General features: G+C 66.4%; 117 protein-coding genes and 1 tRNA gene. 77 read left to right on the top strand and 41 right to left on the bottom strand.

What is annotated here, in order from left to right; translation table 11 throughout:
• Window positions 1–609 (bottom strand): hypothetical protein (locus tag Q8K49_RS03035; protein ID WP_305303966.1); only part of this gene is annotated, 609 nt, incomplete at its 3' end.
• Window positions 610–1010: 401 nt separating this feature from the next.
• Between Q8K49_RS03035 and Q8K49_RS03040 the strand changes: the two genes are divergently transcribed.
• The 3 genes from Q8K49_RS03040 to cqsA all read left to right on the top strand — a co-directional run bounded on the left by Q8K49_RS03040 (window position 1011) and on the right by cqsA (window position 5374).
• Window positions 1011–2132: an MBL fold metallo-hydrolase gene (locus Q8K49_RS03040; RefSeq protein WP_305303967.1), complete on the top strand. Its 1122-nt coding sequence runs from the start codon at window positions 1011–1013 to the stop codon at window positions 2130–2132.
• A 517-nt stretch (window positions 2133–2649) separates the two neighbouring features.
• On the top strand, window positions 2650–3954 hold the full coding sequence (locus Q8K49_RS03045) for an acetylornithine deacetylase/succinyl-diaminopimelate desuccinylase family protein (protein WP_305303968.1): 1305 nt from the start codon (window positions 2650–2652) through the stop codon (window positions 3952–3954).
• 154 nt (window positions 3955–4108) lie between these two features.
• The gene (gene cqsA / locus Q8K49_RS03050) at window positions 4109–5374 is read left to right on the top strand and encodes an alpha-hydroxyketone-type quorum-sensing autoinducer synthase (RefSeq protein ID WP_305303969.1); all 1266 of its coding nucleotides are present in this window, start codon (window positions 4109–4111) and stop codon (window positions 5372–5374) included.
• Here cqsA and Q8K49_RS03055 read toward each other — a convergent pair.
• Together Q8K49_RS03055 and Q8K49_RS03060 are read right to left on the bottom strand one after the other, a co-directional pair.
• The gene (locus Q8K49_RS03055; protein ID WP_305303970.1) at window positions 5371–6348 is read right to left on the bottom strand and encodes a hypothetical protein; all 978 of its coding nucleotides are present in this window, start codon (window positions 6346–6348) and stop codon (window positions 5371–5373) included. The two genes, cqsA and Q8K49_RS03055, sit on opposite strands and share 4 nt — an antisense overlap.
• A gap of 18 nt (window positions 6349–6366) precedes the next feature.
• On the bottom strand, window positions 6367–7683 hold the full coding sequence (locus Q8K49_RS03060) for a sensor histidine kinase KdpD (RefSeq protein WP_305303971.1): 1317 nt from the start codon (window positions 7681–7683) through the stop codon (window positions 6367–6369).
• 90 nt (window positions 7684–7773) lie between these two features.
• On the opposite strand from Q8K49_RS03060, the gene Q8K49_RS03065 reads away from it, so the two are divergent.
• From Q8K49_RS03065 to Q8K49_RS03100, 8 genes are all read left to right on the top strand, one after another.
• Window positions 7774–8439: a LuxR C-terminal-related transcriptional regulator gene (locus tag Q8K49_RS03065; protein WP_305303973.1), complete on the top strand. Its 666-nt coding sequence runs from the start codon at window positions 7774–7776 to the stop codon at window positions 8437–8439.
• A 289-nt stretch (window positions 8440–8728) separates the two neighbouring features.
• Window positions 8729–10312, top strand: a complete 1584-nt coding sequence (locus Q8K49_RS03070; protein WP_305303974.1) for an ABC transporter substrate-binding protein — start codon at window positions 8729–8731, stop codon at window positions 10310–10312.
• Between the two features lie 141 nt (window positions 10313–10453).
• Window positions 10454–11407: an ABC transporter permease gene (locus Q8K49_RS03075; RefSeq protein ID WP_305303975.1), complete on the top strand. Its 954-nt coding sequence runs from the start codon at window positions 10454–10456 to the stop codon at window positions 11405–11407.
• On the top strand, window positions 11407–12294 hold the full coding sequence (locus Q8K49_RS03080) for an ABC transporter permease (protein WP_305303977.1): 888 nt from the start codon (window positions 11407–11409) through the stop codon (window positions 12292–12294). Before Q8K49_RS03075 ends, Q8K49_RS03080 begins: the two co-directional genes overlap by 1 nt.
• Entirely contained in the window at window positions 12291–13937 is a 1647-nt protein-coding gene (locus Q8K49_RS03085) for an ABC transporter ATP-binding protein (protein ID WP_305303978.1), read from the top strand. The genes Q8K49_RS03080 and Q8K49_RS03085 overlap by 4 nt, the downstream gene beginning before the upstream one ends.
• Window positions 13934–15433 (top strand): M81 family metallopeptidase, encoded by a 1500-nt coding sequence (locus Q8K49_RS03090; protein ID WP_305303980.1) that lies wholly within the window; start codon window positions 13934–13936, stop codon window positions 15431–15433. The genes Q8K49_RS03085 and Q8K49_RS03090 overlap by 4 nt, the downstream gene beginning before the upstream one ends.
• A 15-nt stretch (window positions 15434–15448) precedes the next feature.
• Window positions 15449–16894: an amidase gene (locus Q8K49_RS03095; RefSeq protein ID WP_305303982.1), complete on the top strand. Its 1446-nt coding sequence runs from the start codon at window positions 15449–15451 to the stop codon at window positions 16892–16894.
• Window positions 16895–16940: 46 nt separating this feature from the next.
• On the top strand, window positions 16941–17714 hold the full coding sequence (locus Q8K49_RS03100; protein WP_305303983.1) for a type III pantothenate kinase: 774 nt from the start codon (window positions 16941–16943) through the stop codon (window positions 17712–17714).
• Between the two features lie 851 nt (window positions 17715–18565).
• Here Q8K49_RS03100 and Q8K49_RS03105 read toward each other — a convergent pair.
• Complete coding sequence (locus Q8K49_RS03105) at window positions 18566–21526, bottom strand: DNA topoisomerase III (RefSeq protein ID WP_305303984.1); 2961 nt, start codon at window positions 21524–21526, stop codon at window positions 18566–18568.
• Window positions 21523–22047 (bottom strand): TlpA disulfide reductase family protein, encoded by a 525-nt coding sequence (locus Q8K49_RS03110; RefSeq protein WP_305303986.1) that lies wholly within the window; start codon window positions 22045–22047, stop codon window positions 21523–21525. The genes Q8K49_RS03105 and Q8K49_RS03110 overlap by 4 nt, the downstream gene beginning before the upstream one ends.
• Between Q8K49_RS03110 and Q8K49_RS03115 the strand changes: the two genes are divergently transcribed.
• The 3 genes from Q8K49_RS03115 to Q8K49_RS03125 are packed head-to-tail and all read left to right on the top strand — an operon-like array spanning window position 22040 to window position 24418.
• The gene (locus Q8K49_RS03115; RefSeq protein WP_305303987.1) at window positions 22040–22858 is read left to right on the top strand and encodes an SET domain-containing protein; all 819 of its coding nucleotides are present in this window, start codon (window positions 22040–22042) and stop codon (window positions 22856–22858) included. The genes Q8K49_RS03110 and Q8K49_RS03115 overlap by 8 nt on opposite strands.
• Before the next feature lie 13 nt (window positions 22859–22871).
• Complete coding sequence (locus tag Q8K49_RS03120; RefSeq protein WP_305303988.1) at window positions 22872–23741, top strand: biotin--[acetyl-CoA-carboxylase] ligase; 870 nt, start codon at window positions 22872–22874, stop codon at window positions 23739–23741.
• Window positions 23735–24418 (top strand): hypothetical protein, encoded by a 684-nt coding sequence (locus Q8K49_RS03125; RefSeq protein WP_305303990.1) that lies wholly within the window; start codon window positions 23735–23737, stop codon window positions 24416–24418. The genes Q8K49_RS03120 and Q8K49_RS03125 overlap by 7 nt, the downstream gene beginning before the upstream one ends.
• Window positions 24419–24535: 117 nt before the next feature.
• Here the strand turns inward: Q8K49_RS03125 and Q8K49_RS03130 are convergent, their stop codons facing one another.
• Window positions 24536–25315, bottom strand: coding sequence for an alpha/beta hydrolase (locus Q8K49_RS03130; RefSeq protein WP_305303992.1), 780 nt, complete (start codon window positions 25313–25315; stop codon window positions 24536–24538).
• Window positions 25316–25583: 268 nt separating this feature from the next.
• Between Q8K49_RS03130 and Q8K49_RS03135 the strand changes: the two genes are divergently transcribed.
• Window positions 25584–26027 carry a response regulator gene (locus tag Q8K49_RS03135; RefSeq protein WP_305303993.1) on the top strand — a complete coding sequence of 148 codons (444 nt, stop codon included), beginning with the start codon at window positions 25584–25586 and terminating at the stop codon, window positions 26025–26027.
• Between the two features lie 84 nt (window positions 26028–26111).
• A complete protein-coding gene (locus Q8K49_RS03140; RefSeq protein ID WP_305303994.1) occupies window positions 26112–27356 on the top strand; it encodes an MFS transporter in 1245 nt (414 codons plus the stop codon).
• Here the strand turns inward: Q8K49_RS03140 and Q8K49_RS03145 are convergent.
• Window positions 27347–28225, bottom strand: a complete 879-nt coding sequence (locus tag Q8K49_RS03145) for a LysR family transcriptional regulator (protein WP_305303995.1) — start codon at window positions 28223–28225, stop codon at window positions 27347–27349. The genes Q8K49_RS03140 and Q8K49_RS03145 overlap by 10 nt on opposite strands.
• 154 nt (window positions 28226–28379) lie before the next feature.
• On the opposite strand from Q8K49_RS03145, the gene Q8K49_RS03150 reads away from it, so the two are divergent.
• The 9 genes from Q8K49_RS03150 to Q8K49_RS03190 all read left to right on the top strand — a co-directional run bounded on the left by Q8K49_RS03150 (window position 28380) and on the right by Q8K49_RS03190 (window position 38452).
• Window positions 28380–28805: a heme-binding protein gene (locus Q8K49_RS03150; protein WP_305303997.1), complete on the top strand. Its 426-nt coding sequence runs from the start codon at window positions 28380–28382 to the stop codon at window positions 28803–28805.
• Between the two features lie 5 nt (window positions 28806–28810).
• Window positions 28811–29845, top strand: coding sequence for an amidohydrolase family protein (locus Q8K49_RS03155; protein WP_305303998.1), 1035 nt, complete (start codon window positions 28811–28813; stop codon window positions 29843–29845).
• Window positions 29842–30747 (top strand): VOC family protein, encoded by a 906-nt coding sequence (locus Q8K49_RS03160; RefSeq protein WP_305303999.1) that lies wholly within the window; start codon window positions 29842–29844, stop codon window positions 30745–30747. Before Q8K49_RS03155 ends, Q8K49_RS03160 begins: the two co-directional genes overlap by 4 nt.
• Before the next feature lie 30 nt (window positions 30748–30777).
• Entirely contained in the window at window positions 30778–31641 is an 864-nt protein-coding gene (locus Q8K49_RS03165; protein ID WP_305304000.1) for a fumarylacetoacetate hydrolase family protein, read from the top strand.
• A complete protein-coding gene (locus tag Q8K49_RS03170) occupies window positions 31641–33215 on the top strand; it encodes a bifunctional 3-(3-hydroxy-phenyl)propionate/3-hydroxycinnamic acid hydroxylase (RefSeq protein WP_305304001.1) in 1575 nt (524 codons plus the stop codon). The genes Q8K49_RS03165 and Q8K49_RS03170 overlap by 1 nt, the downstream gene beginning before the upstream one ends.
• A 47-nt stretch (window positions 33216–33262) precedes the next feature.
• The gene (locus Q8K49_RS03175; RefSeq protein WP_305304002.1) at window positions 33263–34237 is read left to right on the top strand and encodes a tripartite tricarboxylate transporter substrate binding protein; all 975 of its coding nucleotides are present in this window, start codon (window positions 33263–33265) and stop codon (window positions 34235–34237) included.
• A 251-nt stretch (window positions 34238–34488) separates the two neighbouring features.
• The gene (locus Q8K49_RS03180) at window positions 34489–34740 is read left to right on the top strand and encodes a GlsB/YeaQ/YmgE family stress response membrane protein (protein ID WP_305304003.1); all 252 of its coding nucleotides are present in this window, start codon (window positions 34489–34491) and stop codon (window positions 34738–34740) included.
• A gap of 7 nt (window positions 34741–34747) precedes the next feature.
• Entirely contained in the window at window positions 34748–35542 is a 795-nt protein-coding gene (locus Q8K49_RS03185; RefSeq protein ID WP_305304005.1) for a transglutaminase family protein, read from the top strand.
• 162 nt (window positions 35543–35704) lie between these two features.
• Window positions 35705–38452 carry a PAS domain S-box protein gene (locus Q8K49_RS03190; RefSeq protein WP_305304006.1) on the top strand — a complete coding sequence of 916 codons (2748 nt, stop codon included), beginning with the start codon at window positions 35705–35707 and terminating at the stop codon, window positions 38450–38452.
• A 61-nt stretch (window positions 38453–38513) separates the two neighbouring features.
• On the opposite strand, the gene Q8K49_RS03195 is transcribed toward Q8K49_RS03190, so the two are convergent.
• The gene (locus tag Q8K49_RS03195; RefSeq protein ID WP_305304007.1) at window positions 38514–39659 is read right to left on the bottom strand and encodes an FAD-binding oxidoreductase; all 1146 of its coding nucleotides are present in this window, start codon (window positions 39657–39659) and stop codon (window positions 38514–38516) included.
• A gap of 119 nt (window positions 39660–39778) precedes the next feature.
• Window positions 39779–40261, bottom strand: coding sequence for a hypothetical protein (locus Q8K49_RS03200; protein ID WP_305304009.1), 483 nt, complete (start codon window positions 40259–40261; stop codon window positions 39779–39781).
• Between the two features lie 246 nt (window positions 40262–40507).
• On the opposite strand from Q8K49_RS03200, the gene Q8K49_RS03205 reads away from it, so the two are divergent.
• The 7 genes from Q8K49_RS03205 to Q8K49_RS03235 all read left to right on the top strand — a co-directional run bounded on the left by Q8K49_RS03205 (window position 40508) and on the right by Q8K49_RS03235 (window position 46464).
• Complete coding sequence (locus tag Q8K49_RS03205) at window positions 40508–42319, top strand: DEAD/DEAH box helicase (protein WP_305304011.1); 1812 nt, start codon at window positions 40508–40510, stop codon at window positions 42317–42319.
• Window positions 42320–42467: 148 nt separating this feature from the next.
• A complete protein-coding gene (locus Q8K49_RS03210) occupies window positions 42468–43181 on the top strand; it encodes a hypothetical protein (RefSeq protein WP_305304013.1) in 714 nt (237 codons plus the stop codon).
• A 315-nt stretch (window positions 43182–43496) separates the two neighbouring features.
• The gene (locus Q8K49_RS03215) at window positions 43497–44072 is read left to right on the top strand and encodes a hypothetical protein (RefSeq protein ID WP_305304015.1); all 576 of its coding nucleotides are present in this window, start codon (window positions 43497–43499) and stop codon (window positions 44070–44072) included.
• 188 nt (window positions 44073–44260) lie between these two features.
• A complete protein-coding gene (locus tag Q8K49_RS03220; protein ID WP_305304017.1) occupies window positions 44261–44581 on the top strand; it encodes a hypothetical protein in 321 nt (106 codons plus the stop codon).
• A gap of 104 nt (window positions 44582–44685) precedes the next feature.
• Window positions 44686–45069, top strand: coding sequence for a VOC family protein (locus Q8K49_RS03225; protein ID WP_305304019.1), 384 nt, complete (start codon window positions 44686–44688; stop codon window positions 45067–45069).
• Between the two features lie 27 nt (window positions 45070–45096).
• Complete coding sequence (locus Q8K49_RS03230) at window positions 45097–45705, top strand: trans-aconitate 2-methyltransferase (RefSeq protein ID WP_305304021.1); 609 nt, start codon at window positions 45097–45099, stop codon at window positions 45703–45705.
• A gap of 6 nt (window positions 45706–45711) precedes the next feature.
• Window positions 45712–46464: a tRNA-uridine aminocarboxypropyltransferase gene (locus Q8K49_RS03235; protein ID WP_305304023.1), complete on the top strand. Its 753-nt coding sequence runs from the start codon at window positions 45712–45714 to the stop codon at window positions 46462–46464.
• A gap of 397 nt (window positions 46465–46861) precedes the next feature.
• On the opposite strand, the gene Q8K49_RS03240 is transcribed toward Q8K49_RS03235, so the two are convergent.
• Window positions 46862–47944: an alpha/beta hydrolase gene (locus Q8K49_RS03240; protein WP_305304025.1), complete on the bottom strand. Its 1083-nt coding sequence runs from the start codon at window positions 47942–47944 to the stop codon at window positions 46862–46864.
• Window positions 47945–48216: 272 nt separating this feature from the next.
• On the opposite strand from Q8K49_RS03240, the gene Q8K49_RS03245 reads away from it, so the two are divergent.
• Complete coding sequence (locus Q8K49_RS03245) at window positions 48217–48477, top strand: hypothetical protein (protein WP_305304027.1); 261 nt, start codon at window positions 48217–48219, stop codon at window positions 48475–48477.
• 23 nt (window positions 48478–48500) lie between these two features.
• Here Q8K49_RS03245 and Q8K49_RS03250 read toward each other — a convergent pair whose 3' ends face one another.
• The 5 genes from Q8K49_RS03250 to Q8K49_RS03270 form a co-directional block, all read right to left on the bottom strand.
• Window positions 48501–49262: a B3/4 domain-containing protein gene (locus tag Q8K49_RS03250; protein WP_305304029.1), complete on the bottom strand. Its 762-nt coding sequence runs from the start codon at window positions 49260–49262 to the stop codon at window positions 48501–48503.
• A 74-nt stretch (window positions 49263–49336) separates the two neighbouring features.
• Complete coding sequence (locus Q8K49_RS03255; RefSeq protein ID WP_305304031.1) at window positions 49337–49762, bottom strand: hypothetical protein; 426 nt, start codon at window positions 49760–49762, stop codon at window positions 49337–49339.
• A 496-nt stretch (window positions 49763–50258) separates the two neighbouring features.
• The gene (locus Q8K49_RS03260; RefSeq protein WP_305304033.1) at window positions 50259–50594 is read right to left on the bottom strand and encodes a DUF1330 domain-containing protein; all 336 of its coding nucleotides are present in this window, start codon (window positions 50592–50594) and stop codon (window positions 50259–50261) included.
• Between the two features lie 823 nt (window positions 50595–51417).
• Window positions 51418–51891, bottom strand: coding sequence for a hypothetical protein (locus tag Q8K49_RS03265; protein ID WP_305304035.1), 474 nt, complete (start codon window positions 51889–51891; stop codon window positions 51418–51420).
• Between the two features lie 163 nt (window positions 51892–52054).
• Window positions 52055–52300 carry a hypothetical protein gene (locus Q8K49_RS03270; RefSeq protein ID WP_305304037.1) on the bottom strand — a complete coding sequence of 82 codons (246 nt, stop codon included), beginning with the start codon at window positions 52298–52300 and terminating at the stop codon, window positions 52055–52057.
• A gap of 211 nt (window positions 52301–52511) precedes the next feature.
• Here Q8K49_RS03270 and Q8K49_RS03275 point away from each other — a divergent pair, with 211 nt between their 5' ends.
• A complete protein-coding gene (locus Q8K49_RS03275) occupies window positions 52512–53060 on the top strand; it encodes a hypothetical protein (protein ID WP_305304038.1) in 549 nt (182 codons plus the stop codon).
• Window positions 53061–53146: 86 nt separating this feature from the next.
• On the opposite strand, the gene Q8K49_RS03280 is transcribed toward Q8K49_RS03275, so the two are convergent.
• Together Q8K49_RS03280 and Q8K49_RS03285 are read right to left on the bottom strand one after the other, a co-directional pair.
• Window positions 53147–53644: a hypothetical protein gene (locus tag Q8K49_RS03280; RefSeq protein ID WP_305304039.1), complete on the bottom strand. Its 498-nt coding sequence runs from the start codon at window positions 53642–53644 to the stop codon at window positions 53147–53149.
• 81 nt (window positions 53645–53725) lie between these two features.
• A complete protein-coding gene (locus Q8K49_RS03285; protein WP_305304041.1) occupies window positions 53726–54244 on the bottom strand; it encodes an O-acetyl-ADP-ribose deacetylase in 519 nt (172 codons plus the stop codon).
• Window positions 54245–54473: 229 nt separating this feature from the next.
• On the opposite strand from Q8K49_RS03285, the gene Q8K49_RS03290 reads away from it, so the two are divergent.
• On the top strand, window positions 54474–54950 hold the full coding sequence (locus Q8K49_RS03290) for a GNAT family N-acetyltransferase (protein WP_305304043.1): 477 nt from the start codon (window positions 54474–54476) through the stop codon (window positions 54948–54950).
• A 130-nt stretch (window positions 54951–55080) separates the two neighbouring features.
• Window positions 55081–55404, top strand: a complete 324-nt coding sequence (locus Q8K49_RS03295; protein WP_305304046.1) for a low molecular weight protein tyrosine phosphatase family protein — start codon at window positions 55081–55083, stop codon at window positions 55402–55404.
• 129 nt (window positions 55405–55533) lie between these two features.
• Here the strand turns inward: Q8K49_RS03295 and Q8K49_RS03300 are convergent, their stop codons facing one another.
• Window positions 55534–56190: a TetR/AcrR family transcriptional regulator gene (locus Q8K49_RS03300; RefSeq protein ID WP_305304047.1), complete on the bottom strand. Its 657-nt coding sequence runs from the start codon at window positions 56188–56190 to the stop codon at window positions 55534–55536.
• Between the two features lie 146 nt (window positions 56191–56336).
• On the opposite strand from Q8K49_RS03300, the gene Q8K49_RS03305 reads away from it, so the two are divergent.
• The 9 genes from Q8K49_RS03305 to Q8K49_RS03345 all read left to right on the top strand — a co-directional run bounded on the left by Q8K49_RS03305 (window position 56337) and on the right by Q8K49_RS03345 (window position 62842).
• Window positions 56337–56822, top strand: coding sequence for a VOC family protein (locus Q8K49_RS03305; protein ID WP_305304048.1), 486 nt, complete (start codon window positions 56337–56339; stop codon window positions 56820–56822).
• Window positions 56819–57460 carry a glutathione S-transferase family protein gene (locus Q8K49_RS03310; protein ID WP_305304049.1) on the top strand — a complete coding sequence of 214 codons (642 nt, stop codon included), beginning with the start codon at window positions 56819–56821 and terminating at the stop codon, window positions 57458–57460. Before Q8K49_RS03305 ends, Q8K49_RS03310 begins: the two co-directional genes overlap by 4 nt.
• A gap of 4 nt (window positions 57461–57464) precedes the next feature.
• Complete coding sequence (locus tag Q8K49_RS03315; protein ID WP_305304053.1) at window positions 57465–57959, top strand: VOC family protein; 495 nt, start codon at window positions 57465–57467, stop codon at window positions 57957–57959.
• Window positions 57960–57975: 16 nt separating this feature from the next.
• Window positions 57976–58425 carry a GFA family protein gene (locus Q8K49_RS03320; protein WP_305304055.1) on the top strand — a complete coding sequence of 150 codons (450 nt, stop codon included), beginning with the start codon at window positions 57976–57978 and terminating at the stop codon, window positions 58423–58425.
• A 42-nt stretch (window positions 58426–58467) separates the two neighbouring features.
• Complete coding sequence (locus tag Q8K49_RS03325; protein ID WP_305304056.1) at window positions 58468–58956, top strand: DUF1579 domain-containing protein; 489 nt, start codon at window positions 58468–58470, stop codon at window positions 58954–58956.
• 16 nt (window positions 58957–58972) lie between these two features.
• Window positions 58973–59998 carry a DUF899 family protein gene (locus Q8K49_RS03330; RefSeq protein ID WP_305304057.1) on the top strand — a complete coding sequence of 342 codons (1026 nt, stop codon included), beginning with the start codon at window positions 58973–58975 and terminating at the stop codon, window positions 59996–59998.
• A gap of 93 nt (window positions 59999–60091) precedes the next feature.
• Window positions 60092–61036 carry an ABC transporter ATP-binding protein gene (locus Q8K49_RS03335; protein WP_305304058.1) on the top strand — a complete coding sequence of 315 codons (945 nt, stop codon included), beginning with the start codon at window positions 60092–60094 and terminating at the stop codon, window positions 61034–61036.
• Complete coding sequence (locus Q8K49_RS03340; RefSeq protein WP_305304059.1) at window positions 61033–61809, top strand: ABC transporter permease; 777 nt, start codon at window positions 61033–61035, stop codon at window positions 61807–61809. The genes Q8K49_RS03335 and Q8K49_RS03340 overlap by 4 nt, the downstream gene beginning before the upstream one ends.
• 97 nt (window positions 61810–61906) lie before the next feature.
• Window positions 61907–62842, top strand: coding sequence for a hypothetical protein (locus Q8K49_RS03345; RefSeq protein WP_305304060.1), 936 nt, complete (start codon window positions 61907–61909; stop codon window positions 62840–62842).
• Here Q8K49_RS03345 and Q8K49_RS03350 read toward each other — a convergent pair.
• Complete coding sequence (locus Q8K49_RS03350; RefSeq protein ID WP_305304061.1) at window positions 62839–63216, bottom strand: hypothetical protein; 378 nt, start codon at window positions 63214–63216, stop codon at window positions 62839–62841. The two genes, Q8K49_RS03345 and Q8K49_RS03350, sit on opposite strands and share 4 nt — an antisense overlap.
• 128 nt (window positions 63217–63344) lie before the next feature.
• Here Q8K49_RS03350 and Q8K49_RS03355 point away from each other — a divergent pair, with 128 nt between their 5' ends.
• Window positions 63345–64010, top strand: coding sequence for a dihydrofolate reductase family protein (locus Q8K49_RS03355; protein ID WP_305304063.1), 666 nt, complete (start codon window positions 63345–63347; stop codon window positions 64008–64010).
• Between the two features lie 2 nt (window positions 64011–64012).
• Complete coding sequence (locus Q8K49_RS03360) at window positions 64013–64672, top strand: glutathione S-transferase family protein (RefSeq protein WP_305304064.1); 660 nt, start codon at window positions 64013–64015, stop codon at window positions 64670–64672.
• Window positions 64673–64781: 109 nt separating this feature from the next.
• Here Q8K49_RS03360 and Q8K49_RS03365 read toward each other — a convergent pair whose 3' ends face one another.
• The gene (locus Q8K49_RS03365; protein ID WP_305304196.1) at window positions 64782–65018 is read right to left on the bottom strand and encodes a zinc-finger domain-containing protein; all 237 of its coding nucleotides are present in this window, start codon (window positions 65016–65018) and stop codon (window positions 64782–64784) included.
• 63 nt (window positions 65019–65081) lie between these two features.
• Window positions 65082–65336 (bottom strand): hypothetical protein, encoded by a 255-nt coding sequence (locus tag Q8K49_RS03370; RefSeq protein ID WP_305304065.1) that lies wholly within the window; start codon window positions 65334–65336, stop codon window positions 65082–65084.
• A gap of 165 nt (window positions 65337–65501) precedes the next feature.
• Between Q8K49_RS03370 and Q8K49_RS03375 the strand changes: the two genes are divergently transcribed.
• Window positions 65502–66476 carry an ABC transporter ATP-binding protein gene (locus tag Q8K49_RS03375; protein ID WP_305304067.1) on the top strand — a complete coding sequence of 325 codons (975 nt, stop codon included), beginning with the start codon at window positions 65502–65504 and terminating at the stop codon, window positions 66474–66476.
• Window positions 66477–66564: 88 nt separating this feature from the next.
• Here Q8K49_RS03375 and Q8K49_RS03380 read toward each other — a convergent pair whose 3' ends face one another.
• The 3 genes from Q8K49_RS03380 to Q8K49_RS03390 are packed head-to-tail and all read right to left on the bottom strand — an operon-like array spanning window position 66565 to window position 68991.
• Entirely contained in the window at window positions 66565–66939 is a 375-nt protein-coding gene (locus Q8K49_RS03380; protein WP_305304068.1) for a Tat pathway signal protein, read from the bottom strand.
• 34 nt (window positions 66940–66973) lie between these two features.
• Window positions 66974–67966, bottom strand: coding sequence for a biotin synthase BioB (bioB, locus tag Q8K49_RS03385; RefSeq protein WP_305304069.1), 993 nt, complete (start codon window positions 67964–67966; stop codon window positions 66974–66976).
• Window positions 67967–68004: 38 nt separating this feature from the next.
• Window positions 68005–68991, bottom strand: a complete 987-nt coding sequence (locus Q8K49_RS03390) for an aspartyl protease family protein (RefSeq protein ID WP_370867722.1) — start codon at window positions 68989–68991, stop codon at window positions 68005–68007.
• An 84-nt stretch (window positions 68992–69075) separates the two neighbouring features.
• On the opposite strand from Q8K49_RS03390, the gene ahcY reads away from it, so the two are divergent.
• The 4 genes from ahcY (at window position 69076) to Q8K49_RS03410 (ending at window position 72212) form a co-directional block, all read left to right on the top strand.
• Window positions 69076–70467 carry an adenosylhomocysteinase gene (ahcY, locus tag Q8K49_RS03395; RefSeq protein ID WP_305304071.1) on the top strand — a complete coding sequence of 464 codons (1392 nt, stop codon included), beginning with the start codon at window positions 69076–69078 and terminating at the stop codon, window positions 70465–70467.
• A gap of 44 nt (window positions 70468–70511) precedes the next feature.
• Window positions 70512–71363, top strand: a complete 852-nt coding sequence (locus tag Q8K49_RS03400) for a M12 family metallopeptidase (protein WP_305304073.1) — start codon at window positions 70512–70514, stop codon at window positions 71361–71363.
• Window positions 71364–71428: 65 nt separating this feature from the next.
• Complete coding sequence (locus tag Q8K49_RS03405) at window positions 71429–71635, top strand: twin transmembrane helix small protein (protein WP_305304074.1); 207 nt, start codon at window positions 71429–71431, stop codon at window positions 71633–71635.
• A gap of 4 nt (window positions 71636–71639) precedes the next feature.
• Window positions 71640–72212, top strand: a complete 573-nt coding sequence (locus tag Q8K49_RS03410) for a cob(I)yrinic acid a,c-diamide adenosyltransferase (protein ID WP_305304075.1) — start codon at window positions 71640–71642, stop codon at window positions 72210–72212.
• A 3-nt stretch (window positions 72213–72215) separates the two neighbouring features.
• Here Q8K49_RS03410 and Q8K49_RS03415 read toward each other — a convergent pair whose 3' ends face one another.
• Window positions 72216–72548 (bottom strand): hypothetical protein, encoded by a 333-nt coding sequence (locus Q8K49_RS03415; RefSeq protein ID WP_305304076.1) that lies wholly within the window; start codon window positions 72546–72548, stop codon window positions 72216–72218.
• 122 nt (window positions 72549–72670) lie between these two features.
• Between Q8K49_RS03415 and Q8K49_RS03420 the strand changes: the two genes are divergently transcribed.
• The 8 genes from Q8K49_RS03420 (at window position 72671) to arfB (ending at window position 79479) form a co-directional block, all read left to right on the top strand.
• Window positions 72671–73435: an electron transfer flavoprotein subunit beta/FixA family protein gene (locus Q8K49_RS03420; protein ID WP_305304078.1), complete on the top strand. Its 765-nt coding sequence runs from the start codon at window positions 72671–72673 to the stop codon at window positions 73433–73435.
• A complete protein-coding gene (locus tag Q8K49_RS03425; protein WP_305304079.1) occupies window positions 73435–74364 on the top strand; it encodes an electron transfer flavoprotein subunit alpha/FixB family protein in 930 nt (309 codons plus the stop codon). The genes Q8K49_RS03420 and Q8K49_RS03425 overlap by 1 nt, the downstream gene beginning before the upstream one ends.
• A gap of 319 nt (window positions 74365–74683) precedes the next feature.
• Window positions 74684–75202: a hypothetical protein gene (locus Q8K49_RS03430; protein ID WP_305304081.1), complete on the top strand. Its 519-nt coding sequence runs from the start codon at window positions 74684–74686 to the stop codon at window positions 75200–75202.
• Window positions 75203–75276: 74 nt separating this feature from the next.
• Window positions 75277–75555 (top strand): DUF167 family protein, encoded by a 279-nt coding sequence (locus Q8K49_RS03435; protein ID WP_305304082.1) that lies wholly within the window; start codon window positions 75277–75279, stop codon window positions 75553–75555.
• Window positions 75556–75647: 92 nt separating this feature from the next.
• Complete coding sequence (locus Q8K49_RS03440; protein ID WP_305304084.1) at window positions 75648–77135, top strand: amidohydrolase; 1488 nt, start codon at window positions 75648–75650, stop codon at window positions 77133–77135.
• On the top strand, window positions 77135–78484 hold the full coding sequence (locus Q8K49_RS03445) for an amidohydrolase family protein (protein WP_305304085.1): 1350 nt from the start codon (window positions 77135–77137) through the stop codon (window positions 78482–78484). Before Q8K49_RS03440 ends, Q8K49_RS03445 begins: the two co-directional genes overlap by 1 nt.
• 108 nt (window positions 78485–78592) lie before the next feature.
• A complete protein-coding gene (locus Q8K49_RS03450) occupies window positions 78593–79078 on the top strand; it encodes a YaiI/YqxD family protein (RefSeq protein WP_305304087.1) in 486 nt (161 codons plus the stop codon).
• Entirely contained in the window at window positions 79075–79479 is a 405-nt protein-coding gene (arfB, locus tag Q8K49_RS03455; protein ID WP_305304089.1) for an alternative ribosome rescue aminoacyl-tRNA hydrolase ArfB, read from the top strand. Before Q8K49_RS03450 ends, arfB begins: the two co-directional genes overlap by 4 nt.
• A 4-nt stretch (window positions 79480–79483) precedes the next feature.
• Here arfB and Q8K49_RS03460 read toward each other — a convergent pair whose 3' ends face one another.
• From Q8K49_RS03460 to Q8K49_RS03475, 4 genes are all read right to left on the bottom strand, one after another.
• The gene (locus Q8K49_RS03460) at window positions 79484–79945 is read right to left on the bottom strand and encodes a hypothetical protein (RefSeq protein WP_305304090.1); all 462 of its coding nucleotides are present in this window, start codon (window positions 79943–79945) and stop codon (window positions 79484–79486) included.
• Window positions 79946–79968: 23 nt separating this feature from the next.
• Window positions 79969–81564, bottom strand: coding sequence for a 2-polyprenylphenol 6-hydroxylase (gene ubiB, locus Q8K49_RS03465; RefSeq protein WP_305304091.1), 1596 nt, complete (start codon window positions 81562–81564; stop codon window positions 79969–79971).
• Window positions 81552–82328 carry a class I SAM-dependent methyltransferase gene (locus Q8K49_RS03470; RefSeq protein WP_305304092.1) on the bottom strand — a complete coding sequence of 259 codons (777 nt, stop codon included), beginning with the start codon at window positions 82326–82328 and terminating at the stop codon, window positions 81552–81554. The genes ubiB and Q8K49_RS03470 overlap by 13 nt, the downstream gene beginning before the upstream one ends.
• Window positions 82329–82391: 63 nt before the next feature.
• On the bottom strand, window positions 82392–83090 hold the full coding sequence (locus tag Q8K49_RS03475; RefSeq protein WP_305304199.1) for a Crp/Fnr family transcriptional regulator: 699 nt from the start codon (window positions 83088–83090) through the stop codon (window positions 82392–82394).
• Window positions 83091–83213: 123 nt separating this feature from the next.
• Here Q8K49_RS03475 and Q8K49_RS03480 point away from each other — a divergent pair, with 123 nt between their 5' ends.
• Both Q8K49_RS03480 and Q8K49_RS03485 read left to right on the top strand, forming a co-directional pair.
• Window positions 83214–83513 (top strand): 4a-hydroxytetrahydrobiopterin dehydratase, encoded by a 300-nt coding sequence (locus Q8K49_RS03480; RefSeq protein ID WP_305304094.1) that lies wholly within the window; start codon window positions 83214–83216, stop codon window positions 83511–83513.
• Complete coding sequence (locus Q8K49_RS03485) at window positions 83513–84295, top strand: SDR family oxidoreductase (protein ID WP_305304095.1); 783 nt, start codon at window positions 83513–83515, stop codon at window positions 84293–84295. The genes Q8K49_RS03480 and Q8K49_RS03485 overlap by 1 nt, the downstream gene beginning before the upstream one ends.
• 169 nt (window positions 84296–84464) lie before the next feature.
• Here the strand turns inward: Q8K49_RS03485 and Q8K49_RS03490 are convergent, their stop codons facing one another.
• On the bottom strand, window positions 84465–85772 hold the full coding sequence (locus Q8K49_RS03490) for a hypothetical protein (RefSeq protein WP_305304096.1): 1308 nt from the start codon (window positions 85770–85772) through the stop codon (window positions 84465–84467).
• Between the two features lie 161 nt (window positions 85773–85933).
• Here Q8K49_RS03490 and Q8K49_RS03495 point away from each other — a divergent pair.
• The 5 genes from Q8K49_RS03495 to Q8K49_RS03515 all read left to right on the top strand — a co-directional run bounded on the left by Q8K49_RS03495 (window position 85934) and on the right by Q8K49_RS03515 (window position 88187).
• Window positions 85934–86010, top strand: a tRNA-Arg gene (locus tag Q8K49_RS03495).
• A gap of 28 nt (window positions 86011–86038) precedes the next feature.
• Window positions 86039–86467 carry an acyl-CoA thioesterase gene (locus tag Q8K49_RS03500; RefSeq protein WP_305304098.1) on the top strand — a complete coding sequence of 143 codons (429 nt, stop codon included), beginning with the start codon at window positions 86039–86041 and terminating at the stop codon, window positions 86465–86467.
• 57 nt (window positions 86468–86524) lie between these two features.
• A complete protein-coding gene (gene def / locus Q8K49_RS03505) occupies window positions 86525–87106 on the top strand; it encodes a peptide deformylase (protein ID WP_305304099.1) in 582 nt (193 codons plus the stop codon).
• On the top strand, window positions 87106–87345 hold the full coding sequence (locus Q8K49_RS03510; RefSeq protein ID WP_305304100.1) for a hypothetical protein: 240 nt from the start codon (window positions 87106–87108) through the stop codon (window positions 87343–87345). The genes def and Q8K49_RS03510 overlap by 1 nt, the downstream gene beginning before the upstream one ends.
• Before the next feature lie 95 nt (window positions 87346–87440).
• Window positions 87441–88187, top strand: a complete 747-nt coding sequence (locus Q8K49_RS03515) for a M48 family metallopeptidase (RefSeq protein WP_305304102.1) — start codon at window positions 87441–87443, stop codon at window positions 88185–88187.
• Window positions 88188–88997: 810 nt separating this feature from the next.
• Here Q8K49_RS03515 and Q8K49_RS03520 read toward each other — a convergent pair.
• The gene (locus Q8K49_RS03520) at window positions 88998–89288 is read right to left on the bottom strand and encodes a YdeI/OmpD-associated family protein (protein ID WP_305304103.1); all 291 of its coding nucleotides are present in this window, start codon (window positions 89286–89288) and stop codon (window positions 88998–89000) included.
• A gap of 149 nt (window positions 89289–89437) precedes the next feature.
• Between Q8K49_RS03520 and fmt the strand changes: the two genes are divergently transcribed.
• The 5 genes from fmt to dinD all read left to right on the top strand — a co-directional run bounded on the left by fmt (window position 89438) and on the right by dinD (window position 97157).
• Complete coding sequence (gene fmt / locus Q8K49_RS03525) at window positions 89438–90364, top strand: methionyl-tRNA formyltransferase (RefSeq protein WP_305304104.1); 927 nt, start codon at window positions 89438–89440, stop codon at window positions 90362–90364.
• Entirely contained in the window at window positions 90364–91101 is a 738-nt protein-coding gene (gene truA / locus Q8K49_RS03530; protein ID WP_305304105.1) for a tRNA pseudouridine(38-40) synthase TruA, read from the top strand. The genes fmt and truA overlap by 1 nt, the downstream gene beginning before the upstream one ends.
• A 502-nt stretch (window positions 91102–91603) precedes the next feature.
• Window positions 91604–93265 (top strand): thiamine pyrophosphate-binding protein, encoded by a 1662-nt coding sequence (locus Q8K49_RS03540; protein WP_305304106.1) that lies wholly within the window; start codon window positions 91604–91606, stop codon window positions 93263–93265.
• A 40-nt stretch (window positions 93266–93305) separates the two neighbouring features.
• The gene (gene polA, locus Q8K49_RS03545) at window positions 93306–96212 is read left to right on the top strand and encodes a DNA polymerase I (RefSeq protein ID WP_305304108.1); all 2907 of its coding nucleotides are present in this window, start codon (window positions 93306–93308) and stop codon (window positions 96210–96212) included.
• A 96-nt stretch (window positions 96213–96308) separates the two neighbouring features.
• Window positions 96309–97157, top strand: coding sequence for a DNA damage-inducible protein D (gene dinD / locus Q8K49_RS03550; RefSeq protein ID WP_305304109.1), 849 nt, complete (start codon window positions 96309–96311; stop codon window positions 97155–97157).
• Between the two features lie 59 nt (window positions 97158–97216).
• On the opposite strand, the gene Q8K49_RS03555 is transcribed toward dinD, so the two are convergent.
• The 3 genes from Q8K49_RS03555 to Q8K49_RS03565 form a co-directional block, all read right to left on the bottom strand.
• The gene (locus Q8K49_RS03555) at window positions 97217–98521 is read right to left on the bottom strand and encodes a hypothetical protein (protein WP_305304110.1); all 1305 of its coding nucleotides are present in this window, start codon (window positions 98519–98521) and stop codon (window positions 97217–97219) included.
• Window positions 98518–98841: a hypothetical protein gene (locus Q8K49_RS03560; protein ID WP_305304112.1), complete on the bottom strand. Its 324-nt coding sequence runs from the start codon at window positions 98839–98841 to the stop codon at window positions 98518–98520. Before Q8K49_RS03560 ends, Q8K49_RS03555 begins: the two co-directional genes overlap by 4 nt.
• Window positions 98842–98951: 110 nt before the next feature.
• The gene (locus Q8K49_RS03565) at window positions 98952–99254 is read right to left on the bottom strand and encodes a DUF2604 domain-containing protein (RefSeq protein WP_305304113.1); all 303 of its coding nucleotides are present in this window, start codon (window positions 99252–99254) and stop codon (window positions 98952–98954) included.
• A gap of 139 nt (window positions 99255–99393) precedes the next feature.
• Between Q8K49_RS03565 and Q8K49_RS03570 the strand changes: the two genes are divergently transcribed.
• The gene (locus tag Q8K49_RS03570) at window positions 99394–99750 is read left to right on the top strand and encodes a helix-turn-helix domain-containing protein (protein WP_305304114.1); all 357 of its coding nucleotides are present in this window, start codon (window positions 99394–99396) and stop codon (window positions 99748–99750) included.
• A 232-nt stretch (window positions 99751–99982) separates the two neighbouring features.
• Window positions 99983–100300: an ImmA/IrrE family metallo-endopeptidase gene (locus Q8K49_RS14815; RefSeq protein WP_370867723.1), complete on the top strand. Its 318-nt coding sequence runs from the start codon at window positions 99983–99985 to the stop codon at window positions 100298–100300.
• Here the strand turns inward: Q8K49_RS14815 and Q8K49_RS03575 are convergent.
• Window positions 100213–100515, bottom strand: a complete 303-nt coding sequence (locus Q8K49_RS03575; RefSeq protein ID WP_305304116.1) for a hypothetical protein — start codon at window positions 100513–100515, stop codon at window positions 100213–100215. The two genes, Q8K49_RS14815 and Q8K49_RS03575, sit on opposite strands and share 88 nt — an antisense overlap.
• Before the next feature lie 748 nt (window positions 100516–101263).
• On the opposite strand from Q8K49_RS03575, the gene Q8K49_RS03580 reads away from it, so the two are divergent.
• The 3 genes from Q8K49_RS03580 (at window position 101264) to rplS (ending at window position 103785) form a co-directional block, all read left to right on the top strand.
• Entirely contained in the window at window positions 101264–102496 is a 1233-nt protein-coding gene (locus tag Q8K49_RS03580) for an NAD(P)/FAD-dependent oxidoreductase (protein ID WP_305304118.1), read from the top strand.
• 103 nt (window positions 102497–102599) lie between these two features.
• Complete coding sequence (gene trmD / locus Q8K49_RS03585) at window positions 102600–103355, top strand: tRNA (guanosine(37)-N1)-methyltransferase TrmD (RefSeq protein WP_305304119.1); 756 nt, start codon at window positions 102600–102602, stop codon at window positions 103353–103355.
• A 1-nt stretch (window position 103356) separates the two neighbouring features.
• On the top strand, window positions 103357–103785 hold the full coding sequence (rplS, locus tag Q8K49_RS03590; protein ID WP_305304121.1) for a 50S ribosomal protein L19: 429 nt from the start codon (window positions 103357–103359) through the stop codon (window positions 103783–103785).
• Window positions 103786–103859: 74 nt separating this feature from the next.
• Here rplS and Q8K49_RS03595 read toward each other — a convergent pair whose 3' ends face one another.
• The 6 genes from Q8K49_RS03595 to Q8K49_RS03620 form a co-directional block, all read right to left on the bottom strand.
• Window positions 103860–104345: a PA2169 family four-helix-bundle protein gene (locus Q8K49_RS03595; RefSeq protein WP_305304123.1), complete on the bottom strand. Its 486-nt coding sequence runs from the start codon at window positions 104343–104345 to the stop codon at window positions 103860–103862.
• Between the two features lie 72 nt (window positions 104346–104417).
• The gene (locus tag Q8K49_RS03600; protein WP_305304124.1) at window positions 104418–105224 is read right to left on the bottom strand and encodes a tryptophan 2,3-dioxygenase; all 807 of its coding nucleotides are present in this window, start codon (window positions 105222–105224) and stop codon (window positions 104418–104420) included.
• A 31-nt stretch (window positions 105225–105255) separates the two neighbouring features.
• Complete coding sequence (locus tag Q8K49_RS03605) at window positions 105256–105522, bottom strand: hypothetical protein (RefSeq protein ID WP_305304125.1); 267 nt, start codon at window positions 105520–105522, stop codon at window positions 105256–105258.
• Entirely contained in the window at window positions 105507–105893 is a 387-nt protein-coding gene (locus tag Q8K49_RS03610) for a YdbL family protein (protein ID WP_370867720.1), read from the bottom strand. The genes Q8K49_RS03605 and Q8K49_RS03610 overlap by 16 nt, the downstream gene beginning before the upstream one ends.
• Window positions 105893–106093 carry a YnbE family lipoprotein gene (locus tag Q8K49_RS03615; RefSeq protein ID WP_305304126.1) on the bottom strand — a complete coding sequence of 67 codons (201 nt, stop codon included), beginning with the start codon at window positions 106091–106093 and terminating at the stop codon, window positions 105893–105895. Before Q8K49_RS03615 ends, Q8K49_RS03610 begins: the two co-directional genes overlap by 1 nt.
• Window positions 106094–106175: 82 nt before the next feature.
• Window positions 106176–109379, bottom strand: a complete 3204-nt coding sequence (locus tag Q8K49_RS03620) for a YdbH domain-containing protein (protein WP_305304127.1) — start codon at window positions 109377–109379, stop codon at window positions 106176–106178.
• Window positions 109380–109445: the final 66 nt, after the last annotated feature.

Raw genomic sequence — 109445 nt, forward strand, 5'->3', positions numbered from 1 at the left:
CAGCGGGTTCACTGCAGCGCCCATGTCGGTGTACATGTCGACGGCCAGGCCCACGGTACGGAACTTCGTGCCCTTGACGTCTTCGACCTTGGAAATGGGTTTCTTGAACCAGCCGAACGGCTGGGTCGGCATGGGGCCATACAGGTAGGACACCACGTCCATGTTGATCGACTTGTAGATCTCTTCCAGCAGGGCCTTGCCGCCGCCATAGTTGTGCCAGGCCAGCAGCATGTTGGGGTCCATGCCGAAGGACGGGCCGGAACCCCACAGCGCGAGCGCCGAATTCTTGCCGTAGTGGTAAGCCACCACGCCGTGGCCGCCGTCCAGCGTGCCCTTGTTGACGGCTTCGAGCAGCTGGAACGCAGGAACCACAGCGCCTGCAGGCAGCACTTCGATTTTCAGCTTGCCGCTCGCCATGTCATTGACTTTTTTCGCGAAATCGGACGCGTACTCGTGAAAGATGTCTTTCGATGGCCAGGTGCTCTGGAAGCGCAGAGTGGTGGCCGTCTGGGCAGTGGCCAGCATCGGGGCGGACATGGCGCCTGCGCCGGCTGCGACTGCAGCGCCCTTGAGCAGGCTGCGGCGGCGGGGGGTCTTGATATCGGTCATGATTTGTCTCCTGGTGTGAAAAAACGTTAGCAAGCTATCTTTCTCCATTGAGGCTTGGCATGAAAGAGGGTTTTTACCAACGGGGCGCTGGCGATTGCATCTAATTGGGGTGAAACTGTTTATCGGTGGCGTGGGCTCGCCCGGGCTGTCAGCTTTTCGTCAAGGTTTGACAGCGGCAGCGCCTGTCGCCGCGCAACTCTGGTGCGGTCGCTGCGTGGCCTGCAGGTTTACGGCATGTTTGGCCTTCAGCCCATGGGGGGAAAGCGCAGCCAGCTATAAAAACAATAGCATGGGAAGCGACCACGCTTGCCGCAGCGCGCGCCGCAATGTCGCGGGCAGGGCCTGCTGCCACCGGCCTAAACTTGCATGCGCCCCGTCTCACCTGCCAACCTGGAATTGTCATGAAACCGCTGCAACTTTTTGATCCCGCATCCAGCACCTACAGCTACCTGTTGTTTGACGCTGCCACGCGCGAGGCGCTGTTCATCGATCCGGTGGACAGCCAGCTCGAACGAGACCTGGCGCTGCTTCGCGACTATGCCCTGACCCTGGTGTGGACCGTGGAAACCCATGCGCATGCCGACCACATCACCAGCGCGGGACAACTGGTCGAACACACCGGCGCCCGGAGTGCCGCGCCGGAAGGCTGCGGCATCATGACCGCCGCCAGCCAGCTTGGCGACGGTGATGTGCTGCGCTTCGGCAGCGAGCAGGTCCGCGTCATCCATACGCCCGGCCACACCGCGGGCAGTGTGAGCTACCTGTGGCGCCAGCACGTGTTCACCGGCGACACGCTGCTGATCAATGGTTGCGGCCGCACCGATTTCCAGTCGGGCAGCGCCGAGGCGCTGTATCGCAGCATCACGCAGCGGCTGTTCAGCCTGCCGGATGACACCGTGGTCTGGCCGGGCCACGACTACCAGGGCCGCACCCATTCCACGATTGCTGCCGAGAAGGCCGGCAACACGCGTATTGCCGGCAAAAGCCTGGCGGAGTTCGTGGCCACCATGACCCAGCTCAAGTTGCCGCGGCCGGCCCGCATGGACGAAGCGCTGCCTGCGAACCAGAACTCGGGCCTGGGTGTGGGCCGCCAGGACGCCGACGGCGCGGCATTGCTGGACGTCCAGCCTGCCGAGGGTTATGCCGGCAATGTGTCGCCCGAGCTGGCGAACCAGTGGTGGCAGGACGGCGAGGCGGTGCTGATCGACGTGCGCACCGATGCCGAGCGGGAATGGGTCGGCTTTGTGCCGGGCGCGGTCGCGCTGGCCTGGAAACAATGGCCGGGCATGGCGCTGAATCCGCAGTTCGACGAAGCGCTGAAGGCTGCGGTGCCGGCCGGTGGCAAGGCTGTGATGTTGTGCCGCAGCGGGGTGCGCTCGATTGCCGCGGCAAAACGCGCGGCCGAGCTGGGCCTGGAGGCCTACAACATCCTCGAGGGTTTTGAGGGTGACCCGGACGACCAGGCGCACCGCGGCGCGCGCGGCGGCTGGCGCTTTCGCGGGCTGCCGTGGCGGCAGAATTAGAGCCCCCACGTTCGCGCACTGCGTGTCGCTCTCTGCCCCCCGAGGGGGCGCATTTTCCCTTGGGGCGGCCCGGCGGGAAACTGGAGCCCCCACGTTCGCGCACTGCGTGTCGCTCTCTGCCCCCCGAGGGGGCGCATTTCCCTTGGGGCGGCCCGGCGGGAAACTGGAGCCCCCACGTTCGCGCACTGCGTGTCGCTCTCTGCCCCCCGAGGGGGGCGCATTTTCCCTTGGGGCGGCCCGGCGGGAAAACTGGAGCCCCCACGTTCGCGCACTGCGTGTCGCTCTCTGCACCTTGCAGGCCGCCGCTCGCCGGATGCTTCGCTTCCGGCCCCTGCTTGACAAGAGATGCCCCCCCAGTTCGCTTCCTTTTTCTCCGTTCGTCCTGAGCTTGTCAAAGGATGCTCCCCGGGGCGGCGCTGCGCCTGCGGGGCCGCGGCCCCTGCCTGAAAAATACAATCCCCGGCCGCGCATCGACGTGCCCTGAGACAGCGAAGCCCGGTTCACATAAACTGAAGTCATGAACCACGACAGCCTGCTCAAACGCATCGAATCCAAACGCGACGAGGTGGTGGCCCTCACGCAAGACCTGGTGCGCATCCCGACGACCAATCCGCCCGGTGACGCCTACGAAGCCTGTGCCCGCCTGCTGGGCGAGCGGCTGGCAAAACGCGGCTTTGCGGTGGAATACATACGCGCCAATGGCGCGCCGGGCGACCGCGATTCACATCCGCGCATCAATGTCGTGGCGCGTTACGACGGTCAGCCCGGCGGCGAGTGTGTGCATTTCAACAGCCACATCGATGTCGTCGAGGCCGGCTCCGGCTGGACCACCGCGCCCTTCGGCGGCGAGGTCCGGGACGGCAAGGTGTATGGCCGCGGCACCTGCGACATGAAAGGCGGGCTGGCCTCCAGCGTGATCGCCTGCGAGGCGATTCTCGAGGAAGGCCTGCCGTTTGCCGGCGCGCTGGAAATTTCGGGCACGGTGGACGAGGAGTCGGGCGGGTTTGCCGGCGTGGGCTACCTCGCCGAGCGCGGCTATTTCACGAAACCGCGCGTACACCATGTGATCATCCCGGAGCCGCTGGGCGTGGACCGCATCTGCCTGGGCCACCGCGGCGTCTGGTGGGGCGAAGTCGAAACCCGGGGCCGCATCGCCCATGGCTCCATGCCCTTTCTGGGCGACAGCGCGATCAACCACATGAGCGCCTTCATTCACCTGCTGGAAACACAGCTGCAGCCGCGCCTGTCGCAGCGCCACACGGCCGAACCGGTGGAGCCGCCCGGCGCGCGGGTCAGCACGCTGAACATCAACAGCCTGCATGGCGGCCAGGTCGAGCAGATGTTCTCCATGGATGCGCTGAACCGGCCGACCGGCGACCTGCCTTCGCCGGTGGTGGCGCATTCCTGCCGCGCGGTGCTGGACCGGCGCTTCATCGCCGAGGAAAACCTCGATGCGGTCAAGGCAGAAATCGTGGCCATGCTCGACGAGCTCAAGCGCAGCCGCCCGGGCTTCGACTACGGCGTGCGCGACATCATGAGTTTTGTGCCGACGGCCACACCCAGGGACGCGCCGGTGGTGCTGGCCACCGCGCGTGCGATCGCCCGCGTGCTGGGCCGCGAGGCCAGCTACATTTCCAGCCCGGGCACCTACGACCAGAAGCACATCGTGCGCACCGGCAAGCTCGATGCCTGTATCGCCTACGGCCCCGGCATTCTCGATCTGGCGCATCAGCCCGATGAATATGTGGGCATCCAGGAACTGGTCGACAGCGCAAAAATCATGGCGCTGGCGGCATTGAGCCTGACCGGCAGTCGACCATAAGCACTGCCGGGGTAATACGAAAGGTATTGGTTCTGGGGCCTTTGGGCAAGCGTGAAATATTTTGCTAAAACACCCCTGTCAATATTGACAGGGGTCGTGCCTGTGAATTTGTCAATTTCATTTTCAATGGTGTTACTTTTTCACAAGGTGCACCATGCAACTCGAATTTCCCGAGCGAATTTCTTCGCAAACCGTTACAAAAACCGCAGTTAATCCCGCACTCTCCAGTCATCTGCGGGAACGCATACGCCGCGAGTTCCTGCCGCGTTGGGAGCAACAGGTCGGAGGGCGCTTCATCCTGCATGGCCGGACCCCGGGTCCGGATGCGGTGCGCCTGGACGGCAACGACTACCTCAGCGTGACCGGCCATCCGGACATCGTCGGTGCCCAGGTCGCGGCCCTGCGGCACGACCGGGAGTTCGTGATCCAGTCAGGGGTGTTTGTGCACGGCGAACACCCGACCCGCGTGCTTGAAAATTCGCTGGCCCGATGGGTCGGCAAGGAAGACGGATTTGTCTGCCAGTCCGGCTACGCTGCCAATGTCGGCCTGCTGCAGTCGATTGCCGACGCGCAGACACCGGTGTACCTGGACACACTCGCGCACACCTCGCTGTGGGAAGGCGCCCACGCCGCGCGGGCGCCCGCCCACGCCTTCCGGCACAACGATCCGGCCAACCTCGAGCGCATGCTGGCGCGTCACGGCCAGGGGGTGGTGGTGGTGGATTCGGTCTACAGCACCACCGGCGCGCTGTGCCCGCTGCGCGAGTTGCTGGATGTCGCCGAGCGGCACGGCTGCATGGTGGTGGTGGACGAGTCCCATTCGCTGGGGACGCACGGTCCCGGGGGGCGCGGCCTGTGCGCGGAACTCGGGGTCACCGACCGGGTGCACTTCATCACGGCCAGCCTGGCCAAGGCCTTTGCGGGGCGCGGCGGCTTCTTCACTGCGCCGGCGGAGTTGCGTTACTACATCCTGAGCTCCAGCTTTCCCAACATCTTCAGCTCCTGCCTGTTGCCGCACGAAATTGCTGGACTGGGCGCCACGCTGGCGGTGATCGGCCAGCGCGATGCGCAGCGCGAGCGCCTGCGCAGCCACACCCGGCGCCTGCGCGCCAGCCTGTCCGACATGGGTTATCCCATCCACCAGGGGACCGAGCAGATCATTTCGCTGGAGGCCGGAACCGAACCCGACACCATGGTGCTGCGCGACCATCTGGAAGAACGGGGCGTGTTCGGCGCGGTGTTTTGTGCGCCCGCCACCAGCCGCAACCGCGCCATGGTGCGGCTGACCTTGCATGCAGCGCTGACCGACGCAGAGCTGAACCATGTGGAGGCGGTGGCGCGCGAGGTCGCGCCGCTGGTCAAACCCTGGGACTGGCCGATCGCCCGGCGCGCGCGCGCCGCGCACGCCGCCCAAGCCTAGTCCTGCACCTTGCGCGGTCCGACCTTTTTAAGCCAATGTTTGTAGCCGGTCCATCCCCGCTCGCTGGCCGCAAGCTCCAAGGGGAAGAGCGCCGCCAGCACCGAACCATCATGGCCCACCGAAAACGCCGGCAGCAGCCGGGGTGGCGTGCTGTGGCCGAGCGCCTGCTGCAGCTCCAGGTCCACCAGGTGGCGGCCCTCCCGGATACCGGCCGCCGCCGCCGGATCGACGCCTTGCGTCTCGGCCAGTTCGGCCAGCTCGGTCAGGCCGGCGGCAGGCTCCAGTTGCAGCCAGCTGACCCCGCCGTCGGCATCCATGCCGAGGACGCCGAAGGGTTGCCCGATCACCACATGCTCCACCCAGTGACTGTCGGCCAGGGCGCTCAGTTGCCGGGCCACCGACGGCACCTGCAGCAGCGCATGTTGCGGTTGGGTCAGCGCGGCACGCCAGGTCTGCGAATGCCGCAGCTGCGGCCGGTCCAGCATGCGCTGCACCACCGAGACCAGGTGTTGCGAAATGTCGGGCGTCTGTTTGGCGATGAACTGGTCGATCAGCCCCCGGTTGAAGGCGCTGACCGCCACATGTTCGTCGGCCTGCCCGGTGAGCAGAATCCGCCCGCCCGGCCAGTCCGTGAGTTCGGACAGGGCCTGCAGGCCGTCCATGCCGGGCATCGCATAGTCGAAAACGCAGACCTGGCTGAGGTCGTAACGCTGGTCCTGCGCGGCCCAGTACTGCAGGATTTGCGGAATCAGCGGGCTGCCCGCGCGCCAGTTGTCGATGATCTCCTGCTGGGCCCAGGCATCGGCCTCCCACAGGGGCGGCTCCTGCTGCAACTGGTTGATGCAGGTCTGGGGCCGCAGGTAGAGCTTGATGTGCCATTGCCGCGGCAACACCATGGCCAGCATTTCGAGATAGTCGGGATCATCATCGAGAAAAACGATGGCGCCGGGGCGGTGAAACAGTGGAAAGCTCATGGGCAATGGACGGGTTGGTCAGGGCCTGAACAGGCCCTCGTGGACAGGCGCCAGTTCGATGATGAAGACGGCGCCGCGGCCGGGTTCGGACTTCACGCGTATGGTTCCGCCGGCCCCCTGCACCACCTGCTGGCAAAAGGCCAGCCCCAGGCCGTGACCGGTGCCGTGGTCGGTGGAGAAAAAGGGCTCGAAGATGCGGGCCTGCAGTTCGGGCGGGATGCCGACACCCTGGTCGGTGACCACGATGCGCCCGGCGCCGTTGAGCACGCCCACTTCGATGCGCAGGTCCCCGGGTTTGGGCGCCGAGCTGACGGCTGCCAGCGAACGGAAGGCGTTTTTCAGCAGGTTGTTGATCACCTGGGCAAACAGCCGGTAGGACGACTCGAAGGAAAAATCCTTGCGCAGCACCAGGGTGACACTCTCGCGCTCGCGCGAGTTGCGGTAGGGGTAGTCCTTGACCACGTTGCGCAGCAGCGCGGCAGCCGACACGGTCTCCCGGTGCATCGGCAGGCGCAGCAGGCTGGCATTGGCGATCTGCGTGTCGATTTGCTGGTTCATGTTGCGCACCAGGCCGTGCAGACGCACCACCAGCTGGTCCAGCCGCTGCGCGCCATCGGCTTCCCTGCCGGCCTGGTTCTCGTTGCGCAGGGCGTCGCCGATCAGCGAGATGGTGGCCAGCGGGGTACGCAATTCGTGGGCCATGATTCCCATGGTGGTCAGCGTGTACTGCAGGTGCTCGCGCCGCAGGTTGGCCGACGACAGGCCCAGCAGCAGGGCACTGGACCAGCAGAAAGTGATGACCACCGCGTTGATGGTCCATTGCTGCGGGTCCATGGGGGCCACCGTCGGCCCGAACAGATGGAACAGTGTCCCGGCCAGCAACACGCCGGTGACCGAGCCCAGCGTGGCGACCCGCCAGTCGGTCAGGTGGTAATAAATCAGCAGCATCGCGCAAAAGCTGGCGAGCCAGACCGTGTTGCCGCTGTTGCAGAGATACATCCAGCTGAAAAACAAGGGCAGCTGCAGCCAGGTCACCAGGGTGAAGACGCGGGCCGAGAGTTTGCTGGACGGGTCGTTGGCGATGCTCTCGGAGATCAGCAGCAAGCCCAGGGCGCCCATCACCGCGCGCAGGCCGGGGTGCTCGTAGGGCTGGGGCAACCAGTGGCCCCAGATCCAGCCGAACAGCGGATGGCCCACCAGCGTGAACAGCCCGAGCCAGCGCAAACGCCAGGGCGATGGGTGCAAAATAAGCACCATCTGCTCCTGCAGTTCGGCCCTGATCCGCGCCGACAGGCGACCCGACAGGCCCGAGTAACGCCAGGCCGCGCCAATCATCCGCTTGATCCTGGCAGGTACTCCGGAGGTCATGAATAGGTCTTGGAACATCGCTCGACACATTGTCACAGTTCTGGAGAAAAACCGAATATGCCATCACCTGTCAACTTTGACAGTATTACGCTGGACAGCATGCTGGCAGACTGGATTTCCGCCTTGCGTGAATATGCGGTCGAGGCGGTGGTGGTGCTCGGCCCCGACCCCTTCGGGCAGCGCCAGGACCGGGTGGTCGCAGCGGTTCACCCCCCGCGCCTGCGCGAACCTGCCTCGGCGCTGGCCGAAAGCCAGGATTTTGGTGCGCCGTGGCGCGAATCCGACGCGCCGCTGGTGGCCTGGCAGCACATTGCCAACTCGGACGCTGGTGGCGACCGCTGGCGACTGTTGTGGCTGGCCCACGGTTTCCAGAGTGTGGTCCGGGTCGAGTTCCCCCTGCCGTCCGGCCGCGCCTTTGAATGTTTCATGTTCAGTCCGCGCCAGTTTCATGACCGCGCCGAGGCCGCGGCGCTGGTCTGGTCAGCGCTGAACATCTGGCCGCTGTTCAAACGCACCATGGCTGCCGCCGGCAGCCCGCTGAGTCCGCGAGAAAGCGAATGCCTGGCGCTGGCCTTCGAGGGGCTCACGGCGCGCCAGACCGGCGAGCGCCTGCGCTGCACCGAACGCACCGTCAATTACCACATGGCCAATGCCATGGCCAAGCTCCGGGTGGACAACAAGATGTCGGCGATCCAGCGGGCTTGCTGGCTCGGTGTGATCTAGGGAAGCGCTGAACAAGCCCGCTGCGGCGCGCGATCATCCGGGTTCGGGCGGTCTGCTGCGTTGAATTTCTTGCCAATAGGTGGCTATTGGCTGCGAAATCCGCCTTGCATCCCATCCCGATCCGGCTGCCGCACATCCGCAGGGACCTGTCCAGCGCTTCCCGGCGCCTTGGGTATCCAGTGTTTCCCTGTGGCTTGAATATTGCGTATGCACTATGGTTACATTACGCAAACAGCCCGGGAGATCCCGGCCCGGCTGTTCCAACCCTTGTTTCTAAGGAAAATTCGTCATGAAACGTCGCTCTCTTGTAGCCCTGGCCACTTCCGCCGCGCTGGTGTCCTCATTGATGCTGCCTGCCGCGGCACAGGCCCAGGCCAAAACCCTGAAAGTGGTGCCGCACTCCAATATCACCATCCTGGATCCGGTCTGGACCACGGCCTTCGTGACGCGCAACCACGGCTACATGATTTACGACACCCTGTTCGGCACCGACCTGGAAGGCAAGGTCAAGCCGCAGATGGTGGACACCTATTCGGCGTCGAAGGACAACAAGGTCTGGACCTTCACCCTGCGTGACGGGCTGGAATTCCATGATGGCAAACCGGTCACCAGCGAGGACGTGGTGGCCTCGCTCAAGCGCTGGGCCAGCCGCGACAGTTTCGGCGGCGTCATGGCCAAGAGCCTGGCGAGTTATGAAACGCCGAATGCGAAAACCTTCATCATCAAGTTCAACCAGCCGTTTGGCGTGATGCTGGAGGCGCTCGGCAAACCGTCGTCGAACGTGCCTTTCATCATGCCGGCGCGCATCGCCGCCACCCCGGGCAGCGAGCAGATCAAGGAGAACATCGGCTCGGGTCCGTACAAGTTTGTCACGGCGGAATACAAGCCCGGCGAGAAGCTGGTGTATGTCAAGAACGACAAGTACAAGCCGCGCAGTGAAGCGCCCAATGGCACCACCGGCGGCAAAAATGTGTACCTGGACCGCGTCGAGTGGATCATCATCCGTGATCCGCAGACCCAGTTCAATGCACTGATCGCCGGCGAGGTGGACATCGTCGAGCAACCGGCTTTCGAGCAGTACGCCTCGCTCAAGGCGGCCAAGGACATCCAGATCGTGGACGCCCAGCCGGCCGGCCTGCAGTACATCTTCCGCTTTAACCACCTGCACGCGCCGTTTGACAACGTGAAGATCCGCCAGGCCGCCATGGTCGCCATGGGCCAGGAAGCCTTCCTGAAAACCCAGGTTGGTGCGCCCGGCATGTACAAGTTCTGCAAGAGCATCTTCCCCTGCGGCACGCCGTATGCCAGCGACAACGCCGGCATTTATACCGGCATGGCCAACCCGGCCAAGGCCAAGCAGATGCTGGCCGAGGCCGGTTACAAGGGCGAGCCGGTGGTGCTGATGCGGCCCACCGACCTGGCCTCGATCGCCAAGCTGCCGCTGGTGGCCAAGCAGCAGCTCGAGGCCGCCGGCTTCAAGGTCGACATGCAGCAGTCGGACTGGTCCACGCTGCTGGCCCGCCGCGCCAAGAAGGATGCACCGGACAAGGGCGGCTGGAATGCCTTCATGACGGCCTGGACCGCTGGCGACATCCAGAACCCGCTGACCATGGCCATGCTCAATGCCACCGGCGACAAGGGCTGGTTCGGCTGGCAGGACGACAAGGTCATCGAGGACCTCAAGGTCAAGTTCGCGCAGGCCGGCACCGAGGCCGAGAAGAAGAAACTCGCCGAGCAACTGCAGTTGCGCGCGATTGAAACCGCCTCGCACGTGCACCTGGGCCAGTACAATAACCCGGCGGCGCTGCGCAGCAACATCTCCGGCCTGGTGCCCGGCGGCGCGCAGGTGTACTGGAACATCAAGAAAAACTAAGCCCGTGGTTTGGTTGAATTGTCATTGCGGGCTTGACCCGCAGTCCAGGCTTGCGCGTCATGGATGCCGGATCAGGGCCTGCCCCGGCCTTGATCCGGGCTCCGGCATGACAATCCAGGTGCTGTCCAGCGACAAGTCCGCATGCTGAGATTCCTGCTGCAACGCCTGCTGGCGACCATTCCGGTGCTGCTGGTGGTGGCCATCGTCGTGTTCCTGATCCTGCGGCTCACGCCGGGTGACCCGGCGGCCGTGATCGCCGGCAACAACTCGACCAACGAGGACATCGAAAAAATCCGGGAGACCCTGGGCCTGAGCAAGCCGCTGCTGGTCCAGTTCTGGATCTGGATCAGCGGTGTGGTGCAGGGCGACCTCGGTTATTCCTTTTACCTGAACCGGCCTGTCACCGAACTGATCGTGCAGCGGCTGGAGCCGACCTTGAGCCTCGCAGCCGGCACCCTGGTGCTGGCGGTGCTGGTGGCCGTGCCGCTGGGCACCATCGCCGCCTGGCGCATGGGGGGCTGGCTGGACCGTGTGTTGTCTGGGTTTTCGGTGGCCGGGTTTTCGATTCCGGTGTTTGTCACCGGCTACCTGCTGATCTACGTGTTTGCCGTGCAGCTCGACTGGTTTCCGGTGCAGGGTTACCGGCGCCTGTTCGGCAGCGATGGCAACGGCATCTGGGCCTGGGCGCGCCAGCTGGTGCTGCCCTGGGTCACGCTGGCCATGATTTACGTGGCGCTGATCGCGCGCGTGACGCGCGCCAGCGTGTCCGAGGCGCTCACCGAGGACTACATCCGCACCGCGCGCGCCAAGGGCCTGGCCGAATCCGCGGTGCTGATGCGCCATGCGCTGGCCAACGCGGCGGTCCCCATCGTCACGGTGATCGGCATCGGTGTGGCTTTGCTGATCGGCGGCGTGGTGGTGACCGAGACGGTGTATTCGATTCCCGGCCTCGGTTCGCTGACGGTCGATGCGGTGCTGAACCGTGACTTTCCGGTGATCCAGGGTCTGGTGCTGTTTTTCAGCCTGCTGTATGTGGGCGTCAACCTGCTGGTGGATGTGAGTTACCTGTTTCTCGACCCGAGGATCCGTTACTGATGGGGGCCGGCCGACTTCTCTGGCGCAGGCTTTGGGCCAACACCGCGTTCCGTTTCGGTGCGGGCGTGATCGGCGTGTTGCTGCTGCTGGCCGCACTGGCCCCGGTGTTGGGCACGGTGGACCCGGCGGCCATGGACTCGGCCCACATCAATACCGCGGCCGGTGCGCGCGGCGAGTTTGCGCAGCTTGATGGCACGGCGGTCCAACACACGTTCTGGATGGGCGCCGACAACTTCGGGCGCGACATCTACAGCCGCGTGTTGTATGGCACGCGCACCTCGCTGCTGGTGGCGGCTTTCACCGCCGTGGTGGCGATAGGCGCCGGCGCCTTGCTGGGCATGCTGGCGGGGTACTTCCGCATCGTCGACGCGGTGCTGATGCGTTTCATGGACGGGCTGATGGCCATCCCGGCCATCCTGCTGGCGATTGCGCTGGTGGCCGCGCTGGGCGCGCAACTGTGGACGGTGGTGGTGGCCATCGCGATCCCGGAAATCCCGCGCGTCACCCGTCTGGTGCGCTCCATGGTGCTGACGCTGCGCGAGGAACCCTTCGTGGAGGCCGCGCGCGCGCTGGCGACCCCCACCCCGGTGATCCTGTGGCGGCACATCCTGCCCAACGCCATGGCGCCGCTGATTGTGCAGGGCACTTTTGTCGCCGCATCGGCGGTGCTGACCGAGGCCATCCTGAGTTTTCTGGGCCTCGGGCTGCCGGCCGACATCCCGACCTGGGGCAACATCATGGCCGAGGGCCGCGTGCAGTTCACCCAGTACCCGGGCAATGTGTTGTTCCCGGCGCTGTTCCTGGTGCCCACGGTGCTGGCCATCAACCTGCTGGGCGACGGCTTGCGCGACGTGCTCGATCCGAAGTTTTCAAAGCGCAGCCCATGAACACAGCGGCTGCTCCCATTCTGGTTATCGACAAGCTGCATGTGGCGCTGCCGTCCGGCAGTGACCGTGCCTTCGCGGTGGAGGACATCAGCCTGCGCATCCATGCCGGCCAGACCCTGTGTGTGGTCGGTGAATCCGGTTCCGGAAAATCGGTCATGGCCACCGCGGTGATGGGTTTGCTGGCGCGCGAACTCAAGCCCGGACCGGGCCGCATCGTGCTGCAGGGTGAATCCCTGCTCGATGCCAGCACGCAGCGCCTGCGCGCCCTGCGCGGCCAGGCCATGGGCATGGTGTTCCAGGAGCCGATGACGGCGCTGAACCCGGTGATGAGTTGCGGCGAGCAGATCGACGAGTTGCTCCGCCAGCACACCGACTGGGGCGCGAAGCGGCGCAGCGAAGCGGTGCTGAACATCCTGCAGCGCGTCAAGCTGCCCGAGCCCGAACGCATGATGCGCAGCTTCCCGCACCAGCTCTCGGGCGGCCAGCGCCAGCGCATCGTGATTGCGATGGCGGTGATTCTGCAGCCGGCCCTGCTGATCTGCGACGAGCCGACCACGGCGCTGGATGTCACCACACAAAAGGAAATCCTCAAGCTGATCGAGGAGCTGCAGGCCGACCTGTCGGGCGGCCACCGCTGCGCCGTCTTGTTCATCACGCACGACATGGGGGTGGTGGCCGACATCGCCGACGAGGTGCTGGTGATGAACCAGGGCCGGGCCGTCGAGTACGGCACGCGGGACGAGGTGCTGCGCAACCCCCAGGCCGACTACACCAAGATGCTGCTCGCCGCGGTGCCCGGCATGACGCCGCCGCCGGCGCGGCCGGCGCCGCAGGGCCAGCCGCTGCTGAGCTGCCAGGATGTCAGCAAGACCTATGTCGCGCGCGACTGGCTGGGCCGCCAGCGCCTGACCCACGCCTTGCAATCCGCGTCGGTGGCGGTGTCGGCCGGCGAAACCGTCGGCGTGGTCGGCGAGTCCGGTTCCGGCAAATCGACGCTGGCACGCTGCCTGATCCGCCTGATTGACCCGAGCGCCGGCCAGGTGTTGTGGCGCCCGCCCGGCCAGGAGGCCGACGGCGCGCTGATCGATGTCGCCGGTTTCAGCGAAGGCAAGCTCCGGCCGCTGCGCAGCCAGGTGCAGGTGGTGTTTCAGGACCCGAACCGGTCGCTGAATCCGCGCCGCAAAGTCGGCGATTCCATCATCGAAGGCGCTATTAATTTCGGAGCTACTCACGCTGAAGCGACGGCGCTTGCAGCTCATTTGATGGACAAGGTCCGGTTGCCGGCCGAAGGCCTGCAGCGTTACCCCAGCCAGTTCTCGGGCGGCCAGCGCCAGCGCATCGCGATCGCCCGGGCGCTGGCCTGCCGGCCGCGCGTGCTGGTGGCCGACGAGGCGGTCAGCGCGCTCGACGTCAGCGTGCAGGCGCAGATCCTCGCGCTGCTGCGCGAGATCCAGGCCGAGCTGGGCCTGGGCCTGCTGTTCATCACCCATGACCTGCGTGTGGCCGCCCAGTTGTGCGACCGGGTCATCGTGATGCACCAGGGAAAAATTGTCGAAGAAGGGCCGACCGCCCGGCTGTATGCCCACCCCCAACATGACTACACGCGCCGGCTGCTGGCCGCCGCACCCGGAGCTGCTTTTTGAAAATCCTTGTCGCCGGTTACCAGCACGAAACCAATACCTTTGCGCCCCTGAAAGCCGACTGGGCCGCCTTCACCCGCGGCGATGTGTTTCCGGCCTTCATGCAGGGCCAGGCCATGCTGGACCAGCTCGCCGGCGTGAACCTGCCGGCCGGCGGTTTTATTGCCGCGGCCCAGGCGCGCGGCTGGCAGGTGCTGCCGGGCAGCTGGTGCGGCGCTTCGCCGTCGTCGTATGTGACACAGGAGGCTTTTGAACGCATCAGCAGCGCGGTGCTGGCCGATGTGGCCCAAGGCGGCTTCGACGCCGTTTACCTGGACCTGCACGGCGCCGGCGTGGCGGACCACCTGGCCGATACCGAGGGCGAACTGATCACCCGCATCCGCGCCCTGGTGGGTCCGGACCTGCCGATCGTGGCCAGCCTGGACCTGCACGCCAATGTGACCGAAGCCATGCTGGCGCAGGCCGACGCGCTGGTCGCCTACCGCACCTACCCGCACATCGACATGGCGTCCACCGGTGAGCTGGCGGCCGAACTGCTGGCGCGCCGCGTGGCACTGGGGCGCAAGGAGGCGCTGGCCTTCCGGCGCCTGCCTTTCCTGATTCCGCTGAACGCCCAAAGCACCTGGATGGCGCCCGCGCAGGGGCTTTACGAAGCACTCGCGGCCGCCGATGCGCAGTTTGGCGTGCACCTGAGTTTTTGCATGGGCTTTCCGGCCTCGGACTTCGACGAATGCGGTCCGATGGTCTGGGCGCACGGCGCGCGCGCAGAGCAAGCGCTGGCGCATTTGTATGCGCGCGTGGCCGAACCCACGCAATGGACGCTGGATTTTCTGCCGGCGCAGGACGCGGTCGCGCACGTGCTGGCGCGCGCAGCAGGAATGAGCACACCGCTGGTCATCGCCGACACCCAGGACAACCCCGGCGCCGGCGGCAGCAGCAACACCACCGGCCTGTTGCATGCGCTGCTCGCGCAGGGCGCGGGCCGGCAGTTCCCGGGCCAGGTGGCGCTGGGGCTGATGTTTGATCCATCCGCCGCGCAGGCCGCGTTGGCTGCCGGTGTGGGCGCCAGCGTCTCCCTCAGCCTCGGCCAGGCGGTGGCTACCTTCACCGGCCAGCACAGCGACCCGCCGGTGCAGGGCCGGTTCAAGGTGCGTGCTGTGAGTGATGGCGCGGTGACGCTCAAGGGCCCGATGATGACCGGCATGGCCGCGACGCTCGGGCCCTGCGCCTGCCTGGAGATCGACGGTGTGCTGGTGGCCGTGGCCAGCGGGCAGATGCAGATGCTGGACCGCGAACTGTTCCGCATGGTCGGGATCGAGCCGGAAGCCATGAAAATCATCGTGGTCAAAAGCTCCAACCACTTCCGCGCGGACTTCACGCCGCTGGTGGCCGATGCCAGAACCGACATCCTCGTGGCCAAGGCCGCAGGACCGATGGCGGCCGACCCGGCCGACCTGCCATGGAAAAACCTGCCGGACGCCATGCGCCGCCGGCCCTGATTGCTGGAGTAGCCGATGCCACGATCCGCCCCTCGCACCGACCTTGCCGATTGCACCGCCACCGAACTGCTGCGGCTTTACCAGCGCGGTGAGGCCTCACCGGTGGAAGCCACCCGCGCCGTGCTGGACCGCATCCATGCGCTGAATCCGCAACTCAAGGCCTTCTGCCTGGTGGCCGAGGAGTCCGCCTTGCAGGCCGCCAGGGACAGCGAAGCCCGCTGGCAGAAATTTCTCAGGGGAGGGCCGCACTGCGGTGAACTCGACGGCGTGCCGGTCTCCATCAAGGACCTGATCCTGACGCGCGGCATGCCCACGCTGCGCGGCAGCCACACGGTGGAGGTCAAGCAGCCCTGGGACGTGGACGCGCCGGTCACGGCCCGCTTGCGCGAAGCTGGCGCGGTCATCCTCGGCAAAACCAGCACGCCGGAGTTCGGCTGCAAGGGCGAAACCAACTCACCGCGCACCGGCATCACGCGCAATCCTTGGGACATCGCCAAAACACCGGGTGGCTCCTCGGGTGGGGCGGCCGCCGCCGTCGCCTCCGGCATGGGGCCGCTGGCCGTGGGCACCGACGGCGCCGGCTCGGTGCGCATCCCGGCGGCCTTCTGTGGCAACTTCGGCCTCAAGCCGAGTTTCGGCCGGGTGCCGGCCTATCCGCTGTCGCCCTTTGGTTCGGTCGCTCACCTGGGCCCGCACAGCCGCAGCGTGTCTGATGCGGCGCTGATGATGAACGTGCTCAAAAAGCCCGACGCGCGCGACTGGACCTCGCTGCCCCCGGACAACAGCGACTACCTGCAGGGTCTGGAGGACGGCATACGCGGCCTGCGCATCGCCTGGTCGCCCACCCTGGGTTATGCCAAAAACGTGAACCCTGAGGTGGCGCGTTCGGTGGCGCAGGCGGTGGCCCAGCTGTCGGAACTGGGCGCCCATGTCGAGCAGATCGACCCGGGCTTCGACGATCCGCTGGAAATCACCACCGGCCTGTGGTTTGCGGGTGCCTGGACCGTCTGGAATACACTGTCGCCGGCGCAGCAGGCACTGACCGACCCCGACTTCCGCGCCGAAGCCCTGCTCGGCGAAAAGTTCAGCCTGCTGGATATCCAGCGCCTGCACCTGCAACGCGGCGCGCTGGGTTCGCAGATGCGCCAGTTCATGCAGCGTTTCGACCTGCTGGTCACGCCCAGCGTCGCGGTGCCGGCCTTCGAGGCGCGGCCGGCCGGCCACACACCGATGGACCCGGTCGCCATGCTGGGCTGGACGCCGTTTTCCTATCCTTTCAACCTGACCCAGCAGCCCGCCAGCACCGTGCCCTGCGGCCTGACCAGCGATGGCTTGCCGATCGGCCTGCAGTTTGTCGGCCCCATGTTTGGTGACGCGCTGGTGCTGCGCGCCTCGCGCGCGTACGAGGCGGTGCGTGGCGGCAATGTGGACTTCAGCCGGCCGGTCACGCTGCCCCGCTGATCGCCTCCCGCCGACAGGGATGGATAAGTGTTCATAATCCTGTCACATGACTTTTTTAGCACTTGACGTGGGCAACACCCGCCTGAAGTGGGCCCAGTACGAGGCCCCGGTTGCGGGAGCGCGGGTGCTGGCCCATGGCGCGGTGTTTCTCGAGAACATCGACAAACTCGCCGACGAGGAGTGGAACGAGCTGCCCGCGCCCACGCGCATCCTCGGCTGCATCGTGGCCGGCGACGCGGTCAAGCGCCGCGTGATCGAACAGATGGAGATCTGGGACGTCGCCCCGCGCTGGGTGATTCCGAGTGCCCAGGAAGCCGGCGTGACCAATGGTTATGACCACCCGGCGCGCCTGGGCGCGGACCGCTGGGTCGCGATGATAGGCGCGCGGCAGCGGCTGCTGGCGCGCGGGATCAAAAAGCCCTGCGTGGTGGTGATGGTGGGCACGGCGGTGACTGTCGAGGCCATCGACGCTAGCGGCAAGTTCCTGGGCGGCATCATCCTGCCGGGCCACGGCATCATGCTGCGCGCCCTCGAGTCCGGCACCGCCGGCCTGCATGTGCCGACCGGTGACGTGAAGGACTTCCCGACCAACACCAGCGACGCCCTGACCAGCGGCGGCACGTTTGCCATTGCCGGTGCGGTGCAGCGCATGGTCGAGAACACCACCCGCCACTGCGGCGAGGCGCCCGAATGCATCATGACCGGCGGCGCCGGCTGGAAGATGGGACCGAGCATGTCGGTTCGCTTCGAACTCGTGGAAGGGCTGATTTTTGATGGTTTGCTGGAGATTGCGTCGCGGCGGTTTCCGGTCGAGGTCTGAACCTCGAGAGTTGATCCTCGAGGCCGGTTGGGGCCGGGTCGGATCTGTTTTGGGCTTGCCAGCCCGGGCTTGATCCGGGATCCATGTTGGCGATCCTCCAGTCGTTCGGGTTGAGCCTGTTGAAGCCTGTGCAAGCTTGTGCTTTCTTAGGTCTTCCAACAAGCCGGGTCTCGCCCCGGCGGGCGAGGCACTTTTGGCGAAACCCGCAAAGCGGGTTTTCTTTGCTAGCCAAAGGCGCGTTACACGCGCGGGGTTCGCTCACTTTGCGAAGCAAAGTTAGGCGAACACCAACAGTACCCAAAAGAAAGGCGACCCGATGGTCCGGGTCCTTCCGCTTCGCTCCAGGCAACCTGCGGTGCTCGCCGAAAACGGGGCCGGGCTCGAACTCGCTTCGCTCAGACAATCGCCCGTCCTGATCCGTTTTCGGCTGTGCTCCTCGGCCCGGCCCGACGGGTGGGCGCTGAAATAACAACCCCAATCCGGGGAGGCGATGACGCGCAAAAGCGCGTCATCGCCGGAGTCTGATCCCGTACCCGAATCTGCTCCCGATTCCATCCCCACCCTTCTGTATGCGCCGAGGAGCGGAGGGCCAGACGGATCAGGGATCGCGATTGTTTGAGCCGAAGGCGAGTTCGAGCGAGACCCCGGCTGGACCGAGCACCGCAGGTTTCCCCTCGCAGCGCAAGCGGAGAGGGGACGCAGACAGCAGGGTCGCCTTTCTTTTGGGTACTTTTCTTTGGCGACGCAAAGAAAAGTGCCTCGCCCGCCGGGGCGAGACACGGCTTGCTGGCAAACCGCCGCCCACGGATCATTCGGAACTTCAAGATACCCGGCCCAAGCGGCCTGAGCGCTTATTCCGCCGTCAGATGCTTGCCCACTATCCCAGCCAACTCGAACATCGTCACCTGCGGCTTGCCGAACACGGCGAGCAGCTTGGAATCGGCGTTGATGGCGCGCTTGTTGGCGGCGTCCTGCAAGCCCTCGGCCTTGATGTAGTCCCAGAGCTTCTTGATGACCTGGGTGCGCGCCACCGGTTCGGAACCGATGACGGCGGCCAGGGCGTCGCTGGGTTTCAGGCCGCTGCCGGGTTTGGCCACACGCGGGGTTTTCGGCTTGGCCACCTTGGCGGCCGGTGCCTTTTTGGCGGCGACCTTTTTCGCTGCCACCTTCTTGGCGGCCGGGGCCGCGCCCTTGGCTGCCACGGTTTTGCCGAACGGGGTTTTCACCGTGCCGCTGCGCGGCGGGCCGGCGGTTTTGCGCGGCGGGAATTTCGAGGGCGCAAATTCAAAGTTGACCTTGCCGGCTTCGGCGTCCCAGGCCAGCATGGCCTTGAAAGGGCGGCGCGTGCGCATGGAGACAAACTTGTCGAGCAGATCGGTCTTGCCTTCGGTCAGCAACTTGACCATCTGCTCGCGCTCCACCGGCTGCTGCAGGATCACCTGGCCGGTCTTGAAGTCGCAGCTCGGCGTCGGCTGGGCATTTGTCGGCACCGATTTTTCGCAGACGTAATTCTTGCCGTGTTCGAAGACGCCGGCGCCGCACTTGGGGCAGGCGCCCAGCGACTGCTGGCCGCTGAAGTCGATGATCTCGCCGGTCTCGCCGGCCTTGTCGTCGCCGAAGTCGAACTCGAGCTTGTAGTTCTTCGTTTCTTCGTCGAACTTGATGACCATCTCGGCGGTGAAAGGCCAGCCGGCCTTGGAACGGAAGCCGTCCAGCGGGCCGATCTTCTTGTCGCGCAAAAACTGCTCGACCTCGGCCACCTCGAAGGTCCGGCCGGCCGGTGTCTTGCCGAATGAGAAGCCGCAGCCGTCATCGCCTTTTTTCCCGGTGCAGGTGTAACGCCGGTAGTTCTCCTTGATCACGCCACCGCAGTTCGGGCAGGGCGCGGAGAGTGTGGCGTAGTCGCCGGGAATCGTGTCCTTGTCGTAACCCTTGGCCTTGTCGACCAGGTTTTTGGTCATGGCGGCGATCTCGGCCATGAAGGTGTCGCGGCTGAGCTGGCCGTGTTCCATCTGCGCGAGTTTGTGCTCCCACTCGCCGGTCAGGTCGGCGCGCGAGAGTTCTTCCACGCCGAGGCCGCGCAGCAGGGTCATGAGCTGGAAGGCCTTGGCCGTGGGGATCAGCTCGCGGCCTTCGCGCAGCATGTACTTCTCGTTGATCAGGCCCTCGATGGTGGCCGCGCGCGTGGCCGGTGTGCCCAGGCCTTTTTCCTGCATGGCTTCACGCAGTTCGTCGTCGTCGATGGTCTTGCCGGCGCCTTCCATGGCGCCCAGCAAGGTCGCTTCCGAATAACGCGCCGGCGGCCGCGTCTTCAGGCCTTTGGCCTCGCAGACTTCGGCGCGCACCATCTCGCCCGGCTTGACCGCCACCAGGGTCTTGCTGTCTTTTTCGTCGGTGTTTTCGTCCTCGGCTTCCTTGCCGTAAATCGCCAGCCAGCCCGGCTTGACCAGCACCTTGCCCTCGGTCTTGAAGCTGTGGCCGACGGCCTGCGAAATCCGCGTGGTCACCAGGTACTCGGCGCTCGGGAAAAACACCGCCATGAAGCGGCGCACCACCAGGTCGTACAACTTTTGCTCGGCGTCGCTCAGTCCGCTGGGCGCCTGCAGCGTCGGGATGATCGCGAAGTGATCGCTGACCTTGGCGTTGTCGAAAATGCGTTTGCTGGGCTTGATGTAATTGCCCTTGAGCGCGGTGGCCGCATGCGGCGCCAGGTGTTTCATGGGGCTCGCGGCCAGCATCTCGAAAGTCTGCTTGACCACCGGCACATAGTCTTCGGGCAGGGCGCGCGAATCGGTACGCGGGTAGGTCAGCGCCTTGTGGCGCTCGTACAGGCTTTGCGCGATCGACAGCGTGGTCTTGGCGGAAAAGCCGAACTTGCCGTTGGCCTCGCGCTGCAGCGAGGTCAGGTCAAACAGCAGGCCGGACGCGGTGGTGGACGGCTTGCTTTCTTCCGTCACCGTGGCGGACTTGCCGCGCACGGCGTCGGCAATCGCACGCGCTTCCTTTTCGGACCAGACGCGGTCGGCCTTCAGCTCGGCATCGGGCTCGGCGTTGTCGGCATTGGCCGCGGCCTTCTTCCATTTCGGGTCGAACCACTTGCCCGGGTACTCACCGGCCTCGGCCAGGAAGGTGGCGTGGATTTCCCAGTAGTCGCGGCTGACGAACTTGCGGATTTTTTCCTCGCGCTCGACCACCACCGACAAGGTCGGCGTCTGCACCCGGCCCACCGTCGTCAGGAAAAACCCGCCGTCGCGCGAGTTGAAGGCCGTCATGGCCCGTGTGCCGTTGATGCCGACCATCCAGTCGGCTTCGGAGCGCGAGCGCGCCGCATCGGCCAGGCCCTGCATCTGCTGGTCGCTGCGCAGGCTCTCGAAACCCTCGCGGATCGCCGCCGGCGTCATCGACTGCAGCCACAGGCGCTTGACCGGGTGTTTGCTCTTGGCGTACTGCTGGATCAGGCGGAAGATCAGCTCGCCCTCGCGGCCCGCGTCACAGGCATTGACGAGTGCGCCCACGTCCTTGCGATTGGTCAGCTTGACGATGGCGTTGAGCCGCGTCTTGGTCTTGTCCATGGGCTTGAGGTCGAAGTAGGGCGGGATCACCGGCAGGTTGGCAAAGCTCCACTTGCCGCGCTTGACGTCGAACTCCTCCGGCGCCTGGATCTCGACCAGGTGGCCCACGGCCGAGGTGATCAGCCACTCGTCGCTCTCGAAATATTCGTCGTGCTTTTCAAACTTGCCAGCCGTCGGCGTGATGGCGCGGACGATGTCCTGCGCCACCGAGGGCTTTTCTGCAATCACAAGGGTTTTCATATGTACTTCTTCAAACCTTCAACATCTTCGGGGAACATTTCCCCGGCTTCTGTAAATACGACTTTGCCGCTGCGGCCATCCGGCGCGACCTTCAGCACCACCACCACCGGCAGGCCCGCCGGCTTGGGCAGCACTTTGGCAACTTCAGGGCTCAGCATGCCCGCAGGAAAGCTGTAACCCTTGCTCTTCATATAGTTGGCGGCGGCTTCGGGCTTGCTGTCGATCGACAGGGCCAGCACCTCCAGGCCTTGGGCCCGGTTGGCGCGCCACAAGGCCTCGATATGGGGCGACTGGACCGCACAAAACGGGCACCAGCTGGCCCACCAGTACACCACAAGCGTCTTGCCGCCCACCGCGGCGGGGTTCCAGGCGCGGCCGTCCAGCAGCGTCACGGCCGGCAGCGGCAGGCTGCTGCCGACTTTGGGCAGGGGGCTGCCGGACCCCTGCGCCCAGGCGCGCGCGGCCACGCCCGCGGCGGCCAGCGCAGCCAGGGTTTGAATCAGTTTTCTTCGCTTGAACATCGTCGGGCGGTCTCGGGTCACGGGTGCGCATCACTACAATACGGGCTTCGCGCGTACGCACGCGCGCACCCGCACGTGCGCGCACATGCATGAATTAACCATACCAAAAAATCCCGTCGTGTCAAAAACTCAGGTCTTGCCTTCCCCTTCCAGCCCGTCCACCGGCCCTGCCATCCCCGCCGGCCGCCGCATCCAGACCCGCGTTTCGGGCGTTCACGGCAAGGGCGTGTTCGCGGTGCAGGACCTCGCCGAAGGCGAAGTCCTGATCGAGTACGTCGGCGAAATCATCAACTGGAAGGAAGCGCTGCGCCGGCATCCGCACGACCCCAAGGACCCGAACCACACCTTCTACTTCCACATCGACGAAGAACATGTGATCGACGCCAAACACGGCGGCAATTCCTCGCGCTGGATCAACCACAGCTGCAAGCCGAACTGCGAAGCCGACGAGCAGGACGGACGCGTCTTCATCAAGGCGCTGCGCAACATCCCGGCCGGCGAGGAACTGTTTTACGACTACGGCCTGATCATCGACGCGCCCTACACCAAGAAGCTGCTGGCCGAGTACCCCTGCTGGTGCGGCGCCAAAAACTGCCGCGGCACGCTGCTCGCGCCCAAGGACGACAAGCCGGGCAAAAAGGGCAGGAAGTCGAAAAAGGCGAAAGCCGCGGACAAACCCGCCAAGGACAAAAAGAAAGCCGACAAGGCTGTGAAGCCGAAAAAGGAATTCAAAAAGGAACTCCGCAAAGTCCTCAAGAAATCCGGCAAGGACGGCAAGTCGGCCAAAGCCGCAAAAAACAAAAAGGCCTGAGCCCGCTGCTGCCGTGAGCCCTGCCGCCCCCATCCGCTGGCCCGCCGAAGCCATCTGGGAAGCCGTGGCGCCGGTGCTGCCCGGCTTTACCGTCGAGGTATTGCCCACGGTGGATTCGACCAACACCGAGCTGATGCGGCGCTTCCGTGCCGCCGGTCCCGCCGCTGCCGAGCCGGTGCTGCTGGTGGCCGAACAGCAAAGCGCCGGCCGCGGCCGCATGGGCCGCGCCTGGCAGAGCCGGGCTGGCGACAGCCTGACCTTTTCGCTGGGCATGGCGCTGCAGCCGGCCGACTGGTCCGGCCTGTCGCTGGCCGTCGGCATCAGCATCGCCGAGAGCCTGCAGCCGGCGCTGCCCGCCGCCGGCCAGCCGCGCATCCGCCTGAAATGGCCCAACGACCTGTGGCTGGCCGACGCCCGGGACGAGCGCAAGCTGGCCGGCATCCTGGTCGAAACCGCGAGCTGGGGCGAGCTGCGTTATGTGGTCATCGGCGTGGGCATCAATGTGCGCGCGCTGACGCTGGACCCCACGCCCGTCGCCGCCGGCCAAGCCGCCGCACTGGCACCGGCCGCGCTGCAGGACATCCTGCCCGGCGTGGATGTGGCGCAGGCGCTGGCGCTGGTCGCCGCCCCGCTGGTGCAGGCGGTGCAGGCCTTCGGGCTGTTCGGCTTCGCGCCCTTCCAGGCGCGTTTTGCGGCGCGTGACGCGCTGGCCGGACGCGCCGTGCAGCTGTCCGACGGCACCGAAGGCATGGCCCATGGCGTGGGCGAAAACGGCGCGCTGCTGGTGCATACTGCGGCTGGCATGAAAGAAATCACCAGCTCCGAAGTCAGTGTCCGGCCGCTTGCCCGGCAGGCTTCCCCCGGCAGCGCCCGACCATGCTGAGGCTGGGGGTGCTGCTACTGGTGCTGGCCAACGCCGGCTACTGGGCCTGGTCGCAGGGCCTGCTTGCCGCCTATGGCCTGGCGCCGGCGGTGCAGACCGAGCCGCAACGCCTGGCCACGCAGATCCGTCCCGAGGCGATACGCCTGCTGACGCCGGAAGAAGCCAGAAAAATCGAATCCGGTCCCAGCCGCGTGGCGTCCGCCCCGGAAGCCAGCGAAGCAGCGGCGCCCGAATGCCTGCAGGCCGGCATCTTCAACGAGGAGCAGACCGCCACCCTGCGCAGCGCACTGGACGCCACCCTGCCGCCCGGCACCTGGCAACTCGAAAGCAGCGTCGAGCCGGCGCGCTGGATTGTCTACATGGGCAAATACAGCAACGAGGAAGCGCTGGCCAAAAAACGCGGCGAGTTGCGCCAGCTCGGCGTCGCCTTCCGCCCGGTCACGAATCCGGCGCTGGCACCGGGCCTGGCGCTGGCCAGCTTTCCCGCGCAGGCCGATGCCGAAAAGGAACTCGCACGTATCGCCACCAAGGGCGTGCGCACCGCCCGCGTGACGCAGGAGCGCGCCGAGGTGCGCGGTCAGATCCTCAAGCTGGCCGCCGTGGACGCGGCGCTGCGCACGCAGCTCGATGCCGTCAAGCCGCAGCTCGGCGGCAAGCCCCTGCAGCCCTGCCCTTGAGCCCGGCCGCAGCCGCACTTTATTTGCTCCGTTTTTGATAGCTGCTGACGCTCGCGCCTCAAGGGCTGGGGCCCTGTTTGGTGCATCGCCTGCGGCATCCGGCGAGCCGCGGGAAGGCTACTTCGCCGGCACCGCCTTGACCCAGTCGGCAATGTCTTTCGCCACCGCCGCCTCGATGCCCTGAAACTGATGATGGCCGCCATGACAGGGGTTGCCGTTGTTGGAGCCGCCCTGCGCGGTGATCAGCGCCACCTTGGGCGAGGCGCTCAGCGCGGCGGTCAGGCCCGGCATGGCGTCATACGGCGTGACATAACATGCGTCGTCCTTGTGGTGCACCAGCAGCACCGGCACCTTGACGTCCTGCAGAGGGACCTCGGACACCACATGCGCCATGCCGCGGGTGCGGCCCTCCTGTGTGACGGTGGAGCTCAGCACCAGGCCGTCCGGGCCCTTGTCCTGCAGCCGCGTTGCCGCCGCCGCGGCCGACAGCGACCCGTTGCTGGTGCCCACGGCCCAGACCGGCACGGGCGACTGCTGGCGCAGGAAGGCGATCAGCGCCGCATTGTCCTCGGCATGTGCGGCCGACGCGCGGAAGCCGTCGAGATGGCGGCGGTCCGAAGGCACGTCCGGGATCACCACACTGATGCCGTGCTGCACGAAGTTCTGCCCGCCAGCGGCCAGGAAGCCGCCGTTCCGCATCGAGCCGTTCGGGAAAATGCCGATGTTGCCGGGTCCGCCCTGGAACAGCACCGCGCTGGCCACCGGCTGCGCCGCCTTCAGGTACACAAAACGCAGGGTCACGCCCGGGCGGGTGCTGATCTCCCTGACTTCGGGCTGTACCTGCGCATGGGCGCCCAGGGCGGCGGCCAGCGCCGCGGAAAACAGGGCCGTCCGCAACAGGATTCTTGAACCAGCAACAAACATGGGGTCTCCGCTTCATCGTTGTGCGCCAGTCTAGCGTCCCGGCGTCCGGCTGCATTTTGTAATCCTTTTTTACTCCTTTTATGCTCCTGTTTTTATAGCGTCTGACGCACGGCCAACGCGGGTCGCCAGCCAGTTCGACCTCAATGTGTAGGCCGCGGCTGACAGGCACAGTGGGCGATCGACGTCCCCAGGCGGCCCGGTGTCCGTTTACCTTGGCGGATTGGAAAAAAACGGGGCAGCCATGGTGATCAACACATTTCTGGTCGAAGACCGCGCGGACATACGCGATACCCTGATCCAGGCGATGCAGGAAGTCGCGCCCTGCCGCTTCGTCGGCCACGCCGACAGCGAAAGCACGGCCCGGCAGTGGCTGCACACACACACCCACGACCAGGACTGGCAACTGGCCATCGTTGACCTGTTCCTGGCCGATGGTTCGGGCTTCGGCGTGCTCAGGCATTGCCAGCAACGCCGCCCGGAGCAAAAAGTGGTGGTCCTCACCGGCTACAGCCACGAGAACATCGTCAGCAAATGCCTGGAACTGGGCGCCGACGAGGTCTTCGACAAAACCGGCGAGCTGGAAGAACTGGTCGCCTACTGCAAGGCCCATGCGGCCAGCCTGGCGCTGGAGGCCGCGCCGCCGGCCGCCTGGGCGGTGCAGCCCTTCGGCTCCGTGCGGCACTGACAGCGGCCCCGGCGGCCAGGCGATCGGCGCGGGGCGCGTGACTGGCCCGGGCCATCGTGTACGCTTGCCGCCATGAATTCCGCCGTGGCTCCAGCAGCCAGTCCGCCTCCCGCCCCCACTTCCCTGCGCTCCGTCTGGATCATGCTGCTGGCGCTGACCACGGCCTTTGCGCTGAGCCAGTCCTGGCGCAGCGTGGCCGCGCTGATGGCCGCGCCGCTGCAGGCCGACTTCGGCCTGAGCCCGCAGGCGCTCGGCCTGTTTGCCGGGGCCTTTCACTTTGCCTTCGGCGCCATGCAGCTGTTCATGGGCATAGGCATCGACCTGCACGGTGTGCGGCGCACCGTGCTGACCGCCTTTCCGGTGGCGATTGCCGGCTCGGCCGTGTCGGCGATGGCCGGCAGCTACGGCATGCTGGTGGCCGGCCAGGTGCTGATCGGCATTGGCTGCGCCCCGGCCTTCCTGGTCTGCACCGTCTTCATCGCGCGCAACATGCCGGCCGACCGGTTTGCCGCGATCTCCGGCATCACCCTGGGCCTGGGCGGCATCGGCATGCTGCTGACCGGCACGCCGCTGGCCTGGCTGATCGAGGCCTCGTCCTGGCGCATGGGCTTCTGGGTGCTGGGCGGCATCGCGGCGCTGTCCTGGCTGCTGATCTGGGCGCTGGTACACGAGCCGGTGCAGCCGGCCCACAACATCCACCCGAAAGAGTCGGTGCGCCAGGCGCTGGCCGGTTTCGGCGCGCTGTTCACCCTGCCGCACACCGTGGGCATCATGCTGCTGGCCTGCGTCGGATATGCCTCCTTCATCGCGCTGCGCGGCCTGTGGCTGGGCCCGCTGCTGATGGAGCGCCACGGTTTCTCGCTGGTGCAAAGCGGCAATGTCGCGCTGGTGATGTCGCTGGCCTCGCTGTTCGGCCCGCCACTGTTCGGCTGGCTCGACCCCGGCCCGCTGCACCGGCGCCGCTGGATCACCGGCTTCACGCTGCTGCTGGCCGCGCTGTTTGCCGCCTTTGCCATGACCCACATCACCGTGATCGACGTGGTCGGCCCGGTGGTGATCGGCGTCTTGTCGGGCTTCATGGTGCTGCAGTACGCCGACGTGCGCTCGGCCTACCCGGCGGCCATGACCGGCCGTGCCATGGCCGTCTTCACCATGGCGATTTTCCTCGGCGTGGCGGCCATGCAGTGGTTCACCGGGCTGGTGGCGTCGGTCGCTGTCAGCTACGGCGCCGAGCCCTACACCGCCGTGCTGGCGGCGATTGCGCTGCTGCTGGCGCTGGGCGCGCTGGCGTTCACGGCGCTGCCGCAGCCGCCCCGGGTTCAGTCATGAGCGGCCGCGAACAGCGCCTGCACCATGCCGCGCAGCCAGAGGTTGGCCGGGTCCTTGTGCAGCCGCCGGTGCCAGAACTGGTGCACCGCGATCACCGGTGACTTGATCGGCGCGTCCACGATGCGGATGGTGCCGTAACGGCAGCAGACATCGGCCAGGTCGCGCGGCACCGTGGCGATCAGGTCCGAGTTTTCGATCACCGGCAGCAGGCTCATGAAGTGCGACAGCTCCAGCAGCACCCGCCGCTTGAGCCCGCGCTGCTCGAAGAACTGCTCGAACACATGCTCGCGCCCGTCCGGGCGCACCACCGCATGCGACAAGGCCATGTAGTCCTTCAGCGTCAGGCGCTTGCCGACCGTGGGATGGTCCTGGCGGACGATACACACATGGGCCGTGTCAAACAGCTTTTGCTGGAAAAATCCGGCCTTCTGCAGGTCCGGGAAATAACCGATCGCAAGGTCGGCCGCACCCGCTTCCAGCGCTTCCGCAGCCGCCGGCCGTGACCTGGCCAGGGTACGCAGCTGCGCAGCCGGCGCCTGCTGCGACAGGTGTTCCAGCAGACGCGGCACAAAGTTCACCTCGCCGATGTCCGGCGTGATCACGGTGAAGGTCCGCTCGGTGCGGGCCGGGTCAAAACCCGAGCGCTGCAGGATCTCGCCCCTGACGGTATCGATGACGCGGCGCACCGGGATCGCCAGTTCCTCGGCACGCGGCGTCGGTTTCATCTCGGCGCCGGTCTTGACGAACAAGGGGTCATCAAACCAGCCGCGCAGGCGCGCCACGGCCGCGCTCATGGCCGGCTGGCTCAGGCCGATGGCCTCGCCGGCGCGGGTCACGCTGCGGTGTTCGACCATGGCGTCGAACGCCACCAGCAGGTTCAGGTCGAGCGCCCTTATATCCATTTTGTATCCATGCCGTGGATTGTATGTATCCACGACATTGGCTATCTGGATGCCGCTGGCGTCCCTACACTCGGCGTCGCGCCCCGCAGCACAGAGATTTCGACAGGAGACAAGACAAGACATGAGCGCATTGACACTGGCGCAAGCCAACACCATCGCCAATGCCGCGCTGGACGCATCCCGCCAGGCCGGCTACAAGCCCATGGCCGTGGTGGTGCTGGACGCCTCCGGCCACCTGAAGTCGGCCCAGCGCGAGGACGAGGCGAGCATGTTTCGCGTCGATATCGCCACCGGCAAGGCCTGGGCCGCCATCGGCATGGGCGCCGCCAGCCGGGTGCTGGGCGAGCGCGCCAAAGACAATCCCAACTTCTTCGTGAGCCTCGCGGCCACCGCCCAGGGCCGCTTCCTGGCGCAAACCGGCGCCGTGCTGATCAAGGACAGCGGTGGCAAGCTGCTGGGCGCTGTCGGTGCGTCGGGCGGCACCGGCGACGAGGACGAAGCCATCTGCATCGCGGGTGTGCAGGCGGCCGGCCTGCAGCACGGGTGAGCCGCATGGCTGTTTGCGCCTGCGGCATCGACGTGCATGCACACGTCGTCCCCGAGAACTTTCCGCATTACCGGGGCCGCGCCGTGCCGGCCTTGTGGCCGTCCAGCGCCGCCGCACCCGAGGCCGGTGGCCTGTGCCACCGCCACATCATGATTGCCGGCAAGAACTACCGCACGGTGTCGGAAAAATGCTGGAGCCCGTCGCGCCGCCTGGCCGACCTGCCGGCGATGGGGCTGGCACGGCAGGTGATCTCGCCGATGCCCGAGTTGTTGTCCTACTGGTTCGCGGCCGCCGACGCGCAGCAACTGCTGCGTTACCTCAACGAGCAGATCGCCGCCATGGTGGCCGACGCCGGCGGCGCGCTGATCGGTCTGGGCGCGGTGCCGCTGCAGGACATCGACATGGCGATCGCCGAGCTGCGCTACGCCGTGGAGACCCTGGGTTTTGCCGGCGTCGAGATCGGCAGCAACATCAACGGCGTGGCCATCGGCGACCCGCGTTTCCATCCCTTTTTCGCCGCCTGTGAAGCCCTCGGTGCGGCGGTCTTCGTGCACGCCCTCAAGCCCACCGGCATGGACCGCCTGGTCGGCCCGGCGCCGCTGCAACAGGTGCTGGCCTACCCCACCGATGTGGGCCTGGCGGCGGCCTCGGTCATCACCGGCAACCTGGTGCTGCGGCATCCGAAACTGCGCATCGCCTTCAGCCACGGCGGCGGCACGCTGGCCAGCCTGCTGCCGCGGCTGCAGCAGGGCTGGTCGGTGTTTCCCGCGCTCAGGGAACAGGTGGACAGCGCGCCGGCGGAGCAGGCGCGTCGCCTGTACTTCGACACCCTGGTGTTCGACGCACCGACCTTGCGCCACCTGGTGCAGATGTTCGGCGAGACGCAGCTGATGCTGGGCACCGACTACCCCTTCAACTTCCACGAGCGCACGCCAGTGGCGCGCATAGCAGCCGCAGGTTTCGACAGCGCCAGCGCCGAACGCCTGATTCACCGCAACGCCGAGGTTTTTCTCGGCCTGCCCACAAGGACACAGCCATGAGCTCCCCCTGGATACAGGCGCTGCGCAGCGTCGCCCTCGAGCTGCCCGACCTCGAGAAGGCCGAAGCCTTCTACACCCAGGTCTGGAAACTCAGCGTGGTGGCACGCGAACCCGGGGTCCTCTACCTGCGCGGCACCGGCCCCGACCACCACCTGCTGGCCCTGCATCAGGGCGGTGCGCAGGCGCAGATCCGCCATGTCACCCTGCGCGCGCGTTCGCGCGAAGCGCTGGACGCGATTGAACACGCCGCGCTGCAGGCCGGCGGCAGCATTGCCTCCCCCATCGCGCCGCTGGACGAGCCGGCCGGCGGCACCGGCCTGACCTTGCGCGACCCGCACGGGCGGCTGATCCAGGTGGTGTTTGGCGACCGCCAGCACAGCGACACCCCAAGTCAGCCCGACAGCCCGATCCGGCTGGCCCACGCCGTGCTCAATGCCAGCGACCTTCCCGCGGCGCAGGCCTTTTTTGAGCGCGCGCTGGGCTTCCGGCTGGTGGACCGCACGCGCATCATGGCTTTTCTCAACTGCGACACCGACCACCACAGCATCGCGCTCGGCGACACCGACAACAACGCGCTCAACCACATCGCCTTCCTGATGCCGGCGCTGGAAGCCGTGATGCGCGGCGGCGGCCGCATGAAAGATGCCGGCCACGGCATCGAATGGGGCCCGGGCCGCCACGGACCCGGCAACAACGCCTTCAACTACTTTATCGACCCCTTCGGCGTGGTCATCGAATACACCGCTGATGTGCAGCAAATCGGTGCCGACTACCCGGTGGGCAGCCCCGACGACTGGACCTGGCCGCCCGGCCGGGTCGACCAGTGGGGCATTTCCGCACCACCCAGCGCGCGGCTCAAGCAAGCCCAGCGCGCCGTGTTTTTTGTTCCCTCCGCGGCCTGAGCTGCTTATTTTTTCCCAGAGAACCTTTCCATGAAATTCACCACCTTTCTCCACAATGGACAAGCCCGCCTCGGTCTCGTCGACGGCGCGGATGTGATCGACCTGAACGCGGCCCAGCCCCAGGTGCCAGCCGACCTGCGCGCAGCGCTGGCCGCCGGTGTGGACCTCGCCGCCGCCGCGAAAGCCGCCCTCGCCAGTGGCGCGCCGCGCCTGCCGCTGGGCAGCCTCACGCTGGCGCCGTTGCTGCCCGAGCCCGGCAAGATCATCTGCCTGGGCCTGAACTACTTCGACCACGCCAAGGAAGGCGGCCGCGAGAAACCCGAGTACCCCTGGTTTTTCCTGCGTTCGGCGACCTCGCTGCTGGCGCACGGCGGCAAGGCCCTGCGCCCGCGCGTGTCGGTGCGTTTCGACTATGAGGCCGAGGTCGCCGTGGTCATCGGCAAACGTATCAAACACGCGAGCATGGACAAGGCGCTGGACGCGGTCTTCGGCTACAGCTGCTTCAACGACATGTCGGTGCGCGACTACCAGAAGAAAACCCCGCAGTGGAGCATAGGCAAGAACTTCGACCGCACCGGCGGCTTCGGCCCGGTGCTGGTGACGGCCGACGAGTTGCCGCCGGGCGCCAGCGAGCTGCGCATCCAGACGCGCCTGAACGGCCAGGTCATGCAGGACGCCAACACCCGCGACATGATCTGGGGCGTGGCCGAAACCATCAAGCTGGTCACTGAGTGCATGACGCTGGAGCCCGGCGACGTGATCGTCATGGGCACACCGGCGGGCGTGGGCCAGGCGCGCACGCCACCGGTCTGGATGAAACACGGCGACGTGGTCGAGATCGAGCTCGAGCGTGTCGGTGTGTTGTCCAACACCGTCGAGGACGAGGCCGCCTGATGATGCCGCCGGTGTATGACGTGGCCATTGTCGGTTTCGGCCCGACCGGCGCCGTGGCCGCCGCCTTGCTGGGGCGGCGCGGCCTGCGCACCTTTGTCTGCGACCGCCAGCGCGAGGTCTACGACAAGCCGCGCGCGATTGCGCTAGACCATGAAATCATGCGGGTGTTCCAGGAGCTGGGTCTCGAAGAGGAACTCGCCGCCTTCACCGAGCCCTTCACCGACTCGCTGTTTTATGGCGTCGATGGCACGCTGATCAAGCGCATGTCCACGGTGCCGCCGCCTTACCCCATGGGCTACACGCCTTCGCTGGTGTTCACCCAGCCGCGCCTCGAGGAAGTGCTGCGCCGGCATGTGGCCGGCCTGCCGTCGGTCACCCTGGCACTGGGCCAGGCCGTGACCGGCCTGCAGCCAGGCGGCGAGCAGGCCACGCTGAGCCTGCAGGGCGAGGACGGCAGGTTATCCACGGTGCAGGCGCGCTACGTCATCGCCTGCGACGGCGCCTCCAGCACCGTGCGTGGCCTGGCCGGGATGCCGCTGGACGACCTCGGCTTCGACGAACCCTGGCTGGTCGTCGATGTGCTGCTCAATGAACGCGGCCTGGCCAAAGTGCCCGCTACCAGCGCCCAGTACTGCGAGCCGCAGCGGCCCTGCTCCTACATCATCGGCCCCGGCAATCACCGGCGCTGGGAAATTTCCATCAACGAAGGCGAAGACCCGCAGCACCTGGCCACACCCGAAGGCACCTGGCCGCTGCTGGCGCGCTGGATCACGCCCGACGATGCCACGTTGTGGCGCCAGGCCAGCTATCGCTTCCACGCGCTGGTGGCGCGCGACTGGCGCCGCGGCCACGTCTTCCTGGCCGGCGACGCCGCGCACCAGCAGCCGCCCTTTCTGGGCCAGGGCATGTGCCAGGGCATACGCGATGTGGCCAACCTGTGCTGGAAGCTGGACGCCGTGCTGAGCGGCGCGGCGCCGGACGCCCTGCTGGACAGCTACGGCCCGGAGCGCAAGGCGCATGTCACCGAACTGACGCGCCGCATCAAACACATCGGCCAGCTCATCGGCGAACGCGACCCGGTGGCGGCGCGCGAACGCGACCGGACGCTGCTCGCGCAGGCCGGCGGCGAGGTCAAGCCGACACCCCGGCAGGATGTGCAGCCGCCCATCGGCAGCGCAGGCGACACCGCCTGCTGCCTCGCAGACGATGCCCACGCCGCGCGCGGCACGCTGTTTCCCCAGCCCTGGATCGTGCGCCCCGGCGGCCGGCTGCGGCTGGACCATCTCGCCGGCACGGGCTGGCGCCTGGTGCTGGCGGCCGCTGCCGGCGACCGTGTGCGCGCCAGCGCCCGTGAGCACGCCGGCGACGACGCCCTGACGCTGATCGACCTGGCCGATCCCGCCTGGCGCGAGGCCGATGCGGTGCTGGCCGGCTGGATGGCCCGCCACGCGTGCCAGGCCGCGCTGGTCCGGCCCGACCACTATGTGTTCGGCATTGCCGACAGCGCCGCAGGGCTGGAGGGCCTGCGGGTCCAGCGGTCCCGCCACACCCGCAGCGCCCTGCTTGCCGCATGAAACATTTGAAAACGCGTGAATTGAACAACAACCCAGGAGACAACACCATGAACCGCCGTCACTTCGCCCTTTCCCTCAGCTCCCTGTCCATCGCCGGCTGGCTGCCGCTGGCCCAGGCCCAGGCCTGGCCGGACAAACCCGTCCGCTTTGTGCTGTCGCAACCGGCCGGCTCCGGCCCCGACAACGTGGCGCGCCTGCTGTCGGACCGCCTGGCCAAAGGCTGGGCCCAGCCGGTGGTCATCGACAACAAACCCGGTGGCCAGAACATCACGGGCGCGCTGGTCGCCGCCCGCGCGCCGGCCGACGGCGCCACCTTTTACTTCGCCACCACCGCCGCGCTGGTGACCAACCCGCTGCTGTTCAAGACCCTGCCCTATGACCCGCAAAAGGACTTCGTGCCGGTGGCCTTTGTGGCCAAAAGCCCGTTCGCCATCCTGGTCGAGGCCAGCTCGCCGCTCAAGACCATCGAGGACCTGATTGCCCGCTCCAAAGCCGAGCCCGGCAAGCTGACGCTCGGCAACGAAGGCCCGCGCACCTTCAGCGGCATGATCGCGCGCCTGTTCAATGCGCGTTCGGGCGCGCAGGCCAACCTGGTGTCCTACTCCTCGGTCGGCGTCGGTTCGCAGGACCTGATGGGCAAACACATCGATGCCATGGTCGCCGACCTGGCCTCCACCGCGGCGCTCGCCAAACAGGGCCGGCTGCGCGTGCTCGCCACCAGCTCGCTCAAACGCGTGGCGGGCTGGGAGCAGGTGCCGGCGCTGTCCGAACTGCTGCCGGGCTTCGACATGGTCGGCTGGTTTGCGGTGGTGGCGCCCAAGGGCACGCCGCAGGCGGCCATCAGCCGCGCCAACCGCGACATCAGCAGCCTGCTGGCCGACAAGGAGGTGGCCGACCGTATCGCCACCATCGGCCCGATCGCCGAACCCGGCCTGTCGGTGGAGCAGGTGGCGGCCTTCCTGGCCAGCGAACACACCCGCTGGGCCGCCATCACCAGGGAAATCGGCGTGTTGCCGGAATAAGCCAGCCCGCCAGGCAGCTATTGTTTTAATAGCTGCCTGCGCTTGCCAGTCCTGGGCCGGAGGCCGATTTGCCTTCTGAGCCAGCGGGGGTGAGGGCGCTTCCGCCGGCGCGGGGGCGCCTGTGTCTGCATGGTCCTACACGCCGCGCCTCGCTTCTCCGATAGCTCGCTGCCCGGGTGCGGTGGATGCTCTGTTGTCTTCGGGCCGGGCCCGTTTCACGTCAACACCTCCAACTCTCTCGAAAGACCACCATGGGCATTCTCTGGACCATCCTCATCGGCTTCATCGTCGGCATCGTCGCCAAATTCCTGATGCCCGGCCGTGACCCGGCAGGTTTCATCATCACCGTGATCATCGGCATCGTCGGTTCGGTGATTGCCACCTACCTCGGCCGCTTCCTCGGCTTTTACCAGGTCGGCGAGTCGGCCGGCTTCATCGCCGCGGTGCTGGGCGCCATCATCCTGCTGTTCGTCTACCGCGCGGTCACCGGCAAACGCGGCTAGGCGCGCCATGAAGCTCAAGGCCAGCTGCCACCTGACCGTCCACACGGTGGGTGACTGTCCCATCGTCGCGATGCTGCGCCCGCGCAGCGGCCAGGCCCAGTGGATCGTCAGCGACCGGTATGAGCTGGACCCCTGGGTGCCGACCACCGAATACGTGGACGGCTACGGCAACCTGTGCCAGCGCCTGGTGCTGCCGGCCGGCGAGATGAAGATCACCGTCGAGGTGGTGATGGAGGTGGAAGACCAGATCGCGGTCCAGCCCGACGCGCCACACACGCCGGTGGCCGAACTGCCCGGCGACGTCTTGCATTACCTGCTGCAAAGCCGCTACTGCCCGTCCGACAAGATGTTCGAAAAGGCACGCGAGATCGTCGGCGACACCCCGCCGGGTTATGCCCAGGCCGAAAAAATCCGCGCCTGGATCAATACCAACCTGGACTACAAATACGGCGTGAGCGAAGCCACCACCGACGCGATGGACACCTTGGGCCACGGCGCCGGCGTCTGCCGCGACTTTGCGCATGTCGGCATTGCCCTGTGCCGCAGCCTGCAAATGCCGGCGCGCATGGTGGTCGGCTACCTGCACGAACTCGACCCGATGGACTTGCACGCCTGGTTCGAGGCCTTTGTCGGCGGCCGCTGGTACACCTTCGACGCCACGCAGAAAGAGCCGCGCGGCGGCCGCATCGTGCTGGCCTACGGGCGCGACGCCGCCGACGTGGCCTTCATATCCGACTACGGCGCACAACCGCTGGAAGTCCGCGAGATGAAGGTCGATGTCGGCACGGTGGACGACCAGTAGCCCTCAGCGCGGCGGGTGTGGCTAGGGATAACCCCGGCAAATACCGCGGGCCGCTGACCGCCGCGCGGGAGAAAATAACCCATACTGACTACATCGCGGCAGCACACGTTTGGCCCGTTCCACAAGGCAAGCGCGGTAAGCAAGCACCAACCCCTGAAGCAGATGGCGCAAGACAAAGCAACACCGCAGAGCCTGCAGGACCGCGTGCAGGCGCTGACGCAGCTGAACGAGGAGCTGCAGCAGCAGTTGCGCCAGCAGGCTGAGCGGCTGGCGGCGTATGAGCGCGCCGCCGGCGCCCTGGCCAGCGACCAGCAGTTCACCAGCGCCTTCGAAAACGCCGCCATCGGCATGGCCGTGCTGGGCACCGACTTCAAGCGCCTGCGCGTCAACCGCGCGTTTTGCGAGATGTTCGGTTATTCAGAGGCCGAACTGCTGGGGCCCAACGCACCCGATGTCACCCATCCCGAGGACGCCGGCGAAGACATCCTGCAGCGCCAGCGCGCGCTGGCCGGCGAAATCGAGACCTACCAGCGCGAGAAGCGCTACAAACACAAGTCCGGCAGCATCGTCTGGGCCGTGCTGAGTTGCTCACTGGTGCGCGACGCACAGGGCAAGCCGCTGCACTTCATTTCGCAGTTGCAGGACATCACCGAACGCAAGCTCGCCGAGCAGCGCTCACGCGCCAACGAGGAGCGTTTTCGCGCGCTGGTCGAGTTGTCCAACGACTGGTTCTGGGAGCAGGACGAGAATTTCCGCTTTGTCCAGATCGCCGGCCAGGTCGCCGACATGGGCGCGCTCACCAGCAACAGCAGCATCGGCAAACAGCGGCATGAGTTGCCGTATGTGAACATGGACGAAAGCGTCTGGGCGGCGCACGAGGCGCAGCTCCAGCGGCGCGAGCCTTTTCGCGACTTCGAGGTCTCGCGGCTGGACGGCAAGGGCCGGGTGCGCCACCTGTCCATCAGCGGCGTGCCCATCTACGATGCCTCGGGGCGTTTCACCGGCTACCGCGGCACCGGCCGCGACACCACCGAGATGCGCCGCTCCAGCGACCGCGTGCGCGCCAGCGAGCAGCAATTGCGCGACATCACCGACACCGTGCCCGCGCTGATCGCCTATGTCGATGCCGACCAGCGCTGCCGTTTCCACAACCGCGCCTACCAGGAGGCCTTTGGCCTGTCGAGCGAGGAGATCCTGGGCAAAAGCATGCGCGAGCTGATGGAACCGGCGTTTTACGAAAAGCTGCGCCCCCGGGTGGAAGAGGTGCTGGCCGGCTACCCGGTGGTGTACGAACGCAAGCAGCGCTCGTCGAACGGCGATGTGCGCGACTATGTGGTCAAGTACTTCCCGCGTTACGGCGATGGCGAGGACGAGGGCAAGGTCATCGGCTTTTATTCGCTGGCCACCGACATCACCGAACTCAAGCGCATCGACCGCCTGAAAAGCGAGTTTGTCTCGACCGTGAGCCATGAGCTGCGCACCCCGCTGACCTCGATCCGCGGCTCGCTGGGCCTGGTCTCCGGCGGCATGGCCGGCAAGCTGCCCGACCCGGCCATGAAGCTGATCGACATCGCCAAGAACAACTGCGAGCGCCTGATCCGGCTGATCAACGACATCCTCGACATCGAAAAAATCGAGTCCGGCAAGATGCAGCTGGAGCTGCAACCGATGGCGCTGCTACCGCTGTTGACCCAGGCCGTTGCCGCCAACCAGGGCTACGGCCTGGCCAACAATGTCAGCCTGGCACTGCAATGCGACGACCCCGGGCTGCAAGTCAAGGTCGAGGCCGACCGGCTGACGCAGGTGGTGACCAACCTGCTGTCGAATGCGCTGAAGTTCTCGCCCGCCGGCGGCGTGGTCGAGGTGCATGTGCTGCGCGCCGGGCTGGGGGTGCGGGTCGAGGTGCGCGACCACGGCCCCGGCATCCCCGAGGAATTCCGCTCGCGCATCTTCCAGAAGTTTTCGCAGGCCGACTCGTCCGACACCCGCCAGAAAAGCGGTACCGGCCTGGGCCTGAACATCTCGCGCGCGCTGGTCGAGCGCATGGGCGGGAGCATCGGGTTCGACAGCCGGCTCGGCGAAGGCACGACGTTTTTCTTCGAGCTGCCGCTGTGGCGCGGGCCGGCCGACGCCGCGACGGCGGCGCCGCGTGCGCGCATCCTGGTCTGCGAAGCCGACCTCGACGTGGCCCGGCTGATCGCCATCATGCTGGACAAGGCCGGCTTCGATACCGACCTGGCCCACAGCGCCGAGCAGGCTTCGGTGCTGCTGGCCGCCGGCCGCTACGACGCCGTGACGCTGGACCTGCGCCTGCCCGGCCAGGGCGGCGGCACCTTCCTCAACAGCCTGCGCCAGAACGAAGCCACGCGGGCGCTGCCGGTGATCGTGATCTCCACCCTCACCGGCGACGGCCAGCTCCAGCTCGACCACACGCCCTCGTCGGTGTCGGACTGGCTGAGCAAGCCGATCGACGAGGCGCAACTGGTGGCCGCCATGCAGCGCGCGGTGGCCGACCTGCACGGGCGCAAGCCGCGCATCCTGCATGTGGAAGACGACATCGACATCCAGCACATTGCCGCGAGCATCGCCGCCGACTTCGCGACCTTCGAGTTTGCCGGCAACCTGGACCAGGCACGCGCCGCGCTGCGCGCCCAGCCCTTTGACCTGGTGCTGCTGGACCTGACGCTGGGGAGGGAATCCGGCTGGGACCTGGTGGAACTGATCGACAGCCTGCAACCGCGGCCCGCGCTGGTGGTGTTCTCCGCCAGTGAGGTGCTGCCCGATGCCAAGACCCGTCCCGACGCGGTGCTGCTCAAGGCATCGACCTCCAATGCCGACCTGCTGGAAACCATAAGGCGCGTGCTGAAGGTGCCGGCGGCGCCACCTTCCGGCAGCTCCTCGGGCCGCTAAACGCTCCTGTTTTGATAGCTGCTTGCGCTTGCCGGGCGGGCTTTACAGGCCGATTTGATGCTTAAGGCCCGGAGGCTGCGCGCAGCCGCGCCGGCGACAACATGGCGTCGGTGAGGCCGAAGCCGGCGATGCGCTGCGGCAGCGGCAGGCCGCGAGCCAGTGCGGCGCAGGCCTCGCCCATGGCCGCCGAGGTCTGGATGCCGTAACCGCCTTGCGCCGCCAGCCAGAAAAAACCCGGCGCGTCGGGATCGAAGCCACCCACCAGGTCGCCGTCCGCCACGAACGAGCGCAGCCCGGCCCAGGTCCGCGTGGGCCGGCGTATGGTCAGCGTGGTCATCTCCTCGATGCGGTGAATCGCCATCGCGATGTCCAGCTCCTCCGGCTGGATGTCCTGCGGCGCCACCGGGTCGGCATTGGCCGGCGAACCCAGCAACATGCCGGCGTCGGGCTTGAAGTACCAGCCCTCGTTGATGCTGGCCGTCAACGGCCAGGCCGCACTGGGCATGCCTTCGGGCGGCGCGAAGATGAAGGCCGAGCGGCGCCGTGGCTCCAGGGCTATGGGCTGCACACCCGCCAGCGCCGCCACCACATCAGCCCAGGCACCGGCCGCGTTGACGACCACCGGCGCTTCGTAGCTTTCGCCGCCGGCCTGCACTTGCCAGACCTCACCGCTGCGCGCCAGCGCCGTGACCTCGGCGTTGCAGATCACCCGGCCACCGGCGCGCCGCAGGCCGCGCAGAAAACCCTGGTGGATCGCATCCACGTCCATGTCGGCCGCATCCGGCTCCAGCACCGCGCCAAGCACCTTGTCCGGGCGCAGCACCGGCACCAGCGCACAGGCCTCAGCGCTGCTCAGCAGGGGCGCCCGCGGCGTGACGCTGCGGAAGATGTCCCACTGTTCGGCCAGTTGCGCCTCTTCGCCGTGGGTGGCCACCATCATCGCGCCGCGCGGCGAGATCAGCGGGTGTTCACTGAAACCTGCGGGCGGGTGGGCAAAGAAGGCGCGGCTCGCCATGGTCAGCGCCCGCACCTGGGCCGTGCCATAACTTTCCATGAACAGCGCCGCCGAACGCCCGGTCGAGTGGTAACCCGGCTGCGACTCGCGCTCCAGCAGCGTCACCCGCCCATGCGGCGCCAGCCAGTAGCCCACCGACGCTGCGGCGATGCCGCCGCCGATGACGAGGAAGTCGCTGGTTGGCTCAGGCATCGGGACGGGCTTTCATCATGGGCAGGACAATTGTCAGGCGCTCTGATTTTGATAGCTGCTTGCGCTTGCTGCACGGGCGCTGGACGCCAATTTAATGCATCAACCGAAGCAGCCGCAAGTTATTCCTTGTTGAGCCGGCGCCGCTCGACGGCGCGCCTCTTGCGCTGCCGGTCCAGGAACCAAGCCAGGAAGGGCAGCAAGACCATGGAGCCCGGGACCGCCCAGATGAACAAATAGGGGCTGACCGACGAGGCCGACCGCACCATGGCCTTGAGCTGGACTTTGTCTTCCGGCGTCCAGGTGCCGCCCTTGCGCTGCTTCATCAGCAACGGCCACGCGCCCTTGATCTGCGCCAGCTCTTCGCGAAAGCGGTGCTTCTCGCGGTGGTTGCTGGCCACGATGGAAACAAACCAGACCGGCGCCCGGCTCATTTTGGTCTGGAAGTGCGCGGTGCTGTCGGGGTCGAACACCTGCTGCGTCTCGACCACCGTGACTTCGCCGACCTCCACCACCGTGACGTCCACCGTGGTCACCGTGGTGCCCGGTTCATCCGCAAGGACGATGTCGGGAACAGTGGTGGCGATGGGGGGCATCTGGGTCATGAGGCAATTATCGGACCGGGGTGTTCGCGCGCGTGTGGGAGAAGGGCTTGAGACAGCGACTCCCAGGCCCACCAAGCGACAGGAGGTAGCGAATACAAATGCGTTGATCGTTCTTGTGATTTATTTACTTCGGGTTTTACCGCGCAAGCGTTGGTTCGCCACCTAACCCCGGGACAGCCCTGTAGCCCTTCGACGCATTAGCGGCGATGATGGTTGTCACAAAGTGTTAGCGGGTGGTGACTTCGGATGGCGGTACTTATTCCCTCGATGGGCAGCTGTGTCTCGCGCATGACCAGCGGAGAGCGCAGGCTCGCGGAACGGCTGGAGCAGAAGCTCGATGACGATTACCTGCTCTGGTACGACGTGCCGGTGGGACCGAAGAACGCGCATCCCGACTTTGTCGTCATGCATCCCCGGCGGGGTGTGCTGGTGCTGGAGGTCAAGGACTGGCGCCTGTCCACCATCAAGCAGGCTGACCGTCAAACGTGGGAGATCATGCCTGACGGCATTCCCAAAAGTGTGCTCAATCCGCTGGAGCAGGCGCGTCAGTATGCGCACCAGGTGATCGACGCGCTGCAACGCGACAAGCAGCTCATTCAGCACGAAGGTCCTCACCAGGGCAAGCTGGCCTTCCCGTGGAGCTACGGCGTGGTGTTTTCCAACATCACGCGCAAGCAGTTCAACGACGCAGAACTGCACGGGGCGATGGAGAAGTCCCGCGTCATCTGCCAGGACGAGATGCTGGAGTCGGTCGGCGCGGAAGAATTCCAGAGTCGTCTGTGGGGCATGTTCCCCTTCATGATGAGCGGCGTGATGTCGCTGCCGCAACTGGACCGCGTGCGCTGGATACTTTTTCCGGAAGTTCGTGTTCAACCTCAGGGCACCCTGTTTGACGACAGCGATACAGGCGCCGAACTGCCCGACATCATGCGTGTGATGGATATCCAGCAGGAGCAGCTGGCCCGCAGCCTGGGTGACGGGCACCGCGTGATTCACGGCGTGGCCGGTTCCGGCAAAACCATGATCCTCGGCTACCGCGCCGAGTACCTGGCGCAGGCCAGCACAGCCACCAGCAAACCCATCCTGATCCTGTGCTTTAACGAGCCTTTGGGCGTGAAGCTGCACAGCGTGATGACCGCCAAAGGCCTGGGCGGCAAGGTGCATGCGCGGCACTTTCACAAATGGTGTTATGACCAGCTCAAATACTCGGGGCAGGTGATGCCGCCCCAAGGCCCCAAGTTCGCGGAGGAACTGGTTGACCGTGTCATCCGTGCCGTAGACCGCAACCAGATTCCCAGCGGCCAGTACCAGGCGATATTGATCGACGAAGGCCACGACTTCCAGCCCGCCTGGCTTCGCCTCGTCACCCAGATGGTGGACCCGACCACCAACAGCCTGTTGCTGCTGTATGACGACGCACAAAGCATTTATGAACGAGCGCGCAGCAAGAACTTCAGCTTCAAGAGCGTGGGCGTGCAGGCCCAGGGCCGCACCACCATCCTGAAGATCAACTACCGCAACACCAAACAGATTTTGCAGACCGCCAACCTGATCGCGGCTGACCTGCTGACGCCGGACGACAGGGACGACGACGGCATACCGCTGGTCAAACCCATCAGCTGCGGCCGCGAAGGGCAAGCGCCCGTCATCCTCAAACTGCCGACCCTGCGCGACGAAGCCTTCGCCATCGCCGACCACCTGCGCCACGCGCACCAGGAGGGCCACGCTTGGGGCGATATGGCCATCCTGTGTCCGGACTACGACACCATGTACTTGTGCGCCGACGCTCTGCACCAGCGCAAGCTGCCCTTCAATCTGCGCCAACGGTCTGGCGACTACAACCCCGGCGCCAACGCCATCCAGATCATGACCATGAAGGTCAGCAAGGGGCTGGAGTTCCCGGTGGTCGCGCTGCCGGGTGTCGGGCATATGCCCGCCGAGGGCGAAGACGAGCAGGAGGCCGCGCGGGTGTTTTATGTGGCGGCGACCCGTGCTACTCAAAAATTGATGATCACGGTAAGTGAAGATGGCGAATTCGGGCGGCGACTGAACAGGTGATGCCGCCGAACTTTCTTCCTAAACAACTTCGCGCGCCAAGCCACAGACGCCATAAATATTCAGCCCACATGTCATCATAAGCAACACATTTGTGAAAATAAGGCGTATCATCAGTCCATGTGACATCACATAAATCATATAGGACACCATGATCACTCGACTTGCACTTGAACTTGAACTTGAAGAATTTCTTCGGCGATTTGCTGACTCGATCGATCGAATTTATGGTCGAGGCCTGGCGGCTACCTTGGCGACTGATGTACGCCAATCCACGTTGTGGAGCACCGTCATGCGCATGTATGAGTACGGCGTAGAAGGCCGCGTCTTCGATGGGCTGGGCGATGGGGATGGAAGCCTTGATCCAGACGCTCAGGACGCGATGCTCTTCCTGACGGGGCTGCACGGTTTGACCCCTTTCCTTGAGGAGGACGAAGTACCCGTTCCTCACAAAGCAATCCGGGCCGTGGAAATGGCATGCACACGCCACGTGCTAGATGGTGGCGAACGGTTTTACTCGATAGATGAAGACGCGCAATGGTCCGACTGTTTGTCTATCGCTGAGATCGCGTTGCTCGCGGATATGGACGTGAAAAGCGTACGCAACGCCACGAGCGAAAAGGCCGCGGATCGTCTCCATACACAATTAACAGGAAAGCGCAGCCAAGTTCCCCTCGAAGAAGCTCGGCGATGGCTTGCGGGTCGCAAAGGCTTCGTCCCGAGTTCGAAGACGCCCGGTTCGACAGCCTCACTCTCACTCTCTGTCTCGGCCGGTACCTTCGGGCTTATTCAGGCTCAGGCGCAGGCAAATGGCATGGATGTCGAGACACTCATCTTGACCCTGCTCGGAAAGGTCGAGACGTGAGGGAGATAACCAAACATGCGGCGATACGCAGCCAGCAACGAGGTATTCCGCCATTGCTGGTCGATCTGCTCATCCAATTCGGCAGTACAGAACCAGCTGGCGGGGGCGCTGCAAAGTTGTTTCTCGACAAAGCCGGCCGAAGACGCCTGAAGGCATACGCAGGTCCGCTGGCGGCCGCGCTCGAGCCTCACCTTGACGCGTATGCAGTGCTGAGTCCGACAGGTCAAGTCATCACCGTCGCGCACCGGCTAGAACGTATCCGACGACACTGAATTCGCGTCCAAAGCCCAAACTCGAACTACAAAAAATCTTAATATGAATACAAACAACGACCCCTTCCAAGCCGCTCTGGCAATCTTTAACGCGGCCACCCCGGTTCTCCGGATTCATGGCCTTGGCGGCTCTCGCTGGAAACGCAACGTACCCGAGAGCGACGCCCGTCGCGGTCCGTGGTTGCAAGCTCGCTACGAAGTGATCAACGAGACGGCATGGCGCGCAAAGGGGGCATGTCTGTACCTGGTGGCAGGAGGCAACGCCAAGATCCGCTACGTAGGCATCTCACGCAACGGCGTAAAGCACCGCTGGCGCACGTCGCCCGCTTATGACATCCTCACGGGACAGCGACTCCCGGTCGACCAGCTTTTCCACAGCCAGTGCTGGAAACATATCGAACGCGAGGCCGCATCGGCCGCCGACGCCAACTTCGAAGTCCGGTGCATCGAGGCGAACACCTTAGTGACCGTTCTCGAACAAATGGGCGGTCCGTTGAGGGGGTTTACGGTACTCCGCGACGATGGCGAGAGTGTCGTCGCGGGCGTCGAACGCTGGCTATGCAATCACAAAAGTCTGGATCTTGTTTCGTGGAACTCGGCGATGACTGGCAAGAAATAGGCTCTGCTCTGGCGGCTTAGAGTTCACGGAGAAGCGGAACGGGGTTCCACGATCCGCTTCGGACCAACCCATACCTTCCGTTCATCACCAAGGTCGCCAGCAAGCTTTTACGTTGCCGACGTCGCGCATGTCCTAGCTCTTTGCTTAACATTTCGCAGCACATAACTTTCTTCCATTTTGAATACCTTATGACAGTCAAGTCGAACGATCCTGCAGTTTATTTCCGCACAGGCATCGCCATTCCGGTAGATCGCAAGCCCTTGTTTGAATCCCGCCTGAAGGAACTCGGCATGACAACCACAGGGGATCTCGTGACCTTTTTCATCTTGGCCGAAGGAGTTGTTGAGGCGCTGAAACCACTGGCCAACAAGTTTGCCGAACAGCAGCGCACCAAGAAGACGCCAGCTGCGCTACGGCGTGAAGCGACCGAAGCACTCAAGGATATGTCTCCCGAGGAGATTCAACGACTGATCGCCGCCGCCAGGATGTCCCCAACGGGAGCGCAGTAGGCACGGCAAGAGACGCTCCTGACTCGCGCCTCAGTCGCTCGCCATCCCTTACCATCTCCCCATCGCAAATCAGCCCAGCCGGGCACCCCACGGAGACAAACCCAATGTTCAGTCATATCATGGTCGGCGTCAGCGACCTCGAAGTTTCAAAAAAGTTTTACGACGCGGTGCTCGGCACCCTGGGCGTGGGCCCCGGCGTCGCCAACAAGAACCGCTACTTCTATCGCAGCCCGGGCGGCAGCTTCGGCATCACCACGCCCATCAATGGCGAAGCGGCCTGCCATGGCAACGGCAGCACCATCGGCTTCAAGATGGAGTCGCCCGAACAGGTCGAGGCTTGGCATGCAGCGGGTGTGGCCAACGGCGGCACGACGTGTGAAGACCCGCCAGGCCTTCGCGACGGTGCGGTGGGCCGGCTCTACCTGGCTTACCTGCGCGACCCGGACGGCAACAAGCTGTGCGGGCTGCACCGCCCGCCCGCCGCCTGACCGCTCAGAAAAAAAAAGCAGTCACGCGTGACCTCTGCCAGTGACTCCTGGTTCGACGAAGCCTACTACCAGCGTTATTACTTCGACGAGAAGACCGGCGTGGTGGACCCGGCGCATGTCGCGCGCCTGGGCAACTTCGTGTGCAGCTACCTGAAGTACCTGCGCGTGCCGGTGAAGCGGGTGCTGGACATGGGCTGCGGCATTGGCGTGTGGCGCGAGATCGTGGCCACACACTTTCCTGAGGCGACTTACCACGGGGTGGAATACAGCGCGTACCTGTGCGAGCGGTATGGCTGGGAGCGCGGCTCGGTGGTGAACTACACAGCCAGCGAGCCCTTCGACCTGGTGATCTGCCAGGCCGTGCTGACCTACCTGGACGCGGCGGACCTGAAGCTGGCCCTGCACAACATTGGCCGCCTGACCCGGGGCGCGCTGTATGTCGAGGCCGCGACGCGCGAAGACTACGAGCGCGACGTCATCGACGATGAACTGGCCGACCCGCGCCTGTATCGCCACCCGGCGCAGCTGTACCGCCAGGGCCTGCGCCAGGGCCTGACCGAAGTGGGCGGCGGCGTGTGGCTGAGCCGCCGGCTGGATGTGCCGCTGTTCGAGCTCGAATGCGCGGGCCGCCGCTAAACGCTCGTGCCGGCCGCTTCCACGCCCCACGCGGTCAGCCGCCTGCGCAGCGCGCGCCTGGCGCGCAGTTCTAAACCCTTTCTGGCACGCGGCGGCCCGCGCGGCGAGCGCTGCGCCGGTTGCCGCCTGCTGCCCAACCACTGCCTGTGTGCGCTGCGCCCGCTGCTGACGGTGCGGGCGGGTGTCTGCCTGCTGATGGCCGACATCGAGCCGCTCAAGCCCAGCAACACCGGCTGGCTGGTGGCCGACGTGGTGGCCGACACCTTTGCCTTCGGCTGGGCGCGCACCGAGGTCGATCCGGAGCTGATCGCCTTGCTGGCCGACCCGCAGTGGCAGCCTTATTTGGTGTTTCCCGGCGAGTTTGTCGACAGCGCGCGCGTGGTGACGGAGGTGGAGCCTGTCGCTGCCGCTGCCGATGTTGCAACCCGACGCCCGCTGTTTGTATTGCTGGACGCGACCTGGCCCGAGGCGCGCATGATGTTCCGCAAAAGCCCCTACCTCGACCCATTGCCGGTGCTGAGCCTGCAAAGCGAACAACTCTCCCAATACAAGCTGCGCCGCTCGCAGCGTGATGAACATTTCTGCACCTCGGAAGTCGCGGCGCTGTGCCTGGCGCTGGTCGGCGAGGCCCACGCCGCCGAGGTGCTGGAGGCCTACCTTGATGTGTTCACCGACCACTACCTGAAGGCCAAACAGCAGCAGCCGGTGGATATGGACGATGCGGCGCACCAGCGGCTGCGGGCGCTCGGCACGGGCTGAGACTTGTCATCCCGGACGTGATCCGCGGCTTGACTCGTGTTGTGGGGTACGCCCACAAGCCGGGGGTTGCCCGGCAGCAACTCACAAAGAAAAAGGCGACCCGATGGTCTGGGTCCCTGCGCTTCGCTACGGGCAACCTGCGGTGCTCGCCGAAAACGGGGCCGGGCTAGCACTCGCACGCTCAGACAATCGCCCGTCCTGATCCGTTTTCGGCTGCGCTCCTCGGCCCAGCCCGACGGGTAGTGGGGGAAAAAGCAGAAAACAAATACCAACATGGAACTCAAGGACGGGAATCGCGACCGACCTTCATTTGCTCCTGTTTTTATAGCTGCCTGCGCTTGTGCCGCATGGGCTGAAGCCCGGTTTGATCTGCAGGCGCCGACTCGGCGCCCGGGCGCTAGAGGTAGTTTCCAGAGCCCGGGGCAGCATTGCCCATGTAGCAGATGGATCCGTCCACACGGCAGCCCACCGGATAAACGACCCTGGCGGATTCCCCCGGCGGCTGAAAATCGGGCAGAGAGGTGAATATGCGTCTGAAAAGCTCTTTCGCCTCTTTCGAAAGTTTCTTGTCGTCTTCCGCGACGAAGTAACGATGCGCATGCAAGCTCATTTTTTTGGCGTTTTCGAAGTCGATGTAACGGTACTTCGGTCCTGTCAGATATTCGTCGCCCCAAGCCGTGCCGAGCTTGAGTTCGCTGTCCACCACGGAAGCCGCGAACAACACCGCATCGGCCCTGGTGTATGTGATGTACACCTTCAGCAGCGGATGGATCTGGCTTAGCCAGGCGGTGTGTTTGGCGGCTGCGGTACAAGCGGCGCTCAGGATGACGTTGTGCATCGCGGACAAGGACGCTTCTGCATCCTGCTCATTGATCGTGTGCTGCAGAAAGTGGCAGCCCAGGCTGTGCGCCACAAAAGACACTTTGCGGCTTTGCTTGCGCAGCCGGGCGGCGGCGACCAGCCGCAGAAAACGCGCCAGCGAATCCTTGCTCTCCTGCGCATTCTTTTTGGCCTGGCCGTACCGTCGCGCCTTGCGGGCAATCCACCCTTGCCTGAGGTCGTCGCGGGTCTTGACGTTGGTCAGTGCGTCTTCGTCGTCATCGGTATCCATCCGCGTCGGGTCCATGCCCCCCTGGTCTTCCCCATTGGGCAGGAAACCTTCGGAGGTCCACGAGTAGGCGATCACGGACACGTCGTATTGCGCTTCCAGCTGCCGGGCCCGCAGAAAACACTTGGCGGGCGTGGTGTTGTTGCCGTGGAGATAAACCAGTACCGGTTTGTCTCCGTCCATCACGGCCTCGATCTTTGCCAGCACGGCTTCGTCGCTGAGTCCGACGCCATGCTGGCTGACACGCCAGCCGTTGGCTGCAGCCAGCACATCCACGCTGTTGAGCGTTTCGTGGAAGGGCTGGAAAACCTTGGTCAACGCGGAGGCATTTCCGGCCTCGACCTTGAGCTCGCGATTGGTAAATATCAACATGGCCACTCCCGTGAAAATTTGTAACTGGGACGCAGACAATAGCCAAACGCGCAGGCAAGCTCAATGGCCGGGCACGGCGTCCATCGCGGCGCCCGGCAGGGTGTTCAGAGGAGAAACCAGGCGCCCCCGCGCCGTGCAGCTTGGGCGATGTGAACTTCCTCACAAAGAAAAAACCGGGCCAGCCTGGGGCTGCTTGCGCAAAACCGGGGGCAGGCCCAGCCCGGCGACAATCAACACTTCCAACGCCCCGACCCACCAGCCCGAGACCTGCCATGACCGACGACATCAACCGCCAGAACGAACTCAAGAAGATGACGCTGTGCGATTCGTGCGCCGGCATCCAGCGCAACTGGCGCAAGGCACCCGGACACCCGGAACTGGTGCAGGGCGGCAACCGGCAGGAGCGGCGCGGCGGCGCGCTGGTCACCGTGACCAGTTACCAGTGCGACCGCTGCGGCACCGCGTGGGAGTATGAAAACGACAAGGCCAACCTCAAGGCTGGCTGGTCGGTGGTCGGGCGCGCCCGCAACTGAGCGCGCGGCGCGGCGCGGTTCGCTTATTTTTCCGGCGTGTAGTCGAAGCGCGGCGAGGCCCGCGTGAGCAGGCGCGCTTTTGATGCGGCAGCCGGCCAGGCGATGGCGATCTCTTCCATCAGGGCGGCCAGCAGCGTGCGCATGTCTTCATAGGCTGACTCGTGCAGGGCCTCGGCCACGATCATCACGGTGTGGGTGCCGGCGCTGACCCCCGACAGGCTGCTTTGCCGGTTGGTCCAGCGCCGCGCATGCGCGTTGCCGCCCTGGTCGGCGTAAATCACCTCCTGCGGCTCGGGGTGCTCGAGCTGGCCCGAGAAGGTCTGGTAGGACTCGCTGCCGGTGGCGTGGCGCACTTCCATGTCGCCCACCACTTTGGACAAGTCGAACACCGCCACGGGGATGGCGAACGCGGCCGAGATGGCGTTGCACAGATCGACCAGCGGGTGCAGGCGCGGCAAGGCGTTTTCTTTCCTCAAGCGGCGCAGCAGCGCTTCCGAGGCGCAGCGGTACTTGGTCGGCTGCAGCCCCATCTTGGCAAACACCCGGCGCCAGGCCTGGATCTCGGGCAGCGCGCTTTCGCTGCCGCCGTTCAGGCGCGCCGCCGCGGTGGCGCTGAAACGCGCGACCTGCGCGCCGACCGAGGCCCGGGTGCTGATGCCGCGCGCGAACAGCACGCCGGGCACCAGCTCGGGACACTGGGTCCAGATGTCAGGGGAATGACTGAAAACCATGGCTTGCCTTTCTTGCAGCCGATGATGCGCCATCCCGCGGCTTCGCGCCAGCATGGCGGGCCGCTGCTGTCATCCGGAAGTCGTCGCTGTTGCCGCAGCAGTGGCGGCGCCGCAACTGCGGCAGCGGCTCAGGCCGGCTTGCCGCTGCGCTGGATCTGCGTGTCGCAGCCGGCGCGCAGTTGCTGCAGCCTGGCCCTGGCGGCCTGGAAGTCGGCCTCGCTGACGCCGCTGACGGCCTTGCGCGCAGACAGCGCGGCCAGCGCCGAGGCCTGCTGCAAGGCGCCCTGACAGATGCGCCACGGCGTCCACGCGTCAGTGCCCGTGGCCGACGCGGGCCAGCGCCGCGCCTGCGCGTCGAGCGCGGCCTGCGTCAGGCGCAGCCGCTGCGCGTACTTCATGGCCTCGGGCTCCATCGCCCCCATGGCGTATTCATTGAGGACTTTGCGCGAGGCGACGGCCAGGTCCAACGCCTCCTGCGGGTTCTTCAGCGCGGGCGCCTGCGCGCCCGCCAGCGTGACGGTGGCAAGCAGCAGCAGGGAGAGGAAACATCGCATGGGCCCACCATACCGCAGATGTGCGGGTGGCATGGTTGTCCGAGCCAATGACCTGTGGTCCGGCCTGCGTTGTCATCCTGGACTTGAGCCGGGATCCATGTTGATGTGATCGTGCCGTGTGGTGTGCCTGCACCAGCTGGCCGGGGGTTGCCCGGCGGCAAGTAACTTTCTTTTGCTTCGCCAAAAGAAAGTCACCAAAGAAAAGGCGACCCTGCTGTCTGCGACCCTCCTTCGCTGGCGCTGCGGAGGGCAACCTGCGGTGCTCGGTTCAGCCGGGGTCGAGCTCGAACTCGCTTCGCTCAGACAATCGCTCGCCCTGATCCGTCTGGACCTCCGCTCCTCGGCGCATACAGAAGGGTGGGGTAGAAAACCAATACAGGACCAATCCGGAGTGCATGAGGCGCGCAGCGCTTTGCTCCTTTTTTGATAGCTGTTGACGCCTGCCAGTCATAGGTTGGCGGTCGATTTGACTTGTGCCCGGCGCACCGTGCCAAGTTCAACAGGGATCGAGCTTGGCCAGCATCTGGCTGCCTTGATAACCCTCTTCCACTCCTTCGATCAGAAAGGTGATGCCTTCCGAGTTGTCGGTGCGCAGCGGCAGGATGGCCTGGTAGGCCTCGGAGGCATACCAGCGCCTCGCGTGATCCATGTCCGGGAAGGCTATCGCCACCAGGGTGTGGTCGAAGGCGCCCTCGACCACCTCGGTGCGGCCGCCGTGGATCTTGAAGGCGCCGCCGAAAGGCGCGAGCGTGTCGTCGATGCGCGAGATGTACTCGGCGATCTGGTCGTTGATCTTCACGTTGCGCAGCAGGGCGAAAGCGTAGGCGGGCATGGCGGGTTTCCTTCCAGGTGTGTGCCTGTATCCTCGACCGCGCGCTGCAGGGTGTCGATAACGCTGGAGGTCATGGTCCCATCTCTCTTGTCATCCCGGACTTAATCCGGGAGCCACGGGCGATCCTCCACACCGTTCGGGCTGAGCCTGGCGAAGCCAGTGCAAGCTCACGCTCCGGTAGACACTCATGCAAGCCGGGTCTCGCCCCGGCGGGCGAGTTACTTTTCTTTGTCTCGCCAAAGAAACCTAACGAAAAGAAAGGCGACCCTGCTGTCTGCGTCCCTCCTTCGCTGACGCTGCGGAGGGCAACCTGCGGTGCTCGTCAAAAGCGGGGGCTCGCTCGAACTCGCTTCGCTCAGACAATCGCAAGCCCTGATCCGCTTTTGCCTCCGCTCCTCGGCGCATACAGAAGGGGTGGAGATAAAACAAATACGGGAGACAAATCCGGAGTCCTTGAAGCGCGCAGCGCTTCAAGGACGGGAATCCCAACAGACCGTCAAGATTGCACGCGAGCGCAGCGCACGCGGCCAAATGAAGCTCCCTTCTCTCGCCCAGCGGGGCGAGGGAAGGGCGGGGGGTTGGGAGTGGGAAGTCAGCCCTGCCGAAACAGGCGAGCCTGGGACGCAGCGCGATGTCTGCGTTGGGGCATCGCGCCAGCGCCGCTGATCAGCGCTGCATGGATTGCGGCTCAAGCCCGCAATGACAGATCCGGCTGCCAGCCCCGGCAAGGCGACACTTTTACATCGGCCATAAAAAAAGACAGGCCGAAACCTGTCTTTCAAAAAAGACGTCACGGGACAAGCCCGCAACCCCCTTGGAGCAATTACTTGCTGCCGGCGGCTTTCACGTCGGCGGCGGCGGCTGCCTTGGCGCCCGTGGTTTCTGCGCTGGCGGCGGCCTTGTCGCCGGCGGCCTTGATGCGCACGGTGTCGACCTTGGTGTCGGCCTTGATCACGGCCTTGTCGGCTTTCAGGTCAGCCTTGGCATCGGTCTTGTCGGCCTTGGCCATGGCTTTGGCCTTGTCTTCAGGATCGGCCTTGGCGGCTTTGGCGTCGGCCTTGGCCTTGGTGTTGGCGGACTTGGTCAGCGCCTTGGTTTTCTTTTCAGCGGCGGCGGCTTCGGCCTTGCTCACCTTGGCATCGGCCTTGGCGTCGACCTTGGCTTCGCTTTTCACGGCGGCAGCGACAGACTTCTCGGCTTTGGCTTCGGCCTTGACCACAGCAGGCGTTGCCGGGACGGCAGGCACTGCGGGGGCAGCAGCCTGCGCAAAAGCGGCGCCGGCGATCAGGGTGGTCATCAGGGCGGCGAGTAATTTGTTCATGGAAGTCCTTTGAATGCGGTTCGTGACATCAGGCTGATGTCACGTGGCCGACTGTTCAACGGCATTGCCCGCCGGCCTGTTGACCGGGTAGACCCCTGTTTCCGGATCTATACACCAGCTTTACACAAGCCCGCCTGCTTCAGCGGTGATGCCGGCCCGGCCTGTGCAGGTGAGGACGCGGGTGCTGACGGTGGCCGTGCGAGTGCACCGGCGGGCGGCTGTAGCCAGGGCGGTGGCCGTAAAACACCGAGCCGCCGATGAACACCGGCGCCGGCGTCGCATACACAGGCGCAGGCTCGTACATCGTGCCGTAGGGCGCCGCGGGGTATACCGCGCAGCCCGTCAGGCCCGCGGCGGCCAGAACCAGAAGTGCTGTCTTGATCATGGGGGAGTCTCCTGCATGGACGCGGCCGGACTGGCCGCATGCAGCCATTGGGCGATGCGCGGGTAAGCCGCGTGTGTTGTCTTGTGTGCCACAGGTGTCTGGTGGTTACCAGATGTGGGCTGGCACGCTCACGGGAAGAAACAGCACAGGCGCGCGGGGAACGAAGGTGCACTGTCATCGTCTGACCCGGGTGCACTTTTGAAGGAACACGATGAAACGCAGACAGTGGCTCACCACATTCCCGATGGCGCTGGCCGCGGTGTCGGCGCAGGCGCAGCCGAGTTACACCGTCACGACGGCGCAATTGCAGCAGGCCGTGGCTGAAAAATTCCCGATGCGCTACCCGGTGGGCGGCTTGCTGGAGCTGACGCTGCAGCCGCCGCGCCTGCGCCTGCTGCCCGAGCAGAACCGGCTGGGCACACAAATGGTGGTGGATGCCGGCGGCCCGGCGCTGTCACGCCCGACCACCGGCAATTTCGATGTCGACTTTGCGCTGCGTTACGAGGCGAGTGACCAGTCGATACGCGCGCACAAACTGAAGGTCAACACCCTGAGCCTGTCCGGCATGCCACCGGGCCCGGCCGCACTGCTGCAGGCCTACGGCCCGTCGCTGGCCGAGCAGTCGCTGCTCGAGGTGGTGCTGCACAAGCTGCAGCCGAAAGACCTGGCGTTGGCCGACGGCCTGGGCCTGGAGCCCGGCGCGATCACGGTGACGGCCAGGGGGCTGGTGATTGGATTTGTGGTGAAGCCGCTGCGTTGAGCGGCTGGCTCGGTGGGGCGAAACGCCGGGGTCCAGCGGCCTGGACTCAAGTCCACTGAAGGAAGATGTCCCTTGTAAAAACAGGGTCAGCTGGACTGTCCGCCGAGAAAAAATCCGTACAAAGCCAGGCGGCCGTCTTTTCTTGACACCGTGAGCTTGACGGTTCCCGAGGTAAACGCAGCACCCGAAACACGGGCCTTGAAGTGGAGTGTGAGGTAAGTTCTTCCAGCGTCTTTGCCGGCAAGCTCGGTGTTGGCGTACGCGAATTGATCGACACGCCCGACCACCGCACGAAGCTTGGTCAATTCATCAGAGAGTTTCTGCTCGGAGAACTGGAGTTTGGCCAGATCATCGAATTTCAGATACAGCTCGTGAATTTTGTTGTCGTTATACAGGTCTACGACACTTTGAGCGAGTTCTGTAGCCTCTTTGTCCGTGACCTGGTGGCTCACATCGCTTGCACCGCCAGCCAACGAAGCTTCAGATGGCTTTTTCCCGGAGTGAAAATACAACGTGACCGCCAGATTAAGTGCTCCAACCAGAAGCACTGCGTATAAAAGCCAGAATAAACGCCGATCGCTCATCAAGTACTCCTCCCATTGTTTTTCAAGCATAACTTCCACGCCGACGGGAACTCGACACGCGGCGACACCGCAGGCCGCATGTCAGCCCGCCGTTTCATTCAAAACCTCCTCATAGACCTGAAGGTCGCCCGGAGAGAAGCAGCAGAAGATGACCTCGGTGAAACCGCCGACCGTTTTCAATGTTGAGCGAACGGTGTTGACAGCCACCCGGGCGGCCAGTTCGATGGGGTAGCCGTAAATGCCTGTGCTGATGCTCGGGAACGCCAGGGTGGCGATGCCATTCCCGGCAGCAAGTTGCAGGGAATTCCGATAACACGCAGCCAGTAGCTCCGCCTCGCCATGGACACCGCCGCGCCAGACCGGACCCACTGTATGAATGATGTGCCTGGCGGCCAGTCGATAACCCTTCGTCAGTTTGGCTTGCCCGGTCTTGCAGCCTCCCAGGAGGCGGCACTCATGCACCAGCTCCGGCCCTGCTGCGCGATGAATGGCGCCGTCAACACCCCCGCCACCCAGCAAGGAGGAGTTTGCGGCATTGACGATGGCATCCACGGCCAGTGTCGTGATGTTGCCTTGCAGGGCACGGAGCAGCGTTGTCATGGACAGCAGCTATCGGCTGGCCCATCTTCAAGAACTGGTGCAGGTGTGCCGCTCCACGCGAGTGAGTTGTCAAATCCGGTGTTCATCCTCGACCTTTACTTGCAAACCGGGCGATCCCGGGAAATGTACTCTGCACCGAAGGGCACCCTTCCCTTGATGCGTAGCCCCGGGCCGCCAACCGGCCCAGAACATCGTCGCTACAATCCGCGCTCCCTTGCTTCCGACACCCATGCTGATCCGCAACTTCCGCCCCGATGACGCGCCGCTGCTGCGCACGGTTTTTTATGCATCGGTGCACCAGCTCGCCGCGCGCAACTACACGCCGGAACAGCGCGAGGCCTGGGCGCCGCTGGACCACGACGCTGCGCAATGGGCGGCACGTTTGCAGGCCAACCAGCCTTTTGTGGCGGAGCTGGACGGCGCGGTCGCGGGTTTTGCCGACCTGCAGGATTCGGGTTACATCGACCAGTTTTTTGTGGCGCCGGCCTGTGCCGGTCGCGGCGTGGCGAAAGCGCTGATGGCGCACATCGAGGCGTCAGCAGCGCGCCGCGGCATCACGGCGCTGTTCGCCGATGTCAGCCTGACGGCCGAACCCTTCTTCAGCGTGTCGGGGTTTACCGTCGAGCAGCGCCAGCAGGTCGAGCGGCAGGGCGTGGTGCTGCGCAATGCGCGCATGGGCAAGGCGCTGGCAACCGCGCACCGCTGAACAGGCGCTGCATGGCTACTGATTTGACAGATGTTACGCCGACGGTTCGAAAATGTTGCCGCATGGGCTGCGACTTCCTTCCGAAGCACTTTTATATCAACGCCGGCCGTTTTGTTTATGCTGTGCCCGCATGCAGCAATTCCTTTTTTTATGCAGCAGAAACCGCCTTCGCAGCCCGACGGCGGAGCAGCTGTTCGCCGGCCGGCCGGGCATCAGCACTGATTCGGCCGGCCTGGCGCCGGACGCGGACACACTCCTGGACGCCGAGCAGATCCGCTGCGCCGACGTGATCGTCGTCATGGAACGCGCGCACCGCAGCAAGCTGTTGCAACGCTTCGGCCCGCAGCTGAAGGGGAAAAAGCTGGTGTGCCTGGACATTGCGGACAACTACAGCTTCATGCAACCTGAGCTGGTGGCGCTGCTGGAGAAAAGGATGGCGCCCTACCTGCGCTGAATCCGGCCGGGGCGTTTGAAGCGCGCCGCCGCCGTGCTCAAGCAGGCCGTCTGCTCTGTTTTTGATAGCTGCTCACGCTTGCTGTATGTGGCGTGAGTGCCGATTTGGCTTGAGCCGACGGCCAGACGCCTAGAGCCCCTTTTCCACCATGTCGATCAGGCGCTGGCCGATCTGCGCCAGCTGCGGGCCGATCACCGGCGCCAGCGGGCCGTCCACCACCAGCATGGCCAGCCCGTGCACCGCCGACCAGGCCAGGTACTCGGCACCGGGCCGGCGCTCCGGCGGCATCACGCCGGCGGCCACCAGTTTGTCCAGCGCCGCGCCCAGCAGTTCGAAGGGGTTGAGCCCGCCGGGGCCGGCCGTCGGCGCCTCGGGGGTGGCCTGGATCAGCACATCGGAGCGGGCAAAGGCGGTGCGGAACAGGCCCGGTTCGGCCAGTGCGAAACGCAGGTAGCCGGTGCCGACGGCGCGCACGCTGGCGCGCGCAAAGTCGGCCGGCGGCAGGTCGGCAGGCAGGGTGGCGAGTTCGGCCTCCATGGCGGCGGCCACGGCCGACAGGGCGGCGGCGCGCACCGCCTGCAGCAGGGCGTCGCGGCCGGCAAAGTGGCGATACGCGGCATTCGGCGCGACCCCGGCCCGGCGCGTGGCTTCGCGCAGCACCACGGCGTCGGGGCCACCGGCGCGCGCCAGCTCGATCCCGGCTTCCAGCAGCGCGCGCCGCAGGTCACCATGGCGGTAGGTGCTGCGGACGGCAGGCGCTGCCGGGGACTCGGACGGGCTGGTCATGGCTTGTTACGTTTTTATGTGGACAGTGTCCATTATCTTTGTTATTCTTTTGTGGACGGTGTACACAATAACCTCGTTCTTGAGCCAGGACAAGGACGGACGAAAAAATCCGGCGCACCTGAGCGGCACCCACCAGGAGAAAACACATGCAGAAAATCACCACCTTCCTGACCTTCAAGGACCAGGCCGAAGAGGCGCTCAAGTTCTACACCTCGGTGTTCCGCAACGCCAAAGCCGGCGAGACCCAGCGTTACGGCGAGGGCGCCCCGGTCCCCAAGGGCAGCTTCATGAGCGGCAGTTTCGAGATCGCCGGCCAGACCTTTTTTGTGCTCAATGCCGGTCAGGACTTCGGCTTTGCGCCCGGCATGTCGCTGATGGTCGACTGCCCGACACAGGACGAGGTCGACGAACTCTGGGACAGGCTGTCCGCAGGCGGCAGCGTGCAGGCCTGCGGCTGGCTGACCGACAAATTCGGCGTGTCCTGGCAAATCGTGCCCAGCGTGATGCGCACGGTGCTGGCCGACAAGGACCCGCGCAAGGTCGAACATGTCATGAAAGTGATGATGCAGATGATCAAGCTGGACGGACCCAGGCTGCAACAGGCCTATGAAGAGGCCGGAGGGTCGGCATGAAGCTGTATTACTTCGACGTGCTGAACCCGCGCAAGGTCTGCGCGCTGGCACGCTACCTGAACCTGCCGGTGGAATTTGTCCATGTGGACCTGGGCAAGGGTGAGCACAAGACCCCGGCCTTCCTGGCCATGAACCCGAACGCCAAGGTGCCGGTGCTGGTGGACGGCAACACCACGCTGTGGGAGTCCAATGCCATCCTGTGTTACCTGGCGCGCAAGGCCGGCTCGGACCTGTGGCCGACCGACGCGCGCCAGTTCGAGGTGCTGCGCTGGCTGATGTGGGACGCCACCGAGTTTGCGCCGCAGACCGGCACGCTGTATTTCGAACACATCATCAAGTCGCGCTTCGGCATCGGCGGGCCCGACCCCGCAGAAGTGCAACAGGCCACCCAGGGCTTCCTGCGTTTTGCCGCGGTGCTGGATGCGCATTTGCGCGGGCGCCGCTACCTGGTCGGCGATGCCCTGAGCGTTGCCGACTTTGCCGTGGCCATCAGCCTGCCTTATGCGCAGCAGGCGCAGCTGCCGCTGCAGGACTTTCCCGAGATCCGGCGCTGGCATGCGCAGATGAATGCGCTGCCGGCCTGGCGCGAGCCCTTCCCTGAACGGGCCGAACCGGCCGCACTGGCAGAGGCCGCATGAGCCCATGGTGACGGAGACCTTGCGGCTGTATGCCGGCCTGCAGCGCCACTTTCACTTTTCCAACCCAAACCACCCCCAGGAGAATGTCATGCAAGTCCAATCCTATCTGTCGTTTGAAGGCCGCTGTGAAGAGGCGCTGGAGTTCTACAAAAAGAGCGCAGGCGCCGAAGTGACCACATTGATGCGCTGGAGCGACAGCCCCGACCCGGCAATGAAGGCGCCACCGGGCTACGAGAAAAAGATCATGCATGCCGCTTTCAGGATTGGCGAGACCGAGCTCATGGCCGATGACGGCATGGGGCCAGGAAGCGCCGAATTCAAGGGTGTCACGCTGGCGTTGAGCGCCGGCAGCGACACGGAAACAAAACGCTTGTTCGACGCACTGTCCGAAGGAGGCAGCGTGCAGATGCCCCTGACCAAAACCTTCTGGACTTCCTCTTTCGGCATGCTGCGCGACCGGTTTGGCGTGCCGTGGATGGTCATGACCGCGTCGACTTGATGACGGGAGCAGCGCGGTGATTCGGACCCGACACGGAAGTTGCCACTGCGGCGCGGTGAAATTCTCGTGCGACATCGACCTCGCGCCGCCAGGCCGGCGCTCACCTCAAATCCGGCCTGGCCCGTGGTTCGCATCCACACTGCGCTGCAACTGCTCGTTCTGCGGCAAGACCCGGATGTGGAAGAACCACGTCCCGTCCGAAGCTTTCCGGCTGCTTGAAGGCGCGGAAAACCTGACGCACTACCGCTTCGGTGAAGGCTCGATTGACCACACCTTTTGCAGGACCTGCGGTGTTTACGCTTTCGTCAGCGCCAGCGAACCCGTCATGGGCGGCGACTTTTTCTGCGTCAACGTGGCGTGCCTAAACGATGCCACGCCCCAGGAGCTGGCGGCCGCACCGATACGGTATGAAGACGGCGCGCATGACGACTGGGCCAACCCGCCCCCCATCACCGGCTACCTGTGAACCGCCGGAACCCCCGTACCAACAACCCAAGGAGATAGAAAAATGATGGACGCCAAACCCCAACAGGAACACGCATGGCTGCAGCAGATGCTGGGCGACTGGACCATGGTCGGTGAATGTGACATGGGCCCGGACCAGCCCGTGAGCCGGACCACGGGCAAGGAACATGTGCGCGCGCTGGGCGGCTTTTTTGTGGTCTGCGAAGGCGAGGGCGAGATGCCCGGCAGTCAAGACACCGGCTATATGTTGATGACGCTCGGTTATGACATCGCCAAAAAGAAGTTTGTCGGCAGCTGGGCCGGATCCATGATGCCCGGCATGTTTTTCTACGACGGCCAGCTCGACGCCGCCAAAAAAGTGCTGACCCTGGACACCGAAGGCCCGAGTTTTACCGGCGACGGCAGCACGGCGAAGTACCAGGACGTGATCACCATCATCAGCAAGGACGAACGCAGCCTGCATTCGCAGACCCTGCAGCCGGACGGCAGCTGGAAACGTTTCATGACGGCGACCTACCGGCGCGTGAAATAAGCAACTCCAGGCTGCCATGAGCACAACACAGGCACTGAAACCGGCCAAAGAGCTGGCCGCCGCCAACGGCGTGCGCTTCCCGAATGAAAGCGCGGGCTACCGGCGTGCACGCGACGCGCTGCTGGCCGAAGAAATCGAGCTGCGCCGCCATATCGAACGCGTGGCGCAGCAGCGCCGCGAACTGCCGCCGGGCGGCGTGTTGCCGAAAGATTACGAGCTGGTCGGCGAGGACGGGCCGGTGAAGTTTTCTCAGCTCTTCGGCAGGCACGCCTCGCTGGCGGTTTACAGCTATATGTTCGGGCCGCAGCGCAAGCAGCCCTGTCCGATGTGCACCTCGCTGCTGTCGGCCTGGGACGGCGAGGCCGAAGACGTGATGCAGCGCGTGGCCCTGGCGGTGGTGGCGCGTTCGCCGATAGAGCGCCTGCTGGCCTTCAAGAAAGAGCGCGGTTGGCGGCGCCTGTTGCTGTACTCGGATATGAGCGGCGACTACACGCGCGATTACGTGAGTGCGGACGACGCCGATGTGCCGGCCTTCAACGTGTTCACGCGGCAGGACGGCAGCCTGCGGCATTTCTGGAGCGGCGAGATGGGCATGGCCACCGGAACTCCGTTATCCCCACCCCTGACTTTGAACACACGCATGAAAAAGACCTTTCAAGGCAGCTGCCACTGCAGCGCCGTCCGTTTTGAAGCCGACATCGACCTCGGCGCCAGCACCTACCGCTGCAACTGCTCGATCTGCACGCGCCACCGCTTCTGGCTGGCCACCGTAGCGCCGCAGGACTTCCGGATGCTCGCGGGCCAGCCGGAACTCACGTCCTACCGCTTCAACACCGGGAAAAACCAGCATCTGTTTTGCAGACACTGCGGCGTGCGCCCCTTCGGCATGGGCAGCATGCCCGACGGCCAGGCCTTTTATGCTGTGAACATCGGTTGCCTGGAAAATGCCACGCCGGACGAGCTGGCCGCGGCGCCCATCACCTATGTGGACGGCAAACACGACAAGTGGTCTGAGGCACCTGCCATCACCAGTTATCTCTAGGCCGGCCCCCGCGCCAGCAGCTTTCACCCGATCCAGTTACAGTGGCGCAGGCTGGCACGGCTTCATCGCGCCAGCCTCAACCGGAACCCCGAATTGCCAGACATCATTTCCATAGAAAAGCTCAGCAAGGTCTACGCCTCGGGCTTCGAAGCCCTCAAGTCGGTCGACCTCACCATCCGGCGCGGCGAGATCTTCGCGCTGCTCGGGCCCAACGGCGCGGGCAAGACCACGCTGATCAACATCGTCTGCGGCATCGTCAAGCCCAGTTCGGGCCGTGTGCTGGCCGACGGGCATGACATCGTGCACGACTACCGCGCGGCACGCGCCAAGATCGGGCTGGTGCCGCAGGAACTCTCGACCGACGCGTTTGAAACCGTCTGGTCCACCGTGAGCTTCAGCCGCGGCCTGTTCGGCAAGCCGGCCAATCCCGCCCACATCGAGAAAGTGCTGCGCGACCTGTCGCTGTGGGACAAGAAGGACAGCAAGATCATGACGCTGTCGGGCGGCATGAAACGCCGGGTGCTGATCGCCAAGGCGCTGTCGCACGAGCCGCAAATCCTGTTCCTCGACGAACCGACCGCCGGTGTCGATGTGGAGCTGCGCCAGGGCATGTGGCAGATGGTGCGCAAGCTGCAGGACAGCGGCGTCACCATCATCCTGACCACGCACTACATCGAGGAAGCCGAGGAAATGGCCGACCGCATCGGCGTGATCAGCAAGGGCCAGCTCATCGTGGTGGAAGACAAGGACGTGCTGATGCGCAAGCTCGGCAAGAAGCAGCTCACGCTGCAACTGCGCGCACCGCAACAGGCCGTGCCTGAAGCGCTAGCCGGCTTGCCGCTGGAACTGGCCGAGGGCGGCAACTCCCTGGTCTACACCTTCGACACGCAGCAGGAGGAAACCGGCATCGGCGAGCTGCTCAAGCGGCTGGCCGCGCTCGGCATCGACTTCAAGGACCTGCATTCGAGCGAAAGCTCGCTGGAGGACATCTTCGTCAGCCTGGTTCATCGCGACAAGACGACCGGAGCCGCGGCATGAGTTCCCTGAGCTTCAACGGTCGTGGCGTCTGGGCCATCTACAAGTTTGAAATGGCGCGGGCCCTGCGCACCGTGTGGCAATCGCTGGTCACCCCGGTGATCACCACGTCCCTGTATTTCGTGGTCTTCGGCTCGGCCATCGGCAGCCGGATGACAGAGATCGACGGCGTGCCCTACGGCGCCTTCATCGTGCCGGGCCTGATCATGCTGAGCCTGTTCACCCAGTCGATCTTCAATGCGTCATTCGGTATCTATTTCCCGAAATTCACCGGCACCATCTACGAGCTGTTGTCCGCGCCCGTGTCGCCGCTCGAGATCGTCATCGCCTATGTCGGGGCGGCGGCGACCAAGTCGGCGGTGCTGGGGCTGGTCATCCTGGCTACGGCGGCCCTGTTCGTGCCGCTGCGGATTCTCCATCCGATCGAGATGCTGGCCTTCCTGATCCTGGTCTCGACGACCTTCAGCCTGTTCGGCTTCATCATCGGCATCTGGGCCAACGGGTTCGAACAGTTGCAGATGATCCCCATGCTGGTGGTCACGCCCCTGACCTTCCTGGGCGGGTCCTTCTATTCGATCGACATGCTGCCGCCGGTGTGGCGGACGATCACCCTGTTCAATCCGGTGGTCTATCTGATCTCGGGCTTCCGCTGGACCTTCTATGGTTCAGGCGACGTCGGCATCGGGGTCAGCCTGGCCGCCACCCTGGGCTTTCTGTTCACCTGTCTGGCCATTGTCGGCTGGATGTTCCGGACCGGCTACCGGCTGAAGAACTGAGCTCTTCAGCTTCGGGTCACGAAACGGGCCAGATCGGCGGACACCTTGGCTCCCCTCCGCGTTTGATGTAGCGCGCCTGATCCGCGCGGGAGTTTCGATGCCCACCGACACTGACAAGAAGCTCAACGGCACGCCCGAGCCCTTCCGTCGCCCCGTGGTCTGGGGTCGGTCGCCCGCGACCGTGTTCCGCGCGGGACCGCTGCCGAGGGGCGGCGGTCTGCCCCCCCTGCCGGACCCGCCCCGCAGGCAGATGTCGCCGGGGATCCTGACGGGCTCAATGATCCCGCGCGCCGCTCCGGCTTCCGCACAGGCACAGGCTCAGGCTGCCATCCCGTCGATGGCGCGAGCGCCCCAACCGCGTGAAGAACCGGCGTCGCCGTCCATTCCCGCCGCCGCGGTCCCGACGCCCGACCTGACGGTCCGTCCCCTGCCGTTGGCAGAGCCGGAACCGGTTCGCACCCCGGAGCCCGCTCGCTCTCCCGCGCCGCCCGACCGCACGCCGGTTCAACCGGTCGCCGTCGCGGCGAAAGCCGCCGCGAATCCGCCCGTCAGCAAATCGCCCGGCCGAGCCCCGCTCTATGCCGGGATCGCGCTTGCCGCCGTGACCGTCCTCGCCCTGGGCGGCTGGATCTGGACCCGACCGCCGGTCGAGACGCCCGCGCCGACCGTTGCAGCCGCGCCGGCGCCCGCCGTCCCGGCCACGGAAGTTGTCGTGCCGGAGAGCCCGCCGACTCCGGTCCCCGTCATTGACGCCGCCGCCGAGGCGCCCGCGCCCGCTCCCGCCCCTGTGGTCGCCGCGCCGCCCGCCAGACCGACCTCAACCGCAGCGGCCCCGGCGCGGACGCCGCCGCCCTCGACAGCCCGGCCCGCGTCTCCGGCGCCCGAGGTCGTCGCCCCGCCGCCGGCGGCCACCACCGCGCCGCTGATCGAGATTGTCCCCGCACCGGTCCCCGCCCCGCCCCCGACCGCGGCCGAGAGTCTCCCGACTGACCCCGATGCGCCTATTGCGACGCGACCCCAGCCTATCGGCTAGCGGATGGCGACGTAGCCGCGCTCGACCATGCGGCGCAGGCCCTCATAGGCCTCGGCCAGTTCTTCATAGGCGGAACGGGCGGAAGCCAGTCGCGCGATCTGATCGGGGGTCGACGGTGCGCCCGATTCCGACTGGCGCAGACCTTCGGAAACCCATTTGGCGCGCGCCGTGGCCGTCAGCACGGCCAGCTTCTGGAACATGGACGCGTCCAGCTTCGGCAGCATCTGGCCGATGACCTCACGGTTGGCGACGAAGGTCGAATAGTCGATCTGCTCCAGCAGACCGCGCAGCCGCCGCTGCTCCTGCGGATCGATGTCCTGGGGCTCGAAATGGTCGCGCTGGCGGCGATAGCTGGAGGTCTGGATGGTCGACATCGAACCGTTCCGTAATGACGTTGAACGGAGGGTGCGCCTCGTCGATTAACGGGGGGTTGCGTCCTGTCGCCGGAAGTTGAGACTTGGGCGAAGGCCCGCGCGTGGGGTCGGCTTGAGGAGATGTCGTCATGACCGGCAAGGTGCGCGTCGATTGCTTCGCCGTCTCGGTCGACGGATTCGGCGCGGGACCTGACCAGAGCCTTGACCATCCCCTCGGCCTGGGCGGCGAGGGCCTGCACCGCTGGTTCTTTCCGACCCGGACCTGTCGGGCGAATTTCGGCCAGACCGGGGGAGAGGAGGGGGTCGACGACGATTTCGGCCGGCGCGGCATGGAGGGTCTGGGGGCGTGGATCCTGGGCCGCAACATGTTCGGGCCGATCCGGGGCGACTGGCCCGACGACGCCTGGAAGGGCTGGTGGGGCGAGAAGCCGCCCTATCACGTTCCCGTCCTCGTTCTGACACACCACGCCCGCGATCCGATCGAGATGGAGGGCGGCACGGTCTTCCACTTCGAGACCGGGGGGATCGAGGCGGCGCTGGAAAAGGCCCGGACGCTGGCCGGCGACAAGGACATCCGCGTCGGCGGCGGAGCCGAAACGATCCGGCAGTACCTGCGGGCCGGGCAGATCGATGAGATGCATGTGGCGATCTCGCCCGTGCTGCTGGGGCGGGGCGAACCACTGTGGGCGGGGCTGGACCTGCCGGCGCTCGGCTACGAGGTGATCGAGAGCACGGCGGGCGAACGCGCGACCCACCTGCGCATCGGCCGTCGGGCCGACCGGACGAAGGACTGACCATGTCGCTGATACTGTGGTCCCACCCCTACGCCGCCTACGGCCAGAAGGCGTCCATCGCCCTTTATGAACTCGGCCTTCCGTTTAAGCTGAAACTGGTCGAGGGCGCGAACGAGGCGGTCATGGCCGAGTTCCGCGCCCTGTCGCCGTTCGGCAAGATGCCGACGCTGGTGGACACGGCGACCGGCGAGACCCTCTACGAGTCCAGCATCGTCATCGAGCATCTCGACCGGCGGGCCGGCGGCGGTCGGCTGATCCCCGCCGACCCGGGGGCGGCGCTGGAGGCGCGGTTGGTCGATCGGATGGTGGACACCTATGCCGGCGGCCCGATGAACCGCATCATCCCGCGGAAATTCCGCCCGGCCGGGAATGAAGACCCATTTGGCGACGCCCAGGACGCGGCCGTTCTCGCCGGCGCCTGGGACTGGCTGGAAGGACGGCTGGCCGACGGGCGGACCTGGGGTGCGGGCGAGACCTTCACCCTGGCCGACTGCTGCGCGGCGCCGATCCTGACCTATGCTCGCCGGCTGGTTCCGTTCGGCGACCGGCCGAGGCTTCGGGCCTGGCACAGCCGCCTGATGGCGCGACCGTCCTTCGTTCGCGCTCTGGAAGACGCCGCCCCGTTCGGCGACCTGATGCCTGCGCCGCCCGCCGAGGACTAGACCATGTTTGCTTCAGGTCGAATCGACCTGAACCCAGAAAATGGTCCAGCATCACACTGGAGCGAAATCTGAGCCATGGCGGACTGCGTCCACCAAGACCGATTTCGCTCTAGTGAGCCTCGGGCGGCCGCGCGGCCGGGCTGAGGTATTCGTTCTCGGGCTTCGGATGGGCGCTCAGCACGAAGCGGCGGTCGCAATAGGCGCATTCGACGAAATCGTCCCCGCCCATGTCCATATAGACCAGCGGATGTCCCAAGGCTCCGCCGCCGTCGCAGGCCACGCGTTTGGTCGGGACCACGATGGCTTCCGGCGGGGGGATGATCGCATCGGCGTAGCGCGGCGGCATGGGCGACCCTGACTTGGTGGCGGCGGACAACGGCCGACTCCCTAGAAGGACGAACCCCCGGCGTCAAACCGTCCGGGGCTTGCGGCGGAAGACCCGGTCGAACAGGGCCTTGCGCTTGCGGAACAGCGACCAGCCGAGGCAGCCGGCGGCGACCCACAGGCCGATCTCGCCGATCACCGCGGCCGGGCCGCCGATCAGGATCGACTCCCGCATGGTGATCTCCCCCATCCGGTTCAGGACGACCACGGCGGTGAAGGCCCCGTAGCCCAACAGACAGAAGGCGAATGCTGTCCAGCCGATCATCTTGGTCCGGTTCATCACTTTCACTCCGTCAAGCGAACTGTTCATAATGACAAGCGTCCTAGACATTATGCCCCGCTATGTCAAGCGTCATTGACATGGCCGGGCGGCGTCGGCGTCGGCCGCCCTTGGCGACGACGGGCCGCGCGCCTACCTAGACCGGTCACCGCCCGAAAGCCGCCGATGCCTGAAGCCGCCGCCATGCCCATCAACGCCATCGAGGTCCGGGGGCTGGAAAAGACCTATGCGGGTTCGAAGAAGGCGCCGCCCAAGGTCGCCCTGCGCGGCGTCGATCTGGTTATTCCCCGCGGTTCCATGTTCGGCCTGCTGGGTCCCAACGGCGCGGGCAAGTCGACCCTGATCAACATCCTCGCCGGGGTGGTCAACAAGACCGGCGGCACGGCCGCCGTCTGGGGCCGCGACATCGACAAACAGCCGCGCGACGCCCGCGCGGCGCTGGGCGTGGTGCCGCAGGAGATCGTCGCCGACGTCTTCTTCACCCCGCGTGAGGCGCTGGAGGTCCAGGCCGGCTTCTACGGCGTGCCCGCGAACGAGCGGCGCTCGGATGAGCTGCTCGCCGCACTGGGCCTCTCTGACAAGGCCCACGCCTATGTCCGCGCCCTGTCCGGAGGCATGAAGCGCCGGCTGATGGTGGCCAAGGCGCTGGTGCACAATCCGCCCATCCTGATCCTCGACGAGCCGACCGCCGGGGTCGACGTCGAGCTGCGCCGCCAGCTTTGGGAATACGTCCGCCGTCTCAACGCCGAGGGCGTGACCATCCTGCTGACCACCCACTACCTCGAGGAGGCGCAGGAGCTCTGCGACACCATCGCCATCATGAACCGTGGCGAGGTCGTGGCCTGCGAGCCCACGCCGCAGCTGCTGCGCCGGCTGGACACGCGAAATGTGGTGGTGACCCCCGAGGGCGCCCTGAAGGCCCTGCCCAAACTCAAGGGCTTCGAGGCCGTCGCCCGCCCCAACGGCGCCTTCGCCGTCACCTATAAAAAGGGCCAGTCCTCGGTGGAACAGGTGCTGGCCGCCGTCCGCGCCGCCGGTGTCACCATCGCCGACATCGTCACCGAGGATCCCGATCTGGAGGACGTTTTCCTGGCGCTGACCTATGGGGACGCGAGCCAGGTCAGTCCGACCAAGGACTGATGGTGTCGTCCGTGTCGCTGTTGTCGATAATGTCCCGGGTCGTTGTCGAGGTTGTCTTGGTCGAATTGTATTGGCCGCCTGACCACCCTTAGACGACCATCACCGTCCCGATGAGCAGCCGCGCCCCGGCCCGGCCCATCACTGTATTGGTCGCCGCCTGCAGCTGGGCGACCAGCCGTTCGACGTCGGGCGCGGTTCCCGGCAGCAGCACACTGGCAGACTGCTGGACCACCGCCGCATAGGCGGCGCGCAGGCGCGGGGCCGACTGGGCGACCCGGGTGCGCAGGGCGGCGTCGGGGGTGTCGATCCCGGTCTCGACCGTCATCACGCCCAGCCGTCCGCCGGGTCGCCTGACATTGGCGGTGATGGTCGGCAGGCGCAGATAGCTGGCCTGCGCCGAGCCGCCGCCCTCGCTGGTCTTGAGCGGTTGGGTCTTCAATCCGAGAAGGGCGCGACGATCCATACGCCGAGGCTAGCGCGCGGCGCTTAAGGCCGGGTTACGCCGCCGCCTCGACCGCCGCCGGCTCCATCGGCCTGAGGTCCAGCAGGGCGAACAGAGCGGCGTCCTCGTCCTGTTCCGGATTGGGCGTGGTCAGCAGCTTGCCGCCGACAAAGATGGAATTGGCCCCTGCGAGGAAGCACAGGGCCTGCATTTCGGCGCTCATGGTCTCGCGCCCGGCCGACAGGCGGACCATGGCCTTCGGACAGACAATCCGCGCCACCGCGACGGTGCGGACGAATTCGATCGGGTCGATCTGGCCCTCCCGCTTCACCCGCTCGCCCAGCGGCGTCCCCGTGACGGGCACCAGCGCATTGACGGGCAGGCTGTCGGGATGGACAGGCAGGGTCGCCAGCGCATGCAGCAGGCTGGCCCGGTCGCGCCGCGCCTCGCCCATGCCGACGATGCCGCCGCAGCAGGTGGCCATTCCGGCGTCGCGCACGTGCTGAAGGGTGTCGAGCCGATCCTTATAGGTCCGCGTGGTGACGACCTGGGCGTAGTACTCAGGGCCGGTGTCGAGGTTGTGGTTGTAGTAGTCCAGCCCTGCCGCCTTCAGCTGCCTCGCCTGATCGGCGGTCAGCATGCCCAGCGTGGCGCAGGTCTCCAGCCCCAGCGCCTTCACCCCCGCGATCATGTTCGCCAGTTTCGGCGTGTCGCGGTCCTTCAGCTCGCGCCAGGCCGCCCCCATGCAGAAGCGCGAGGCGCCGCCCGCCTTCGCCGCCATGGCCTCGGCGATGACCACCGTGGCGTCCATCAGCTTTTCGGCCTTCAGCCCGGTGTTGAAACTGGCCGATTGCGAGCAGTAGCCGCAGTTCTCGGCGCAGCCGCCGGTCTTGATCGACAGCAGCTGGCTCTTCTGCACCTCGGACGGATCGAACCACGTGCGGTGCACGGTGGCGGCGTCATAGACCAGTTCCATGAAGGGCCGGGCGAAGAGGTCCTCGACCTCGTCGAGGGTCCAGTCGTGGCGAGGGAGAGCGGGATCGGTCATAAGGCGCTGTTTAGGCTCTCCGCCACGCCCCGAAAAGGTCAGATCTGGAGGCTCAGCTCGTTGCGCTTGAGATCGATGTGGACGACATCGAACAGCCGGAGGATGTCGAGCCCGATGATGATCGCCGGCTGATCCGCGAGTCCCCAGATCTCGAAGCTGTGGAAATCGCCCACCGCCACCGGCAGGCCGGAGATGGATATGCCGGCGAAGCGCAGCGACGGCAGGGACATCGCCTCTCCGGTCGTCGCCTCGCCGGTGGGGCTCTGGATCCGCCTTCGGCGCTGTCCGTCCGCGGGGACCAAAGGGGTGGCGCGACCCGTCCGGGCTGCGGCGCGATTCAGGATGGTGCCCTCGGCGCCCGAGTCGATGACGGCGATCGCGGCATCGCCGCCGATCCAGGCTGGTATCATCAGCAGATTGCCGAACCGCCGTTCCCCTGCGACGACCTGCGGAGTCTCGGAGGACATTCTGTCGAGAAAATTCCTCGCCGGAGCGTTGGACCGCGCGATGCGGACGCGCTGGGTCCCGCGAAAATTCAGGATCACCTTGCTGTCCACCAGAAGATCGCAGCCCAGCAGGCCGTCCAGGCCCGCGATCGCCGATCGCAGCCCGACCGCCAGGCGGAGGAAGCGGACGTCGAGCGCGCCGCTTTCCAGGCGCATGGCGCGGACGGCGGGCACGACTTCCCGCCCGATCAGCGTATGCATCCCGATCTCGCCGATGGATTCGAGCTGCAGACGCTCCGAGAGATCGCTGGAGATGACCGAGGCGTTGGCGGCCGTATCGACCACGAACTGGAACGGGCCCTGATCATTCAGGAAGACCGGGACCGTCGCGCGACCGCGTCGCTGACCTTCCGAACCAATCGCTTCCTGCTGGGCGAAGGCCGGAACAGGGCCGACCGCGATGCTCGCGCCGCCAGCTACCAACATGCGTCTCGTTACCATTCCCCCCCCGATCATCCAGAGAGGGATCAAGCCTTCGATCCACACCCTTGGCAAGGGCGCGTCGCCTCCGTGAGACATAAGGATATCCTTATATGTTTCTTGCTCCTTTGCGCTGCGCCGTCTATTAGGCGCGCGAACAATCGACCGGAAAGCGCCCTGCCCATGACCGACTACATCGTCCGCGACATCTCGCTTGCCCCGTTCGGCAACAAGGAAATCGCCATCGCCGAGACCGAAATGCCCGGCCTGATGGCCTTGCGCGAAGAGTTCGGCCCACAACAGATCCTCAAGGGCGCCCGCATTGCCGGCTCGCTGCACATGACGATCCAGACCGCCGTTCTGATCCAGACGCTGGAGGCCCTCGGCGCCGACGTCCGCTGGGCATCGTGCAACATCTTCTCGACCCAGGACCACGCCGCGGCCGCCATCGCCGCCAACGGCACCCCGGTGTTCGCCACCAAGGGCGAGACGCTGGAAGAATACTGGGACTATGCCCACAAGATCTTCGAATGGGCTGACGGCGGCTATCCGAACCTGATCCTGGACGACGGCGGCGACGCGACCCTGCTGTGCGTGCTCGGCCCCAAGGCGGAGAAGGACGGCACCCTGCTGGACAACCCGCAGAACGAGGAAGAGGAAGCCCTCTACAAGGTGATGAAGCGCTATATCGCCGAGAAGCCCGGCTTCTATTCGGCCATCCGCGACGCCATCGGCGGCGTGTCGGAAGAAACCACCACCGGCGTGCACCGCCTGTACGAAATGGCCAAGAAGGGCGACCTGCCGTTCCCCGCCATCAACGTCAACGACAGCGTCACCAAGTCCAAGTTCGACAACCTGTACGGCTGCCGGGAATCGCTGGTCGACGCGATCCGTCGCGGCACCGACGTCATGCTGTCGGGCAAGGTCGCCGTGGTCTGCGGCTACGGCGACGTGGGCAAGGGCTCGGCCGCGTCGCTGCGCCAGGGCGGCGCGCGGGTGAAGGTCACCGAGGTCGATCCGATCTGCGCCCTGCAGGCGGCGATGGAAGGCTATGAGGTCGTCACGGTCGAGGACGTGGCCGGCGAGGCCGACATCTTCGTCACCGCGACGGGCAACAAGGACGTCCTGACCGTCGACCACATGCGGGCGATGAAGAACAACGCCATCGTCTGCAATATCGGCCACTTCGACAGTGAGATTCAGGTCGCGGGCCTGAAGAATTTCAAGTGGGACGAGATCAAGCCGCAGGTGCACCACATCGAGTTCCCCGACGGCAAGAAGATCATCCTGCTGTCGGAAGGCCGGCTGGTGAACCTGGGCAATGCGACGGGCCACCCCTCGTTCGTGATGAGCGCCAGCTTCACCAACCAGACGCTGGCCCAGATCGAGCTGTGGACCAACGCCAAATCCTACGAGAATCAGGTTTACACCCTGCCCAAGCATCTCGACGAGAAGGTCGCCATGCTGCACCTGGGCAAGCTGGGCGCGAAGCTGACGACGCTTTCGAAGGAGCAGGCCGATTATATCTCGGTCCCGACCGAGGGCCCGTTCAAGCCGGACCACTACCGCTACTAGGCCACGGCCTGATAGCCTTTCCCGGCATGGCGCCGGGAGAGAGAATGATCAGGACCAGGGGGCGTCGGTTCACGGGCCTCGCTGCGCTCGCAGCCATGCTGGCGTTGGCGGCGCCGACCAGCGCGGGCGTGATACAGCGGAGCACCGGCTTGTGGCCTGACGGGCAGGTTCGCTACAGCTTTGGTCCCGGCGTCACCGCCGCGGACCAGGCGGCGGTCCGGCTAGCTATGCAGTCCTGGACCACGGCCGGCGCACCGGTCCGCTTTGTGGCTGCGACCTCAGGCCCCCGACTGATCGTGCTGCGTCACCAGTCCGCCGACGGCGCGAACCGCTGCCGCGCGACGGTCGGGCGCGGAGCGATTGACCGGCCGCCTCCAAGAGGCGCCCTCGAGCAATCGGCCGGACACGGAGCCCCGCCAACCGCCCGGGGCTTTCTCATCCTGAGCGGACACTGCCGTCATCGGGTTCTGGTGCACGAGATCGGGCATGTACTGGGCCTTGACCATGAGCATGAGCGCAGCGACCGCTCCGCCTGGCTCACGGTCCGCCGCCTGCCCCCGCCCGCCGGAACCGGACCCGTCGCCCTCGCCGAGCGCGAAACCCTGTGGCGGCGCAACTATGTCGTCCGTTTCGCTATACCCGCTCCGGCCCCCCGCGCCCCGACGGGCGGGGTCGGGATGACGCCGCGGGTCCTGTTCACCCGACAGTACGACGCCTGTTCGGTCATGCACTACCTTGAGGACCCGACCCATCGTCGGCGCGGGGTGGCTCTGGCCTTCACCCCCGCCGCGCGGGCCGAGGCGGAGCGACGGAACTGTTTCCTTGGCGGGTCGGGCGGCCGGATATCCTCACTCGACGTCGCTGTCCTGACGCAGGCCTACGCCGTCGGCCGTTGACGGACTTTCCTGTCTGCGGCGCCGCCGCACTGGCCTCGCCCCGCGACCGCGCCTAGATTGCCGCCATGGGCGACATCATCAACATCCTCATCCTCATTGCGATCCTGGCGGTGACCGTCACCCTGGGGTTCGGCATCTATTCCCTGCACAAGGGCGGCGACCAGGACCGCTCGCGTTCCAACAAGCTGATGCGGTTGAGGGTGGGGCTACAGGCCGTGGCGATCGTGCTGCTGTGCGTCGGCATGTGGTGGAAATCCACGCACGGGAGCTGAGCCGGTGGTGGTCCTGAACCGCATCTATACCAAGACCGGCGACGGCGGTCAGACGCGGCTGGCGTCCGGCGCGACGGTGTCCAAGAGCGACCGGCGGGTCGAGGCCTACGGGGCCGTGGACGAACTGAACAGCATTCTCGGGGTCGCGCGACTGCATTCCGGCCAGAACGACCGCATCGACGCCATGCTGGGGCGGATTCAGAACGAGCTGTTCGACCTCGGCGCCGACCTGGCCACACCGCTCGATCCCGCGCCGAAATGGGAGGCCCTGCGTATCATCGACAGCCAGGTCGAACGGCTGGAGACCGAAATCGACTGGATGAACGAGAGCCTCAAGGAGCTGGACAGCTTCATCCTGCCCGGCGGTTCAGCCCTGTCGGCCCACCTGCATCTGGCCCGCACCGTCGCGCGCCGGGCCGAGCGCGAGGCCGTGCGGCTGATCGAAGCCGGCGAGGCGGTGACGCCGGCGGCGATCCGCTACCTGAACCGGCTGTCCGACCATCTGTTCGTCGCCGCCCGCCGGGCCAACGCCAACGGCGCCGACGACGTAAAATGGAAGCCGGGCGCGACGCGCTAAGCCCTACTGCGCCGCCAGGGCCGCGCGCTGGCGGTCGGCGTCGGCGTCACGCGCCCGCTGCTGGGCGGCCAGCGAATCCTCTATCGCCACCAGTTCGCGGTTCTTCTCGGCCGAGACGGCGGCGCGTTCGCCGGGATTCGGCCGGCCCGTGATCTCGGCGATGGAGATGGGCTGGGCGCAGATGCGGGTCTCGGCGTCCCACCATTTGCCACCGTCCTCGCAGCGGTCGCCCGGCGCCACGACGAGGTTCTCATAGGCGAACATCCCGGCCATCAGCACGGCGAAGATCGACAGGAACAGGACGCTGAGCCGTTTCATGGTCAGGAGGCGATGCATGGGGGCGTTCCGAGGCTGGGCGAGGCGGATGATCCGGTCCGTTGACGCGGCGTTACGTTGACAGGCCGGGTGAGGCGTACCATTCCCTCACCCAACATTCCGGCGCTTTCGTGGATAGCACAATGAAGGTTCTCGTCCCCGTCAAACGGGTGATCGACTACAACGTCAAGGCTCGCGTCAAGGCGGACCAGACCGGCGTTGATCTCGCCAACGTCAAGATGAGCATGAATCCCTTCGACGAGATCGCCGTCGAGGAAGCCGTCCGCATGAAGGAGGGCAAGGAGCATCACGCCGCCGGGACCGTGACCGAGATCGTGGTCGTCTCCATCGGCGTGACCCAGGCCCAGGAGACCATCCGCACCGCCCTGGCCATGGGCGCCGACCGGGGTCTGCTGATCCAGTCCGACGCCGACCTCGAGCCGCTGGCGGTGGCCAAGCTGCTGAAGGCCGTGGTCGACGAGGAGATGCCGGATCTGGTCCTGCTGGGCAAGCAGTCGATCGACGGCGACAACAATGCGGTCGGCCAGATGCTGGCCGCCCTGCTGGACTGGCCTCAGGCCACCTTCGCCGGCAAGATCGTCATCGGCGGCGGCAAGGCGACCGTGACGCGTGAGGTCGACGGCGGCCTGCAGACCCTGTCGGCGACCCTGCCGGCCGTGGTCTCGGTCGATTTGCGGCTGAACACGCCGCGTTACGCCTCCCTGCCCAACATCATGAAGGCCAAGAAGAAGGAGATCGCGGTCAAGGCGGTCGCCGACTATGGCGTCGACACGGCCCCGCGTCTGAAGGTGGTCAAGGTCACGGCTCCGCCGCAGCGCTCGGCGGGCATCAAGGTGGCCGACGCCGCCGAACTGGTTGCGAAACTGAAGACCGCGGGGGTCCTGTAATGGCCGTTCTGGTTATAGCCGACCGCGACGGCGAGACCGTCCGCGACACCACCCACAAGACCGTCACCGCCGCCCTGAAGCTGTCGGGCGACGTGGACGTGCTGGTCATCGGTCAGGGTTCGAAGGCCGCCGCAGACGCCGCCGCCAGGATCGCCGGCGTGCGCAAGGTGCTGCTGGCCGAAAGCGCCGGTCTGGGTCATCAGCTGGCCGAAGCGGTCGAGGCGACCGTGACCGGCCTCGCCGGCGGTTACGACGCCATCCTTTCGCCGGCCACCACCGACGGCAAGAATTTCATGCCGCGCATCGCCGCGAAACTGGATGTCGCCCCGATCTCGGACATCATCGAGGTGGTATCCAACGACACCTTCGTGCGGCCGATCTACGCCGGCAATGCGCTGGAGACGATCCAGTCCGGCGACGCCAAGAAGGTCATCACCGTGCGCCCGACCAGTTTCGACGCCGCGGCTGAAGGCGGCTCGGCATCGGTCGAAACCGTGCCGGGCGCGGAAGGGGGCAAGGCGGCCTTCGTCAGCGAGGAGATGGTCAAGTCGGATCGCCCGGAACTGGGTGCCGCGAAGATCGTCGTCTCGGGCGGCCGGGCGCTGGGGTCGGCCGAGGAGTTCCACGCCGTCATGGACCCGCTGGCCGATCGGCTGGGGGCGGCTGTGGGGGCTTCGCGCGCCGCCGTGGACGCCGGCTATGCGCCCAACGACTATCAGGTCGGCCAGACCGGCAAGGTCGTCGCCCCGGCCCTCTACATCGCCATCGGCATCTCGGGCGCCATCCAGCATCTGGCCGGGATGAAGGACTCCAAGATCATCGTCGCCATCAACAAGGACGCCGACGCCCCGATCTTCCAGGTCGCGGACTATGGCATTGTCGGGGATTACAAGACGGTGGTGCCCGAGTTGATGAAGGCGCTGGGGTAGGGTTCGGCGCCTTGTCATCCCGGACGCCGCAAAGCGGCGATCCGGGACGCTGGCGCGCACAGACCTGATCCTCCCGGAAGCTGCGTCAGCAGCTGCGCGACGGTCACCCGTCTGCCGGATAACCGCTTCGCGATTTCCGGAGGCCCCGGTTTTGGGGGCGATCCGTCCCGGATCGCCGCTTTGCGGCGTCCGGGATGACAAGTGCGCAACGCCTTTGGGCCCGCGCCCCTTTCATGGGAGGGAGCCAAAGGCCAAGCCCACCATTGGTTGGAAGCCGAGCGATTCACGATCTACAGTGCCAGCGTGCTAGCTTGCCCCAATGCCAGTCACTGTATTTGAGAACACGACGGCGGAGTCTTTGAGTTTTTTGCTCGAGCCCGACGGCGAGCGATACGAGGTGCCGACTCTCGCCAGGATCGGCGTACGATATTCGTTCGAGAACGGAGCAGTGGACCGCACGTTTTCCGACGTCGGTGAAAAAGGCATTCGGTTCTGGTGCGATGCCAAGAAGCGAGAAGTAGAAGTTGTTCACCCAACGCCATTCGATCTCCTGTTATGGGACATGTGCGTCAGGCTCGGATTCTGCGGCGGGTTGGTGAACGGCAATCCCACGCATGTGAAAGACCTCCTGCCTGAGGTCGGGGTTGTCACAGCCGAGGAGTTCGCCAAGCTGGCAATCAACGCTGAATGCGATGTGCAAAGTCCACCAGATCAGCAGGCTCGCTGGGTCGCACTATTGAGCACCGCGTTCATTGAACGCATGGGAGCGTCATGGGTCTTCGCTGAGGCCTTGGTTCAGAATTTCGCTCAACCGTTCGATGGCCCACCAGAAGGTTGAAGTCCGCCACAGACCGAAAGTGGCCTCGCGAGTACAGCATTGAAATCCTGCCGCCTGTTTGATCTTCCACCGCCATGGTCCGTCTCCCCATCCGCCTGACCCCCGGCGCTTCCGCCGGCCGCATCGACGGCTGGGACGTCGACGCTGAAGGCCGCCTCGTACTCAAGGTCCGCGTCCGCGCCCGGCCCATCAAGGGCGAGGCCAATGAGGCGCTCGTGGAGCTGCTCGCCAAGGCGCTCAGCGTGCCGAAATCCGCTGTGGCCATCCAGCGCGGCGGCCAGTCACGGACCAAGATTCTGGTGATCGAGGGTCTGTCCGAAGACGAAGCGAAAAGTCGCCTTACCGGTTTGTAATGTTTCCGGCTTTGACGGATCGCGCCGGACCCTTTTGTAATCCGCTCCGACCTGCGCCCCTGCTTCGACCGGGCGCATCAGGGGAGCGTTCGATGAGACTTCACGCCTTGCGGGGCTCCAGCCTCGCCACCGTCGCCTGCGTGCTGGCGGGTTCACTGGTCCTGTCGGCCTGCGCCACCACCGGCGGCGACGACAAGCCGGCGGACTCGACCGACGGGGCGCGCCAACCGATGGCGCGCGGTCTCGACCAGGCCGCTAACCCCGATCCCTTCCCCTCGACCTATCGCGGCCTGCCGCGCGAGAACATGGCCATCGTCGGCGGCACGGTCTTCACCGGCGCGGGCCAGAAGATCGAGAACGGCGTGGTCATCGTCACCGACGGCAAGGTGGCCGCGGTCGGCGACGCCTCGACCCCGGTCCCCGGCGGCTATCGCGTGGTTGACGCGCGCGGCCGGTTCGTGACGCCGGGCATCATCGACGTGCACAGCCACCTCGGCGTCTATCCCTCGCCCGGCGTGTCGGGGATGAGCGACGGCAATGAGGCGACCAATCCGAACACCGCCCAGGTCTGGGCCGAGCATTCCATCTGGCCCCAGGACCCCGGCTTCAACGCCGCCCGCGCCGGCGGGGTGACCACCCTCCAGATCCTGCCCGGCTCGGCCAATCTGTTTGGCGGCCGCTCCGTGACGGTCCGCAACGTCCCCTCGGTGACTATGCAGGGGATGAAATTCCCGGGCGCGCCCTACGGCGTGAAGATGGCCTGCGGCGAGAACCCCAGCCGCGTCTATGGGGGCCGCAACACTTCGCCCGCGACCGGCATGGGCAATGTCGCCGGCTATCGCGCCGCCTTCATCGCCGCGCGCGAATACAAGGCCAAATGGGACAAGTGGCGCGACGACGGCGAGGGATCGCCCCCGACCCGCAACCTGCAGCTCGAGACCCTGGCCGGCGTGCTTGACGGCACGGTGCTGGTCCAGAACCACTGCTACCGCGCCGACGAAATGGCGGTGATGATCGATATCGCCAATGAGTTCGGCTACGAGATCACGGCCTTCCACCACGCCGTCGAGGCCTACAAGGTCGCGCCGCTGCTGGCCCGCGAGGGCATCTGCGCCGACATGTGGACCGGCTGGTGGGGCTTCAAGATGGAGGCGCTTGACGCCGTCGAGGCCAACGCCGCCCTCGTCGATGCGCCCGCCGGCTCCTGCGCCGTCATCCACTCCGACGACGCCGAACTGACCCAGCGGCTGAACCAGGAGGCCGCCGCCGCCCTGGCCGCCGGCCGCCGCATCGGCATGAATATCTCCGAGGAGCGGGCGATCAGCTGGATCACCCTCAATGCGGCCCGTTCGATCGGCATCGCCGACCAGACCGGCTCGCTCGAGTCCGGCAAGCGCGCCGACGTCGTGATCTGGAGCGCCAATCCGTTCAGCGTCTATGCCCGTGCCGATCAGGTCTTCATCGACGGGGCCCTGACCTTCGACCGGATGAACCCGGCCTATCAGCCGCTGTCCGACTTTGAACTGGGCCAGCCGGGCTTCGGCCTGTCGGCCGCCGCCATCCCGCAGGGAGCCCGCTGATGCGCCTCAGGACCCTTATCCTCGGCGCCGCCTGCGCCGTCGCGTTGTCGAGCCCCGCCTTCGCCCAGTCCCTGACCGCCATCACCGGCGGCCGGGTGCTGACCGGAACCTCGGTGATCGAGAACGGCGTGGTGGTGATCCAGAACGGCCGGGTCGTCTCGGTCGGGACCGGCGCCGCCCCTGCCGGCGCCCGCATCATCGACGCGCGCGGCAAGGTCGTTTCGCCCGGCTTCGTTGCGGTCGACAGCGGTCTCGGCGGCTCGGAAATTTCCTCGGTCGAAGGGGCGAACGACCTGACCAATGGCGCCAATACCGTCAGCGCCTCGTTCGACGTCAGCTACGGCCTCGACCCGTGGTCCTTCACCCTGCCGGTGGCGCGTCTCGGCGGCATCACCCGCGCCATTGTGGTTCCCAACCATCCGGGCGGCGGCGGCGGCAATCACCAGGACGACTCGGACTTCGCCGGCGTCGGCGCCGGCGGCCTGCAATCGCCGGGCCTGTTCGCCGGCCAGGCGGCCGTCATCCATCTGGCCCAGGGCAATGACATCCTGGTCCGGCCCCGGGTGGCCATGGTCGCCCCCTTCGGAGAGGCCGGAGCCGGCATCGCCGGCGGCGCCCGCGGGGCCCAGTTCACCCAGTTCAAGGAAACCTTGGCCGAGGTCCGCCTCTATGCCCGCAACAAGGCGGCCTATGACCGCGCCGGCCTGCGCGACCTGAGCCTATCACGCGCCGATCTGGAGGCCCTGATCCCGGTGGCTGACGGCTCGATGCCGCTGATCGTCACCGTCCACCGTGCCGCCGACATCCAGCAGGTCCTGCGCCTCGCCCGCGAGGAAGGTCTCAAGCTTATCCTCGACGGGGCCGAGGAAGGCTGGATCGTCGCCGACCAGATCGCCGCCGCCAATGTGCCCGTGCTGCTCAATCCCATCGCCAACCTGCCGGGCAACCTCGAAATGCGCGGCGTGCGGATGGAGAATGCGGCCGCGCTGGACGCCGCCGGGGTGCTGATCGCCATCAAGGGCAATGAGGGCTCGATCCACCGCGCCCGCGAAACCCGCTACAACGCCGGCAACGCCGTTTCGCACGGCCTGCCCTATGACGCCGCCATCGAGGCGATCACGGTCAATCCGGCCCGCATCTTCGGCATGGCCGGCCAGTTCGGCGAGCTGCGCGCCGGGGCGGCGGCCGATGTGGTGGTCTGGTCCGGCGATCCGCTGGAGCCGCTCAGCATCGCCGAGACCATCTTCATCGGCGGCGCCGAACAGGCCCCGACCAGCCGCCAGTTCCTGCTCCGCGACCGCTATGCGTCCGGCGGCGAAGGGGCGATGCCGCCGGCTTACAGCCGATAGGGTGTGGGGTGTGGGGAAAGGCGGGTAGGTTTCACGGACAACAGGCTCGGGGTAATGAGCGGCGTGTCTTCCTAGCCCCCACACCCTAACCCCACACCACACACCCCCATGACCGCGCCCGCTTCCCCCCGCCTCTTCATCGACGCCGACGCCTGTCCGGTGAAGGACGAGGTCTATCGCGTGGCGGCGCGCTATGGTCTGCATGTGTTCGTGGTCTCCAACAGCTGGATCAACACCCCGCGCGAACAATGGATTGAGCAGGTCGTCGTCGACGCCGGGCCCGACCTCGCCGACGACTGGATCGCCGAGCGGGCGGGGCCGGGCGACATCATCATTACCGCCGATATTCCCCTGGCTGACCGCTGCCTGAAGGCGGGAGCCCAGGCGCTGAAGTCCAACGGCCAGCCCTTCACCCCGGATTCCATCGGGTCGGCCCTGGCCGGACGGATGGTGGGCGAGCACCTGCGCTCGATGGGCGTCGCCACCTCGGGGCCGCCGCCGTTCGGGCCGAAGGACCGCTCGGCCTTCCTGCAGGCGCTGGATCAGGCGGTGGTGCGGGCCAGGCGGGTCATTCCGGCGGGGTCGGGGCGGTGACCGTCATTCCCGAGAGCGAGCTGGAGTTCCATTTCTACCGCGCCGGCGGGCCGGGCGGCCAGAACGTCAACAAGGTCTCGACCGCGGTGCAGATGCGGTTCGACGCCCGCAACTCGCCCTCCCTGACGGAGGCTGTCCGGGCGCGGCTGATGAAGCTGGCGGGCAGCCGGCTGACGCTGGACGGGATCATCCTGATCACCGCCGTCCGCCATCGCACCCAGGAACGAAATCGCTCCGACGCCATCGAACGGTTGCAGGGGTTGGTCGACAAGGCCTCGGTCGCCCCGGTCTATCGCGTGCCGACCAAACCGACGCGGGCCTCGAAGGAGCGCCGGCTGGAGGGCAAGGCCAAACGATCGACGATCAAGAGCCGCCGCGGGCGGCCGGACGGCGAGGACTGAGACCCTATTCCGCCGGGCGGAACAGCAGGGCGGCGACCTTGTCCGCCTCTGTGAAGCCGATCACCCACTGCGTCGCCGCATTGGAGAAGGTGACGGCGAACAGGTCCGCGCCGTTCTGGGCGCCGACGAAGTCCACCGCCTGCACCGGACCGAATCCCGCGATCAAGGGCTGGATGGCGGTTTCCTGCTCGCGAACCTTGGCGGCCAGATCGTCGGTCATCAGCGAATAGTCAATCGTTCCGGCCTGGGCCCCGGCGATGATCTCCCGCAGCACCTCTTCCGACCTGGGATTGGCCGGAGCCTGGACAGCGGGGACGGCGGGCGTCGCGCCTGCGACCGGAACCGCGGCGGCGCGAGGCGCCTGGGCAGGCGCATCGAAACTGTTGGGCAGGGAACCGGCGGCGACCTGGGCCTGGGCGGCGACGGGACCGAACAGAAGGGCGGCGGCGATCAAAAGCGGCTTCATTGTGGGTCGTCTCCAGTACTGGATCAGACGATGCCGGGCCAAAGCGACAGAACAAGGGCGGCCGCGGCCGCGGACATCGCAAGCGTGACACAGACGACCACCCATGCCGGCGTGTGGACCTCGCGGATAACCACCGTCTGCGGCTGCGGGGGGTTCTGGGCCAGCCGGGCCAGCGCCTTCAAGGTCGCACGCAACTCCTCAATGGCGTCGCGGACCTGGGCCTGCGGCCCCAGTTCACGGCGGATCCAGCGTTCGACCACCGGACTGGCCGCGGCCCACAAGTCGTGATCGGGGTTCAGCCGCCGGGCCACCCCCTCGACCGAGACCATGGTCTTCTGCAGCAGGATCAATTCGGGCCGCAGATGCATGTCGAACAGGTCGGTGATCTCGAACAACTGGCCCAGCAGCCGGCCCATCGACACCTGCGACGCGGCCTTGCCGATGACCGGCTCGCCGACCGCGCGCAGGGCCTGGGCGAAGGCCTCGACGGAGTGTTCCGGCGGCACATAGCCGGCCTCGAAATGCACCCGGCTGATGCGGTCGTAGTCGCGGCTGAGGAAGCCCCAGAGGATTTCCGCCAGATAGCGCCGCTCGGCCGGTCCCAGCCGCCCGACGATGCCGAAGTCGATCGCCGTCAGCTCCGCCGGCGCATGGCAGAACAGGTTTCCCTCATGCAGGTCGGCGTGGAAGGTCCCGTGGTCCAGCGCCTGCGTCAGAAAGGCGCGCACGACATTGTCGGCCAGGGCGTTGCGGTCCAACCCCGGCTGGTCGGCGGCGGCCGGATCGGTCATGGCCACGCCCGGCGCCCACTCCAGCGTCAGCACGCGCTTGCCGACGCCGTCCCAGATCACCGCCGGCGCGGTCATATGGCCGCCCGCCAGGACGTCCTTGTCCATAATGTCCTTGAGCTCGGAGGCAGCGGCGGCCTCCAGCCGCATGTCCAGCTCCAGCCGCAGCGTCCGGGCGATGGTCTCGACGAAGGCCGAGGGCTCCAGCCGCCGCGCCAGCGGCACGAAGCGGACCGCGATCCGCGCCCCCAGCCGCATCGAATCCAGCCCTTGGGCGACGCGGCGCTCGACGCCGGGGCGCAGCACCTTGACCGCCACCTTGCGCCCGTCGGCCAGCCAGGCCGGATGGGCCTGGGCGAGCGACGCAGCGGCGACCGGAGGGCCGAAATCGGTGAACAGGGCCTCGACCGGCCGACCCAGCGACCGCTCGACCTCGCGCCGGGCCTGCTCGACCGGGAAGGGTTCCAGCGCGTCCTTCAGCCGGCCCAGATCCCGCGCGAACTCGATGCCGAAGATGTCGGCGCGGGTGGCCAGCACCTGGCCCAATTTGATGGCCACCGGCCCCAGGTGTTCGAACGCCTTGCCCAGGCGCTGACCCGGTCGGCCGTCGCGCGCCGCCTTGCCGCCGAAGACGTGCAGGAGATGCGCCAGCCAGCGGATCCAGACCGGCAGCAGCGGCGTGATCTCGCGCGGGGCGAGGGCGTCGTGGCGCACCAGCACCCAGCCCCAGCCGAGCAACCGCAGGGTCGCATCGACCGGATGCCGCACCGGTTCGGCCAGCGGCGGCGGCGGCGCCGTCTTGTAGTCGGCGGGACTGGTCAGATCGCCCACCCGTGATGGATGGCGGCGACCCCGCCCGACAGATTGGTCACGGTCACGCGGCTGAAGCCCGCATCCTCGATCATGCGTTTGAAGGTCGTCTGGTCCGGGAAGCGGCGGATGCTCTCGACCAGATATTGATAGCTGTCGCGATCGCCCGCCACCCAGCCGCCGATGCGCGGAATGGCGTGGAAGGACCAGGCGTCATAGGCCTTGCGGATCGCCGAGGCCGTGGGCCGCGAAAACTCCAGACAGAGGAACCGCCCGCCGGGTTTCAGCACCCGCCGCGCCTCCCTCAGCGCCTGAGGAATATCGGCGACATTGCGGATGCCGAAGCTGATCGAATAGGCGTCGACCGAGGCGTCGGGCATCGGCAGGGCCATGGCGTCGCCGACCGACCACGACATCTCGGGCTCGCCGCCCTTGTGCACCCCGGCCATGATCATCCCGGCATTGTAGTCCAGCACGATGATCGAGGCGTCGTCACCGCCACGCCGTTCCTGCGCGGCCCGCGCCATCTTCGCATAGCGCCGCGCCATGTCGCCGGTGCCGCCGGCGACGTCGAGGATGGTCTCGCCCGGCCGCGGGTTCAGCTTCGCCGCCGCCGCATCCTTCCAGAGCCGATGCACGCCCCCGCTCATCAGGTCGTTCATCAGGTCATAGCTGGAGGCCACGCTGTCAAACACGCCGCGAACCAGTTGCACCTTCTCGGTCGCGTCCACATCGCGAAAGCCGAAGGATGAGGTCTTGCCGGTCGAGGCGGAGGCGTCGGTCATGGGCGCGGTCTAGCGCGTCGCTGGGCCGCCGTCACCGGGCCGCGTGGTCGCGGTTCAGGGCTCTCAATGAGTCCCTGTCCGGGGCCGCGGCACGCCGAGATCCTTCATCAGGCTCCGGATCGCGCCATAGCAACCGCAGGCGGCGGCTTCCAACGCCTTGCGGTCAGTGACCTCGACCCAGCCGCGACCGCGGCGGATCAGCCCCTTGTCGACCAGCAGCGTCCCCACCTCGGACACCGTCGCGCGTCGCACGCCCAGCATCCCGGCGATGTCCGCCTGGGTCAGGACGAAGCGGTCGCTCCCGGCGCGATCGTGGATGGTCAGCAACCAGCGCGCCAGCCGCTCGTCCAGCCGATGCTGTGCGTTGCAGGCCGCGGTTTGCTGCACCTGGGCGAACAGGCTTTCGGTGAATTTGGCCAGCGCCATCCGCATCGGCTCGCTGTCGTGCAGGGCGTCGGCGAAGACGTCCGCGGGACAGCAGGCCGAAACGCCCTCGACCTGGGCGATGGCCCGGCTGGCGGCGCGGCCGTTCATCGGCCCGCAAGTGACGCCGACCAGACCTTCCCGGCCGATGGCGGCGGTCTCGATCATCCGGTCGTTGTCGAGGATGGTCATCAGCGACACCACCCCGCTCATCGGGAACCAGACCTCCTCGACCGCCTCGCCGGCGTCGTACAGCATCTGGCCTTGTTCGAAGGGCCGCTCATGCAGATGGGGTTCGATCCGCCGCCGATCGGCGGGGCCGAGGGCGGCGATCCACATATTGTCCAAGGCGGACTCCCGTCATGAAGGTGACGCCCGGTAACGCCCAAGCTTCACCGCGCGTTCCGTACCGCTTGTGGAGGCTCGACGGGCGCGATACGGCGAAGGATGCAGGAGGACGCCATGGCCGACCGGATTGACGTTACGGAAGCTCTGAAAGGCCTGCCGCTGTGGCGCGCGCATGAGGGCGACCGCGCCGCGATCATCCGCAACCTGACCTTCGCCGACTTCAACGCCGCCTTCGGCTTCATGACCCGCGTCGCCCTTCTGGCCGACAAGGTCGACCATCATCCCGAGTGGTCGAACGTCTACAACCGGGTCGAGGTGCTGCTCACCACCCACGACGCCGGCGGCGTCACCGACAGGGATATCCGGATGGCCCGCTTTATCGACGAAGCGGCCGGCGCGATGGGAGCGAAGTGATGGCGGGACGGGTCGCGGGCAAACAGGCCCTGATCACCGGCGCGGCCGGAGGGCTGGGCGAGGCCATGGCCTGGATGCTGGCGCGCGAGGGCGCGAAGGTGGCGGTCACGGATATCAACGGCGGAGGCGCCGATGCCCTCGCCGACGCCATCAACGCCGAGGTCCCCGGCTCGACCCTCGCCTTCCAGCACGACGTCGCCAAAGAGGACCAGTGGGTCTCGGTCATCGACCGCGCCGTAAGGGCGATGGGCGGCCTGTCCATCCTGATCAACAACGCCGGCGTCGGCGACGTCCTCACCTTCGTCGAGCAGGATACGATCGTCTCCTGGCAGCGTCAGTTCGAGATCAACCTGCTGTCGATCATGCTGGGCTGCAAACACGCCATGCCGCACCTGCGCGCTGCTGCGCCGGCTTCGATCGTCAACATCTCGTCGATCGCGGGGCTCGCCGCCGCACCGGGCATGGGCGCCTACAACGCCACCAAGGCGGGCGTGTGGATGTATTCCAAGACGGTCGCGCTCGAGGCCGCCAGGATGGACTGGAACGTGCGCTGCAACTCGGTCCATCCGGTCTTCATCAAGACCCCGATCCTCGATCCCTTCATCGCCATGGCCGGCGGCGACGAGGCCAAGGCCCACGAACGCCTCAGCCGAGGCATCCCCCTGAAGCGGATCGGCGAGCCCGACGACGTGGCCTACTGCGTCCTCTATCTCGCCTCCGACGAGTCGAAATTCGTCACCGGCGCCGAGTTCAAGATCGACGGGGGAATGCTGGCGCAGTGAGCAGGCCTGTCTCCTCCCCGTTCGCGCTTGCGAATGGGGAGGGGGACCGCGAAGCGGTGGAGGGGCTCTGTCCGCCACACGGACGAGACTCGCCTCCGCAACCCCTCCGTCGCGGCGCGAAGGCGCGCCGCGCTACCTCCCGATCGCTGCGCGACAGGGAGGAGACACGTCAGTCCAGGTCAGCGGGCAGTATCTGGCTCGACAGCAGCCGCTCCATCCCCTCCCACCGGTCCGGTCCCTGCCGTTCGACCCAGGCCTGCACGACATCGCGGCCGAGGCCGTAGTTGATGATGTAGCTGCGGTAGGTGTCGATGAAGCGCAGCCGCTGGGTCGCCCTGGCCTCGTCGGCCAGGGTGTACCGCATCAGCCGCCGGATCGCCTCGGCCCGCTCGATCCGCCCCGCCAGCCAGTCGTCGGCGATGGTGTATTCCGCCCGCGCCAGACGACGCTGCAGCGCGCCCAGCCTCGCCTTCTTGTCCGCCGTCGCCGGGTCGAGACCGGCCAGCGGGAACAGCACCTCGCGCTCGAACCGCGTGCCCTCGTCGCCCGGAAAGGCCAGGTCGATGCCATAGTTGGCGCTGCCCTCGGCCACGAAGGACATGGGCGAGAACAGCGGATAGACGCTCATCTCGACCCAGCCGCGCTCGCGCACGAAGGTCTGTTCCAGCAGGGCGTTATAGACGTGGTGGCCCGGATAGGCCTCGTGGCAGCCCAGATCGATGGCCCGTTCCGTATAGATCGGCAGGTCTGCGTTGATCTCGATCCGGCTGGCCGCGTCGCCGAGATAATAGTTGTACCCCGACCACGGCTTGTCGCTGACGAAGCTGAGGGTGAACCGTTCATTGGCCGGCAGACCGATGTGGCGCACCGTCCGCGCGCGGCATTCGGCGATGGCGGCGTCCATCACGACCTGCAGCCGATCCTTCGGAATGACATAGTGCGACTTGAAGGCCGTGACCCGCTCGGTCAGCGAACCCTCGCCCGGCAGCAGGGCGTCGATCTCGGCCAGGACGGGCTCAAAGCTTTCCAGCGGCCGCAGCTCGGGCCGGATGCCGAACAGGGCCTCGGCCTCGTCCGCGAAACTCGTCGTCTCGCCCGACAGCATCCTCAGCCGCGCCGAGGCCGCCGAGACGTGGGCGCTCAGATATTTGCGCCGCTGGATCTCTGCGGGGGTCGTTCCAGACGGGCCGTTGCGGTCCAGATCGGCCAGCCGGCTGGACAGATAGGCGGCGCGCTGGATCAACTGGGCCGCGGTTTCGGTCTCCGCCTTCGCCGCCGCCTGCCACTCCGCCGGCCCGTAGTAGGCATCGACATACCCCGGCTCCAGCTCGCCGATGTCGAGGATCAGAAGGACGTAGGATTCAGCGATGGAATCGAGGCTGTCCGGCGCGACGCCCGGATGGCCGGTGGTGACATCGTCCGGCGCCGTGGCGCAAGCGCCCACAAGCATCAGCAGACCGAACAGAAAGGCGCGCATCGGGACCTCCATCATCGAAGCGGGACGCACGCTAGATCACAACGCGCCAGTCCGAACCTTACAAATCTTCCAGAACGCCATCCGGTTCAGTCGGCGCATTCGGGATTGAGGGCGGGCCGCTCCTGCTGTAAGGCCCTTCGTCCGGCGTTTCGCCGCCAGACGCACCCGTAGCTCAGCTGGATAGAGTACTGCCCTCCGAAGGCAGGGGTCACAGGTTCGAATCCTGTCGGGTGCGCCATTTTTCCTTCCCTGAACCGGAGCCGCGCGTGACCGACGCCCTTCCGACCCTGCCCCAAGGCCAGCCCCAAGGCCATCCCCTGGGCCAGCCCGCCGGGCGCGTCATCGCCATGCCCGCCGACACCAATCCAGAGGGCGACATCTTCGGCGGCTGGCTGCTGGCGCACATGGATCTGGCCGGCGCGACCCCGGCCTTCCAACTCGCCCAGGGGCGCTGCGTCACCATCGCCCTGGACGGCATGGTCTTCCTTCAGCCCGTCTCGGTCGGCGACGAGGTCTCGATCTACGCCCGCGTGCTCAAGACCGGCCGCACCTCGATCCGGGTCCATGTCGAGGCCTGGAAACGGCCGCGTGATCACGCCGAGGCGGCCTCGGTCCGCGTCACCGAGGGCGTCTTCACCTATGTCTCGATCGACAACAACCGCAAGCCGCGACCCCTGCCCGGGGCCGCCGCATAACCCGGTGCGACGCCGGGGAATCTTGACCTTTGGGGTCCGCCGCCCTACCTCGCGGGCATGGCCGTCCGTCGCATCCTCACCATCGACAACGCCGCCGACCTGGCGGTGCTGAAGCAGATCTCCACCCCGGTCGAAGGGCCGGTGACCGCCGACCTGCGCCGGCTGATGGATGACATGCTGGAGACGATGTACGCCGCGCCGGGCATCGGCCTGGCCGCCGTTCAGATCGGCGACGTCCGGCGGGTCATCGTCATGGACCTCAACGACGCTGTCCTCGAGGGTGACGTCCAGGACGCCGAAGCCGACGAAAGTGAGGAGGCGCAGATCGCGCGCCGCAACCCGCGCTACTACGTCAACCCGGAGATCGTCTGGGCCTCGGACGAGCTGTTCACCTACGAAGAAGGCTGCCTGTCGGTGCCCGAATATTTCGACAGCGTCGAACGTCCCGCCCGCGTCCGCCTGCGCTACATGAACTATGCCGGCGAGACCGTCGAGGAAGAGGCCGAGGGCCTCTATGCCGTCTGCATCCAGCACGAGATGGACCACCTCGAAGGCGTCCTGTTCATCGACCACCTGTCCAGGCTGAAGCGCGACCGCGCCGTGGCCAGGGTCAAGAAGAACGCAAGGCTGGCCGCCTGATGGCCAGAATCGCAACACGCCTGAAACGAGGCCGCGACCGCATCATCGACCCGCAGGGCCGCCGCCGTCTGACGCACAATGAAAAGATCGGCCTCGGCAGCGTCGCCGTGCTGATCGGCGTCGCGGCGGTCGGTGTGATCGCCGGCGTGCTGCTCGACCGGATGCTGGACTTCGACGACGCCCTTGATGCGGGCGGCGAGTGGGACGAAGGCGGCGGCGTTCACACGCGCTGGGACTGAGGTTCGTCGGACGACCGGGACAGAGCGGGCGCCGTGACGGAGCCTTTCCTCGTCCTCGTGCGTTTGGCGACGGTCAAGCTGATCCGGAGCCCGCCATGAACCGCCTCGCCACCGTCGCCGTCGCCGCCGTCGCCGCCCTGTCGGCCTCCGCCTGCGCCTACAACGAGACCCTGGGTCGCAATCAGTTGCTGATCGTCGACGATTCCGCGCTGACGCAGCAGGCCGATGCCGCCTGGGCCCAGGCCCTGCGGACCCAGCCGCTGTCCCGGGACGCCGCCGCCAACGCCCGTATCCGGCGCGTCGGTGAGCGGATCGTGCAGGCCGCCGGCCTCACGGACCGGAGCTGGGACTACGCCCTGTTCGTCAGCGACAGCCCGAACGCTTTCGTTCTTCCCTCCGGCAAGATCGGCGTGACCACCGGCCTGCTGGCGCTGGTCCGCAACGACGATCAGCTGGCCACGGTGCTGGGCCATGAGATCGGCCACGTCGTCGCCCGCCACGCCGCCGAGCGCTATTCGACCAACGCCCTCACCAGCGTGGCGCTCAGCGGGGTGCAGAGCGCCGCCGGCGACTACAGCCGCGCGGCCGGCGCCATTGGCGGCCTGGGGGCCCAGCTTGGCCTGCTGCTGCCATTCTCCCGCAACCACGAGCTGGAAGCCGACCGGATCGGCGTCGACTACCTGCAGCGGGCCGGTTACAGGCCTTCCGAGGCCGTGGCCCTGTGGCGATTGATGGGTCAGCAGCGCCAGACGCGGAATCCGGAGTTCGCGTCCACCCACCCGTCCGATTCAACACGGATCGCGGCGCTGGAGCAGTACATCGCCAGCCGCGGCTGGGCGTAGGCGGGAGTCTGGGCGAGCGGAGGGCGTCTCCGTCATCTGGCCGAGAGCTGAGGTCGGGCCACGGTCACGGGCGCGGCTTGCCCGCCTGCCGGCCGGCGGCGCACCAGAAAGACGACGCCCTTCATGTCCGCTATGGGTGGGAAGCGGACACACATGCTTCGCCGTACTCACGCCGCGTGCCCCGGAGAGACCAGCGTTCTGTCCATCTTGGCAACTGCCCCTTGTGTGGTAGAACAGCGATCTACGATCGCCACGCTGTCAAAGAGGTCAATATGTCCCGAATAATTGCAATCGTCGCAGCGGTAGTCGCAGCATCTCTAGGTTCCCCCTCGTCCGCGACGGTAGCAACCGTGCAGGACGCTACTAGGCCAAACGCTCCTAGCCAACCGACTGCCAATCCTGAGAGTGCGAACCCGGCACAATATGTCCCCAATTATTATCAGAACCGATTGGCAGGGACTGCTTCTCTCCAGGAACCTGCGACCAGTGCGAGAAACGCGCCGGCACTAATCAGACTTGATAGGGTAACGACTGCCCGAGTTTGCAACTCCCGAGGCGGCACAGTTGTGGCAGTTGACCGGGTTCGACACTGCCGCCTGCCCGCAGGTATCACCGCCATGGACGACTGGGAGGCCCCTATTCAATAGGCGGAGAGTTGGGCGGACTGTTCAAGTTCCAAACGATACCCCGCTCGGCCACAGGGATGGTCCGCTTTGGGTCGTGAGCCGACTGGCGCCTGAGTCCGGCAAGCGGACATTAAGCCGTTGAAGAACAAGTTGCAGACCTCCGCCCAGCGTCGGTGGACAGCCCTCAGCCAGTCGGCGTGGCGACACGCCGCGAGGACTGTTTTTCGCGATGCGGACAACCCGGCCAGCAGCACGGTCGGCGTTTCCCCGCCTTCAAATCGGAACACGTCCGTTCCAGATGTTTGCGCCGGGTTCCGGCCGTTTTCACGGACTCGATCCAGCAGATCCATTCATTGCGCGCGAGCGGGGTTATGTCCTGCCATTTGGAGAGCGCCGCGCTGTCGGACAAAAGCATGTCGCACAGGTCCGGGGGCACCTCGTGCACCACGCCGGCGCTGATGGTCGTCTCAACCATGCGGTTCGCTCCTGTCCCGTCAGTCGAACCTACCGGTCCCGGTCCGGCTTCTGCAACGGCTCGGTCGACGACCGCTCCAAGCCGGCTGGAGCGCCTCCCTGTCATAGCCTCGCCTTGTCCCCGTCCCGCGCATAGGGCAAAGCGCCGGGATGCGCCTCGCCTTCATGGGAACACCGGATTTCGCCGTGCCGTCGCTGGCCGAGCTGATCGCCTCGGGCCATGAGATCGTGGCGGTCTATTCCCAGCCGCCGAAACCCCGCGGCCGCGGCCAGAAGCTGACCCCCTCGCCGGTGCACGCCTTCGCCGGGACCATGGGCCTGCCGGTCTTCACCCCGACCTCGATGAAGTCCCCGGACGCCATTGAAACGTTCCGCGGCCTCGAGGTCGACGCCGCCTGCGTCGTCGCCTACGGCCAGATCCTCAAGGCCGAGGTGCTGGACGCCCCCCGGCTCGGCTGTTTCAACCTGCATGGCTCGCTGCTTCCCCGCTGGCGCGGCGCCGCCCCGATCCAGCGCGCCATCATGGCCGGCGACCGCCAGACCGCCGTCCAGATCATACGCATGTCCGAAGGTCTGGACGAGGGACCGATCCTGCTCTCCGAAATCCTCGACATCCGCGAGGATGATACCGCCGCCAGCCTCGGCGAACGTATGTCCCACACCGGGGCCAGCCTGTGGCCACGCGCCCTGGCCGCCATCGAGCGCGGCGCGGTCGAGGGCACGCCGCAGTCGGGCGAGCCGACCTATGCAAGGAAGATCACCCCGGCCGAGGCCCGGATCGACTGGTCCCGCCCTGCCGCCGAGGTGGACGCCCACATTCGCGGCCTTTCGCCCTTCCCCGGCGCCTGGTTCGAGGTGGCCGGGGATGACGGGCCGGTGCGGATCAAGGCCCTGATGTCACGGGTGTCCGGGCCCGGCTCCGGCGCCCCGGGCGAGGTTCTGGACGACGGTCTGCGTGTGGCCTGCGGCGACGGCATGGTGCGGCTGTTGAGGGTCCAGCGGGCCGGTAAGGCGGCGCAGACCGATGACGAGATGCTGCGGGGCTTTCCGCTCCCCCCCGGAACGGTGCTGGGCTGATGCCACGCTACCGGCTGACGCTCGAGTATGACGGCTCCGGCTACAACGGCTTCCAGGCCCAGACCGACCAGTCGACGGTTCAGGGCGCGGTCGAGACGGCCATCACCGCCTTCTGCGGCGAGACCGTGCGCCTTGCGGCGGCCGGACGGACCGACACCGGCGTCCACGCCACCGGTCAGGTCATCAGTCTGGATCTCGAAAAGGACTGGCCGGCGCGGACGGTGATGAACGCCCTCAACGCCCATCTGATCGGCGAAGCGATCTCGGTGCTGGACTGCATCGGCGTCGACGGCGACTGGCATGCCCGTTTCTCGGCGACGGGACGGCGCTACCTGTATCGCATCCTCACCCGCCCCGGACCGCCGGCGCTCGACGCCGGTCGGGTCTGGCACATGCGCAAGCCGCTGGACGCCGACGCCATGCAAGCCGCGGCGCAGAGCCTCGTCGGCCTGCACGACTTCACCACCTTCCGCGATGTGAACTGCCAGTCGAAATCGCCCGAAAAGACTCTCGACGTGGCGGATGTCCGGCGCGTCGGCGACGAGGTGCATCTGGTGTTCGAGGCGCGCAGCTTCCTGCACCGGCAGGTGCGATCGATGACGGGGACCCTGGCTGAGGTCGGACTGGGCCGGTGGGAGATCGGGGATGTGGCGGCGGCGCTGGCCGCGCGTGATCGCTCGGCCTGCGGACCCGTGGCGCCGTCCACGGGGCTCTATCTGACGGGCGTCAGCTACTGACGGGGCCCCGCGGGCCGCAAGCGCCAGCGGGTTCATCACAATGGGCACAACGAAGGTCACAACGGACACCACGGGACGGGAACGGCGGACAAGGCCGCACCCTCCCTCAAGTTCACGCGTCTTCGACGCACAGAAGTACGCCTAGGGCGTCAGCCTCAAGGCGGCGAAGCCGCAATCGATGGCTGACGAGGCGAAGACTCCGATCTCCGAACCACCTCAGATCCCGTTGTGTCCGTTGTGACCTTCGTTGTGCTCGTTGTGATGAACCGACCCTCGCGGACGCAAGAGAACGGAGGGCGGGTCAGATCACGGGACGAAGAGCTGGTTCTTGGCGCTCTCGGCGCCGCTGGTCACGGCCTGGCCGGCGGCGCGGACGTCGCGGCCTATGCCCGGGATGGTGTTGCAACGTCTCTTGGCAGCACTGAAGCCCGGGCGATGAACGTGAAGCGTAGCGGCGGGGTTGCATGGCCAAGCCGGGGTCTGATCTGCTAACCCCCGCCCCATGAGCCAGCCCGCGAACACCGCCGCCCGCCGCATCGTCGAAACCCTCGTCATGAACGGCATCGACCGCGTCTTCTGCGTACCGGGCGAAAGCTATCTGGCCGTCCTCGACGCCCTCGCGGATGTTCGGGACAAGATTCAGGTCATCGCCTGCCGCCACGAAGCGGGCGCCGCCAACATGGCCGAGGCCTATGGCAAGCTGACCGGCAAGCCCGGCGTCTGCATGGTCACGCGCGGACCGGGTGCCACCCACGCCTCCATCGGGGTGCATACAGCGCATCAGGACTCTACCCCGATGATCCTGTTCGTCGGCCAGATCGCCCTGACCGACCGCGGCCGCGGCGCCTTCCAGGAGGTCGACTACCGCGAGGTCTTCGGCGGCCTGGCCAAATGGGCGACCGAGATCGAAAGCCCGGAGCGTACCGTCGAAGTGGTCGAGCGCGCCTTCGCCACCGCGCTTCAGGGACGGATGGGCCCGGTCGTCATCGCCCTGCCCGAAGACATCCTGCATTCCGACGGGGGCCCGGCGCCGATCCGGCCCGTGACCCCCGCGAAGGCGGCGCTGGACCCGGCCTTCGTCGAACAGGTGCGGGCGCGGCTGGCGAGGGCCGAGCGTCCCCTGCTGGTGCTGGGCGGTTCCGGCTGGACCGAGGCGGCGACGGCGGCCATCGGCGACTGGGCCGAGCGGATCGGCCTGCCGGTCGCCCTGTCGTTCCGCCGCAAGGACCTGCTGTCCAACGACCGTTCCAACTACGCCGGCGATCTCGGCCTGGGCTGCAATCCGAAACTGACTGCCCGGGCGAAGAACGCCGACCTGATCCTCGCTATCGGCGCCCGCCTCGGCGAGAACCCGACCCAAGGCTACACCCTGTTCGACCGCGCCCGCACAGCCGAGACCCTGATCCACATCCACCCCGGCGCCGAGGAACTGGGCCGGGTCTGGGCTCCGCTGATGAGCGCGACCGCTGACAACGCCCTCGCCGCCCACGCCCTGTCAATGATCGACCCGGGCCGGGACTGGCCGGGCGAAGCCGCCGCCGCCCATGCTGACTATGAGGCCTTCACCACGCCCGTGCCGGTCACCGGCGCGGTGAACATGAGCGAGGTGATCCGCCATCTGGCCGAGGTCCTGCCGCCGACGGCCATCGTCACCAACGGCGCGGGCAATTTCGCCGCATGGCTGCACCGTTTCCACCGCCACCGCGCCATGCACACCCAGCTGGCCCCGACCTCGGGCGCCATGGGTTACGGCTATCCCGCCGCCATCGCCGCCAAGTCGGTTCACCCCGACCGCGACGTCATCTGCATCGCCGGCGACGGCGACTACCTCATGACCGGCCAGGAGATCGCCACGGCGGTCCAGTACGGGATCAATGTCGTGGTCGTGGTCGTCGACAACGGCACCTACGGCACCATCCGCATGCACCAGGAAGGCCACTATCCGGGCGCCGACCGGGTCATCGCCACCGACCTGAGGAACCCCGACTTCGTCAAATACGCCGAGGCCTTCGGGGCCTTCGGCGTCCGCTGCGAACGCACCGAAGACTTCCCCGCCGCGCTCGCCGCCGCCCGCAACGCGGGCCGCCCCGCCCTTGTTCACCTGATCACCTCGGCGGAGGACATCGCGCCGACCCGCACCATCACCGGTCTGCGGGCGCAGTAGAGGCGGTGACGGCGGCGGCGGCCCCGCCTATGCTCGCGCCATGACCGACGCCGCAGCCGAACAGAACGACCGCCCCCTCACGCAGGACGGCCCCGCCCTGCGGCTGTGGATGATCGACGCCTCGGCCTATATTTTCCGCGCCTATCACGCCCTGCCGCCTCTGACGCGCAAGTCCGACGGCCTGCCGGTGGGGGCGGTGCAGGGCTATTGCAACATGCTGTGGAAGCTGCTGCAGGACATGAAGGGCGCGGACGGCCCGACCCATCTGGTGGCCATCTTCGACCATTCGGAGAAGACGTTCCGCAACGCCCTGTACGACCAGTACAAGGCCAACCGCTCGGCCCCGCCCGAGGATCTGATCCCCCAGTTTCCGCTGGTCCGCGAGGCCACCGCGGCCTTCGGCGTCGCCTGTCTGGAGCTGCCCGGCTATGAGGCCGACGACCTGATCGCCACCTATGCCTGCAAGGCGCGCGACGCCGGCGGCGAGGCCGTCATCGTCTCGTCCGACAAGGACCTGATGCAGCTGATCGGCGGCGGCGTGGTCATGTGGGACCCGATGAAGGACCGCCGCCTGGCCGAGGACGCCGTGATGGAGAAGTTCGGCGTCATGCCGGACAAGATGGTCGATCTTCAGGCCCTGATCGGCGACAGCGTCGACAACGTCCCCGGCGCCCCCGGCATCGGCCCCAAGACCGCCGCCCAGCTGCTGGACGAATACGGCGACCTCGACACGCTTCTGGAACGCGCCGGCGAGATCAAACAGCCCAAGCGCCGCGAGACCCTGATCAATTTCCGCGACCAGATCCTGCTCAGCCGCGAGCTGGTGCGCCTGACCTGCGACGCCCCGGCCCCCGAGCCGATCGACGACTTCCTGGTCCGTCACCCCGACCCGGAGAAGCTGGGCGAGTTTCTCGACCGGATGGAGTTCCGCAGCCTGCGCAACCGCGTCGGCGACGGCAGAGCCACCGCGAAGGAGGGCGCCTCAGCCTTCGTCGCCCGGCCCCGCGCCCCGACCGCCCCCGTCGCCACCCCCCGCTACGGCCAGGTCCCCGCCGCCCCGGCCGAGGCCCAGACCGTCGACACCGACGCCTACCACTGCATCCAGACGCTAGCGGATCTCGACGTCTGGATCGCCCGCGCCACCGAGGCCGGCGTCGTCGGCTTCGACACCGAGACGGATGCCCTCAGCGCCACCCACGCCGGCCTGTGCGGCGTGTCGCTGGCCATCGGCCCCAACGACGCCTGCTATGTGCCCCTGACCCATGAGCATGAGCCGGCCGCCAACGCCGGCGGCCTCGACTTCGGCGGCGAGGCCGAACAGCGCGAGCCCCTGACCCAGATCGTCAAGGCCGAGGCCCTGACCCGACTCAAGCCCCTGCTGGAGAACCCCGGCGTCCTCAAGGTCACCCAGAACGGCAAATACGACCTCGCCGTCATGGCCCAACGCGGCATCCGCGTCGCCCCGATCGACGACACCATGCTGATCTCCTATGTGCTGGAGGGTGGGCTGCACGGCCACGGCATGGACGAGCTGGCGAGGCTGCACCTCGGCCACGAGCCCATCCCGTTCAAGAAGGTGGCCGGGACCGGCAAGGCCCAGAAGTCGTTCAAACACGTCGAGCTGAAACCGGCCACCTGCTACGCCGCCGAGGACGCCGACGTGACCCTGCGCCTCTGGCATATCCTCAAGCCGCGGCTGGCCGAGCAGCATCTGGTCACCGTCTATGAGACGCTGGAACGCGGCATGCCCGCGGTCCTGGCCGACATGGAGCGGGCCGGCGTCCGCGTCGATCCCGACCGCCTCAAACGCCTGTCGTCAGAGTTCGGCCTGCGCATGGCCGAGCTGGAACAGCAGGCGCACGAAATGGCCGGCCGCCCGTTCAACATCGGCTCCCCGCGCCAGATCGGCGACATCCTGTTCGGCGAGATGGCCCTGACCGGCGGCAAGAAAACCGCCTCCGGCCAGTGGGAAACCGGCGCCGCCACGCTCGAGACCCTCGCCCTGACCCACGACCTGCCGCGCGTCCTGCTCGACTGGCGCCAGCTGGCCAAGCTCAAGGGCACCTACACCGACGCCCTGATCGAGGCCGCCGACAAGACCACCGACCGCGTCCACACCAGTTATCAGCTGGCCGCCGCCACCACCGGCCGCCTCGCCTCCTCCGACCCCAATCTGCAGAACATCCCGATCCGCACCGAGACCGGCCGCCAGATCCGCCAGGCCTTCATCGCCGCCCCCGGCCATGTCCTGATCAGCGCCGACTACAGCCAGATCGAGCTGCGCCTGCTGGCCCATATCGGCGACATCCCCGAGCTCAAGCGCGCCTTCGCCGCCGGCATCGACATCCACACCGCCACGGCCAGCGAGATGTTCGGCGTCCCGGTCGACCAGATGGACCCCGAGACCCGCCGCCGCGCCAAGGCGATCAATTTCGGTATCGTCTACGGCATCAGCGCCTTCGGCCTGGCCGCCCAGCTGAACATCGACCAGGGCGAGGCCGGCGCCTACATCAAGACCTATTTCGAGCGCTTCCCCGGCATCCGCACATACATGGACGCCACCAAGGTGCAGGTGCGCGAGACCGGCATGGTCTCGACCGTCTTCGGCCGCCGCATCCACATCCCCGCCATCCACTCAAAGTCGGGGGCCGAGCGCCAGTTCGGCGAACGCGCCGCCATCAACGCCCCCATCCAGGGCGCCGCCGCCGACATCATCCGCCGCGCCATGATGCGGATGTCGGGGGCCCTGACGGACGCCGGCCTCTCCACCCGCATGCTGCTGCAGGTCCACGACGAACTGGTCTTCGAGGCCCCCGAAGCCGAGGCCGAGCGCGCCATCGTGGTGATCAAACGGACCATGGAGGGCGCCGCGGAACCGGCCGTGGCGCTGACGGTGCCGCTGGTGGTGGAGGCTCGGGCGGCGGGGAACTGGGACGAGGCGCATTGATATAGCGGGGCGCTAACGCTCGGCCTGCGGGCGCACTCTGCGTGAGCGCGGAGCGGCGATCCTTGACCCAAGGTTGCTTTTTTGTTCTTCTTCAGAATGACCGGAATCGAGAGCGCAGACCCACACCGCCAATCGTTCGAATCAATCCGCAAGGAAGATGGCGATGCGGAGTATTGGTTTGCTCGCCAGCTCGCGCCTGTGCTGGGCTATCAGGACTACCGAAACTTCCTCGCGGTGGTCGAGAAGGCGCGCATATCCGCCTCTGCGGCGGGTCTTGATCCGGCCGATCATTTCGGTGACGTCACCACAATGATCGATCTGGGCAAAGGTGCCCGGCGAGAGATCAATGACGTCCGCCTGTCGCGCTACGCCTGCTATCTGATCGTCCAGAACGGAGACCCGTCCAAGCCGATCATCGCCGAAGGCCAGACCTATTTCGCCGTCCAGACCCGGCGTCAGGAAATTCAGGACGACCCCGCCTTCGGTGCCTTGTCCGAGGATGAGCGGCGCATGATGCTCAGGCGGGAAATGGCGCATCACAATACGGCGCTGGCCTCGGCCGCCGCCCAAGCGGGCGTGACCTCCGGCCTCGACTACGCGGTGTTCCAGGATCACGGCTATCGCGGACTGTATGGTGGTCTAACCAATCGCGACATCCATGCGCGAAAGGGGCTGAAGAAGAGCCAGAAGATTCTGGACCACATGGGCTCGACCGAACTGGCGGCCAATTTGTTCCGTGCCACTCAGGCGGAGGAGAAGCTGAAACGCGACGGCGCGCGCACCAAGGCCCAAGCGAACGATATCCACCGTGACGTGGGCCGAAAGGTTCGCGCCACGATCGCTGAGCTGGGTGGGGAGATGCCAGAACGACTTCCCACGCCCGGTGCGAGCATCAAGCAGTTGGTGCGCCGCAAGGAGAAGGCGCTGAAGGGCGAGTCAGGGTAAGCTGCATCCTCGAGTGTTCACCGCGATCAGGCTTGGTACCTCTTGGGTATGCCTTGGGGTCAGGCCGCGTTGGCCGTTCGCTGAGCAGCCGCGCAGCAGACAGGGCAGGCGGGATTGGCCATCACCATGTGGTCGTAGTTGCCCTCGGGTCTAAGGGCGAACGCTACAGTCTGCTGCTTTCCGGCCGGGTCGTCAGCCAAATGGCGAAGGAACTGCGCCGTAAGGAGCAGTCCGCCCCAGAAAGAAACGAAAGCGGCGGTCGGGATTGGTCCATCCCCGTCTGTTGCGCTCGGATGAAGACAGCCGACGCACGGGAGGTCGTTTTCGTGAAACGACGACATGGCCATAAACCCGGCCGTGGCCCCGACCCCCAACCATTCGGGATTGAGCCGCTGGACCAACCACCGGGTGGGGATATCGTCAACGCCGACCAGAACATTGGCCGACAGCGGCTCCCGGGCGGCGAGCGCCTCATCGAATCGTTCGGCGATCGGGGTGATCGTCAGGCCGCGCCCAAACGTGGCGAGATCGTCGACTTTGAGACGGTCGAGCCGCGACCGCAGCAACAGCATGTTGCGGTTCAGATTGCTCAGGCCGCTCAGGTCATGGTCGAACACACGCATCCGTCCCGCCACGCCGGGCAGCCGGTGGAGAACATACAGGACCGCGTTGGCTATCGCGCCGCCGCTGATCAAATCGCTGTCAGGCAGGGTCGTCACCAGCGGAGTCTGGGGCGGCGCGAGCGCCACGCTTACGGATTTCGCGGGCGCGTGGGCGACATCAAACGCTATCGGCGCCCGGGCATGGCGCCGCATGCGGCGCATGGCGCCCTTGAACGCCTCGCCGGCCGCAAGCGCCGCCACCGCGAGTCCGCCCATTGGCCATTCGCCGGCTTCCCAATGCTTTCCGTTATCGCCCGGCCCCAAGGTCGCGCTCCAATCCGAGGCGTTCATGGACACCGTCTGGTGAGACTCGATGCCAGGGTCGGCCGAGCCGATGCGAACGACCAGATCCACCGCCCCTTCCGGCGGTCCCCAGCTGTAATCGCGGCCGGGCAACAGGTCCGCACCGGCCTCGGTCAGGCCGCGCCTGAGCGAAGTCCCCGCCAGCGGAGGCTGATGCCCAACCAAGGCGGCTTCGGGCGCCATCAAATGAATCCGATGACCCGACCGCGCCATCAGCAAGGCCGCCGTGATGAAAGCGCTCTGACCCGAATGGGTGGCCAAGGCGTCACCATCCGCAGCCAGAACCACAGAGGGTTGGGTTAAAGCGTCGATCAGTTCATCGTCCGTCACCCGCTCCGACAGACTGTCGCGCATCAGCAGCAGGGTGCGGCCGAGAGCTTCATGCAACGGCGCGGTCATCGGACCACCTCGATGTGGTTGGAAATGGCGACCTCGTTCCAGACGCCTTGATCGTCGATCCGGGCGAGAAAGGCCTCGTCGAAGGTGGCGAGCCCCATGGCGAAGCGAGGAATCACAAGGCTGAGAAAGCCCGGTTGGTGGATAATCGGGAAGGCGTCATCCGTCGCAGAATGATAGGCGGCGCCGGGGTGGGTGTGAATCTGGACCCGAATGCCCAGCCCTTCATCGGCCAAGCGCACCCAGAAATTATGGAGCCAGTCCGGGTCGACCTGAAATCCGACAGGCGAGGCGCTGTGCTGCGGGTGGATGACCTCGGTCACCTCGCTCGGCGCCGACCATGGCCCCACCCAAAGCGCCTGACATTCGCGAACTCCGGCGCCGCAGCGCCGGAGTTGCGCAAAGGTCTGATCGAGGACCAATGCGGGAACCCTCACCCGCACGGCACGCCTCCCGCCACCGCACGCGGCCGCAGCAGGACCCGCGAGCCTTCGACAAGCCCCGCGTCCTTGACGCTCTGGTTCAGCGCCAGTTCCTGTCCCGCCTCGTTGAACAGCAGCGGACCCGCGCCGATACCGAACAGCTGGAGGGCGTCCTGGAGCACGGCCTGAAGCGCCTGGTTGACGCTCACTTCCAACGGCATGGGCGCGCCGTTGTAGATCACCGTGATGGTGATCTTGTTCGGCGGCTTGTCTTTGGGGCCCTTCGACGGGTCATCAGGCTTTTGGGGGCTCATTGTATTTCTCCAAGGACGGGACCGGCGCTGGCCTGGCAGGCCACGCGAATTGCGATGTCGCAATCTGTGAGCTACATAGGATCGAGCCGATGCAATTGCAATATCGCAATCGCATGCGAAATCGCAAAATGGAGATCGCGTGACGACAGACCGATTCAATACGGAGGCTTTTTTCGCCGCCCTCAACACAGCGCGGCTCAGCAGGCAAATGACATGGAAGGAAGTCGCCGAAACCTCAGGCGTGGCGGCCTCGACGCTGTCTCGGATGGGGAGTGGGGCCAAACCTGACGTGAATGGCTTAGCCGCTCTGCTCGATTGGTCGAACCTAAACGCGGAGATGTTCATTCTCCGCACTTCCGATGGCGACAGGCCAGAGCCGGAGTCGCTTGCACGAATCACCGCGCTGCTTCGTGCCGATCCAAAACTGTCCAAAAACAACGCAAAGTTGATGGAAGATATCGTAATCACCACCTACAATCGCTTAAAGGGAACCTAGGTTGGGCTTTCGGCGCGGATTCAAAGCAGAGGCGAACCGGATAGCGATCCGCGTGCGCGAGAAGCTGGGTCTTGCGCCCCACGCTCCGATCGACCCATGGGCGCTCGCGATCTACTTCGAGGTCGAGATTATCCCGCTGAGCCAGCTGGGAGCCGACTGCTCTCGCTTTCTGGGACCTGACGGCTCAAAGTTATCGGCAGTCACCGTTCCTTGCGGGTCACAAACGGCGATTGTGCACAACGATTCCCACCACCTTCACCGACAGCGAAGCAACATCTGCCACGAACTCGCGCATCTATTTCTTGGACACGAAAGCGCACCCCCACTGACCGAGGATGGCGACAGGCACCATGACGGCGACATCGAAGCGGAGGCGAACTTCCTCTCCGGATGCCTGCTGCTCACCAATGAAGGTGCCAATCACGTGCTCAAACACGGCCTTGCCAGTCAAGCTCGGCATACCTACGGCATTAGCCAGCCTATGCTCGAATACCGTCTCAGGGTTAGCGGTGCGACGACAATCCACCGCAGGAGATCGGCGGCCGCGTGATGGCGAATTAGGCGATTGATCCGGTCCCCTTTCCCCAACCCCACCGCCCGCAACTCGATCCCCGCGGCCTGTTGCAGGATGGCGCCGGGGCAGGCGCGTTCGATCTCGGACAGCAGGGTGTTGATGCCGGCGCGGCCGTCGGCGCTGGTCAGGTCGAGGCCCTCCAGAGCCTCAAGCAGGCGGGCGGCGATGGCGTCGGGGTCTTCGGCCGGCATGGAATGCATCCTTCATCTCGAAACCGCCGACCCGGGGTGATCCAGCCGCGCGCGACGGGCAGAGTCAATCGGAACGTTCGCTTTTTGTTCTTTCTAACCACAACGGGGTGCGGCGCTGCCTTGTCATCCCGGCCGAAGCGAAGCGGAGAGCCGGGACGCGACACTCCGCCCCCTCCATCCTCCCGGACAGCCCGCAGGGCTGAGCCGGGAGCAGGGTGGCGACCAGCTCGTCCTCCTGACCCTTGCCCCGGATAGCGGCTGGCGCCGCTTCCGGGCCGGTCACGAGGTTGAGGGCGCCGTCCCGGCTCTCCGCTTCGCTTCGGCCGGGATGACAAGCCGCGCCCCTTGGAAACAGTGTATTCCCGCCCCCAATAATCCCGCCCCTCTCAACCCCCGAAGGCGCCCTTTCGACCCCCGGTCCGGCGCCGGACGCGCCGCCGCGCGCGGCGTCTCCCCACCACGCCCCCACACCGGGGTATAATGCGGCTCGAGGCGGGCGCAGGCCCGCCCCGCCTTCGTCATCCCGGCGAAAGCCGGGAAGGGTCTTTGACATCGCCATCCTCCAACCCCGCCCGACCGCCCCAGGCCGAGGCGGATTGCCAGCCTATTGACGCTGCCCGAACACGCGCCCGAAACCGCCTGAACTTTTTCCGCCGCCGACAGTGTACTCCCGACCCTTTTTTGTTGGCGCTAGCGCTCGGCCCGCGGGGCCTCGCTGCTTGAGCGCCGCCCGTGCTAAGGCCGCCGCATGACCCCCCAGAGCACCCCATTGGCCGTCGATGTCCTGATCGTCGGCGCCGGCGCGGCCGGGATGATGTGCGCCATCGAGGCCGGGCGGCGCGGGCGTTCCGTCCGCATCCTCGACCACGCCCGGGCGCCGGGCGAGAAGATCCGCATCTCGGGCGGCGGGCGCTGCAACTTCACCAATCTGGGGACCGGGCCCGCCAACTTCCTCGGCGAGAACCCGCGCTTCGCCACCTCGGCGCTGAAGCGGTTTACGCAGCACGACTTCGTCAAACGGGTCGACCGGGCCGGCATCGCCTGGCACGAGAAAACCCTCGGCCAGCTGTTCTGCGACGACAGCGCCAGACAGATCATCCGCATGCTGACCGACGACATGCGGGCGGCGGGCGTGGTCCTGTCGCTGGGCGTCTCGGTCGAGCGGGTCGATCGCGTGGGCGACATCTATGCGGCCGCCCTGTCGGACGGCTCCGTGGTGCGGGCGGCCTCGCTGGTGCTGGCCACCGGCGGCAAGTCGATCCCCAAGATGGGAGCCACCGGCTGGGCCTATGAGACCGCGCGAGGCTTCGGCCTGCGGGTCACCGAGACCCGCCCGGCGCTGGTCCCCCTGACCTTCGAAGCCGGGCTGCTGGAGCAGCTGACGCCCCTCGCCGGGGTCGCCGTCGACGCCAGCGTCAGCGTCAGCGTCATCCCGGCCTCAAGTAGCCCGAAGGGCGATAGGCCAACGTTCAATGAGGCCATGCTGTTCACCCACCGCGGCCTGTCGGGGCCCGCCATCCTCCAGATCAGCTCCTACTGGCGCGAGGGCGAGGCCATCACCGTCGCCATGGCCCCCGGCGAGGCCGTCTATGACCGCCTGAAAGCCGCCAAGGAGGCGAACGGCAAACAGATGGTGCACACGGCGCTGGGCCACATCCTACCCCGCCGCCTGGCCGAAAGCGTCTGCGACCGCGAGGCCGTCAGGGGCAAGCTGGCCGAGGTCGGCGACAAGACCCTGCGCCGTCTCGACGCCGCCGTGAACGCCTGGACCGTCAAGCCGGTCGGCTCCGAAGGCTACCGCACCGCCGAGGTCACCCTGGGCGGCGTGGCTGTCGACCAGCTGGACCAGCAGACCATGGCGGCGAAGACCGTGCCGGGCCTCTTCGTCATCGGCGAGGCCGTCGACGTCACCGGCTGGCTCGGCGGCTACAATTTCCAGTGGGCCTGGTCGTCGGGTTGGGCGGCGGGGCAGGCTTGCTAGGGTGTGGGGTATGGGGGATGGGGTATGGGGAGTTCCTCCCGTCACCGCCGCCCCCTGAAACCTGATCCCCATACCACACCCCACACCCCACACCCTATCCCCCATGCCCCCTTTCACCGCCACTGTCCTGACCATGTTTCCGGAAGCGTTTCCGGGGCCGCTCGGCGTGTCGCTGATCGGCACGGCGTGGCGTGAGCGCGGGCTGTGGAGCCTTGAAACGGTTGACATTCGGGCCTTTTCCACAGATACGCGCGGCTTCCTGGACGACACCCCCGCGGGTGGCGGCCCGGGAGCCGTGCTGAAAGCGGACGTGGTGGCGAGGGCGCTCGACAGCGTATCCGGACCGGCGCGGCCGCTTTTGTACATGAGCGCCCGGGGTCGGCCCCTGACCCAGGCGCGCGTCAAGGAATGGGCTCGGGCGGACGGCATTACGGTGCTGTGCGGCCGGTTCGAGGGGGTGGACCAGCGCGTGCTCGACGCGCGCGGGTTCGAGGAGGTCTCCGTCGGAGACGCGGTGCTCGCCGGCGGCGAGGCGGCGGCGATGGTGGTGATCGAGGCGTGCGTAAGACTGCTGCCCGGGGTGCTGGGCCAGGCGGAAAGCCTGAGTTCGGAGAGCTTCGAGGACGGTCTTCTGGAGCATCCGCAGTACACGCGACCGCGGACGTTCGAGGGGCTGGAGATACCCGAGGTTCTGCTGTCCGGAGACCATAAAAAGGTCGCCGCATGGCGCGAAGAGCAGCGGCGAGAGACGACCCGGGAACGACGGCCAGACCTCTGGACGGCTTATCCGGACAAGAAAAATGCGGGACCTGAGCCCGCCAAATCACAGCTAAAGGGCGCAAAAGCCCGAGGAGAATAGAATGAACATCCTTCAGACGATCGAAGCCGAAGAAAAAGCCCGCCTGGTCGCCGTCCGTGCGATCCCCGACTTCCAGCCCGGCGATACGCTGCGCGTCATGGTCAAGATCAAGGAAGGCGAGCGCGAACGCATCCAAGCCTTCGAGGGCGTCTGCATCGCCCGCGCCGGCGGCGGGATCAACGAGAATTTCACCGTACGCAAGATCAGCTTCGGCGAGGGCGTCGAGCGCGTCTTCCCGCTGATGTCGCCGAACATCGACGCCATCGAGGTGAAGCGTCGCGGCGTCGTGCGGCGCGCCAAGCTCTATTACCTGCGTGATCGCCGCGGCAAGTCGGCCCGGATCGCCGAAAAGCAGACCGTCCGTCCGGTCAAGGGCGTCGTGGTGCCGGAAACCGGCTCCGCCCGGAAGACCGACGACACCGAAGCGTAAGCCGCTTTATTTTCGCTGGAATTACACAGGCCCCGGCGTAACCGCCGGGGCCTTTTCTGTCTCTCCAAGGGGGCTCAGTTCGGATAGAGCCGGCCGTCCGCGTCCTTCTGGCCTTCCAGGCTGTGCTTGAGATCGCGCATCTGATCGTGGCCTTCCTTCACCGTGGTCCAGGCGCGACGGATGGTTTCGCGGGTGGTGGCGGAGACGGCCGAATCCTCAAGCGCCTTCTCGAACTTCGCCTTGATAAAGTCCTCGCCGTTCTCGACCGAGTTCACCACGGCCTGTTCGTCGCGCAGCAGGGCGTGTTTGACGTCGAGGAAGGCGCGATGGGCCTTGGCGAGGATGGAGCCGTCGTCCTCGGGCTCGCCGCCCAGGGTGCGGACCGTGCCCTGAAGGTCGGCGGCCACCTTCTGGCGCTCGAAGCTGCGGGCCTCGAACAGGGTGCGGTATTTGGGCTTGTCGGTTTCCTTGGCGGCTTCGCGATAGCCGTCGGCGCTGTCGATCGTGGTTTCGATCAGGCTGTTCAGAACGTGGATGTCGTGATCGTTAGGGGTGGTCATGTGCAGGCCTTTCACAGCTTCCGGGAGACGTAAAAGCGCTGCCGGGGCGGAAAAGGTTTCAGCTTCACCATTCTACAATTTCGTGCGCAACGACCAGAGCTCGGGAAAACAGCGGCGTTGGAGCGTCTCGGTCAGATAGGCGACGCCCTCGGTGCCGCCAGTGCCGCGGCGGCGGCCGATGATGCGTTCGACGGTGACAACGTGCTTGTGGCGCCAGGTCAGCAAGGCGTCGTCGAGATCCACGAGTTTCTCGGCCAGCTGGTAGAGGGGCCACCAGCGGGCGGTGTCGCGATAGACCTCCAGCCAGGCGTTCTCGACGCCTTCCGACGGCTCGTGCGGACGGCTGACGTCGCGGTTCAGCACCTCGGGCGGGACCGGCAAGCCGGCGGCGGCGAGCTGGGCGAGGGCGTCGTCGTACAGGCTGGGTGCTGCGAGGGCGGCGCGCAGGGCGGCGTGGGCGGCGGGGCGCTCCCCGTGGAAACGCAGGAAGCGTTCGTCCTTGAGCCCGAGCATGAATTCGAACCGCCGGAACTGGTCGCTCTGAAAGCCGGAAGACGACCCCAGCACGCCGCGGAAACGCAAATAGTCGGCCGGGGTCATCGTGGCGAGGATGTCCCAGCTCATGGTCATCACCGCCTGAATGCGACTGACCCGGGCGAGGCATTTGTAGGCCGGGACCAGATCGCCGCTGCGGACCAGGGCCTGGGCCAGGGTCACCTCGTGCAGGATTTGCTTGAGCCACAGCTCCTTGGTCTGGTGGATGACGACGAACAGCATCTCGTCATGCTCGTCCGACAGCGGGTGTTGGGCGGCGAGCAGGTCGTCGAGCGCCAGATAGCCGGCGTAGGTGATCTCGGAGGGCGGAGCGGCGTCGGTCATCCGCGTTCTATCGCGCGCGCGGCGCGGCGGCTCAAGGCTTGTCGGGGTCGTCAGCCCGCCGCTCGGCCTGCTCGTCCCAGCCTTCGCGGCTGGACTTGAAGGCCAGCGCCATCAGGGTCCAGGTCAGCGCTACCGTACCGCACACGCCGAGCGACAGGGCGATCAGGCCGTGGACGCCGAGCGGCCCGCCGCCGATGGCCGTCCAGGCGAGACTGACGCCGACAGTTGCGGCTGCGGCGACGCCGATGACGAGAAAAAGTCCCGGCAGCAGACGGCGCGCGGTCAGCGTTGGACCCACTGGCCCTGGCCGTTGCGGTACCACTGACCCGTGCTGATGCGGGGCAGGAGCTGCGTCTGGAACATTCGAGCGGCAGCGGCCTCGGTCGTCGCGCCGTCGCCCGCTGCCTGGGCGCTGCGAGCATAGGCTTCGCGGCGGGCCGCATTGGTGGCCTGGACCGCCCCGGACAGGGCGGCGTCGGACGCCGGGACGCGGAAGCCGAGATAGCCGTCGGCCTGTTCGCCGACCGTGCCTTGCGCCTTGGCGGCGTCGATCATCGACTTCTGGGCGGCGGTCTGGGCGAAAGCCGCGCCCGCGGCGACGCCGAGAGCCGCAATGGCCGCGGCGACGACGAAGAACTTGCGGAAAGACATCTGGGTCAACTTTCGCATCAGAACAGGTTGGGGTTTTCGATGAGGAGGTCCTGAAGCGCCTTGTCGAGGCGCACGCGAACATCGGCGTCGAGTTTCGCGTAGATCTGGATCGGATCGACCTGCAGCCGAACCGTAGGCGTACAGGCGCCGAGGCCGACCGCGGCGATGAGGCCGAGCAGGGCGAGGCGGGCGCGCGTCCGGGTCTGGGGCCGAGTCATGAGCAGTGGTCTCCGGTCTTCAATCCACGGCGATCTAACGCGATTGAGCGTGAACGGGTTCTGAACGGCGAAGATGGCCTGATCACGGCGTGGTCGGGGGAGGCGTCTCGGGCGGGGCCGCCGCCGCGGCCGACGGCCGTCCGTCGCGGGCGCGGTTGAACTCCAGCAGGTCGCCGATCAGCTGGTTCAGGTTGAGAGTGGTGTCCAGGGTCAGGTCGATGCCTGTGCCCGACGGCAAGGGCAGGGTCCGGTTGAGGAACTCCCGGCTGATGAATTCGGCGAGCGGGATGCGCAGCTCCTGGCGCACCGGTGGATCGTGGCGACCGCGAATGCGGAACAGGACGCCGATCCGCCCCTCGTCGAGGCTGTTGACCTCGGCGGAGAGGATGTCGAACGAGAGGTTCTCCATAGCCTGATAGGCCAAATCCTGGACGGTGTTGGGAGCGACGCCCTCGCCGCCGCCACCGGCCTCGAGCCCGCTGAGGGCTTCGCGGGCGATGGACAAGCGACCCGGCTGGATCGCCGCCAGCGAGCCGCCGGATATGCGGACGCCGTTCGCCCGATCGGAGGTGAAGGGCAGGCGGCCCGAGACCACTGCGTCGAGGCTGACCTTGTCGCCGAAGCCGGAGCCGGCGATCACCTGACCCAGCTGAACGTTCTCGAGCACGATGACGCCGCTGATCGGCTGGTTGGGGTCCAGCGGCACCGCAAAGGGCTCGATCCGGACGCGGCCACCGGCCACCGCGAGATCGCCCCCCTCAATGGTCACCGCGGCCTTGTCGAGGCCGAAGGTCAGATCGATATCAGTCAGGGGGACGACCGATTCCAGCAGGTCGGCGGTCAGCCGCTGGCCGGGCGCGGCGGTCAGCGGCGCCAGGTTGATGAAGTCAACCGTCCCGCGCAGACCCTTTACCGGACCGGCGGGGCTGGTGAAGTCGAGGCCCGGAACAGTCAGGCGGCCCGAACTCGTCCCTTCCGCCCCGGCCAACCAGTCGATGCGACCATTGAAGGCCACTGAGCCCGACGCCGGGGAGCCGACGACCTGAGCCAGAGGGCTGAGGTCGGTGGGCTGAAGGCCGCCCTCCACAAAGGTGATGGACGGGGCGTCGATGGTCAGACCACCCACGCCCGCCTGACCATCATGGTTCAGGGTCAGGCGGCCGAGCGCTGCGCCGTCGCGCGCGAGATCGAAGGCGCCGGTCCAGTCCTCGTCGGCCAGCCGGGCGGAGCCGGTCGCGGTCAGGGGGTGGAAGCGCAGAGGCGCGGTGGAGTCCACGACCGTCGCATGGGCGACCCGGGCATCGAGACCAATACCCGCGGGGCCGCCGGTGGCGGTGAAGCCACCCTCTGAGTCGCGGAAATGCAGGGCCAGAAAGGGGGCTGAGGCGTCGAGATTGCGCATGGCGCCCTCCGCGCGCCAGCGCCCACCGGCGACGCTGATCAGCGGGCGGGAGGCAGGACAGATGTCTCCCTCCATGCCGACGACATCGCTTTCGCCCAGCTCCAGTCTTTCGACAGCCAGGGGAATGCAGTTGGCGGCGACATAGGTCAGGCGGCCGCCGGACGAGGCCAGCTCGCCCCGGGTCCGAACCGTGATCCCCCGGGCGAGGCCGAAATCCAGAGCGGCGCGGCCGTCCAGCGTGGCGCGGAAACCGGCCGGGGTCAGCCGCCAGGCCGGGATGGCGAAGGCGGCCTCGGGCAGGCCCCGGCCCCGCGTCGCTGTCAGCGACAAGGCGCCGCCGCCGGCCTGGCCGCGCGCCGCTGTAAAGATCGGGGTCGCAGCAGGGTTCAGAGTGAGCACGCCACCGTTGGCGGGGCGCAGGGTGGCCGGGCGGGTCAGGGTCAGGCGCGTCCCCGAAGGACCGGTGCTCAGGTCAAAGCCGGGGACATCAACCGTGAATGCCGACAGGGCGCGCTTCATCCCGGCCAGTTCCGACACGTCTTCGCCGGACGGCGCGCCGAACAGCGGCCATGCGCCCCGAGCGGATTTCAGCCCGCCCGTGGCGGTCACGCGCAGGCCGCCGTCGGAGACGAGGTCGAAATCCGTCGCGCTCCGAACGGCGGTCAGAGTCAGGTCGTTCCAGGCCAGCCGATCCGCCGCCAGGCTGATGGGGCCGGACGCCTCCACCGCCGCGCCGTGTCCGCCGAGGACCATCCGGCTGGAGGTCAGGGTTAGGCCGGCGCCGTCCAGCCCGGCTCCGGCGGCCCGAGCGGCTGTCATGGCGGCGGCGCTGTCCAGCCGCCAACTGAGGCCGCGAGGGTCGCGCGTCACAACGGTCCGGGCGGCGGTGAGACGCAGACGCGGGGTCGTCGCCGACGCGCCGGGGCTTTCGATCCGGGCGGCGCGAAGGTCGACAGTGCTGGTCCCGTCGATGCGGAAGGTCTCGATCCAACCGGCCGTCTGGCCGTCGAAAGTCAGATCCAGGTCGGCGTCATGCGCCAGGGCGTCGCCCCCGGCGAGACGGGCTGCCGCCACGCGCAGTTCGATCCGCGCCCGGCCGTCGCCGCGCCGGGTCTTGAGGTCGGGATAGGGCAGGTCGCCGACCAGGGTCAGCCGGGCCGCCTCGCCGTTGAAGCCCGGCAGGCCGGCGCGTTCGGCGGCGGCGGCGAAACGCAGGGCGACGCGGTCGCCCGTCGTGGTCAGATCGACCGTGGCCTGTAGCCCGCGCGCCTCGGCGGCCCCGCTCTTGAAGGCGGTCGCGGGCATCCGGGCGGTCAGCCGCATCAGCTGTCCGTTGTCAACGCGGGCGTCGCCGAAAATGTTGGTCGGGCCGTAGTCGGTGTCGAGCCGGACCCTGGCGCCCTCGACCAGAACCAGCGGGCCGCGGCTGTCGGGCCGCGGCGGACGGCCGGTGAAGCGCTCAACCAACGGGTCCAGCGAACCCAGGCTCAGCTTGCCGTTGCGGACGCTGGCGCGCACCACCGGGCGCACCAGCCGGATGCGCGTGGGCGTGAGGCCAAGCCCCCCCTGCAACCAGGGCGCGCCGATGGCGTAGTCGACCTCGACCCGTTCGACGGTGACGTCAGGGTGGGCGCCGTCGCCAATGCGGACGCTGGCCACCAGACCGTCCAGTTCAAGCCGCTCGATCTGCATGTCGGCCTTGACGCCCTGCTGCTCCAGCCAGCCGATCAGAACCTGCCGCGTCGCCGTGCGCCGGTTAAGGTAGAGCAGGGCTGTCAGGATCAGCAGCACGCCGAAGACCACGCCCGCCATGAGTAAGGCGCGGCGACCGCGCGTGCGCACAGGCCGCACGGGAGGCGGAGAGGGATCGATCGCGGCGGTCATGGACCGGTCATATCGGGATGGGCGGGCGGGAGGAAAGGCCGGTGAGCAAAGGAATCGTCCCGTTCA

Origin of the sequence: Brevundimonas sp. (genome assembly GCF_030682035.1) — a bacterium.
In the GTDB taxonomy this organism is placed as follows: domain Bacteria; phylum Pseudomonadota; class Alphaproteobacteria; order Caulobacterales; family Caulobacteraceae; genus Brevundimonas.

Coding starts and splice junctions, on each gene's coding strand:
- Q8K49_RS03510 (WP_305304100.1), top strand. CDS start 87,106: ATGGCCAGAATCGCAACACGCCTGAAACGAGGCCGCGACCGCATCATC.
- Q8K49_RS03290 (WP_305304043.1), top strand. CDS start 54,474: ATGCTGATCCGCAACTTCCGCCCCGATGACGCGCCGCTGCTGCGCACG.
- Q8K49_RS03575 (WP_305304116.1), bottom strand. CDS start 100,515: ATGCCGGCCGAAGACCCCGACGCCATCGCCGCCCGCCTGCTTGAGGCT.
- Q8K49_RS03220 (WP_305304017.1), top strand. CDS start 44,261: ATGACAGTCAAGTCGAACGATCCTGCAGTTTATTTCCGCACAGGCATC.
- Q8K49_RS03295 (WP_305304046.1), top strand. CDS start 55,081: ATGCAGCAATTCCTTTTTTTATGCAGCAGAAACCGCCTTCGCAGCCCG.
- Q8K49_RS03380 (WP_305304068.1), bottom strand. CDS start 66,939: ATGGATCGTCGCGCCCTTCTCGGATTGAAGACCCAACCGCTCAAGACC.
- Q8K49_RS03065 (WP_305303973.1), top strand. CDS start 7,774: ATGCCATCACCTGTCAACTTTGACAGTATTACGCTGGACAGCATGCTG.
- Q8K49_RS03185 (WP_305304005.1), top strand. CDS start 34,748: ATGAAGCTCAAGGCCAGCTGCCACCTGACCGTCCACACGGTGGGTGAC.
- Q8K49_RS03340 (WP_305304059.1), top strand. CDS start 61,033: ATGAGTTCCCTGAGCTTCAACGGTCGTGGCGTCTGGGCCATCTACAAG.
- Q8K49_RS03075 (WP_305303975.1), top strand. CDS start 10,454: ATGCTGAGATTCCTGCTGCAACGCCTGCTGGCGACCATTCCGGTGCTG.
- Q8K49_RS03315 (WP_305304053.1), top strand. CDS start 57,465: ATGGTGACGGAGACCTTGCGGCTGTATGCCGGCCTGCAGCGCCACTTT.
- Q8K49_RS03135 (WP_305303993.1), top strand. CDS start 25,584: ATGGTGATCAACACATTTCTGGTCGAAGACCGCGCGGACATACGCGAT.
- Q8K49_RS03260 (WP_305304033.1), bottom strand. CDS start 50,594: ATGCCCGCCTACGCTTTCGCCCTGCTGCGCAACGTGAAGATCAACGAC.
- Q8K49_RS03085 (WP_305303978.1), top strand. CDS start 12,291: ATGAACACAGCGGCTGCTCCCATTCTGGTTATCGACAAGCTGCATGTG.
- Q8K49_RS03155 (WP_305303998.1), top strand. CDS start 28,811: ATGGCTGTTTGCGCCTGCGGCATCGACGTGCATGCACACGTCGTCCCC.
- Q8K49_RS03045 (WP_305303968.1), top strand. CDS start 2,650: ATGAACCACGACAGCCTGCTCAAACGCATCGAATCCAAACGCGACGAG.
- Q8K49_RS03435 (WP_305304082.1), top strand. CDS start 75,277: ATGGTCCGTCTCCCCATCCGCCTGACCCCCGGCGCTTCCGCCGGCCGC.
- Q8K49_RS03245 (WP_305304027.1), top strand. CDS start 48,217: ATGACCGACGACATCAACCGCCAGAACGAACTCAAGAAGATGACGCTG.
- Q8K49_RS03270 (WP_305304037.1), bottom strand. CDS start 52,300: ATGATCAAGACAGCACTTCTGGTTCTGGCCGCCGCGGGCCTGACGGGC.
- Q8K49_RS03275 (WP_305304038.1), top strand. CDS start 52,512: ATGAAACGCAGACAGTGGCTCACCACATTCCCGATGGCGCTGGCCGCG.
- Q8K49_RS03610 (WP_370867720.1), bottom strand. CDS start 105,893: ATGCGAAAGTTGACCCAGATGTCTTTCCGCAAGTTCTTCGTCGTCGCC.
- Q8K49_RS03460 (WP_305304090.1), bottom strand. CDS start 79,945: ATGAAGCCGCTTTTGATCGCCGCCGCCCTTCTGTTCGGTCCCGTCGCC.
- Q8K49_RS03150 (WP_305303997.1), top strand. CDS start 28,380: ATGAGCGCATTGACACTGGCGCAAGCCAACACCATCGCCAATGCCGCG.
- Q8K49_RS03470 (WP_305304092.1), bottom strand. CDS start 82,328: ATGACCGACGCCTCCGCCTCGACCGGCAAGACCTCATCCTTCGGCTTT.
- Q8K49_RS03180 (WP_305304003.1), top strand. CDS start 34,489: ATGGGCATTCTCTGGACCATCCTCATCGGCTTCATCGTCGGCATCGTC.
- Q8K49_RS03190 (WP_305304006.1), top strand. CDS start 35,705: ATGGCGCAAGACAAAGCAACACCGCAGAGCCTGCAGGACCGCGTGCAG.
- rplS (WP_305304121.1), top strand. CDS start 103,357: ATGAACATCCTTCAGACGATCGAAGCCGAAGAAAAAGCCCGCCTGGTC.
- truA (WP_305304105.1), top strand. CDS start 90,364: ATGCCACGCTACCGGCTGACGCTCGAGTATGACGGCTCCGGCTACAAC.
- Q8K49_RS03345 (WP_305304060.1), top strand. CDS start 61,907: ATGCCCACCGACACTGACAAGAAGCTCAACGGCACGCCCGAGCCCTTC.
- Q8K49_RS03515 (WP_305304102.1), top strand. CDS start 87,441: ATGAACCGCCTCGCCACCGTCGCCGTCGCCGCCGTCGCCGCCCTGTCG.
- Q8K49_RS03400 (WP_305304073.1), top strand. CDS start 70,512: ATGATCAGGACCAGGGGGCGTCGGTTCACGGGCCTCGCTGCGCTCGCA.
- bioB (WP_305304069.1), bottom strand. CDS start 67,966: ATGACCGATCCCGCTCTCCCTCGCCACGACTGGACCCTCGACGAGGTC.
- Q8K49_RS03195 (WP_305304007.1), bottom strand. CDS start 39,659: ATGCCTGAGCCAACCAGCGACTTCCTCGTCATCGGCGGCGGCATCGCC.
- Q8K49_RS03480 (WP_305304094.1), top strand. CDS start 83,214: ATGGCCGACCGGATTGACGTTACGGAAGCTCTGAAAGGCCTGCCGCTG.
- Q8K49_RS03300 (WP_305304047.1), bottom strand. CDS start 56,190: ATGACCAGCCCGTCCGAGTCCCCGGCAGCGCCTGCCGTCCGCAGCACC.
- Q8K49_RS03105 (WP_305303984.1), bottom strand. CDS start 21,526: ATGAAAACCCTTGTGATTGCAGAAAAGCCCTCGGTGGCGCAGGACATC.
- fmt (WP_305304104.1), top strand. CDS start 89,438: ATGCGCCTCGCCTTCATGGGAACACCGGATTTCGCCGTGCCGTCGCTG.
- Q8K49_RS03425 (WP_305304079.1), top strand. CDS start 73,435: ATGGCCGTTCTGGTTATAGCCGACCGCGACGGCGAGACCGTCCGCGAC.
- Q8K49_RS03110 (WP_305303986.1), bottom strand. CDS start 22,047: ATGTTCAAGCGAAGAAAACTGATTCAAACCCTGGCTGCGCTGGCCGCC.
- Q8K49_RS03330 (WP_305304057.1), top strand. CDS start 58,973: ATGAGCACAACACAGGCACTGAAACCGGCCAAAGAGCTGGCCGCCGCC.
- cqsA (WP_305303969.1), top strand. CDS start 4,109: ATGCAACTCGAATTTCCCGAGCGAATTTCTTCGCAAACCGTTACAAAA.
- Q8K49_RS03485 (WP_305304095.1), top strand. CDS start 83,513: ATGGCGGGACGGGTCGCGGGCAAACAGGCCCTGATCACCGGCGCGGCC.
- dinD (WP_305304109.1), top strand. CDS start 96,309: ATGACCGGAATCGAGAGCGCAGACCCACACCGCCAATCGTTCGAATCA.
- Q8K49_RS03160 (WP_305303999.1), top strand. CDS start 29,842: ATGAGCTCCCCCTGGATACAGGCGCTGCGCAGCGTCGCCCTCGAGCTG.
- Q8K49_RS03285 (WP_305304041.1), bottom strand. CDS start 54,244: ATGACAACGCTGCTCCGTGCCCTGCAAGGCAACATCACGACACTGGCC.
- Q8K49_RS03305 (WP_305304048.1), top strand. CDS start 56,337: ATGCAGAAAATCACCACCTTCCTGACCTTCAAGGACCAGGCCGAAGAG.
- Q8K49_RS03325 (WP_305304056.1), top strand. CDS start 58,468: ATGATGGACGCCAAACCCCAACAGGAACACGCATGGCTGCAGCAGATG.
- Q8K49_RS03445 (WP_305304085.1), top strand. CDS start 77,135: ATGCGCCTCAGGACCCTTATCCTCGGCGCCGCCTGCGCCGTCGCGTTG.
- Q8K49_RS03440 (WP_305304084.1), top strand. CDS start 75,648: ATGAGACTTCACGCCTTGCGGGGCTCCAGCCTCGCCACCGTCGCCTGC.
- Q8K49_RS03055 (WP_305303970.1), bottom strand. CDS start 6,348: ATGAGCTTTCCACTGTTTCACCGCCCCGGCGCCATCGTTTTTCTCGAT.
- Q8K49_RS03430 (WP_305304081.1), top strand. CDS start 74,684: ATGCCAGTCACTGTATTTGAGAACACGACGGCGGAGTCTTTGAGTTTT.
- Q8K49_RS03375 (WP_305304067.1), top strand. CDS start 65,502: ATGCCTGAAGCCGCCGCCATGCCCATCAACGCCATCGAGGTCCGGGGG.
- Q8K49_RS03620 (WP_305304127.1), bottom strand. CDS start 109,379: ATGACCGCCGCGATCGATCCCTCTCCGCCTCCCGTGCGGCCTGTGCGC.
- Q8K49_RS03205 (WP_305304011.1), top strand. CDS start 40,508: ATGGCGGTACTTATTCCCTCGATGGGCAGCTGTGTCTCGCGCATGACC.
- Q8K49_RS03595 (WP_305304123.1), bottom strand. CDS start 104,345: ATGACCACCCCTAACGATCACGACATCCACGTTCTGAACAGCCTGATC.
- Q8K49_RS03060 (WP_305303971.1), bottom strand. CDS start 7,683: ATGATTGGCGCGGCCTGGCGTTACTCGGGCCTGTCGGGTCGCCTGTCG.
- Q8K49_RS03365 (WP_305304196.1), bottom strand. CDS start 65,018: ATGCCGCCGCGCTACGCCGATGCGATCATCCCCCCGCCGGAAGCCATC.
- Q8K49_RS03415 (WP_305304076.1), bottom strand. CDS start 72,548: ATGCATCGCCTCCTGACCATGAAACGGCTCAGCGTCCTGTTCCTGTCG.
- Q8K49_RS03175 (WP_305304002.1), top strand. CDS start 33,263: ATGAACCGCCGTCACTTCGCCCTTTCCCTCAGCTCCCTGTCCATCGCC.
- Q8K49_RS03540 (WP_305304106.1), top strand. CDS start 91,604: ATGAGCCAGCCCGCGAACACCGCCGCCCGCCGCATCGTCGAAACCCTC.
- ahcY (WP_305304071.1), top strand. CDS start 69,076: ATGACCGACTACATCGTCCGCGACATCTCGCTTGCCCCGTTCGGCAAC.
- Q8K49_RS03280 (WP_305304039.1), bottom strand. CDS start 53,644: ATGAGCGATCGGCGTTTATTCTGGCTTTTATACGCAGTGCTTCTGGTT.
- trmD (WP_305304119.1), top strand. CDS start 102,600: ATGCCCCCTTTCACCGCCACTGTCCTGACCATGTTTCCGGAAGCGTTT.
- Q8K49_RS03170 (WP_305304001.1), top strand. CDS start 31,641: ATGATGCCGCCGGTGTATGACGTGGCCATTGTCGGTTTCGGCCCGACC.
- Q8K49_RS03360 (WP_305304064.1), top strand. CDS start 64,013: ATGTCGCTGATACTGTGGTCCCACCCCTACGCCGCCTACGGCCAGAAG.
- Q8K49_RS03350 (WP_305304061.1), bottom strand. CDS start 63,216: ATGTCGACCATCCAGACCTCCAGCTATCGCCGCCAGCGCGACCATTTC.
- Q8K49_RS03420 (WP_305304078.1), top strand. CDS start 72,671: ATGAAGGTTCTCGTCCCCGTCAAACGGGTGATCGACTACAACGTCAAG.
- Q8K49_RS03475 (WP_305304199.1), bottom strand. CDS start 83,090: ATGTGGATCGCCGCCCTCGGCCCCGCCGATCGGCGGCGGATCGAACCC.
- Q8K49_RS03615 (WP_305304126.1), bottom strand. CDS start 106,093: ATGACTCGGCCCCAGACCCGGACGCGCGCCCGCCTCGCCCTGCTCGGC.
- Q8K49_RS03265 (WP_305304035.1), bottom strand. CDS start 51,891: ATGACCACCCTGATCGCCGGCGCCGCTTTTGCGCAGGCTGCTGCCCCC.
- Q8K49_RS03580 (WP_305304118.1), top strand. CDS start 101,264: ATGACCCCCCAGAGCACCCCATTGGCCGTCGATGTCCTGATCGTCGGC.
- Q8K49_RS03225 (WP_305304019.1), top strand. CDS start 44,686: ATGTTCAGTCATATCATGGTCGGCGTCAGCGACCTCGAAGTTTCAAAA.
- Q8K49_RS03555 (WP_305304110.1), bottom strand. CDS start 98,521: ATGACCGCGCCGTTGCATGAAGCTCTCGGCCGCACCCTGCTGCTGATG.
- Q8K49_RS03165 (WP_305304000.1), top strand. CDS start 30,778: ATGAAATTCACCACCTTTCTCCACAATGGACAAGCCCGCCTCGGTCTC.
- Q8K49_RS03390 (WP_370867722.1), bottom strand. CDS start 68,991: ATGTCTCACGGAGGCGACGCGCCCTTGCCAAGGGTGTGGATCGAAGGC.
- Q8K49_RS03240 (WP_305304025.1), bottom strand. CDS start 47,944: ATGTTGATATTTACCAATCGCGAGCTCAAGGTCGAGGCCGGAAATGCC.
- Q8K49_RS03310 (WP_305304049.1), top strand. CDS start 56,819: ATGAAGCTGTATTACTTCGACGTGCTGAACCCGCGCAAGGTCTGCGCG.
- Q8K49_RS03210 (WP_305304013.1), top strand. CDS start 42,468: ATGATCACTCGACTTGCACTTGAACTTGAACTTGAAGAATTTCTTCGG.
- Q8K49_RS03370 (WP_305304065.1), bottom strand. CDS start 65,336: ATGAACCGGACCAAGATGATCGGCTGGACAGCATTCGCCTTCTGTCTG.
- Q8K49_RS03250 (WP_305304029.1), bottom strand. CDS start 49,262: ATGCTGGCGCGAAGCCGCGGGATGGCGCATCATCGGCTGCAAGAAAGG.
- Q8K49_RS03520 (WP_305304103.1), bottom strand. CDS start 89,288: ATGGTTGAGACGACCATCAGCGCCGGCGTGGTGCACGAGGTGCCCCCG.
- polA (WP_305304108.1), top strand. CDS start 93,306: ATGACCGACGCCGCAGCCGAACAGAACGACCGCCCCCTCACGCAGGAC.
- Q8K49_RS03215 (WP_305304015.1), top strand. CDS start 43,497: ATGAATACAAACAACGACCCCTTCCAAGCCGCTCTGGCAATCTTTAAC.
- def (WP_305304099.1), top strand. CDS start 86,525: ATGGCCGTCCGTCGCATCCTCACCATCGACAACGCCGCCGACCTGGCG.
- Q8K49_RS03070 (WP_305303974.1), top strand. CDS start 8,729: ATGAAACGTCGCTCTCTTGTAGCCCTGGCCACTTCCGCCGCGCTGGTG.
- Q8K49_RS03100 (WP_305303983.1), top strand. CDS start 16,941: ATGACTTTTTTAGCACTTGACGTGGGCAACACCCGCCTGAAGTGGGCC.
- Q8K49_RS03405 (WP_305304074.1), top strand. CDS start 71,429: ATGGGCGACATCATCAACATCCTCATCCTCATTGCGATCCTGGCGGTG.
- Q8K49_RS03095 (WP_305303982.1), top strand. CDS start 15,449: ATGCCACGATCCGCCCCTCGCACCGACCTTGCCGATTGCACCGCCACC.
- Q8K49_RS03565 (WP_305304113.1), bottom strand. CDS start 99,254: ATGAGCCCCCAAAAGCCTGATGACCCGTCGAAGGGCCCCAAAGACAAG.
- Q8K49_RS03040 (WP_305303967.1), top strand. CDS start 1,011: ATGAAACCGCTGCAACTTTTTGATCCCGCATCCAGCACCTACAGCTAC.
- Q8K49_RS03355 (WP_305304063.1), top strand. CDS start 63,345: ATGACCGGCAAGGTGCGCGTCGATTGCTTCGCCGTCTCGGTCGACGGA.
- Q8K49_RS03255 (WP_305304031.1), bottom strand. CDS start 49,762: ATGCGATGTTTCCTCTCCCTGCTGCTGCTTGCCACCGTCACGCTGGCG.
- Q8K49_RS03490 (WP_305304096.1), bottom strand. CDS start 85,772: ATGCGCGCCTTTCTGTTCGGTCTGCTGATGCTTGTGGGCGCTTGCGCC.
- Q8K49_RS03450 (WP_305304087.1), top strand. CDS start 78,593: ATGACCGCGCCCGCTTCCCCCCGCCTCTTCATCGACGCCGACGCCTGT.
- Q8K49_RS03600 (WP_305304124.1), bottom strand. CDS start 105,224: ATGACCGACGCCGCTCCGCCCTCCGAGATCACCTACGCCGGCTATCTG.
- Q8K49_RS03125 (WP_305303990.1), top strand. CDS start 23,735: ATGCTGAGGCTGGGGGTGCTGCTACTGGTGCTGGCCAACGCCGGCTAC.
- Q8K49_RS03200 (WP_305304009.1), bottom strand. CDS start 40,261: ATGACCCAGATGCCCCCCATCGCCACCACTGTTCCCGACATCGTCCTT.
- Q8K49_RS03080 (WP_305303977.1), top strand. CDS start 11,407: ATGGGGGCCGGCCGACTTCTCTGGCGCAGGCTTTGGGCCAACACCGCG.